Genomic DNA, 115,343 nt, shown 5'->3' on the forward strand with positions numbered 1-115,343 from the left:
GATAAAAACAGCCCTATCGGCAATAAGTTATGCTGTGGGAATATTGCGACCAAAATAAACTGAGAGTGTAATGAAAATAGCGATTAGTTCAACGGTAGGGGGATTTTTTACGACAAAACGAGATGTTGTTTTGGTCGATTCCTGTGATTTCAATGAAATTTCTGCGGCGGTACTTTCCGTCGCTGATATTAAAGGAGGTTATTTTAATGACATTGTCAAAACAGGATTGGAGATCCCTGTTTTTGCGGTGGTGGAGGCATATGAGACGCTGGATAATGATCTATTGTCCACTTTGCAGGGGATCTTTATGCCGGATGAACGTAATGCGGATTTTTATGGTAAACAGATAGAAACCGCTGCCAGTAAATATGAAAATATATTGCTTCCGCCTTTTTTTAGTAGACTTAAAAAATATGTGGAAATGGGTAATTCCACCTTTGCTTGTCCTGGTCACCAGGGCGGGCAATTCTTTCGACGTCATCCAGCAGGTCGTCAATTTTTTGATTTCTACGGTGAAACACTCTTTCGTTCAGACATGTGCAACGCCGATGTCAAAATGGGGGATTTATTGATTCATGAAGGAGCGCCGTGTGAAGCGGAACAATATGCCGCTAAGGTATTTAATGCGGATAAAACCTATTTTGTTCTCAATGGCACATCAGCCTCTAATAAAGTTGTTGCCAATGCATTGCTGACGCGCGGCGATCTGGTGTTATTTGATCGTAATAACCATAAGTCCAATCATCATGGGGCGTTGATTCAAGCCGGGGCAACTCCCGTATATCTGGAAACTGCTCGCAATCCATTTGGGCTTATCGGTGGTATTGATGCGCATTGTTTTGAAGAGAATTATCTGCGTCAGCAGATCAGGACCGTCGCACCTGAACGAGCGGATGAGAAACGTCCTTTCCGGTTGGCCATTATTCAACTTGGAACCTATGACGGCACGATTTATAACGCACGCCAGGTGGTGGATAAGATTGGTCATTTATGTGATTACATTCTGTTTGATTCCGCCTGGGTGGGGTATGAGCAATTTATTCCCATGATGAAGGATTGTTCTCCGCTGTTGTTGGAACTGCATGAAAACGATCCGGGTATTATGGTGACACAATCCGTGCATAAACAGCAGGCCGGTTTCTCTCAAACGTCGCAGATACATAAAAAAGATAGCCATATCAAAGGACAGGCTCATTACTGTAATCACAAGCGTTTTAATAATGCTTTTATGTTACATGCGTCAACCAGTCCGTTTTATCCCTTGTTTGCCGCGTTAGATATTAATGCCCGAATTCATGATGGAAAAAGTGGACAATATTTGTGGATGGAGTGCGTTAAAATCGGTATTCAGACAAGAAAGATGCTATTGCATACATGTGAACTGATAAAACCTTTTGTACCGGATAATGTTGATGGTCAACCTTGGTCATCGGGCAAAACGGAGAGGATGATAAACGATCTGCGTTTCTTTAATTTTGTTCCCGGTGAAAAATGGCATGGCTTTGATGGTTATACGACATCACAATATTTTGTTGATCCTTGTAAATTACTCCTCACTACACCAGGTATTGATACACAAAGCGGCGAGTATAGTGAATTTGGTATTCCGGCCACCATTTTAGCGAATTATTTACGTGAGAATGGCATCGTGCCGGAAAAGTGTGATTTGAATTCTATTCTTTTCCTACTGACGCCAGCGGAAGATATGGCAAAAATGACGCATCTGGTTGCTGCCATCGCCAGATTTGAAAAGCATATCAAACAAAATTCACCTATGCGTGACGTGTTGCCGACACTTTATCTGCAATATGAATATCGCTATCGCGGATATACGATTCGTGAACTCTGCCAGGAAATGCACGATCTCTACGTTAGCTACGATGTTAAAGCGCTACAGAACGCGATGTTCCGACAGGCCAGTTTCCCGAAAGTCGCCATTAACCCTCAGGACGCAAATAGTGAACTGGTCAAAGGTAATGTGGAACTTGTTGCGCTTTCCCATGCAGAAGGCCGAATTGCCGCAGAAGGGGCATTGCCATATCCGCCAGGGGTATTGTGTGTTGTACCAGGGGAATTTTGGGGTGGTGTGGCACAAAAATATTTCCTTGCATTAGAAGAAGGAATTAATCAATTACCCGGTTTTTCACCGGAATTACAGGGGGTTTATATTCAACAAGATTCGGATGGCATTCATCATGCATATGGTTATGTCATTAAATAACATCAATATCACAGTAAAGGAGGCGCTCTTCTCAATGTAAATCATCATATCATGTAACAGCGTGATAGGAGTGCCTCTCCTTTCCTGAGAACGGTAAGGTCAGAGGGAATATTATATGAGTACCGATACAAAAATAGGCGCAGTCAGCACGATTACAGATACTGGCGATACGAAAAATCATATTATTAATAAAGATGGATTGGGGATGCTGACACTCACGGCTCTGGTCGTGGGTTCCATGATTGGCAGCGGTATTTTCAGTATACCGCAGCAAATGTCAGAAAATGCCGGTGCTGGCGCTATTATCATAGCCTGGACAATCACCTTTTTTGGTATGTTGATGATCTCGTGGGTATTCCAGAACTTGTCGATGAAACGCCCCGATATTCTCGACAGCTTTTATGGTTATGCCAGACAAGGATTTGGCGATTATATCGGTTTGCAGGCAGCCTGGGGACATTGGGTTTCAACCTGCCTGGGAAATGCGGGATACCTGATTATTATTTTCAGCGCCTTAAGTTCATTCGCTATATTTGATTTTTTTGGCGATGGAACGACGACACCTGCGCTATTTGCAGAAATTATCCTGTTATTTTTAATTCATCTATTAGTTACACGTGGCGTAAAAATAGCTGCTTTTGTCAATACCATAGTGACTATCGCCAAAATCGTACCCATTATTCTTTTTATCATTACGGTAGTGCTATTCTTTAAAGTTGATATTGCGAAAATCGATTTTTGGGGTAGCCCGGCAAGCGGGTCGATAATAAAGCAGGTTGAGTCTACGATGTTGTATACCGTGTGGGAGTTTATTGGCATTGAGAGTGCCAGTGTTTATACTAAACGGGCAAAAAGTATGAAAGATGTCAGTCGGGCAACCTTGTTTGGCTTTTTGATCACGTTTGCCTTACTGGTGTTGGTTTCCGTTTTGTCGCTGGGGATTGTGCCACATGCTGAATTGGCGGTAATGAAGAATCCTTCTATGGCGGGTGTTATTGCACATGCTTTAGGCTCTGAAGTGGCAATGGTGATTAATATCGGGCTAATTGTTTCAGTGCTGGGATCATTACTTGTATGGATTATGCTTTCCGCCGAATATCTCAGTCTGGCCAGTGAAGGCGAAGAGAATACCGTTCCTTCTTTCTTCGGTACGCATAATCGATTTGGTTCGCCGATTCAAGCGCTGCGTTTATCCAGTGGCATTGTTTTTGTGCTGTTGATCATCGCACATTTCAATTCGGCGGGATATAACAAGATGGTGATGCTCTCCACATCCATGGCATTGATCCCTTATATTCTAACGGCGGGTTTTGCCTATAAATTGGTTAGCCGTGGTGCATGGAGTCCGACAGAACCGGCGAAAAGGTGGGATCGTTTTTTTACCCTAGTCGCAATGATATATGGCGCTTGGTTAGTTTATGCCGCGGGCATAAAATATCTACTCATCGGCACCATACTTTATGCACCGGCCATTTTGTTTTATATAAAGGCGAAAAAGGAAAAACATAAACCTTATTTTGATAAAATAGTGGATAAAGTAGTGGCATCAATTGTTGTTATTGCTGCGATGATATCTATTTACCTGATTTTCCACGGTGAACTGGTTATCTGACATTTATCAGGTAATCGTCTGAAATATAAAAATTTTATTAACTTAAATTTATTTAATTATTGTTCGTAAACAATGGTCGGGAGTTGTTATGCCTTTTAATATTAAAAATCGTCATTTTTTAAAAATGTTGGATTTTAGCCCTCGTGAAATTCATTACTTACTGGATTTAGCGCGTGATTTAAAACGCGCAAAATATAATGGTACTGAACAGCCAATGCTGAAAGGAAAAAATGTTGCGCTGATATTTGAAAAAACGTCAACGCGTACACGTTGTGCGTTTGAGGTCGCATGTCACGATCAAGGGGCCCATGTCACTTATTTGGGGCCATCGGGTTCTCAGATTGGTCACAAAGAGTCGATGAAAGATACCGCCAGAGTATTGGGAAGAATGTATGACGCTATTGAATATCGTGGTTTCAGCCAAAGCATGGTGGAAAACCAACTGGCGGCTTATACGGGGGTTCCGGTATTTAACGGTCTGACAGACGAGTTCCACCCAACCCAGATGTTGGCTGATGTTTTAACTATGTGGGAAAACAGCAGCAAACCACTGGCAGAAATCAACTACACCTACCTCGGTGACGCACGTAATAACATGGGGAATTCTTTGCTGGTTATTGGTGTAAAACTGGGGATGCATGTACGGATTGGTGCGCCCAAACATCTTTGGCCTACGGATGAACTCGTCGCTGAATGTAAACAGATTGCCGCACAAACAGGTGCAAAAATCACGCTGACGGACGACCCGATAGAGGCCGTCAACGACACAGATTTTGTGCATACCGATGTCTGGGTTTCCATGGGAGAACCAGAGTCGGCCTGGAGAGCGCGCATCGATCTGCTGAAACCCTATCAGGTTAACCGCAAGCTGATGGAGGCCAGCGGCAATCCCAATGTTAAATTCATGCACTGCCTTCCTGCTTACCACAATAAGGAAACCAAAATCGGGCAATGGGTATACGACACCTTTGGTCTCGATGGTGTGGAAGTTACCGAAGAAGTTTTTGAATCCCCAATGGCATTGCAATTTGAGCAGGCGGAAAACCGTATGCACACCATCAAGGCGATTCTGGTCGCTACCTTGAGAAGCTGAGTTTCTGTAGGGGAATCACTGTCTAACCTCCTCTGAAGCGCAAGACGAGCTGTTACCTACGGGATAAGGCTGGCAGATGCCATGATGTCTTATCCCCGGCAGAACATCGTCCGCTGATGTCAGGACAAAAAAACGATGTGATTTCCCCGGCTTGTTACCATCATTAAACGTAATGAAAGGAAAAATTATGCGCATAGTAGTCGCTCTTGGGGGAAACGCCCTGCAACGGCGCGGTGAGGTGATGACCGTGGAAAACCAGCGTAATAATATCAGGATCGCGGCTCGTCAACTGGCCGCGATAGCCCAGAGCCATCAACTGTTATTGACTCATGGCAATGGTCCCCAGGTCGGGTTGTTAGCATTGCAAAATGAAGCCTATAACCGCCATGTGGATAATCGGATAACACCTTATCCGTTAGATGTCCTGGGGGCGCAAACTGAGGGCATGATAGGTTACATGTTGGAGCAGGAACTTGGTAATGAATTACCTTTTGAAGTGCCATTGGCCACGATCCTGACACAGACGGAAGTCAATGCGAACGATCCCGCATTTAAAGACCCTACAAAATTTGTTGGCCCGGTATACAACCGTGAAGAAGCACAAAAACTGGCGAAAGAGAATCAATGGACGGTAAAAGCGGATGGTGATTACTATCGACGGGTTGTTCCCAGCCCGAAACCCATGCGGATTTTCGAATTGCGCCCGATAAAAATGTTGATGGAAAAGGGCGTCGTGGTTATTGCGGCAGGAGGCGGTGGAATTCCAACCCTCTATGATGATAGTGGTTGTAAATTGTCTGGTGTTGAAGCGGTAATCGATAAGGATCTTTCCACTTCCCTGTTGGCGCGGGCCGTGGAGGCTGATTATTTTGTTATTGCGACGGATGTGAAAGCGGTCTATGTGGGATGGGGCACGCCCGATGCGAAAGCAATCCACAGAATCCATCCGGATGAAATGGATAAAATCGGCTTTGTAGCAGGTTCCATGGGGCCGAAAGTAGAGGCAGCTTGTGAGTTTGCCCGACTGACGGGGAAAAATGCAGTGATCGGTGCTTTGGAAGATATTGAACAGATTGTAGCCGGTACGGCTGGAACGGTCATTACGGCACAAATCAAATCTACGCAATGGTATTAACCTTTTCCATAGGAGAATGTTTAGCATTCAGCATCGCATTAAGAAATCGTGCATCACGCTATTTGTTTTCCGGCGTACAGGTATTAAATAAAAGTATGCATGCGTCATGCAGACAATAATATAGCGATATTTAATACCTGCGGCGGGAACCGCCTCATGTTTGGTTTCACTTAATTAATATAATTGAAACCACTCTAACTGTGAGCACCCTGTTGCGTACTCATCAATAAAGTAGATCGTTGGTTGGCGCAATGGGTAAGTGCGAGCAGAACAGTTAAAAAATGAAGACATGGAAATAAAGCGTGCATCCACCGACAGGAAAAGGAGGGAGAACATGACATCGTATCATCAACAGCTTGAAAGCTGGCTGCAACACCTTGCTCAACGCTACCGCACTTCTCTGACGCTGCGGGATGGGGTGTGTGCGCTATGTGATGAAAACGGTGCGGAAGCGGCTGTAATTGAAGTGCCAGCGCAAAGCGATATCCTGCTATTGCATTGCCAATTACCGGTGCTGTCGGAAGAGATGAGCGAAGCGATTTCACGGTTTTGTCTGCAATTGAATTTTGAAATGAACGCCATGCGCGGTTGTTGGTTGGCGTTGGATGAGTATCAGACGTTACGCCTGTGTACGCAACACCCTGTCAATATGTTGAATGAGCAAACATTTACCGCATTAGTCGAGGGATTTATAGAGCAGGTTGACGAAGTGGGCGCGTTTTTACGCGATGTACTCATCAGAATAGATGCTGCGTGAACTGCAAGTCGTTTATACAGAGTTAATGGCCGGATGGATATTGAGCGTCGATATATATTCTATCCGGCGGGCAGTACCCCAATAATTATCACCAATCATATTCCCATCAGAGGAATAGAATAAATGCTTACCCTTTATCCTATTTTTATAAAAAACAATGTTTATTCCGTAAGAAATAAATCGTTATTCCAAAAAATGAAAATAGAGGGGGAGCCATGTTCAACAAACACGGAAAAATTACCTCTGCACACCAAACTATTGCGCATAGCGCAGCAGGAATAGAACGTGCAGAAAAGGGAATACTTCAGCAAAAAACAACTCAACACACGCCCAGGTCGGCGGCAGGCTCTCTGATTGCGGAGGGAAAACATGCCGCCACCCGTGCGGGTATTCGCCAGACATTACCTTCCGTTCAGGATGATATGCCAGCGCGTCAGCGAGGCCGCCGTAATAAGCTCTCCGGCTTGTTGCATAGTCTGCCTTTTTTTAGGAGAAAGCACGCCGCGCCAGAGCAGGCCAGCAGGCCTGACAGCGCGCAGAAACCGCGCGACAATACATTACTGGCGAAAATGATGGCCGAGCGGCCAACGGATTTGCTCCGGGAGTATGCCGAGCGTCCGGCCAGGGAGGAGATACGACACTATCAGCACAACTTCACTCAGGTGCGGCAAAACATTCTTAACAAGATTGGACAGAGTTCATCCACGGCGGAAAATGGCAGTAATGCCGCTCCCGACTCTTCTCTCTACCATACGCCGCATTTGTCGCCGTCATCGTCTGGCTATATGTCCGCCGAGACGTTTGATTTGCCGCCGCCGGGAATGGCTTATAACTCACGGTTTGACGGTGATGTCACATCGAATCAATCGCGGCGCCAAATGGCGGAACCCCAGGCAGGCAAACTGCCGCACGAGGTGGCGCGGCGTGAGCGGTTGTCCCAGCGTGAAACATCTGCTGCCAATCAACCAATTTCCAATCAAGTAGCCCAGGGGGAACCACCCCATCAGCGCGAAACGGCAGAACGGCCATCTGGCGCAGGCTATTCCTCGCAACCGCTGGATCTGAACCTGGACGGCAAAGGCCGCCTCATGGTGGCGGAGACAGTCTCTCCGGCGATCCGCACGCTACTGAACGAAACATTAGGAAAGGACAACCAGCGGTTTCTTGCCCACACCGAGTATGAGACAGACGAAGGCGATCGGCGTCATCTGCTGCTGGGCCGCGAGGGCAAGCTGTTTGCGCTGAAAAGCTCAGAAAACGCCAGTATCGCCCTGCATTCCAGCGTGCCTGACGCGGAGAAAAAAATGCTGGCACAGGCTGCAAAAGGCAACGCCACCTATAGTCTGCACGTGACGCCGGATGGCGAAAGCGTCAGTGTGAGCGCAAGGGATAAACATCACACTGACGGCGCGGCGCAATCGACGCTGCTATTGCCGGGGCGGCTGCATGAGTCGCTGCTGACCGGGAGCTACCGTCAGCCCGCCACGCAGGTAAACCCGTCAGGGGAGCAGGTTCGTCTGCACGAAGGAAAATTATATGCGTTGAACGAAACGCTGGGCGTATGGCAAAAAAAAAGCGATATCACGTTCAATATACTGTCCGCGCAGGCGGACAACAAACTCTATGCGGTACAGGATCAGCACCGACTGCACAACCTGACGGACAACGTGCATTCTGAGATATTTACCGATGACATTGCGGCTTTTGCGGTGAATAAACGCGGTCAGGTGGCGGTGCTGACGGATACCGGCGAAAGTACCAGAATGTATTTTATGCCGTCGCTGGACGCGCCTGCGGATCAACGAATTCCAATGACGCTGACGTTGGCTAATCCGTCATTGGCGCTGGAGCGCGGTAGCGAACATATCGAAGCGCAAACCCTCGGTATGACGGATAACCAATTCTATGTTACCGATAGCGAGGGTAAGCTGTTTGTCGGGAATTATTCACATCCCGGCCAGCCTGAACTGGCGGTGGAGCCAGCGCGGCAACCGGCGCTGGAGCAGGCTTTCTCGGAGAATTATCAGATCGGCGGCTTTGTCAGCGATGAGCATGGCCGGTTGAACGCGCTGGTAAAAGACCCTCTTAAACAAATACACGCTTGCCCGCTGGACGAGGGGGGGCAGTTCCGTCCCGGCTGGAACCTGAGTGATACGCTGGTGCTCGATAACCAGTTGGGCCTGACGCACATTCAGCCCAAAGAACTGGAAACCGTCGATTTGAAGCATCTGGGCAAGCTGACGTTGCAAGATGACGCATTATTTTACCTCGATAAACTTACCCAGGCCTGGGCCAAAGCGGAAGGCGGGTGCGATCAGTTAAAGAAAGGCGTGGACGGTCAGGCTTACGTACTGAAAGGCGGCGAAGTCAGAAAAGTCAATATTACCGTGAATAGCGGTGGCTTCAGACAGGGAGCGGATAACGTTTTCTCGCTTGCGCAAGTGCGCAATAAACCCTCTTCCGGCGGCGGTCTCTTGCCGGATGCGAAGCCCGACAACGCCGTAGCGATGGCGGTAATTAATCCCTATAAATTCCTGCTGTTGTCGGATAAGGGCGATATCCGCTTCCATCAGGCAAAACCGGAAACCCGGCAGTCACTGTACCCGGCGCAGACATTGCCGAAAACCGGTATGCGCGGCGAGGTTAAGGATATCGTGCTCGATCGCAGTCAGAATCTGTACGCGTTAACTCAACAGGGTGAGATCTTTACCCTGGCGAAAGCGCAGTGGCAGCAGCCGTCCGACGTACAGGCTAAGGCGGTCTGGCAGGCGGTATCGCTACCGGGCGCAAGCGCCGGTGGCATTACCCATATTCAGAATGATGACGCTGGACACCTTGTCGTCGCACGGGATACGGATTGTCATCAATGGAACGGCGACAACTGGCGGCCATTGGACAGCACGAAGTCGGCGAAAGCGTCAGCGCCGGAAGAACTGATGAAACAAACCGTATTTGACCGATTAGGGAAAGCGACGAAGCGGCGTCTCATACCAAAAACCGGCGTTACGGTACAAGGCTCGGCTAATGTTGGCGGTTTTATTGGCGCGGAAAGTAAAAAGGTACAAAGCAAGTTTTCCGCACGTCTTAGCGCCCATATGTTTTCACCGACGATGGGAACGCCCAGGCCGATCAAAAATCTGGCTTATGCCGTTCAACATCAGTGGCAGGGGCGTGAGGGGCTTAAACCATTGTATGAAATGCAGAGCGCTTTATTTAAACAGTTGGAAGCGGGAAATATACATAAATCCGGCATTGCCGTGGTGCCCCATGATGCGGATACCGTGGAGAATTTGCATATCCGGCTGGAAAAGCTGGATCTGGGGGAGAAAGGAAAAGAGGTGGTTGCGCTGTTGCAAGATTTCCGTGATGAGCTGGAGGATAGCGCACTGCATACCGCTACTCGTTTGGGACAGCAACAAGGCGTCGTAACGCTGAATGGAGGACTGAATGATAAGTTCAAACCCTCCGTACTGAAACCGATAGTGCAGTCACTGAATCCGCATCGTTCCGGTCACGATCTCAGCCACGCCTTGTTGAACGCCTGGCGGGCCATGCCGATAGCTAAAGAGAGCAAGGTCGAAAAGCTACTGTCTGGATTCGTCGACAAGCAAGCCAATATAAGCCATCAGAAAACGGATATGTCGCGCCGGCGCGATCCCAACGATCAGGGGTCGCTGCTCAAATCCCGCCTGATTCTGGATACGCTGACGCTGAAAAATCTGTATCAACTGGTGAGCAAGGCGGAACTGCTGTCGGGCAAATCGGCTGATGAGAGCCAGATAAAGCAACTTCAGCATGAGATCGTGCAGTTGCGCAATCATCAATATGGCGAGAATCCGGTCAAGCAATTTACGGATATGGGCTTTGTCAGCGATCGGGCGCTGGAAGCCGATTATGATACCGTTAAAGCGTTTCTGAACGCGTTCCGTAAAGAAGATCACGGGCTCAATGTGACATCCCGCACCGTACTGGAGGCGGAAAACCAGACGCAACTGGCGTCGAAAATTATCGACACATTGCAGTCGCTGGAAGATGAGGAGTTCCTTATTTTTGAACGTAATTACGGTGCGGGGGCCAGTTCGTCCTATGTCCTGTCGCCAAAGGCGCTGCCGATTCCAATAATACCGGGCGCGAGCGTGGAGTTTAACAGAACCTACGGACTCTGCCTGACACGTATTGGTAACGATTTTCTGGTCGAATTCGACAGGAGGGGCAACACCAACGGAAGCCTTTTCGTAAACACAGGGTTTAATCTTCTGCCGGAACTATTGCCGGATAACCTCAAAGAAAAAGCGGGCGCTATCGCTTTCAATAAAGAGCACAGCCTTTCGCCGGACCTGCGGGCCAATGGCACCCTGAGTGGAACGTTGATCGGGGGGCCGAAAAACGGCTTGTATTTTTACTTAACAAATGACGAATTACCGGATTTCGTCAACGGGCTAACCCAGGGAACGCTGAACCCGGTGGATGTGATGACCAAAGGGATTAAACATCGGGTGATGGAAGGCAATAAACTCGGCTTTAGTCTGGATGTCAGTGGTGCGCTGGACGCACGCGCCGCCATCAACCTCACTAATAACGGCGCCGAGCCGACTTCGATTCTGGCGCGCCTGGCAGTGGGCGTTGGCGGCGGAGCAACGCTGATGTCGGTTAACCGCGAGCGGGCCTCCGAAGAGGGCGGGACATCGACAGCCGTCAGTAATAAAGATAGCCGTTTACGCTTTCTCAACCAGGCCAACGTGGATGCGCATGCTTCTGCCATCCTAGGTATAATGCGTAATGTGAGCGAGGATCCGCCGGGGATGTTGCCGTTCTTTAGCTCGGTTTCTGCGTCAGTCGGCGCCAGTGTGAGCAAATCTGCCAATAAGCGTTTGGATGTGTTGATGAAAAACGCCGAGCCGCTGACTGAGGATAACGTCAATGATCTTGTCAATTTGATAGGCACGCATTTTAAAGACCAGATCAGTCGCCAGGTTTTGGCTGCGTTGAAGGATGTGTCGGATATTGGCGAGAAGCTGACCATTTTGCATAAGCATTTCAACGGTCAGGAGATTAACAGCGACGAACGCTATGCAGTGGTCAATAAGATCAAAGCGTCGTTGTTTGAGCACCAGGCCGCCCAGAATGGTGAAAAAATACTGTCGAACGCAAGATTAAGGGCGTATTACAGTTGGGTGCCGAGTCTAAACCGCGAGGGTTTACCCCACTACCTGCATCGGCAGTTGGATTCCGCCCTGGCGCCGGATAACGCCAAGCGCATAAAAACGCTGATGGATTCCACGCCGGAAATTAAATCGATCCTGGACAAACTGAGAAAAGACACGCCCATGCTGTTCATAGTCAAACTGGAGTTAAAAGAGGATATCAAACAGCAGATTCTTGATGGGATACATCATAAAGAGATGGATCAGCAGACTGTTGTCCAGATGTTTGATGACCGAAATAATCTGAGGCTGGGCAGCATTATGTTTTTCCAGACACTGGGTAAAAGAGAGGGATTTATCACCCCGGCGTTGATTTTCGGAGGCAGCAGCAGCGCCACTGTATCCCTGACAAAAAATACTGGCACGATCGGCCTGAGATATGGAAGGGAGCAGGATGTGCCAATCGAATTTGTGTTGGAGGGGGATATGGCTAAAGCCAGTTCCGGCGTGGCCAATGCGATGCATCAGCTAAAAAACGAAGGCATGGAAATGAAGGGGTAGTACACCGCTCAGAAAGACGTTTTGCTGAACAGGCCATTAATCCAACTCGTTTTTTTCCGCAAAATACGGCAGGGAAGCCGAATTTCATCTATATAAATCATGGTCGGGATCTGGTCGTTCTGCATTGATGAGCCACGGGCCAGCCCAGGTAATAGCATGAATATTTTTCAAGGCGCTACTCCTTTTAGTGGTTGTGGGCAATTGTTTTGTATTGGAGCAGGTCTTTTGGCGGAGACACCGTAAAACGGTGAATAGAGAATATATGGAATATTACTGCTTAGTGTTAATAAAATTCATCATTGGATTTTGTATTGTGATAACGCATCTCAATCTTTCAGGAAAAACCCAACTGTCGCAAATGACGCCTGTTGATTTTATCGGTAATTTCGTCCTCGGGGGAATAATCGGCGGGGTGATTTACAGTGACAGCATACCGCTTTATCAATATGTCATTGTGTTATTTATCGGCGTTGGACTGATATCGTTGCTGAATGCCATCACAAAGCATGTTCATTTATTCCGCGCAATAGCTATCGGCAATCCGCTTCCTATCGTTAAGAAAGGGCGTTTTCTGATGGATAATATTCTGCGTAAGAAAAATAAAATCGATATTTTGAATGTCGCTTCCCAACTGCATTCGCAGGGAATCAACTCTTTCCAACAGGTAACCTTTGCTCAAATAGAGCCAGATGGTCAACTGACCGTGGTGTGTGATAACGCGAAAATGCCTTCTGTCATTATTATGAAAGACGGCAAAGTCAGGACAGATGAGCTGGAGCAAATAGAAAAAGATGAAGATTGGCTTAAACAAGAGTTGAAGAATCTGAGCCTTAAGCAAGAGGATATCTTCATTGCCGAGTTCTGGGATGGGAAGGTCATGTTTATCATGCAGGATGGCGAAATAGTGAAGTGATTCAGCGCCAATTCAAGAGGGCTACTCACCATGCAAATAAAACGTTAAAATATCCGCCGTTGGTAACACCATCTTTGATTTTATTGGCTTTTTACATAAATTTTATTATTTTCAGGAATTTTATCATGCAACAGCTACCTAACTGTCCTAAATGTCACTCTGAATATACCTGGCAGGATAATGCATTACTGAACTGCCCTGAGTGTGGGCATGTATGGGCAATTGACGGTGAGTCGGTTGTTCAGGAGGAAGGTCTGATCGTTAAAGATGCCAATGGCAATTTGCTGGCGGATGGAGACTCAGTGACGGTGGTTAAGGATCTGAAAGTGAAGGGAAGTTCTTCAACGCTAAAAATCGGTACACGGGTTAAAAGCATTCGCCTCGTCGAAGGCGATCATAATATTGATTGCAAGATTGATGGTTTTGGCGCCATGAAGCTGAAATCTGAGTTTGTGAAGAAAAACTGATGGTAGAGCACCCTGGCTCCCGGCGGAAGCAGGGTGCTTCACATCAGGCCGGGATTTACCATAGCAGCTACACTGTTTTTATCTTTCTGTTCATAACGGACATCCCATGCGTCATTTGGTTATTCTCTTTTCACTGCTTGCTTTGCTCTGTGCCTGTAGCAGTAAGCCGACGCCTCCCCCTTCTCCCCAAGCGCCCCAGGGCAATCCCTTTAAAGGCGGTTTCCTGCTTGAACCCGTCCATACGGGGAATTCACTGAGTGGCGATTTTGCTTTCAATCCGGCGACGAGCCGCTTTGTTGACAAAATGGTGAGTGAACACGGCTTTGACCGCCAGCAGTTGCATGATGTATTGGCTCAGACGCAGCGGCTGGACTGGGTGCTGCGTCTGATGGATAAGCAGGCGCCAACCTCCAGACCACCATCAGGCCCTAATGGCGCCTGGAACCGCTATCGTAACCAGTTCATCACCGCGGATAACGTACAAAACGGTGTGGCTTTCTGGAATCAATATCAAGACGCTTTGCAGCGTGCCTGGGAAATATACGGTGTTCCTCCAGAGATCATTGTCGGTATTATCGGTGTTGAAACCCGCTGGGGGCGAGTGATGGGCAAGACGCGCATCATCGATGCGTTGGCGACGTTGGCTTTCGACTATCCACGCCGTGCCGAGTATTTTACGGGCGAGTTGGAAACCTTCCTGCTGATGGCCCGCAATGAGGGGAATGACCCACTCAGCTTGCGCGGTTCCTATGCGGGCGCTATGGGCTACGGTCAGTTTATGCCTTCGTCGTTTAAGAAATATGCGGTTGATTTTGACGGTAATGGCCATGTCAATTTGTGGAACCCGGTAGATGCAATCGGTAGTGTTGCCAACTACTTTAAAGCTCACGGCTGGATCAAAGGTGGTATCGTGGCTGTACCGGCAATCGGTCAGGCGCCGTCGCTGGCTAATGGCTTCAACACGCGCTATTCCCTCTCTACGTTACAGGCTGCCGGGTTACGGCCACAGAGCACGTTAGGTGGTTATCATGAGGCAAGTCTGTTGCGCCTCGACATCGGCAGCGGATATCAATACTGGTACGGTTTACCCAACTTTTACACCATTACCCGTTATAACCACAGCACCCACTATGCTATGGCGGTGTGGCAACTGGGGGAAGCGGTCAACCGCGCCCGGCAGGGAATGGCTTACTGATATTCAATGCAGTTTCTGCCCTGACTCTTTGCCTTATAAAGTGCGGCGTCGGCCGCACCATAGAGCATGTCAAAGCAGGTTTTTTGCGGCGCCCAACTCACGCCGAAGCTGGCGGTTACGACGAGATTAGGTAAAACATTCAGCGGCGTGTTATTCAGGCTGAAATGGATCTTTTTTGCTATGGCGACGGCCTGATCAAGGGTAGATCCATCCAGCAGAATGGTAAACTCTTCGCCACCCACCCGGCCAACGTTGCCTGTTCCTTTGAGTACTTCCCGCACTCGTGACATTAACGCGCATATTACCGCATCCCCGGTGGGGTGGCCGTAGGCGTCATTAACCCGTTTGAAGTGGTCGATGTCCAGGACGATAAGCGCCGCCTGATTACGTTCCAGCGTTTGATTAATGCGTTCAATGATAGCGCCGCGGTTGTAAACGTTGGTCAGCGGGTCGTGGCTGGCTTTGTATTCCAGTTCAACCGCCAGTTTGTGCAATTGAGTATTCAGGCGGTTCAATTCTTTCTCTGCGCGGTCGCTGCGGGAAATCAGACGATGAGATTCCCGAACCAGACGCTGGTAGTGCTCGGTCAGCGCCAGCAGCGTATCCCGGTAGACCTCTGCTGGCATATTTTGCTGGTTAGCGACATTGCGAGCCGCGAGCAGAATGTCATATTCAGGCGTGAATAGCTCAAAAGTACTCATAGGTGGCTTACTCCATGATATGGCTGTGGAAATCGAGCGCTGGAAAGTCGATGTGCAGCTCTTCACCGAATTCTTCTGCAATATCATCGTCCTTGTCGTAATACCAATGTAAAGCAATAGTCAGAGACTTTTCCGCCGCCTGATTCAGCTCATTGAACAGGCTGAACAGCATTTTGGTGCTGGAGCTGTTGAAATAAACCAGGGAAACATGGATCTCGATGGCGGGAGGCAGGTTTTTTGTGATGAAGTCGTTTGCCTCTGTTACATCGTTTCCGGCAGTTAACAGATGGAGATAATCCTGAATCTGTGCAATTAGCGGGCGGTAAAACGCTGCTGCGTTTTCAGGGTAGGATTCTCCCGACAAGGAAAGCCGGTGAGCATCAAACTCAAAATTTACAGTCGGTGTACAGGGCGTCCCTGCGATATGGAGATTGTCCATGTTTATAGTTTTTGCCATTTCAAATGATCGCCTTCAGATAAAACGTCGACAACCCTGTAGATACGTCAGCCCGAAAGGTGAACTGGAGTGGCTCGCTGGCATCGCGTGCGACGGTCAGCAGCCCCATATCAGCGCCTTTGCTCCAGGGCGGTGTTTCGTCGCGCAGGGAGGCTTTATAGGCGAGCTTGATTTCATCGAGTGTCATATAACGTAATGGTTCAAGACGCCCGCGTAGTTTTTCAATATCGTCGGGGTGGACTTGATTCGCGCAAAGTAAGAAATATTTCCCGTTTTCATAACCGATACACACCGAACCGTGACGAACCTCATTAGGTTGGTCGACGACAGTTAAATGGGCCGCAGAATATCGGGTGATGTTCTGCACCATTTCAATAAAGGCAGAAAAGAGTTTCCGGCGGATCCCCGCAGGAACCTGTTGTTTTTCAAGCTGCAATCGTACTGTTTCCGCCAGTGAACTGATCAGGTTTTGTGAAAAATAACCTACGTAATACAATGTAATATCACGCTGATGCGTGGTGTCGAAAAATTCGGCGTATTTAATCTCTGGCATAATCCCGCGTCACCTGGTTGTATCAATGTTGATCGCCAAATGTCGATCAATGTCTGAAACCCCAAAAAGTCAGATCGTCCCGTCTGACCTGATTGCCTTGGTAATCCCTATGTTCTTGTAATAGTTGACTGGCTAATTCTTGCATCGGCAACGCCTGATAACGCAGCAGGAGTTCTTGTAGCCGACGCTTGCCAAACACAATCTGTCGTTCACCGCCGATTTGGTCGATCAGACCATCGGTGGTGGTAAAAAAGAGATCGCCGCGGTCCAGAGGTATTTGATGGCTGGGCCACAGATAATCGTATGGTGTGTCGGTGTAACCGACGCCCATACGGTCAACCTCGAGCGCGCTCATCTGATCGGTTTGCTGCTTAATGATAAAGGCAGGCATCCGGGCGCTGGCCCAGGCGAGCGTGTTTTGTGTGGTATCGCAGAAGATCAGAATGGCATCGCAACCATCATTGGAGGATGACAACTGCCGGCCCTCACTGCGTTGACCAAGAGTATCCTTGATATGGCGGTTGATTGCCTGTAGCAGCAAGGCTGGTATTTCCGGCCCATGCAGCGTCAGAGCCTGTTCCAGCGCAGAAGCGAAAATCAGTGTCATAAAGGCGCCGGGAACGCCATGCCCGGTACAGTCAACGATGACGGAGAGCCAGCCATTTTTATACGTCTTGAAGTAGTAACAGTCACCGCCGACGCAGTCCCTGGGTTCCCATGCCAGGCAGCAGTCTGCCAGTGAAGCGGACATTGCCTGTCGGGAAGGGGTCAGCATCGCTTCCTGAATCACTCTGGCATATTCGATGCTTTGCATGATCTGCTGATGCTGTTGTGATTGCATATCGGAAACCGCTTTTATCAGGTCGATACCTAATCCAATACCGATATACTGCTCGTTTTCCGTAATGATAAAACCATCCGTCAGGGATTTGTCCCCGGTTATGACGGTCTGCGCCGCTACATCATTCAACGGTGTTGAGGCGTCGACAATCAGCGGATTTTTATCCATAAAGGCAATGCAGCTTTTTTTATCGTACAGCTCATGGAAAAAAGGGCGGGACATCTGAGACATGAAGATATGGCGGTTGATCAAGCCAAAAGGTCGACCGTTTTCTACGACAGGCAGGCTTACCAGTTCCTTGTTTTTACTGAAAAGCTGTAACACTGCGGCGTTATCGATCTCAGGGGAAACGCCTGGTGCCGGGATGCAAAGATCCAGAGCCTTCGGGGGCCCCCAAATTCCTTGTTGAGTGCGCGTAACAGATAAATAAGTCATGGTTATCTTAGAAGGCTAATCGTCCTTGGCATAAAAAGTAGACGATTTTTATGACCGAATTATGACACTGCATACGGCTGGCGTATCATGCCATCGCCGGGTTTGCGATTGTCTTCCAATTTGGCGTGTTTTATTACGTACTTTCCATAGAAAACGTTTGTGGGCTACGTGTTATATTTCCGGCAAATTGGATGGACTTAGTGTGTTATTGGTCCTGCCAATTAATGGTTGTGGTAGAGGTCTGAAGAATGAGCTGGGTGGTGTGCGGTTATATCAGCAAATTGGCGGCAACATCCACGCAGAAATTCTGAATGGAAAATATCAGATTGGCGATCGCCCGTCTCCTGAACGTGATATCGTCGAAGCCTTTGGGGCCAGCCGCAGCGCGGTGCGCGAAGCGTTGATCCGGCGTTAAAGCGCACGCTATTTCCTGAACTGGAACAGGAATAAAACGAACCAGTCTCATGGAGAAGGTTTGTTCATAATTATAACCTATGTCAATGATTTAATAGCAAAACCTATACAGCCAGCAGGCACTGAGGCATTATAGAACCAATGCCGGGTAGTCTGCTGGCAGAAAGGATATTTTATCACTCACTGGCGGCATTCGAATAAAGCAGTTTCGGAAATACCCGCCATTTAAAAAATCGGGTTGGTATAGGTTATGAAAAGGATATTTAATTCACTGTTTGTGGTTGTTTTTGTTTGTTTTGCTACCCTGGCGAATGCGACGGAAAATCTGCCTAACATTGTAATTCTGGCAACCGGAGGGACGATTGCAGGTTCGGCGTCCGCCAACACACAAACTACAGGTTATCAAGCCGGTGCCTTGAGCGTGGATACGCTGATTGATGCCGTACCGGAACTAAAAACGCTTGCCAATATTAAAGGTGAACAAATCTCCAATATTGGCAGCGAGAATATGACCAGCGATGTTTTGCTGAAATTAAGCAAAAGGGTCAATGAACTGCTGGCCCGCAGTGATGTGGATGGTGTCGTCATCACGCATGGTACGGATACGCTCGATGAATCCCCTTACTTTCTGAACCTGACGATAAAAAGTGACAAACCGGTTGTTTTCGTAGCGGCTATGCGTCCGGCGACGTCGATCAGCGCTGATGGCCCGATGAACCTGTACAATGCGGTTAGCGTCGCAGCAGATAAAAATGCGCGTAGTCGGGGTGTCATGGTGGTGCTGAATGATCGTATCGGTTCAGCCCGTTTTATCAGCAAAACCAATGCTTCTACGCTGGATACTTTTAAAGCGCCGGAAGAAGGCTATCTGGGCGTGATTATCGGTAACAAAATCTATTTCCAGAATCGTCTGGATAAAATTCATACCACTCGCTCTGTATTTGATGTCACCAATCTGGAAAAACTGCCCGCAGTTGATATTATTTATGGTTATCAGGACGATCCTGAATATATGTATGACGCGGCCATTGCGCATAGCGTGAAAGGCATTGTCTATGCCGGTATGGGGGCTGGAAGTGTTTCTAAGCGCAGTGATGCCGGTATTCGTAAGGCAGAAAGTAGAGGTATTGTCGTGGTTCGCTCCAGCCGTACCGGTAGCGGCGTTGTGCCGCCGGATGCTTCCCAGCCAGGGCTGGTTGCTGATTCGCTTAACCCGGCTAAATCACGTATTCTGCTGATGCTGGCGTTGACGAAAACCACCAATCCGGCGGTGATTCAGGAATATTTCCACACATACTGATAGTTGTATGTCAGATTCAGATAAAGGTGATGGCCCCGTTATCTTTGGCGGGGCTTTTTCTTCAATAAGCGGCTTTCATATTAGCGAATTTTATCGGTATGATTCACCTCTCAAAATAGTGGGTAACCCGGTAGCAGAATCATAATATTCAGAACGGGCTTGGTGAAAATAAGGATACGTCATTAGATGACACAACCCATTTTTATGGTGGGTGCCAGAGGTTGTGGTAAAACCACGGTAGGAAACCAACTGGCACAGGCGTTAGGATATGACTTTGTCGATACTGACCTTTTTATGCAGCAGATCAGTAGCATGACGGTCGCGGAAGTCGTGGCGCAAGAAGGATGGCATGGTTTTCGTCAACGGGAAAGCAGGGCATTGCAGGATGTGACCGTCCGCAGTCGTGTGATTGCCACTGGCGGCGGTATGGTGCTGTCAGAATCGAACCGCCGCTTTATGAGCGACATGGGTTCGGTCATTTATCTCCACGCGCCTGCTGAAATACTGGCCCAGCGTCTGGAAGTCAGCCCGCAGAATCATCAGCGTCCTACCCTGACTGGGCGGCCTATCGCGGAAGAAATGGCGGATGTGCTGGCTTCCCGCGAGGCGCTCTATCGTGGGGTCGCTCATCATGTCATTGATGCGACACAAGATCCGCTGGCCATTGTGGCGAGTATTATGCGAATTCTGCGCCTGTCGGCAGCATAATCCTTCCCATCGCATTGTGTTTCTCTGAATTGGCAAAATAATCGCCAGTTGATGTTACCGGCAGCCCACTTTCGTTGAATAGATAGTGACAGCGGTTCTGCTCTCCTTTTAAGATGAATTTTCTTGATTTTTCGACTATAGGTGCCGCGCTATGCTGAAGGTAAACGAGTATTTTGCAGGGAAAGTGAAATCTATTGGTTTTGACAGCGGCAGTATTGGCCGCGCCAGTGTTGGGGTCATGGATGAGGGAGAATATACGTTTGGCACGGGTCAGGCTGAAGAGATGACGGTGATTAGCGGAGCGCTGAAAGTGTTGTTGCCAGGTGCGCCTGACTGGCAGGTATTTATGCCAGGCGATTCGTTTTTTGTCCCGGCGCAGAGTGAATTCAATTTACAGGTGGCGGAATCCTCAGCCTATTTGTGCAAATATCTGTAGTCATCTATTTTTGATGTAGTCTTTTATTTGATGCTGCTTTCCGTGATTGGCGTAAAGCAGCTTTTTTTATCATTATGGTTCAATTTTGTATATAAGTTAGCGGGTTATATAAATGCCTGTGATAATTAATTGCGATGGGCTGTGTGGTCATACCGCCTGTTTTGGTTAAAAATGAACCACCTCTTTCCTCATAATATAGCTTTTTATTATAAAGAAGAATAAGTTGTATCTACTGACACTATTCCGGTTTTTAATAAAGTAAACTAATATTTTGTTACGAATTGGTTGTTAAGTATTTATCTTTGCCTTAAATGTAGTGGAATATATTAATTTTTTCTTATTAATTTCCTGATAAATCACTGTCATGATCTGTGAGCTATCTCAAGTTTTGCTTTATTGTGCCGTTATGATTTGCATAACTTTCTTTGCTAAGAGTTTCCTATGCTGAAGACGACACGAGCCCGAATTTTGGCAGCCTGTACTGCGATTGTTGTACTCTCTCTCTCAATAAACTCTTTTCTTAATTACACCATAGCAAATGACTCTAATGATGAGTCCATCGACAGTATGCTGCACGCGGTGGCGAGCAGCCACAGCATGGCAATTGGCGAGTGGGTGGAATCTAAAACCCAGATGATTACGTCACTCTACGATAGGGTGCGGGTGGATGATGAACCTATCCCTGTGTTTAAACAGATTGCCGCCGCAGGCGGGTTTATCAACGTTTACATGGGATACGCTAATAAAACGTCGAAATTTTCTGACCCCGGCGGCATCCCCGCCGATTACGATCCCACTGTCCGTCCCTGGTATAACCAGGCCGTGAAGGAAGGAAAACCGCTGGTCACCGCCCCTTATATCGATATGGCGACCAATACGTTGGTTGTCTCGTTCGTGGCTCCGGTGCTGGATGGCAGCACGGTTAAAGGCGTGGTGGGCAGTGATTTGTCGATGCAGAGCGTGATTGAAAACGTGAAGTCGATTCATCCAACACCTGCCAGTTTTGGCGTGTTGATTGCTCAGGATGGCATGATCATCGCGCACCCTGATGAAAAGCTCACATTAAAGAATATCACTGAAATTGCACCAGGGATTAATCTGAGCGCGTTGATGACGGCAACGCGTCCGCTAGCCGTTGATGTCGACGGCATAACGAAACTGGTTCTCGCCCAACCCATTCGCGGGACTGACTGGTATGTGCTGGTGGCGCTGGATAAAGCAGAGGCTACAGCGGGTATGCGTTCTTTGCTATTTACCTCCGTTGGTACGCTGCTGTTGATTGCTTTACTGGGTTCGCTGGTGGTTGGGTTTATTATTACCTCAACGCTAAGACGTTTGCTGCTGATTCGTGATGCAATGGATGATATCAGCAACGGTAACAACGATCTGACACAGCGCCTGCCTGATGAGGGGCATGATGAGGTGGCTCAGATAGCACGTTCATTTAATATCTTTATCGACAAACTCAGCCAGGTGATGATTCAGATCCGCGATATCAGTTCCTCGTTACAACTGGCGGCGGATGAAATATCAGCCGGAAATAATGACCTGTCGTCACGCACCGAGTCTGCGGCTTCCAGTATTCAGCAAACGGCGGCGGCGTTAGAGCAGATTTCCGCAACGGTGACGCAATCCGCCAGCTCTGCTCAACAGGTTAATGAGAAGGCACAGCTGCTGGCCAAAGATGCGGGTACTGGCGGGAAAGTGGTGTCTGACGTGATTGTGACGATGGACGATATCGTGGTCGCGTCGGGTAAAATTGGCGATATTATCGGCGTGATTGACGGCATTGCCTTCCAGACCAATATTCTGGCGCTGAATGCGGCGGTGGAAGCGGCCCGTGCCGGTGAGCAGGGACGCGGTTTCGCAGTGGTTGCGGGGGAAGTCCGCAATCTGGCGCAACGTAGCGCCCAGGCCGCGAAAGAGATTAAAGGCCTGATTGAATCCACCGTCTCCAGCGTGACATCCGGCTCGACTCAGGTGCATCAGGCCAGTAATACCATGAAGGAGATTGTTGGTGGGGTATCGACAGTAACGGCGGTAATGTCTGAGATCACTCATGCGGCGGATGAGCAAATGCGTGGTATTCATGAAATCAACAAGGCGGTAGCGCAGTTGGATTCAATGGTGCAACAGAATGCGGCATTGGTTCAGGAATCTGCGGCGGCGTCTGCGGCATTGCAGTCTCAGGCGGAAGATCTGAATTCTGTCGTAGGCCATTTTAAGGTGTAGGTAAGATGCCCACCGCCGCCAGTTGCAGCGGTGGGCTAATGTCTGGCCGTGTCGGGGAGGTAATACGCGTTAGCGTTGCGCCTCTCCGCCTAATGCTTCAATCAGGTTGCTGATTAGCGCAGCCAGTTCACTGGTCATCAAAATAAAATCGGCATCGAAGCGTTGAGCGAAATCATCGCGATCAATATCATCATTTTGTTCGCGCAAGGTATCGGAAAACTTCAGTCGTTTCAGCGAACCGTCATCCGACAGCACCAGTTGAACCCGCTCCTGCCAGTCCAGCGCCAGTTTGGTGACCAGCTTGCCAGCTTCAATATGCACGGCAATTTCGTCACTAACCAGATCCTGTTTTTTGCAACGTATAACGCCGCCATCTTCCAGAATGGCTTTCAACTCGGCTTCATCTTGTAAGGCAAAACCAGCCGGTGGTTCACCGGAACGCACCCATTCAGTCAGCGTCAGCTCTATCGGATTTTCCATCGTCAGCGGCACCACGGGTAGCGAACCCAACGTTTTACGCAAGAGCGCCAGCGTGTCTTCCGCTTTTTTGGCGCTGGCGGCATCAACCATAATCAGGCCATTGACGGTATCAATCCATAACCAGGTTTGGCTGAAACGGCTGAATGCCCGCGGCAGCAGGCTATGCAGCACTTCGTCTTTCAGGGCGTCTTTTTCGGTTTTTTTCAGCTTGCGATGTTGTTCCGCTTCCAGCCGCTCAATTTTGGCTTGCAAGGTCTGTTTAATCACCGGCGAGGGTAGGATTTTCTCTTCTTTACGGGTACAGATAACGATCTGCCCGTTAACAACGTGCGTTAAAGCATCGCTATGGGAGCCCATTGGCGACACCCAGCCACTTTTCATCATGTCCTGACTGCCGCACGGCGTGAAAGCAAAAGCGCTTAACTGTTTTTCCATCTCATCCGCAGATAAAACGCTTTCCCGGCTTAAGCGGTAAATCATTAAATTTTTAAACCACAGCATGGCGTTATCCCTGACTGGGCGTGCTGGTTTGCACGCAGGTTCATTGATGCAGCGCGCATGATAACGAATTCAGCCGCCTTGTGTAGAATAAAATAAGATTATTCATCGGCTATACCGCAAACTCCGGCGCTAACCGGCTGATGCCCAAACCGTTAACCTTCGAGACCTTAATCTGGACGGGGATACGTTCTTTCATGGCCTCCACGTGACTGATTACCCCAATGGTTTTCCCCGATGCATTGAGGTTATCGAGGGCATCCAGCGCGGTGTCCAGCGTTTCGGCATCCAATGTGCCGAAGCCCTCGTCCAGAAACAGCGAGTCGATACTGGTTTTATTACTTACCAGATCGGAGAGGGCCAGCGCCAGCGCCAGACTGACCAGAAAACTTTCCCCACCAGAAAGCGTTCGCGTATCCCTTACCGCGTCAGCCTGCCAGGTATCCACGATCTGTAACTTCAACTCGTCATTGACCTGACGTTGCAACAGATAGCGGCCATGCAGCCGGGCAAGTTGCAGGTTAGCCAGATACACCAGATGATCCAACGTCAGCCCCTGAGCAAATTTGCGGAATTTGTCGCCTTTTTGTGAACCAATGAGTTCGTTCAGGCAGCTCCAGTCATCACAGTGTTGCTGGCTTTGGGCGATTTCGGCCAACAGCGCCTGTTGATTTTGGCGGTGACGTTGGTCAGAGGTTAATTGCTGACGAATTTCCCCCTGCTGCTGAAGGTTGGCTTTCAGCTCGTTACTTAATTCGGTCAGCGTTTGTTGCATAGTGAGCGGGGTCGCCTCTGTTGCCAGCGTTTCAGGTCGTTGTTGCTGATGTAGGGTCAATAACTGATCAGCCTGTTGATAAAGCGCGGTAGTCTGTTGCAGTTGCTGATAAAGTTTTTCTTTCCAGTCGTGCAGTTGGTTACGTTCCTGCTCATCAAGTAATGCACGTTTAAATGCCGCTTCATCAGCGAAAATACTGTGCTGTAAAGCCTGGGCGAAAGATTGTACTGCCTGCTGGTGCAAAGTGGCCACGCGGGTTTGCGCCTGCTGAACGCTGGCTAACTCACCGCTTAAGCGATGCAGCGCTGATTCTGCCTGTTGACGCTTTTCCTGTGCCTGTCGGCCAGCCTGTTCGTATTGCTGGCTGTTCAGGCGAAGCTGGTTGCTGATATCCGCCGTTTGTTGGTCACCGAAAAGTTGTTGCCGCCGTAACTGAGATTCTTCCAGCATTTTTATGTGCAAGGCCTGCTGTTGCTGTAATGTCAGAAGCTGTTGTTCCGTATCCTCAATAGCTTTTGTGAGATGCTGGCGTTCCGCTTCCAGCGCCACTCGTTGGTTTGATAATTGTTGTTGTTCCTGCTCGGTATCCTTCCATGTTTGCCATTCTTGAGCGCGTTGCGTCAGCCAGCCTGCTTGCTCCGCCGTGTCCGGCACGGTTAGGGCGAAACCTGCCAGCGTTTTTTCCATCGTCTGCTGATGCTGTGTCTGTTGTTCCCGCGTCTGTTGCAGAGATTGTCGCAGTTCAGACTGGGCTTTTTTCAGCGTTTGCTGTTGCTGAGTATTCAACGCTATTTGCTGCTCGGTCTGTTGCAGCAAGGCATTAGCACTGGTCAGTGAATCCTTACTTTCCTGCCATTGCCGTTGAGCCTGTTCACAAACCGAAATCTGCTGTTGAAGATGTTGTTCCCGTGTTTCACATTGCGCCAGCCACTCGGCTATTTCGGCTGCTTGTTCGGGAGCATAATCCCCTTGTAAGCGCTTACTGACGTCTTGCCACTGTTGCAGCAACGTCTGGTATTCCTCATCAAGATGGGCGAGATCATTCTGCTGCTGTTGATTTTGTTGTTGTAATGACGCCAGACGCGCTTCGGTATGGGCCAGCGTGTTTTCCAACTCGCTGACGTCCTGACGCAACTGTAATAAGCGTTGTTCAGTTTCCGACGGTTGCAGCGCCTGATAGCGTTCAATCGCCGGATGGTGAGTGGAGCCGCATAAAGGGCACTCTTCGCCAGCCTGTAGTCGGTTCCGTTCCTTTTCCAACTGTACGATGCGTATTTCCAACTGATGGCGTTTATCTACATCGGCCAGGTGCCGGCGACGTTGTTCTGCCTCCTTGCGTTGCTGTTCACGCTGACCTTCCACCTGTTTGATCTGTACTTGTAGTTGTCCTCGCTGGGTTTTCAGTTGCTGTTGGCGGGCCGCAAGCTGTTGGAATAACGCACTGGTGGTGGCTAAAAGCTGGCGATCGGGCCGCAGCGCAATAGACTGGTTAAGTTGCTGATGCAGAACGGTAATTGGTTGCTGTGCTTGCTGTTCCTGAAAGGTGTGCTGGTGGTGTGTGAATTGCTGTTGTGCATGACTAACTTCACGTTGTTGTTCCGCACGTTGCACGGCTAGTTGCGCCGCATGTTGGTTCAGTTGTTTTGACTGCTGCTCATACTGTTCCTGTCTTTGGTTCAGGTTCGCCAGTTCATGCTCAAGTTGCTGTTGCCGCTGAAACTGGGCCTGCCACAGAGAGAGGTGTTCCCCCCAGTGTTGATGATGCAGGTGTTGCTGACGATAGCCCCGGAGTTGCTCAAGTCGCTGTTGAGTGGACTGATGCTGCTGGTCTGTTTGCCTCAGCTTTAGCCGATCGGTTTGTTGGCGTGTCAGCGTGCGTTCAAGCTCTTGCTGTTGTTTTACTCTCTGTTGTTGCAGGGTTTGGATCTGGTGATCCAGCGGAATGACATGTTCACTGATCAGCGTCTCCTGTTGCTGGCGATAATCAGCGTAGTGACGCCATTCTTGCATGGCTTTCTCTTCTTGCTGGCGTAACGCTTCCAATGCGTTTAGCTGTATTTTCTGCTGTTCCGTGAGGCTGGCAATCTGCTGTAACAATGAAGCGGACTCCAATTGGTTACGGTCTCTGTCCTGCTGGAGTGGTCTGAGTTTTTCAGCCGGTTCATTTTGCGCCAGTCGTTCAAGCATTGGCTGTGCCTGCTGGATGGCCGTTTCTGCCGCTGTGAGCTGTTCTTTGCCGATGGTCAGCGATCGCTGGTACTGAGCCAGTTGTTCAAACCAGCGTTGATAAGTCAGCACGTGTTCGCGTTCGGTAATCAGCGTCTGCTCCTGCTGTGTTAATGATGACAGTTGCGTTTCCAATAACTGGCGCTGTTCGCTATTCAGCAGTTCAATTCCCGCAGCCCGTGCCTGCAACGTATCCAGCGCAATTTTGGCCTGTTTGTGCTGATTGAAAACACGTTCGGAAATCAGCCCGTAAATATCCGTGCCGGTTAGTTCTTCCAGCAACTCAGCGCGTTCATTGGCATCCGCATTCAGAAAGGCGGCAAATTGCCCCTGCGACAGCATCATAGAGCGGGTGAAACGACTAAAATCCAGCCCGGTGATATCGGCGGTTATCTCCAGTTTTTCAGTCAGTTTTTCACACAGGATTTTACCGTCATCGATACGTGCCAGTTCGGCTTTTGGGGTTTGCAGGTTGCCATCAGGAGAATTTCTGGCTCTGCGTTGGCTCCAGAACGCACGATAACCGATGCCTTTGACCTCAAACTCCACTTCTGCCAGACATTCCGCTGTGTTGCGGGTCATGAGTTCATTCTGGCTGGCGGAAATATTTTTCAGCCGTGGCGTTGCGTGATACAGCGCCAGGCAGATGGCATCAAGCAGCGTGGTTTTTCCCGCGCCCGTGGGGCCGGTAATGGCAAATAAACCGTTGCTGGCAAAGGGCTCCTGGGTGAAATCAATTTTCCATTCACCTTTCAGGGCATTGAGGTTTTTTAACCGCAGACTGAGTATTTTCATTCGACGCGCTCACCATCTTCCAATTCATCAATAACCTGATCAAATAGCGTGCGCACGCGCTGTTGCTGGCTCTCTTCCAGATCAGTGGCGGCTGCCAGTCGGCGCTCAAAAACGTCATGCACCGTCAACTCGTTCAGTGTTTCTTTCTGCTGCCGGACTAGCGCCTGCCGGTGTTGTTCACGTGCGCGGCGTAGCAGCAGCACCTCGACGGGCAAACCGTCGGTCAGCGCCTGAATGCGTTTTTGTATATCGCTCAAATAATCCTGCGTAGTGATTTCAATATCCAGCCACACCGGTTTCTCACCCTGATAATGGTTAAAAGCGGCGAGTTGGCGTTCTATATCAGCCATATTGCCTTTGATAAGCTGCATTGGCTGGATAACCGGAATAGGGAGAGCTTCTATCGTCGGCGGATTATCCGGTGCAAAATTGACCAGGTAAACGGATTTTTCACTACTTAACTCATCAAAGCTCAGTGGAATAGGGGAACCGCTGTAGCGAATATGGGCGCTTTTCGTCACGCGCTGTGGGCGGTGAATATGGCCGAGAGCAATATAGTCTGCCGGAGGAAAAGCCTGCGCCGGAAATGCATCCAGCGTACCGATGTAAATGTCACGTACAGAGTCGGAGGCGGTGACGCCGACGGTCGTCAGGTGTCCGGTGGCAATGATGGGTAATGGCAACCCCAATATATCGCGCTTCTGACAGGCCAACTGATAACACCGCTGGTAATGCGTGGTGATGGCTTCCAGCAACGCCTGCTGTTTTTCATCGCCGGATTGCCCTGCCTGGCTGGTCATCAGATCACGCGGACGTAAAAAAGGAATGGCGCACAGTATGGCGCCGGGCTGCCCATGACGGTTTTCCAGCACACGGATCTGTTTGTCGAGGTTGCCATCGGTGCCAGCAATCACCTGCGTATTCAGACAGGCCAGCAGATCCCGTGATTCGTTTAACGTTGCGACAGAATCATGGTTGCCCCCTAATATCGCTAACTGGCAGCCGGTACGCTGTAGATCGACAATAAAACGGTAATACATTTCCCGTGCATAACTTGGCGGCGAACCGCTATCAAAGATATCTCCTGCTACTATTACTGCATCCACCTGATGCTGTTCGACCTGAGCGATAAGCCAGTGCAGGAAGGATTGGTGTTCAGATGCGCGGCTCTTGGTATAAAAATACTGCCCCAGATGCCAGTCGGCGGTGTGAATAATACGCATGGAACTCCCTGAGCGGTGTAATCGCGATGCTGTTGATTATAAACAGACACAAGGTTAACTGTCGTTGCGGAAACGTAAGTTTGGAAAGCGACTCGAAAAAATGCTCCCGGCGTTTTTTTTACTCGCCCCATCCGTGGGGCTCGCCTTATAGGCCGTCACGATGTGACGTTGAAAAAACGCTCCCGGCGTTTTTTTTACTCGCCCCGTCCGTGGGGCTCGCCTTATAGGCCGTCACGATGTGACGTTGAAAAAACGCTCCCGGCGTTTTTTTACTCGCCCCGTCCGTGGGGCTCGCCTTATAGGTCGTCACGTTGTGACGTTGAAAAAACGCTCCCGGCGTTTTTTTCATAAATCTGTCACAAAACTGACGCATAATGCTCTGCGCATGTTAACGGCGATGATGACTAACGACAGGATTAACAATGGCAAGACGCATATTGGTCGTGGAAGATGAAGCACCGATTCGTGAAATGGTATGCTTTGTACTGGAGCAGAATGGTTATCAGCCAGTCGAAGCCGAAGATTATGACAGCGCGGTAGCACAATTGTCAGAACCTTTCCCTGAACTGGTGTTGCTGGACTGGATGCTGCCAGGCGGATCGGGTTTGCAATTCATCAAACATATGAAGCGTGAGGCGCTTACGCGTGATATACCGGTCATGATGTTGACCGCCCGCGGTGAGGAAGAAGATCGGGTTCGTGGGCTAGAGGTGGGCGCGGATGATTACATTATCAAACCGTTTTCGCCTAAAGAACTGGTGGCTCGTATTAAAGCGGTGATGCGCCGCATTTCACCGATGGCCGTTGAGGAAGTCATTGAAATGCGTGGGTTAAACCTCGATCCTTCCTCTCATCGGGTGACGTCGGAAGAAATCTCGCTGGATATGGGGCCAACGGAATTTAAACTTTTGCACTTCTTTATGACGCACCCTGAACGGGTTTACAGCCGCGAACAGTTGCTGAATCACGTGTGGGGTACTAACGTTTATGTAGAAGATCGCACTGTTGATGTTCATATCCGCCGGTTGCGTAAAGCGCTGGAAACCAGCGGTCATGATAAAATGGTGCAAACCGTTCGAGGAACGGGATACCGTTTTTCAACGCGTTATTGAAGGTTGTTGTACCGGAGAAACATTAACGTGCTAGAACGTCTATCATGGAAGAGGCTGGCGCTGGAGCTGGCTTTGTTTTGCCTGCCCGCGTTTTTACTGGGACTGATCTTCGGCTATCTGCCCTGGTTTCTTTTGGTCGCCACTCTGGCGACGCTATGCTGGAGTTTTTATAACCAGCTTAAACTCTCTTACTGGCTGTGGGTCGACCGCAGCATGACACCCCCTCCCGGACGCTGGAGCTGGGAACCGCTGTTTTACGGCCTTTATCAGATGCAACTGCGCAATCGCCGGCGTCGGCGTGAACTGGCGTTATTGATTAAGCGTTTTCGCAGCGGCGCCGAGTCGTTGCCGGATGCCGTGGTGATTACCACCGAAGAAGGCACTATCTTTTGGTGTAATCATTTGGCCCAACATCTGCTCAGTTTGCGCTGGCCTGAAGATAACGGACAGAATATCCTCAATTTACTGCGTTACCCTGAATTTGCCAGTTATATGAAAGGACAGGATTTCAGCCGCTCATTGACGCTGCAACTAAACAACTCCCACCATGTTGAGTTCCGCGTGATGCCTTATTCAGAAGGGCAACTGTTGATGGTTGTACGCGACATTACTCAGATGCACCAGTTGGAAGGAGCCAGACGTAACTTTTTTGCCAATGTAAGCCATGAGCTGCGAACACCATTAACCGTGCTGCAAGGGTATCTGGAGATGATGCAGGACGAAACGCTGGATGACTCTCTGCGCAGTAAAGCCCTGAATACCATGCAGGAGCAGACGCGACGTATGGACGGGTTGGTAAAACAGCTTTTAACCTTGTCCCGTATTGAAGTGGCGGGGGCAATCGATCTGAATGAGAAAGTCGACATGCCGCTGATGATGCGTGTATTGCAGCGTGAAGCTCAGGCATTGAGTCATGGCCGCCATGATATCGTGTTCCGCGTAAATGAGGATCTTCAGGTTTTTGGTAATGAAGAACAGTTGCGCAGTGCGGTTTCCAATCTGGTGTATAACGCGGTTAATCATACGCCGGAGGGGACGCGCATTGAAGTTTGCTGGCAGAAAATTCCACAGGGCGCGCAGTTTCAGGTCAGCGACAACGGGCCGGGGATAGCAGCAGAACATTTGCCTCGGTTGACGGAACGTTTTTATCGCGTCGACAAAGCGCGTTCACGGCAGACTGGCGGCAGCGGGCTAGGGTTGGCGATTGTTAAACATGCGCTCAGTCACCATGATTCGCGCCTGGAGATCATGAGTGAGGATGGTTTGGGTTCACGTTTTATGTTTACGCTGCCGAATCAGTTGATTGTGCCCGCCTCCCTGGCTGAGAATACCGTGAAACCCTCAGTCTGACGGAAAACCCTATTCATGAAATCCGCCGTTAATATCGTGGGCGCTATTTTATTGCTGTTCAGCGTTTTCAGCATGGCGCAACCGCATCAAATACTGATGGGCAATCTGTCCAGTGCAGGTTCGGATACCTTAGCTAACCTGATGTCTTTCTGGGCGGCGGATTTTCGCCAGTATTACCCCAGCGTGAATTTGCAGATTCAGGCCGCAGGTTCATCTTCCGCGCCAACTGCTCTTGCATCGGGGGCCGCGCAACTGGGCCCTATGAGCCGTGCGATGAAAACCAGCGAGATCGATGCTTTTATACAGCGCTATGGCTACCCGCCGCTGGCAGTACCGGTGGCGATGGATGCCCTGGTGGTGATGGTTAATCAGGATAACCCGTTGCCGGGTCTGAGTTTATCGCAACTGGATGCGATTTTTTCCATTACCCGGCGCTGCGGCGGTCATAAACCGGTAAAAAACTGGCACGATCTGGGGTTGAGTGGCAACTGGGAAAAGCGTTCGCTACTGCGTTATGGCCGTAATTCTGCATCAGGAACCTACGGGTTTTTCAAGCAACGGGTACTGTGTGGTGGTGATTTTTTGCCTCAGGTTAACGAACTCCCCGGTTCCGCTTCCGTCGTACAGGCTATCGCGGCATCAACCGATGCTATTGGCTACGCCAGCGTTGGATTTCGTACCAGCGCGGTAAAACTGGTGCCGTTGGCATCAAAAGATACGGATTATATTTTCCCCTCTACCGAGAATATACGCAGCGGGCTTTATCCTTATACCCGTTATCTTTATATCTACGTGAATAAAACCCCTGGCCGCCCATTGGACGCGCTGGTCGCTGCTTTTTTGGATCGTGTGCTGTCGGATGCCGGGCAGGCATTGGTCAGTCAGGATGGTTATTTGCCGTTGCCTGAGGAAGTGCTCCGGTTGACTCGTCTTCAGCTTGGTCTGGGCGCAATAGAAACCATTGCTCACCAGTGAATCTGGACTTATCTATAAAATGAATTTTCTTCATGTAAAGTGAAAAATCTTCCATTGTCCGCTGTAAGCGCGCGTGACAGGATGCTGATTAAATATAGACGGCCAGATGTCTGAATGGTTTGTCGTTATGCGGTAAGCTGGCCAATATTCCATCACAATATTATCTATTGGCCATCGTGCTTTCAGTGCGCAGGCCGGTGTCCAGGAGCGATCATGGCTAAAACACGTCCCCCATTCCGTGCCGATGTCGTCGGCAGTTTGCTGCGCCCGGCGGCGATTAAACAGGCCCGTTTACAGTATCAATCCGGTGAGATTGATGCGTCACAGTTGCGTAAAATAGAGGATCAGGAAATCCTTCGGGTGGTAGAACGGCAGCGGGAAACGGGTTTACAGGTGGTAACCGATGGCGAGCTACGTCGCGGCTGGTGGCATTTTGACTTCTTTGCGGAGTTGAACGGCGTTGAACGCTACGAATCGGAAAAAGGGATTCAGTTCCACGGCATCCAGACGAAGTCACATAGCATCAAAGTCACAGGGAAAGTGAGCTTTAATCCACAGCATTCTATGCTGGAAGACTTCCGTTACCTGAATAGCATTTCAGGTGATGTGGCGGCTAAAATGACCATTCCCAGCCCCAGTGTGTTGCATTTCCGTGGCGGGCGTAAGGCTATAGACAGCCAGGTATATCCTGATCTGGCTGCGTATTTTGACGATCTGGCGCAAACCTGGCGTGATGCGATCCACGCATTTTATGACGCTGGCTGCCGTTATCTGCAACTGGATGACACCGTATGGGCTTACCTGTGCTCCGACGATCAAAAGCGTCAGATCCGTGAGCGGGGTGAAGATCCTGAGCAACTGGCGCATATTTATGCCGGGGTGTTGAATAAAGCGCTGGCAGGTAAACCCGCCGACCTGGTGATTGGCCTGCATGTGTGCCGTGGTAATTTCCGCTCTACCTGGATTTCGGAAGGTGGATACGAACCGGTAGCGAAAACGCTGTTTGGTGAAGTTAACGTAGATGCTTTTTTCCTGGAGTATGATACCGAACGGGCAGGGGGCTTTGAGCCTTTACGCTTTATTAAACCGGGTCATCAACAGGTGGTGCTTGGGTTGATTACCAGCAAAAATGGCGAATTGGAAAACGTGGAAAGGGTACAGGCACGTATTGCCGAAGCTGCGAAGTTTGTTGATATCAACCAGCTTTGCCTTAGCCCGCAGTGTGGTTTTGCCTCCACTGAAGAGGGGAACACTCTGACGGAAGAGCAGCAATGGAGTAAGCTCAGGCTGGTTGTTGATATTGCCGGCCAGGTTTGGTGATAGGCCAGTCTGGCTATAGATAGCATGGGAGCCGGATCGTTTGATTCGGTTTTTTATGATTGAAGCATGCATCATATGCGGTATTTTATCTTTTTATTGCAATGTATTGTCGATACATGCACGAATCATGTATAGGATAATTTTCGATAAACATTCTTATATACTAAAAAAATACTCCGAATTAGTTAAAAACTCTGCTTTTTAGACTGAGGCTTGTCTTTTTTCGCTATAAACGTTTTACTTATGCCCCAATATGGCTGTGCGCCAAAAATATAACCCCTATATACTCGTCATACTTCAAGTTGCATGTGCGTTGGCTTTCCTCGCTCACCCCAGTTACTTACTGGTGTAAGCTCCTGGGGATTCTCTGTGTTGCCGCGTTACGAGGCTCATGAAAGAGACTCGCCCATAAAGGGTCAACGCTCTTCGTTGTTCAAAACGACAGCGTTTTGTCCTGCAACTCGAATTATTTAGAGTATAGATCTGCAAACTGTCCAAATTTGTCATGTACGGACGGTGATTAGCAGCACGGTTTTTCTTCTTACTGATGGATACAGGCAACACGACATAATTATGAGTCATCGTTTAACTTCCAAAGATATCATGGCATTAGGCTTTATGACCTTTGCCTTGTTCGTCGGTGCGGGGAATATTATTTTCCCACCGATGGTGGGCTTGCAAGCGGGTGAGCACGTCTGGATGGCCGCGGCCGGCTTTCTGCTGACCGCTGTGGGGTTGCCGGTACTTACCATTATTGCGCTGGCGCACGTCGGTGGCGGTATTGATGCATTAAGCGCCCCGATCGGGAAAAAGGCTGGCCTGGTATTGGCGACGGTCTGCTATCTGGCCGTTGGCCCGCTGTTTGCTACGCCGCGCACCGCCACGGTATCGTTTGAGGTCGGACTGGCGTCGTTGGTGGGTAATGGCGCTACCCCGATATTGGTTTACAGCCTGATCTATTTTTTGATCGTTATCGGTATTTCATTGTACCCGGGAAAACTGCTGGATACGGTCGGACATGTGCTGGCTCCGTTGAAGATAGCCGCTCTGACGGCTCTGGGTATTGCTGCGGTATTGTGGCCTGCCGGTTTACCCATTCAGGCGGTTGAAACCTACCAGCATGTGCCTTTCTCTAATGGTTTTGTGAATGGCTATCTCACTATGGATACCCTGGGGGCGTTGGTTTTCGGCATTGTTATCGTCAATGCCGCACGTTCTCGCGGGGTGGAGAGTCCGGCACTACTCACCCGATATACCGTGTGGGCAGGGTTGATTGCCGGGGTTGGCCTGATGCTGGTGTACCTGAGCCTGTTCAAGTTAGGCGCGGGAAGCGGCGTGCTGGTGCCGGAAGCTCAAAACGGAGCGGAGATTCTGCATGACTACGTTCAACATACTTTTGGCAGCATGGGAAGTCGTTTCCTGGCATTGCTGATCTTTATTGCCTGTATGGTAACGGCTGTTGGCCTGACTTGCGCCTGTGCCGAGTTTTTCTCGCAGTATCTGCCGTTTTCGTACCGTACGCTGGTGTTTGTGTTGGGTGGTTTCTCCATGGTGGTGTCAAACCTGGGTTTAAGCCATCTGATCCAGCTTTCCATCCCGGTGCTGACGACAATCTATCCCCCTTGCATCATTCTGGTGTTGCTGAGTTTTACGCTGCGCTGGTGGAATAATAGCTCGCGTATTGTGGCCCCGGTCATGTTAATCAGCCTGTTATTCGGCATTATAGATGGTATAAAATCGTCGACTTTCAAATCGCTGTTGCCAGAGTGGAGCCTGAACCTGCCGCTAGGTGAACAGGGGCTGGCTTGGTTGCCGCCATCATTGTTGATTTTGCTGGCAGCGGCTATTTACGATCGGCTGTGTGGTCGTCAGGAAGTCACGGTACGTCAATAACACTGTGAATTTTTGATTTATACACCACAGGCAATTGCCTGTGGTTTTTCATTTTAAACAGGTTGCTTATCTATGGAACAACAATCCACTAAGCTCAAGCGTGGGTTAAGTACGCGGCATATCCGTTTTATCGCCTTGGGATCGGCGATCGGAACCGGTCTTTTTTATGGTTCGGCCAGCGCCATTCAGATGGCGGGGCCCAGCGTTCTGCTGGCTTATCTGATTGGCGGGGTTGTCGCCTATATCATTATGCGGGCGCTGGGTGAAATGTCGGTGCATAACCCACAGTCTGGCGCCTTCTCTCGTTATGCGCAGGATTATCTCGGGCCACTGGCGGGCTACATCACCGGTTGGACTTACTGCTTTGAGATGTTGATTGTTGCCATTGCCGATGTCACCGCTTTTGGTATTTACATGGGCGTATGGTTCCCGGCGGTTCCCCACTGGGTATGGGTACTTAGCGTGGTATTGATTATCGGCGCGATTAACCTGATGAATGTGAAAGTATTCGGTGAGTTGGAGTTCTGGCTGTCCTTTATCAAAGTCGCCACCATTATCATCATGATCGTAGCGGGGATTGGCATTATCGTCTGGGGGATTGGCAACGGGGGTGAACCGACAGGCATTCATAACCTGTGGACCAATGGCGGATTTTTCAGTAACGGTGTAATGGGGATGATCTTCTCGTTACAGATGGTGATGTTTGCTTATGGCGGGGTGGAAATTATCGGTATTACTGCCGGTGAGGCTAAGGATCCGCAAAAATCGATTCCACGGGCCATCAACTCCGTTCCCTGGCGCATTTTGGTGTTCTATGTGGGTACGCTGTTTGTGATCATGTCGATTTACCCTTGGGATCAGGTTGGCACCAACGGCAGCCCGTTTGTGCTGACATTCCAGCATATGGGTATTACCGCCGCTGCCGGTATCCTGAATTTTGTGGTGATCACCGCCTCGTTATCGGCTATTAACAGCGATGTGTTTGGCGTTGGCCGTATGCTGCACGGCATGGCGGGACAAGGCCATGCGCCGAAAGTCTTTACTCAGGTTTCCAAACGAGGGATACCGTGGGTGACGGTTGTGGTAATGATGTCGGCGCTGCTGGTTGCGGTATATCTGAATTACATTATGCCGGGCAAAGTTTTTCTGGTTATTGCGTCGCTGGCAACCTTTGCCACCGTTTGGGTATGGATCATGATCCTGTGTTCCCAAATCGCGTTTCGCCGCCGCCTGAGCCGTGATGAAGTGCAGGCGCTGGCGTTCCCATTGCGCGGCGGTGTGGCAACGTCCGTATTCGGCATTATTTTCCTGTTGTTTATCATTGGATTGATTGGTTATTTCCCCGCTACCCGCATTTCCCTTTATGTCGGCCTGATCTGGATTGCATTGCTGCTGCTGGGGTATGTGATTAAGAAAAAGCGTCGGTGTGGCGCAGAAATTCAGGCCGAGGCGAGTAAATAACAATCTGAGAGCGTAAAAAAGCCGGTTCTGAAAGGAAACCGGCTTTTTATGCGTCGATGAAGCAGGGATTACAGCTTGTCGGCGTTTTCAGACAGGTATTTCGCTACGCCATCCGGGGACGCGCCCATACCTGATTTCCCTTTTTCCCACTGAGCAGGGCACACTTCGCCATGTTCTTCATGGAATTGCAGGGCGTCGACCGTGCGCAGCATTTCATCAATATTACGGCCCAGCGGCAGATCGTTCACCACCTGATGGCGGACAATCCCTGCTTTGTCGATCAGAAAAGATCCGCGTAGCGCAACGCCAGCGTCTGGATGTTCGATACCGTAGGCTTTCTGGATCTCACGTTTAACGTCAGCAACCATGGCATATTTCACTTTACCGATACCGCCTTTCTCGACAGGTGTATTTCGCCATGCGTTGTGAACGAATTCAGAGTCGAAAGAAACACCAACAACTTCAACACCGCGTTTTTGGAATTCGGCATAACGGTGATCGAACGCGATCAGTTCTGACGGGCAAACAAAGGTAAAATCCATCGGCCAGAAGAAGATTACTGCCGGTTTACCGCTGATATGTTTTTTCAGGTTGAAATTTTCAATGATTTCGCCACTGCCAAGAACGGCTGCGGCGGTGAAGTCAGGGGCTTGACGAGTTACCAGGACCATAATTACTCCTGTAAATTATTGTTAGTGATGGATTGATACGAAAAACGGCAATAAGTATATCAGACCATTGACAAAGTTCTTATTAGGGAGAGCGTACTGAGGGGGCGTAGCGGCGTAAGCCGCCGGAGCGCCCCTCGGTACGCTAGGGCCGTGTATCTCAGGCTTACAGGCTACTTTGTCAGCAACCTCAGTATATGGACTTTACCTGCGTGAATACAGACAAACAGACCAATCATTGAGATAGCTTTCAACTATCAAATTGATAGATGGTTTATATCATAATTTTATATTCATCATTCACGGGTTTAAATCCGCCGCATTTTCGCCAGGCGCATCATCTCTGGGTAGAATTGCCAGAAGAGTGTTTCAAATTGAGGGTAGTTTTGCTCAATATCGCTAAATGAGCCAGCAAGCGCCGCCAGTCTGGGGCGGCGAATCGACATTCTGTATAGTACATCGGCAATAAACGGTAATTCCGCATAGCGTTCCAGCCAACGCTCAGGCCATAAATAGCGATTCAGATTCTGAAAGCGATCGGGCGTTTGCGCCAGATGCGGCGTGATTTGCAACTGCACCTGGCTGACAAAAGAAGACAGCGGTATTCGCGGCTCCAATTGTTGCCAGTGGCGGGCCAGAAAGTGATCCCACAATACATCCAGCGTAATCGGCGCGACACGGCGGTAATCAGTGCTGAAACACTGGCGCGCCTGCTTTACTTCCGGCAGGCTGTCGGTCAGTGAATCGACCCGGCGGTGTAAACGAATACCTGCGGCGATATCATCAGGATAATGTTCCTGAGGGTTGCCGCGCACAAAATCCGCCATCAGATTGCCTAATAGCGAACTGTCAGCCAACGTGGCTAAGTGAAGGTGAGCAAGAAAATTCATGGCAGCAGTATAATGCATTCCGTTGGCGGCGTGCTTATTTCTTGCAGCTATGCGCTTGCGGCTCTAGACTAGGCCGCCCTTTTTTAATGTATTAAACAGCTAAGTGAATTGTCATGCGTGTTGCCGATTTTTCGTTTGAACTTCCTGAATCATTAATTGCCCACTATCCACAGGCCAAGCGCAGTGGTTGCCGACTGTTGTCATTGGATGGGCCGACGGGAAATCTGACGCACGGCGTGTTTACCGATTTACTGAACAAGTTGGAGGCAGGCGATCTGCTGGTGTTTAACGATACGCGGGTGATCCCGGCCCGGCTGTTTGGCCGTAAAACCAGCGGCGGCAAGCTGGAAGTGCTGGTTGAACGCGTGCTGGATGAGCACCGTGTGCTGGCACATGTGCGAGCATCAAAAGCGCCGAAACCCGGAACCGGGCTGTTGCTCGGCGATGATGACAGCGTCAGGGCGACGATGGTGGCCCGCCATGATGCGTTGTTCGAACTCCGTTTTGATGATCCCCGCGATGTGTTGTCGATCCTGAATGATATCGGCCATATCCCATTACCGCCCTATATTGACAGGCCGGATGAAGAAGCCGACCGCGAGCTATACCAAACGGTTTACAGCCAGCGTCCGGGTGCGGTGGCGGCGCCAACGGCGGGTTTGCATTTTGATGAACCGATGCTGGCAGCGTTGCGTGAAAAAGGCGTGGAAATGGCGTTTGTTACGCTGCATGTCGGGGCGGGAACATTCCAGCCAGTGCGGGTGGAGACGATAGAAGACCACGTCATGCACGCTGAATATGCCGAAGTACCGCAGGACGTGGTTGACGCGGTACTGGCCTGTAAAGCGCGGGGAAACAGAGTGGTGGCGGTGGGGACTACCTCCGTTCGTTCGCTGGAAAGCGCCGCGCAAGCGAGCCAGGGGGCGCTGATTGCCCCTTTTTTGGGCGACACCCGTATCTTTATTTATCCCGGCTATCACTACCAGATCATTGATGCATTGGTGACTAACTTCCATCTGCCTGAGTCCACGCTGATTATGTTGGTGTCTGCTTTTGCTGGTTACCGGCACACTATGTCGGCCTACCGGCAGGCGGTCGCCGAACAATATCGTTTTTTCAGCTATGGGGACGCCATGTTTATTACGCGCAACCCGCAGGCTGAACAGGAGAAGGCCGGATGATTTTCCGGTTTCTGAATTACTCTACGCGCCGCAGACCAGGCTCTGTCAGGCGTTAATCTGGCATTATCAATATCAACATCAGACTGTTTTTCTGATGCTGGAGGCTAAGTGAAGTACGAACTACAAAAAACCGATGGCCACGCCCGGCGTGGTCGATTGATTTTTGAACGCGGCGTGGTGGAAACCCCTGCGTTTATGCCTGTCGGTACTTACGGTACGGTAAAGGGCATGACGCCGGAAGAGGTGAAAGACACCGGCGCACAGATTTTGCTGGGAAACACCTTTCACCTGTGGCTGCGACCCGGTCAGGAAATCATGAAATTGCACGGTGATTTGCATGATTTCATGCAGTGGCATGGCCCGATTCTGACCGATTCCGGCGGTTTCCAGGTATTCAGCCTGGGGGATATCCGCAAAATCACCGAAGAGGGCGTTCATTTCCGTAACCCTATCAACGGCGATGCCATTTTCCTCAGCCCGGAAAAATCGATGGAAATCCAGTACGATCTGGGATCGGATGTTGTCATGATCTTTGACGAATGCACCCCTTATCCTGCTGACTGGGACTATGCCAAACGTTCGATGGAAATGTCTCTGCGCTGGGCGAAGCGCTGTCGCCAGCGTTTTGACGAACTGAATAACAAGAATGCCCTGTTCGGTATTATTCAAGGCAGTGTTTACGAAGATTTACGTGACGTATCGGTAAAAGGACTGGTAGACATTGGTTTTGATGGGTACGCTGTGGGCGGTTTGGCGGTGGGCGAGCCTAAAGAAGATATGCACCGTATTCTTGAGCATGTCTGTCCGCAGATCCCGGCGGATAAACCGCGCTATCTGATGGGGGTCGGTAAACCAGAAGATTTGGTGGAAGGCGTGCGTCGCGGTATTGATATGTTTGACTGTGTTATGCCGACACGTAATGCACGTAACGGTCATTTGTTTGTGACTGACGGTGTGGTGAAAATCCGCAATGCGAAGCATAAGGATGATGTCAACCCGCTGGATGAACACTGTGATTGCTATACGTGTCGCAATTATAGCCGTGCCTACTTGCATCATCTTGACCGTTGCAACGAAATACTCGGCGCTAGACTCAATACCATCCATAATTTGCGTTATTATCAACGTTTGATGGCGGGTTTACGTCAGGCCATTGAAGAGGGTAAATTAGAGCACTTTGTGGCGGATTTTTACCAACGGATAGGCAAACTGGTTCCGTCGCTTGCTGAAAAAGACATTGCCGACAGCAACTGACAGTCGGCATTAATGTCATTTTTATCGTATTCAATTTTGTCGTTTTGATAACTTATCTTTTTGATTACAAAGAGGAAATATAAATGAGTCTTTTTATCTCCGATGCTGTGGCCGCGACCGGCGCTCCGGCTCAGGGAAGCCCGTACTCTCTGGTTATTATGCTGGCCGTTTTTGGTCTGATTTTCTACTTTATGATCCTGCGTCCACAGCAAAAACGCGCCAAGGAACATAAAAAGTTAATGGATTCCATCAGCAAGGGTGATGAAGTCTTAACTACCGGTGGTCTGGTTGGGCGTGTAACTAAAGTGTCTGAAACTGGCTACATCGCCATTGCATTGAATGACACCAATGAAGTGGTTATCAAACGTGATTTCGTGGCTGCCGTGCTGCCGAAGGGCACGATTAAGGCCCTGTAATTTTTGATTTTCCCGAAGGGAACTGCCGTGTTAAACCGTTATCCTTTGTGGAAGTACCTGATGCTGATCGTGGCTTTGGTCATTGGTCTGCTCTATGCGCTTCCTAACCTGTATGGTGAGGATCCGGCGGTACAAGTTACTGGCGCGCGGGGAACCGCCGCCAGCGAAACGACGCTGATCCAAGTCCAGAATGTATTAAAAGAGCAAAATATCACCAGTAAGTCGATTGCATTGGAAAATGGTGCGATTCTGGCTCGCTTCTCCAACCCGGACATACAGCTCCGTGCCCGTGAAGCCCTACTGAATGAACTGGGCGAAAAATTTGTTGTGGCGCTCAACCTGGCTCCCGCTACCCCTACATGGTTACGTGTCTTGGGGGCGGAACCCATGAAGCTGGGGCTTGATCTGCGCGGCGGCGTTCACTTCCTGATGGAGGTGGATATGGATACCGCATTGGGCAAGCTGCAAGAACAAACCCTGGACTCTCTGCGCAGCGATCTGCGCGAGAAAAACATTCCTTACGCCGCAGTGCGTAAAACTGATAATTACGGTGTTGAAATCCGTTTCCGTGATGGGCAAACCCGTGATGAAGGCGTGAGCTATCTGACGACTCGTCACCGTGATTTGGTCATTAATGCCAGCAGCAGCAATTTGCTGCGTGCGGTAATGAGTGACGGACGCCTGCGTGAAGCGCGTGAATATGCGGTTCAGCAAAACATCAATATCCTGCGTAACCGTGTAAACCAGCTTGGCGTTGCTGAACCTTTGGTTCAGCGTCAGGGAGCTGACCGCATCGTCGTTGAATTGCCTGGTATTCAGGATACTGCCCGCGCCAAAGAAATTCTGGGTGCAACGGCAACGCTGGAGTTTCGTCTGGTAAACAGTGATGCCGACGCGACGGCCGCCGCCAATGGCCGTGTGCCGGGCGACTCTGAAGTGAAAAACACGCGTGACGGTTCGCCGGTCGTACTGTTTAAGCGCGTTATTCTGACCGGCGATCACATCACTGACTCAACATCGAGCACTGATGAATATAACCGTCCGCAGGTGAATATTTCACTGGATAGCGCGGGTGGTAATACCATGTCCAATTTCACTAAAGACAGTATCGGCAAGCTGATGGCGACGCTGTTTGTTGAATATAAAGACAGCGGCAAGAAAGATGCCAATGGTCGTGCGATCCTGGAAAAACAGGAAGAAGTGATCAATGTGGCGACCATTCAGTCACGGTTGGGAAATAGCTTTCGTATTACCGGTATCGATAATCCGAACGAAGCGCGTCAGCTTTCTTTGTTACTGCGCGCGGGTGCGTTGATTGCCCCGATTCAGATTGTGGAAGAGCGCACCATCGGGCCGACGCTGGGGATGCAAAACATCACCCAGGGTCTGGAGGCTTGCTTATGGGGGCTGGTCGCATCAATCGTCTTTATGGTGGTTTACTACCGTAAATTCGGGGTGATTGCGACAACCGCGCTTATCGCCAACCTGGTGATGATCGTGGGGATCATGTCGCTGTTGCCGGGGGCGACGTTAACCATGCCGGGTATTGCCGGTATCGTTTTGACGCTGGCGGTGGCTGTTGATGCCAACGTGCTGATCAATGAGCGTATCAAGGAAGAGCTGAAAAACGGACGCAGTGTTCAGCAGGCGATTCATGAAGGTTATAAGGGCGCATTCTCCAGTATTGTGGATGCCAACCTGACCACCCTTATCACCGCCATTATCCTTTACGCCGTCGGTACTGGTTCGATCAAAGGTTTTGCCATCACTACGGCAATTGGGGTAGCAACCTCAATGTTTACGGCGATCGTCGGTACTCGTGCCATCGTTAACCTGCTTTACGGCGGCAAACGCATTAATAAGCTGTCTATCTGAGGAGTGCGTTGTGGCACAGGATTATACTGTTGAACAACTGAATTACGGGCGCCGGGTCTATGACTTTATGCGTTGGGATAACGTCGCGTTTCTGATTTCAGGAACGCTGCTGGTTATCTCGTTAATTATTATGGGCGCCCGGGGCTTTAACTGGGGGTTGGATTTCACCGGCGGTACGGTGATTGAGATCAATCTTGAAAAGCCAGCCGATCTGGATCTGATTCGTGCTTCTCTGGAGAAGGCCGGTTTTCAGGATCCCCTGATCCAGAACTTTGGCAGCAGCCGCGATGTAATGGTACGCATGTCGCCGAATGTTGGCACATCCGGTCAGGAGCTTGGCAACCGTGTGTTGAGCGTTATCAATCAGGGCACCGAACAACACGCGACGGTAAAGCGTATCGAGTTTGTCGGCCCCAGCGTGGGGAGTGATTTGGCGCAGGCGGGCGGCATGGCCCTGCTGAGTGCGCTGATCTGTATCCTGATTTATGTCGGCTTCCGCTTTGAATGGCGGCTGGCTTTGGGGGCGGTTATTGCGCTGGCGCACGATGTGGTGATCACCCTGGGCGTGTTGTCGCTTTTCAAGATAGAGGTCGACCTGACTATTGTCGCGTCGTTAATGTCGGTCATCGGTTACTCGCTGAACGACAGTATTGTGGTCTCTGACCGTATCCGTGAGAATTTCCGTAAAATTCGCCGTGGTACGCCTTATGAGATCATGAACGTATCTCTGACGCAAACCCTGAGTCGTACCATCATGACGTCGGCAACCACCCTGGTTGTGGTACTAATGCTGTACATCTTCGGCGGTGCGATGCTGGAAGGCTTCTCGTTGGCCATGCTGATCGGCGTATCGATTGGTACTGTGTCTTCTATCTATGTCGCTTCCGCACTGGCGCTGAAGTTGGGGATGAAGCGTGAGCATCTGCTGGTGCAGAAGGTAGAAAAAGAAGGTGCCGACCAACCTTCACTACTGCCATAAGTGAAAGTATTAGAAACCCCACTCAATGGGGTTTTTTTTTCGCCTGCGCATGGGCATCAGCAGTAAAAAAATTAAGGCGCATCACTGCTGGCAACGGGGGGGACTGCCTGTTCTTCCCGTAGTATGTGGTGCAACCGGATGAATCCTAGCTGCTCTGGGGATAACCCACTGAGCCGCAGTTCAATCACGGCTTGATTTTTTGGTAACAGCGAAGGTGAAAAGATAAATGCCTGTGTTTGCACATCACTGGTTAATGGCCTCCCACTGACGGGATCGATTTGTCCCCAATCGAGTTGAGCGCTGAACGCAGGTAACTGAGCAGTATCAATGGTTTGGATGTGCAATAACGCACGGGTGCCGTTGGCTTCGGTTTCGACATTGCTGATCGATACGTTGAGTTGGCCGATACTGCTCTGTAATACTGCGCTATTTTGCGCGGCAGGTAATAAATAAACGCCGGAAGTTGAGTGTGCATTCAGTGCATTTTGCTGCTCCAGCACTGCAGCTTGATTGGTCAATGTTTGTAACTGCTGATTTAACTGACCCAATTGATTCTGTAGCTGTGGCAACGGGCGTTGTTGTGTGCAGCCAGCCAGAAAAACCAATGCCGGTAAAATAGCTAGCATAGGATATCGGGTTATCATTTCTGTTTTCCCCTTCGATGTTTTATTCATTGATCCTTCGGTTTCCTTATGTTGGTAGTGTAGCCGTGATTGTCCATCAGTCATAGGTAACAGGGCTTTTTTCATTGAGTGCCGGGGGATGCGAATCAGTTCGCAACAATGCACAGGAGTTTTGGTTAGTCTGGTAATTCAGGGTAAACTGTCTTTACATTAAGGATTACTGGTCAGGAGACATCATGCACTGCCCATTTTGTTCCGCTGTTGACACTAAAGTCATTGATTCCCGCCTGGTCGGTGAGGGTTCACAGGTTCGTCGTCGTCGGCAGTGCCTGGTGTGTAATGAACGCTTTACCACGTTTGAAGTTGCGGAACTGGTTATGCCAAGAGTGGTAAAAAGTAACGATGTGCGTGAACCTTTTAATGAAGATAAATTGCGCAGCGGTATGCTTAAGGCTCTGGAGAAAAGGCCGGTCAGTTCTGATGATGTCGAGATGGCGATTAATCACATTAAATCTCAACTGCGTGCCACCGGCGAACGTGAAGTGACAGCTAAAATGGTGGGTAATCTGGTGATGGATGCGCTGAAAAAACTGGATAAGGTGGCTTATATCCGGTTCGCATCGGTGTACCGCAGTTTTGAAGATATCCGGGAGTTCGGTGAAGAGATTGCTCGTCTTCAGGATTAAGCATGATGTGGCGGCATAACCGCCGGAAAGAAGAGGCGCAGGGAATGGTTAGTCCACAGGATGAATGGGTACTTCCGCAAGATGAATCGTATATGGCGCGGGCGCTTGAACTGGCGCGTCGTGGACGGTTTACTACCGCGCCTAATCCAAATGTCGGCTGTGTGATCGTAAAGGATGGACGAATTGTCGGGGAAGGATACCATTTGCGAGCCGGTGAACCCCACGCGGAGGTTCACGCTTTGCGCATGGCCGGTGGGCTGGCTCGTGGAGCTACCGCCTATGTCACGCTGGAGCCATGCAGCCATCATGGCAGGACTCCCCCTTGTGCTGATGCACTGATCGCCGCAGGTATCTCACGTGTTGTCGCCGCCATGCAGGATCCTAATCCGCAGGTGGCGGGACGCGGGTTGTCTCGTCTGCAACAAGCGGGGGTTGAAGTCAGCTACGGTTTGATGATGTCGGAAGCGGAGAAAGTCAATCCGGGGTTTCTCAAGCGTATGCGTACCGGTTTCCCTTATGTGCAGCTTAAGATGGCTGCCTCGTTGGATGGGCGCACGGCAATGGCTTCAGGGGAAAGCCAATGGATTACCTCGCCGCAGGCCCGGCAGGATGTGCAGCGCTTTCGGGCGGCAAGTGCCGCCATTCTAAGCAGCAGTGCTACGGTATTGGCGGATGACCCCTCGTTGACGGTTCGCTGGCGGGAACTGGACGCCGATACGCAGCGTAATTATCCCTCTGCGGATGTGCGGCAGCCTGTGCGTGTTATTGTCGATAGTCGGCAACGAGTTACTCCTGAATACCGCATCATTTCGCAGCCGGGACAAACCTGGCTGGCGCGTGTGCAAACAGATGAACAAGCGTGGCCGGAAACTGTCGAGCAATTAAGGCTGCCGCGGCACAATGGCGGCATCGATCTGGTTGCACTAATGATGGTACTGGGCAAACGGCAGATTAATTCCGTCTGGGTGGAAGCAGGCGCCAATTTGGCTGGCGCGTTGTTAACGGCAGGGGTGGTCGATGAGCTTATTGTGTATCTTGCACCGAAGCTTCTGGGGGATAACGCACGTGCGCTCTGTGTTTTACCGGGGCTAAACCAATTGTCACAAGCGCCTGAGTTTGACATAAGTGATGTCCGCCAGATAGGGCCGGATTTGCGGTTGCGGTTGAAACCCCAAAATTAATTGTATGTTCTTTCTCGCGTATTGCCTGTCCGATAGCTCGATTTAAATGCATGGCGCGTACCCGACAAAACCGAATACGTAACCGGAAGAATATGATAGAATCCGCCCCCCTGCGGGGTATAAAGACCAGATAAAGGAAAGCTATGAACGTTATTGAAGGTGTTGTTGCTACTCCTGATGCCCGCGTGGCGATTGCGATTGCTCGTTTTAACCATTTTATTAATGACAGCCTGTTAGACGGTGCGATTGATGCGTTAAAGCGCATCGGTCAGGTTAAAGATGAGAATATTACCGTTGTCTGGGTTCCTGGTGCCTATGAGTTGCCGTTAGCCGTTCGTGCGCTGACCAAAAGCACTCAAAACGGTGGTTATGATGCAGTGGTTGCGCTGGGAACGGTCATCCGTGGTGGAACAGCCCATTTTGAATTTGTTGCTGGTGAATGCAGTTCGGGTTTGTCTCATGTCGCCATGAATAGTGAAGTCCCCGTTGCCTTTGGGGTATTGACCACAGAAAGCATTGAGCAGGCGATTGAACGTGCCGGCACCAAAGCGGGTAATAAAGGCGCAGAAGCTGCCCTGACCGCATTAGAAATGATTAATGTATTGAAAGCTATCAAGTAAGCCTGATTAAGTAAGGGGAATTCCGTGAAACCTGCTGCTCGTCGCCGCGCCCGTGAATGTGCGGTTCAAGCGCTTTATTCCTGGCAGTTGTCTAAAAATGATATTGCCGATATTGAACACCAATTCCTGAGCGAGCAGGATGTCAAAGACGTCGACATCACCTATTTCCGTGAACTGTTGGCCGGTGTTGCCTCTCAGGCTGAGAAGCTGGATAAATTGATGGCGCCTTTCCTGTCTCGCCAACTCGATGAACTGGGGCAGGTTGAAAGAGCCATTCTGCGTTTAGCAATGTTTGAACTCAGTAACCGTGACGATGTGCCTTACAAGGTGGCCATTAATGAGGCCATTGAACTGGCTAAGATATTTGGTGCTGAGGATAGCCATAAATTTGTGAATGGCGTACTCGATAAAGCCGCGCCTTCGGTGCGTAAAGGTAAGAAATAAGTGAGTCAGGGCCGGATATCCGGCCCTGATCTTTTGAATTATCCCCAATAGATTCAAGACGCGGGAAGGCAACACTCTTGCAACTTGAAAGATGAAGGGTATAAACGCTGGCTGGAAAGGTTATGGTTAAAGGTGAGTTTGACCTTATTGCCCGCTATTTCAATCGGGTCAGAAGTTCACGCCGGGATGTTGAATTGGGCATCGGTGACGATTGCGCGTTACTGGTGGTCGCTGAGAAACAATTACTGGCGGTGAGTACCGATACATTGGTGTCTGGCGTTCATTTTCTGCCTGATATCAATCCCTCCGATCTGGGTTACAAGTCACTGGCGGTAAACTTAAGCGATCTGGCGGCAATGGGCGCCGATCCCGCCTGGTTATCCCTGGCCATTACCCTGCCTGAAAGTAACAGTGACTGGTTGTCTGCCTATAGCGATAGCCTGTTTGAGCTACTCGATTATTACGGTATGCAGTTAATCGGGGGCGATACCACCCGTGGTCCACTGAGTCTGACACTGACTATTCATGGTTTAGTCCCCGCTGGTCGCGCATTGACCCGCAGAGGCGCCCGAATCGGCGACTGGATTTATGTCACTGGTTCATTGGGCGACAGTGCCGCCGGGCTGGCAATTTTACAGAACCGATTATCGCTTGATGATAATCATGCCAGTCAGGCATTGGTTCAGCGACATCTGCGTCCGCAGCCCAGAATATTGCAGGGGCAGGCGTTGCGTGATTTGGCCAGTTCGGCGATTGATATTTCTGACGGCCTGATTTCTGATTTACAGCATATTTTGAAAGCCAGTGAATGTGGCGCACGGATCAATCTGGACGCTATTCCTTATTCTCATTGGCTACGCGTTCATGTTGATGAACAGCAGGCACTACGTTGGGCGCTGTCAGGTGGTGAAGATTATGAACTGTGCTTTACCGTACCGGAAATTAATCGTGGCGCACTGGATGTTGCATTAGGTCATCTGGGTGCTGACTATACCTGTATTGGGCAGATCGGGCCGTCATCAGAAGGGCTGTGCTTCTTCCGGGGCGAGAAAGCCATTGAGTTGAACTGGAAAGGATATGACCATTTCAGCAAGTAAGGCTCACGGGTCAAAAATTGCAAAAAGCCGACTGCGTTTAAGCAACACGTGGCACCTGTTGGCAACGGGTTTTGGTAGTGGTTTGTCACCGTGGATGCCGGGTACGGCAGGGTCGTTGGCGGCGATCCCGCTGTGGTATGTGATGTCATTTCTTCCGCTTGAGCTTTATTCGTTGGTGGTCATGTTCAGCATCTGCATCGGCGTTTATCTGTGCCACCAAACGGCTAAAGATATGGGCGTTCACGATCACGGCAGTATCGTCTGGGACGAATTTGTCGGCATGTGGATAACGTTGATGGCGTTGCCTGTGGATGAATGGCAATGGGTTGCCGCCGGTTTTGTGGTGTTTCGCTGCCTGGATATCTGGAAGCCCTGGCCAATCCGCTGGTTTGATCGCAATGTGCATGGCGGTATGGGGATCATGATTGACGACATCGTGGCCGGCGTGATTGCAGCCGGGGTATTGTACGGTGTTGGCCATTTTTTAAACGCCTAACCAATTGCACGGTGCTTTTGGCTCTTGCTATCAGCTCGTTACCGATCGCGGGGATTTTTCTATGCTGGCAGCGTGGCGATCGCTTTCAAAAATAATACGAATCACTCCATGCCCATTGCACTGCGCGCTGGCGATCGACGGTGGCCTGCGCGATGTCGTCCATCGCTGATGCAGGGTGATCGGGGCTTGAGTAGAGTGTACTGGGATCGCGGGCGACGATTTTCTCATCGCGCATATTGTCGAGTGCTCTGAAAATATAGAGATCTTCGAGCAATTCATCGCCGATGGCAGGGGAATTAATCGACGGGAGGTAACGTTCGACTTCATCGGTTGTGATGTGTCTGATGTTGTTTAACGCTTGAGCCTCTGGGACAGGTGCCTCGTTACACGATCTCGAAAGATACGAGGAAAATTTAGGGGTTCGATTGACTGCCTGGGCTAACGTGCTGGCGGACGGGTATCTGACCCAGGGATCGACCACGACGGTGTTGCTTTCTCCCCAGCTTTGATCGCGCGGATCGCCAATCAGCACATAAGCGTGATCCCAATGCGTATCATTCACCCTCATTACCGGTGCATTGATGCGTGTCTGTGCCAGAAGTGCGTAGGTTAAGTCAGCCATCTCCGAACAGTTGCCCGCCTGACAACGAGCGAAGTGCAGGGCGTCGCTAATCAGGTTGTTAAGCGGGACATTCCGAGCCATTTTAGTCCTGGCCCAGCTTTCGCCTCCGGTATACACGACTTCCGCAGTCTGATTGCCTGCACCGTAAGGCAGCATCATTTTCACTTTGCGCAACGTTTCCTGCGCCAGCCCCAGATGCGCCATGGTGGAAGAATTGACGCTGATATGTCTTCCTTCATAGTTGCCGATGCCTAAAGTACGGGCGCTGACGGCCTCATGTAATTTGACGACGGGCTCCTGAGCCAGGTTCGCCAGCGGGTTGACAACGCGTCCGCCTGGAAAGTATCTGTCATGTAACGGGTTTACCATAGGGGGTTCCTTGCTGGTCGATTCTGTTTTTAAGAAAATTTCATCCTTATCTTTTTAATAAACGCTCAGACATTATCGCTAATAAGGGGAATTATCCCAGACCTGTTGCGCTGCCCGTTGTCGGGACACCGTTGCCTGCGCGATGTCGTCCATTGATCTGGCGTTAAAGGGGCTACTTGAATTTGAATAACGCGTACTGGGGTCTTTGGCGACGAGTTTCTCATCAAATATTCGGGAACCGTCTTCATCTTGAAAAAGTGATTCCAAATATTCATCACCCAGAGGATAGGTGCCTAGATTGTCGAGAAAACGACTCACTTCATAACTGGTAACGTGTTTTATCTGATTGAGAGATTGTACCTCCTCCGCATTGCAAGCACATTGATAAAGCGCCGACAGATCCGGGGTGCGATTTCGTGATTCTTGCAATGTCGTAGCGGAAGGGTATCTGACCCAGGGATCGACCACGACAGTATTTTTCTCCCCCCAGACCTGATCGCGCGGATCACCGATCAAAACATAGATGTGGCACCAGTTCTTATCCTGTACCAGTGATACCGGGGCATTAATTGGTTGCTGCGCCAGCAGCGTATAGCTGAGGAGTGCGTATTCCTGACAATTGCCAGCCTGGTGGCGGGCGCTCTCCCTTGCTGATTGGGCCGGATGGGAGAACGGCGTTTCTCTTATCATATTGGTACGGGCCATACTCTCGCCGCCGGTATAGATAACGTCTGCCGCCTGATTGCCCGCCCCGTAAGGCAGCATCATTTTCACCTTGCGCAGGGTGTCCTGCGTGAGTTGCAGGTGTTCCATCGTGGAGGTGCTGACAATAACGCGTTTGCTTTCATAAGTGCCGATTCCTAAAGTCTGTGCGCTGACTGCGTCATGTAATTTAACCACATGCTCCCGGCTGAAATTTTCCAACGGGTTTACCGTAACGCCGCCGGGAAAGTATCTGTCGTGTATCGGATTCATGATGATTTTATCCTGTTATTCATAGCATTATGTCGCTATCAAATTGTTCCGGCGTAACGAACGTGCTGTGTCACTCTCGATAACCTGATGTGTTACATACTTGTTGCGCAGCATGTTGTCGGTTAATAGTGGCTTGGGCGATGTCATCCATTGATGAGATGGAATGGAAAAAACCGCTGGAGTAGAGGGTACTGGGATCGCGGGCGACGATTTTTTCATCGCACAGATTGCGCCTTCCTTCAGAAGGGTAAATTGTTTGCAGTAGAGCATCACCGATTGAGGGCAAATCATGGGAGCTAAGGTAATTGGCGACCTCATTGGTTGTGATGTGGCTGATGCGGTTTAGAGCTTGAGCTTCTGGTATGGGGGGGGCGTTGCGCGCTCTTTGGAACATCGGGTTGGATATGGGATTGCGGTTGACTGTTTGATCAAGCGTGGCGGCAGAAGGATATGTGACCCAGGGGTCAACCACAACAGTGTTTCTTTCTCCCCATGTTTGATCGCGTGGATCGCCAATCAGTACATAAGAGTGATTCCATTCCCTATCACATACTCTCAAAACCGGTGCATTGATGCGCTGCTGGGCCAGAAGTGCGAAACTTAGGCTGGTCATCTCCGAACAATTGCCAGCCTGATGGCGTGCAGATTGCAAAGCGTAGTCTATGGGATCGCGAGAAAGCGAACAGCGCGCCATTTCCGTCCTGGCCCAGCTTTCGCCGCCGGTATAGATAATATCTGTCTTCTGATTGCCCGCTCCGTAAGGCAGCATCATTTTCACTTTACGCAGGGTGTCCTGCGCCAGTCGCAGATGCTCCATAGTGGAGGAGTTGACACTGATGTGTCTTCCTTCGTAGCTGCCGATTCCTAAAGTATGCGCACTGACAGCCTCATGTAATTTAACCACATGCTCCTGGCTGAAATTTTCCAACGGGTTTACTGTAACGCCGCCGGGAAAGTATCTGTCGTGTAGCGGGTTTACCATGGGGTTTCCTTGTTGGCCGGTTCTGCTTTGAGAAAATTTCATTCTCATCTTTTTAATAAACGCTCAGATGTTATCGCCAATAAGGCGAATTATCCCAGGCCTGTTGCGCCGCACGTTGCCGGGACACCGTTGCCTGCGCGATATCGTCCATTGATCTGGCGTTAAAGAGGTTGCTTGAATAGCGCGTACTGGGGTCTTTGGAGACGGTTTTCTCATCACAAAAGTTGGTCATGGCGTCGCTTTGATCGATAAATGCGAGGGACTCTGGGCCGATAGCCGGGTAATTGTTGTCAGACAGATATTGGGATACTTCCGCTGTGGAAATGTGCGTAATGCGATTTAATATCTGAGCGCCAGGCGAAGGACTGGCATTACGTTCTCTTTGTTGATGTGGTTGCGGATTAGGGTGGCGATTGTCAGCCTGTTCGATCGTGACTGCGGAGGGATATCTGACCCAGGGATCAACCACAACGGTGTCTTTCTCACCCCATGTTTGATCGCGCGGATCGCCAATCAGCACGTAGTGATGGTCCCAGTCGTTATCCTCTACGTGGAGTATCGGTGCATTGATGCGTTTTTGCGCCAGAAGAGTATAAGCGACATTTGCGTGTTCTTCGCATTCGCCCACCTGATGGCGAGCAGCTTCTTTCGCGTTGTAGAACGGTGTTGATGAGGATGTCTCCAAATTCCGCATCAATGAGCGAGCCAAAGACTCTCCCTGGGTGTATATAATATCTGCCTTTTGGTTGCCCGCCCCGTAAGGCAGAATCATTTTCACCTTGCGCAGCGTTTCCTGCGCCAGTTGCAGATGCTCCATTGTGGAGGCGCTGACGCTGACGCGTTTGCCTTCATAAGCGCCGATGCCCAAGTGCCCTGCGTTGACCGCGTCATGTAATTTAACTATATGCTCCCGGCTGAAATTTTCCAACGGGTTTACTGTAACGCCGCCGGGAAAGTATCTGTCGTGTATGGGGTTCATGATGATTTTTATCCTGTTATTCAAATCGTTATGGCTATTCCAGCGTGAGTTGATTGCGGTGTTATGTAGTGTTCTGGCGTAACTCGAAGTTTAATAAGGTGATTGATTCCAAGCTTGTTGCACTGCATATTGGCGACTAACGGTGGTCTGGGCAATGCCATCCACTGTTGATGCGTTGTGTATGCCGCTTGAATAGCGCGTGCTGGGATCGCGAACGGCGATTTTTTCATCGGGCATGTCGCCGATTCCGCTGGCGCTGCACATTTCTGCAAACATATCGTCCCCGCTTTCGATGGGACGGAAAATGTCTTCAAGCAGCGAACTACCGATGGAGGGCTTGTTCTGTGAACTGAGGTAACGGGCGACCTCATTAGTAGTGACGTGACTAACGTAGTTTAACGCCTGAGCCTCTGGTGCTGGGGCTGTGTTGCGCGCTCTTTGGAACAAGGGATTAGCGGCGGGATTTCGGTTGAGCGCCTGGGCAAGCGTGGCGGCGGCGGGGTATCTGACCCAGGGGTCGAATATTACCGTATCCTTTTCTCCCCAGGTATGATCGCGTGGATCGCCGATCAGCACGTAACTATGATCCCATTCTCTGTCCGCCACTCTCAATATCGGCGCATTGATGCGTTGCCGGGCCAGAAGAGCATAACCGACGTCAGCTATTTCTGAGCAATTACCCGCCTGATGACGCGCAGTGTTTAGTGCGCCGTCTATGGGATTGCTAACAGGAATATGCCGAAGCATCCTGGTACGAGCCCAGCTTTCGCCGCCGGTATAGATAACCTCCGATTTCTGGTTGCCTGCGCCGTAGGGCAGCATCATTTTCACTTTGCGCAGCGTGTCCTGCGCCAGTCGCAGATGCTCTATGGTGGAGGAGTTGACACTGATGTGCCTTCCTTCATAGTTGCCAATGCCTAAAGAATGGGCGCTGACAGCCTCATGTAATTTGACTACATGCTCCCGGCTGAAATTTTCCAACGGGTTTACCGTAACGCCGCCAGGAAAGTATCTGTCGTGTATAGGGTTCATGATGCTTTTTATCCTGTTGTCTGTTAGTCAGGCGGTGTTGCGACAAGGGCTTCATGCTTGCGTTTCGGCGTCAGAAACCGAGTCTGCTTTGCGCCCGACTTCAATTTGTTTAAGTAGCCAGTTTTTAAGTTTGGATGCGGTGTCGATGAATATGCCCACCAGCTTGTATGCTTCAATTTCATCCAACTCGGCCAGCGCTTGCCGGCATGAAAGTACGACCTGCATCTTATTGATATCAAGACCGATGTTGAAAACCGGGTGCTTAGTGTTCCACATGTTCATGGAAAGCAACGACAACAGGATGTTAGGCCGCACGCTGATGTCTGGCGCCAGTGAGGCAACCGGGCTCATGATATTCAGATAATCCTGCTGGTTGCCCAGCAACAAGATCTGTGTTTCGTCTTCCAGCGTGATGATATATACGTCGTGTCCGTTCTCCGCCGCTTTCTCCGTATCAATCTGATACCGCTTCATAAGTTTGGACATGACAATGTGGAAACCTCGCTTACTGCTCATACCGTTATCTCCTTCTCAATTTCTCTGAGTGGCGGAAGAGTAGCTTGGGTTCCGTGTGGAATGAAAAATAAAGAGGGGCGGAATAATGCTGGTGAAAGCGGTATTCCGCGTTGGGGACGTGGTTAGGCTTGCCACTCCTTGATACGACGGGCAATGCCTGCGGCGTTTAACCCAAGATCGGCGCGGATTTCCTCTTGCGAACCCTGGGGAACGAAAGCGTCCGGCAGGCCGATATTCAGCACCGGCAGCGCCACGCGTTGCGACATCAGCAGTTCGTTGACGCCGCTGCCCGCCCCGCCCATGACCGCATTTTCTTCCAGCGTCACCAGCGTGTGGTGCGTGTTTGCCAGTTCCAGAATCAGCGCGTCATCCAGTGGTTTAACAAATCGCATATCAACCAGCGTGGCGTTCAGCTTATCCGCCACCTTTTGCGCTTCCGGCAATAGTGTACCGAAGTTCAGAATGGCAATATCGCTACCCTGACGCCGGACCACACCTTTACCAATAGGCAGGTCAGTCAGCGGTGTAAATGCTGCTCCGGTGCCGTTTCCTCGGGGATAGCGTACTGCTGTCGGCCCTTTTTTATAGTGATAGCCAGTGTGCAGCATCTGGCGACATTCATTTTCGTCGCTCGGCGTCATAATGACCATGTTGGGGATACAACGTAAAAATGACAGATCGAAAGCACCCTGATGCGTTTGCCCGTCAGCCCCGACAATACCGCCACGATCGATGGCAAACAGTACCGGTAGATTCTGGATGGCGACATCGTGAATAACCTGATCGTAGGCGCGCTGTAAAAATGTGGAATAAATAGCCACCACCGGGTGATAACCACCCACAGCCAGTCCGGCAGCGAACGTCACGGCGTGTTGTTCCGCAATCGCGACATCAAAATATTGCTGCGGGTATTCACGCGAAAATTGAACCATGCCGGAACCTTCGCGCATGGCCGGGGTGACGGCCATTAACTTACTATCTTTAGCTGCGGTTTCCTGTAGCCATTGACCGAAAATTTTAGAGTAGGTCGGTAGGCTATCTTTACTTTTTGGTAGTTCGCCGCTGGCGGGATCGAACCTGGGTACGGCATGCCAACTGATGGGATCCAGCTCTGCCGGTGCATAGCCTTTCCCTTTTTTAGTCATAATATGCAGTAGCTGCGGGCCTTTCAGGCTACGCATGTTTTTCAGCGTCTGAGTCAGAGCCTGCACATCGTGACCATCTACCGGGCCGATATAATTAAAACCCAGTTCTTCAAATAGGGTGCCGGGAACCACCATCCCTTTGAGGTGCTCTTCCGTGCGTCTGATCAGCTCTTTAATCGGCGGCAGGCCGGATAAAACTCTTTTCCCACCTTCACGCAGGCTGGCGTAAAGTTTGCCTGACAGCAATTGCGCGAGATGGTTATTCAGTGCGCCGACGTTTTCTGATATCGACATTTCATTGTCGTTCAGCACTACCAGCAGGTCTGACTTGATGTCGCCAGCGTGGTTCATGGCTTCAAAAGCCATGCCCGCAGTAATGGCGCCATCACCAATCACGCAAACGGTGCGGCGGCCTTTCCCTTCTCGTTCAGCGGCTACCGCCATACCAAGCCCGGCGCTGATTGAAGTAGATGAATGACCGACGCTCAATACGTCATATTCACTTTCATCCCGCCACGGGAACGGGTGTAAACCGCCTTTCTGGCGGATGGTTGAAATACGGTCGCGACGGCCAGTCAGAATTTTGTGCGGATAGGCCTGATGGCCAACATCCCAGACCAGGTGGTCAAAAGGCGTGTTGTAGACATAATGCAGCGCGACCGTCAGCTCGACAGTACCTAATCCTGAGGCAAAATGGCCGCTTGAACGACTGACGCTGTCCAGCAAATATTGGCGAAGTTCATCACACAGCTTCGGCAGGCTTTCTTTCGGTAGCAGACGTAATTCATCGGGTGTTTCCACTAACGATAATGTAGGGTATTTCGCGGTATCAAAACTCATTAGAGACTCATTCAGAGATTTTATTTATTGCGCTCAACGATAAAATTCGCCAGCGCTTGTAATGGCGCAATATTCAGTGGTGTCTGGCTGGATGTTGCTAAATCATCCAGCGCTGCCAGTGATTCCTGGTAAAGAGCCTGGGCTTTTTCCCGTGCGCCTCCCAAGCCCAGTAAACCGGGGTAGGTGCTTTTCCCCAGTTGTTGATCGGCGCCCTGACGTTTGCCCGTCGTGGCGCTGTCCCCGACCACATCTAAAATATCGTCCTGTACCTGGAATGCCAGACCGATAGCGTTGGCGTAACGATCAAGGCAAGGCAACGCAGCCCGGCCCGGATCGCCTGCCGCCAGCGCGCCCAGTCTCACTGCGGCGCGGATCAGCGCACCGGTTTTATGCCGGTGAATTTGCTCCAGCGCGGCTAAATCTACCTGATGGCCTTCCGCCGCCAAATCCAGTGCCTGACCGCCGCACATACCAGCGACGCCACTGGCCTGCGCTAGCTCGGATAACATCGCCAGCCGGGAGCGGTCTGTAACCTGTGGCATCGGTGCGTCGGCCAAAATTGAGAAAGCCAACGTTTGCAGGGCATCTCCGGCCAAAATGGCATTGGCTTCGCCAAACTTAATATGGCAGGTTGGCTGACCACGGCGCAGGTCATCATCGTCCATCGCCGGGAGATCGTCGTGGATTAATGAATAGGCGTGAATGCATTCTACCGCGGCGGCGGGCGCATCCAGACTTTCCAACGGCATACCAAACAGTTCACCCGTAGTATAAACCAGAAACGGACGCAGCCGCTTGCCGCCTAACAATGAACCATAGCCCATGGCATTGACCAGTGGACTACTCTGAAACGGCAGCGCGGAGATAAAATGGCTTAAAATACGGTTCGTCCGCTGGTGGTGAGCATTCAATTGCGCAGAGAAATCTGTCATAGCGGTTCACTGTCCGGGGTAAACGGTGACAATGCCGCATCGGGTTCATCACTCAACAGGATCTGTACCCGCTGCTCCGCCTGTTGCAGTTTCTGTTGTCCCTGGCGTGCAAGCTGTATTCCATGCTCAAATTCATTCAGCGCCTCTTCCAATGGCAATTCACCAGATTCAAGACGGGTAACGATTTTTTCCAGTTCGTTCAGCGAGTTTTCAAAGCTCACTGACTGCTCGATTTTTTTTGGCATAATATTTTCGTGATCCTGGTTTATACGGCTAAAGCGCAGAGTAAATTCTTACCTGATGCCGCCGCAATGTTGTCTGCAACGCCAATTACTTTGGGTAGGTATAATGATATACTCCGCGCCCTGGACGCTATTGGTAAAATCATCTTTGTGATGCTGATTTTACCGATAACGTAATTTTAGTGCTCAGGGGTAAATTTATTTACGCCTTTCTGACCAAGTAACGACAGCCACCATGAAGTTTATCATTAAATTGTTCCCGGAAATCACCATCAAGAGCCAATCTGTGCGGTTGCGCTTTATTAAAATTCTGACTGGGAACATCCGCAACGTATTAAAACACCATGATGAAACGCTGGCGGTTGTCCGTCACTGGGATCATATCGAAGTTCGCGCAAAAGACGAGAGTCAGCGTGAGATTATTCGTGATGCGCTGACGCGGATTCCCGGCATTCACCATATCCTTGATGTTGAAGATCATTCCTATACTGACGTTCATGATATTTTTGAGCAAACGCTGGCGCTGTACCGTGGGCAACTGGAAGGGAAGACATTCTGTGTTCGCGTAAAACGCCGGGGCAAGCATGAGTTTAGCTCTCAGGACGTTGAACGCTATGTCGGCGGTGGTCTGAATCAGCACATTGAAACCGCCAGGGTAAACCTCACCTCGCCGCAGGTTACCGTTCATCTGGAGATCGAGCAGGATCGGTTGCTGCTGATTAACGGACGCTATGAAGGGATTGGCGGTTTCCCGATTGGTACGCAAGAGGATGTGCTGTCGCTGATCTCAGGCGGTTTTGATTCCGGCGTCTCCAGCTATATGCTGATGCGCCGCGGCTGCCGGGTGCATTACTGTTTTTTTAATCTGGGCGGCGCCGCGCATGAAATTGGTGTTAAACAGGTGGCGCATTATTTGTGGAATCGCTTTGGCAGTTCGCACCGGGTACGTTTTATCGCCATTGATTTTGAACCGATTGTCGGCGAAATCCTGGAAAAAATCGATGATGGGCAAATGGGCGTAGTGCTTAAACGCATGATGGTGCGGGCGGCCTCCCAAATAGCTGAACGTTATGGCGTACAGGCTTTGGTAACCGGTGAAGCATTAGGGCAGGTTTCCAGTCAGACGCTGACCAATCTGCGTCTGATTGATAATGCTGCTGATACCTTGATTTTGCGTCCGCTGATTTCTCATGACAAAGAGCACATCATCAGGCAGGCCCGTGAGCTGGGAACGGAAGACTTTGCCAAGACGATGCCGGAATACTGCGGAGTGATTTCCAAAAGCCCCACGGTGAAAGCGGTGAAATCTAAAATCGAGCTGGAAGAAAGCCATTTCGATTTCACTATTCTGGCGCGTGTGGTCAGCGAAGCCCGCAATATGGATATCCGTGAAATCGCCGAGCAAACCCGTCAGGAAGTGGTTGAAGTGGAAACCGTGGCGGCTTTGGCTCCGACAGAGGTGTTACTGGATATCCGTGCGCCGGATGAACAGGAAGATAACCCGCTGGTGTTGGAGCAGGCGGAGGTTAAATCTTTGCCATTTTACAAACTGAGCACTCAGTTTGGCGATTTGGACCAGAGTAAAACCTATCTGCTCTATTGCGAACGCGGCGTGATGAGCCGTTTACAGGCGCTTTACCTGCGTGAACAAGGATTCAGCAACGTGAAAGTATATCGCCCGTAGTGAGTGAGAAGACAGCGCCTGGACGGTTAATCCTGATAGTTATAGATACCGGGCGGCAGGATTAACTGTGCCGCCACCTCTGCCGCTTTTGCCTTGCCCAGCAGCAGGTCAATCAGCTTCAGGGCGAAATCCATACTGGTGCCAGGCCCCTGTGTTGTCAGCAGGCTGACACGGGGATCGTAAACGACGCGTTTTTCCATCCATTTTTCTGGCGCAATCTTATCTTTCAAGGCCGGGTAACCGGTCATATTGCCGACAGGGAAAAGCTGGTGGTGCTCAAGCACCAGTGCGGGCGTGGCGCACATGGCCGCCACGATTTTCCCTTCCTGATGTATCTGACGGATACATTCCACCAGAACGGGGCTGTCGCGGAAACATTCGGCGCCTTGCAAGCCACCGGGTAACACCAGTGCGTCAAAATGCCGATCGGCGACCGCGACCAGCGGGGCATCGGCTAAAAGCCTTACCCCGCGGGAACAGGCAATTTCGAGGTTGCCATCACTGGCAACGCTGGCAAGCGTAACCTGAATGCCCGCTCTGACCAGCAGGTCTATAGTTGTGACGGCTTCGATTTCTTCGCTACCAGGAGCCAGACACACCAGTACCGATGCGCTCATATTCATTTTCCTTACGCTTGATTTTTTCAAACAGGCGGCTGTTTTCGGGCAACGTCAGGCCGTGGATACGCGCCCGTTGCAGCAAATAACCGGTGATGTAGTCAATCTCGGTATGCCGTTGAGCCAAAATATCCTGCAACATGGAAGAAGTATTGGCCGCAGTATTTTGAATGATTTGGTAAACATAAATGAGCAAGCTGTCCGCTGACGTATGGAAACCTTCCCTTTCCATTACGCTGGCGATTTCCTGACAGAGTGACCTGGCCTGTTGCGAGTATGCCCTTAAGTCGCCGTTGGTGCACTCGTATACGGCTGTCAGTGGATTAATCACACAGTTGGCCGCCAGCTTCAGCCAGCAAGTCACTGTAATATCGTTGTGCCAGGCGACATCGGGCAGGGCCTGATGCAAAATTTCAGCAAAGCGGCTTGGCGCTTCCGCGTTGCCGACTGCGCCAATATGTGTTGTTCCAGCGGCGACGTGCACCACAGTGGTCGCATCACGTCGCGCTGCATGCGTGGTGATACCGGAGATCAGCGGTTGCCTGAGCGGAGGGAGTTCCTCGCGGGTGCCCATGCCGTTGTGCAACAATAGTATAGTGCATGTGGGGTTTAACTGTGGCAGCAGAGCACGCACGGCATCGGAAACCTGCCAGGCTTTCAATGTGACCAACAGCAGCTCACTGTGTGCGAGATGAGCCGGATCGTTAGCGGTCAGATTGAGATTAGTGTGCTGTCCATCTAAACGGACTACATTGACCGGGCAGTACGGCTGAGGTATTCGCAACCATCCCTGAATATCATGCCCCTGATGATGTAAGGCCGCGAGCCATAGCTGTCCTAGCGCGCCGCAACCAAGAACGGTTATTTTCATTTGATTCTCCCTTTATGAATACGGGAACTGGCGCTCTTGTTTAGCCAATCATAGGCGATTATTCGCAGAGATGTTGGTTTATCAGGCTAATGAATCTATGCCGCCGAGTAAAGCCTGACCCAGGTTTCGACTCGCATTTTGTTTATGGTAGAGGAGCGGTTATTATGCTCGCCAGCCACATTTGTCAGGAGAGCGAATTATGCCATCTTTCGATATTGTTTCGGAAATTGATATGCAGGAAGTCCGTAATGCGGTGGAAAATGCCACGCGTGAATTGAGTACCCGTTGGGATTTCCGCAATGTTCCGGCCAGCTTTGAACTGAATGAAAAATCACAAAGTATTAAAGCAGCCAGCGAGTCGGATTTTCAGGTTCAGCAGTTGATTGATATTCTGCGCGAAAAATTGATGAAGCGTGGCATTGAAGGCAGTTCGCTGGAAATTCCAGAAGAAATGGATCACAGCGGTAAAACGTACAGCGTTGAAGCCAGGCTGAAGCAGGGGATTGAAAGCGCGCTGGCGAAAAAAATCGTTAAGCTGATTAAAGACAGCAAATTGAAAGTGCAGGCTCAAATTCAAGGCGAACAGGTACGGGTGACGGGGAAATCGCGTGATGACTTACAGGGCGCAATGGCGTTGGTACGCGGCGCTGATTTAGGTCAACCTTTCCAGTTCACCAATTTCCGTGATTAAGTTTTTATTGGCCAGCATTGCTGGCCTGTTTTTACTGCTGGCTGACCAGTTGCTCTAGCTGCTGTCTGTTGATTTTCTTATTATCGATTTTGACGTAGGCGCTGTACTCATCCGGCACGATAATGACTTCCGCAACGCCGGGCTGGGTACGTATTTTTTGTTCGAGGTCGCTGTTCTTCAAGGCTAAATCGGAAAGTGTGATCCTCAGGCTACTGAGGTAGGGCGGTTCGCGCATGGTGAAGCCTACACACAGCCACAGTGTGGCGATCCCTGCGCCGACCGCGAAGACTATCGCCGCGCCGTACAGATCGAACAGGCCTCCGCCCAGACTGCCGCCGATAGCCACGCCGAGAAACTGTGTCGTGGAGTAAACGCCCATGGCGGTTCCTTTGTATCCGGCGGGAGATTCTTTACTGATAAGCGAAGGTAACAGCGCTTCCATCACGTTAAAGGCCAGAAAGAACAACTGGAGGCCGAAAATAATGTGCCATAGCTGGTTTCCCGCCGACCACAACACCAGTTCGGCGGCGATAAGCACCATAATGCAGCCAATGAATACCTGTATCATCCGCCGTTTTAATTCGGCATAGATAATGAAGGGAACAACGCCAGCGAATGAAATCAGCATGGTGAACAGATAGACTTTCCAGTGGTCTTGCGGCGCCAGCCCGGCTTGTTCCAGGACTCTTGGCAAGGCAACGAAGCTCGACATAAGCAGAATATGTAAACTCATGATGCCGAAGTTCAGCTTCAGCAGGCGGCTATTGGCTAAAACCTTACGGAAGCTGCCACGCACAATGGCCGATTCCCGGTTCAGCACGTGAGCCGGGGCAGCCGGGATCAGGGTTAAAGTAATCACAATGCCCATCAACGCCAGAGCAGCAATGCCCCAGAATAAAGCCTGCAACCCAAAAGCATGGGTAACGATAGGGCCGATGACCATCGCAATGGCAAAAGTGACGCCGAAACTGACGCCGATAAACGCCATTGCTTTGGTGCGGTTTTGTTCACGGGTGAGATCGGACAGCAACGCCATCACGGCGGCAGAAATTGCGCCGGAACCCTGTAGCGCCCGGCCAAGAATAATACCCCAGATTGAGTCGCTGAGTGCGGCAATGACGCTGCCTAAGGTAAAAATCAGCAGGCCGCCGACAATCAACGGTTTGCGGCCAATACGATCTGACATCAGGCCGAAGGGAATCTGAAAAACCGCCTGCATCAAGCCGTAAATACCAATGGCGATGCCGATGAGTGACTCGCTGGCCCCCTGCAATGCCATGCCGTAGGTGGTCAGAACGGGCAGTACCATGAACATGCCGAGCATACGCAGCGAAAATACCGTACCTAAGCCCCATGTTGCGCGTAACTCGCCTGGGGTCATTTTGTTGTCGTTCATGGATACCTCGGAAAAGCAGTCGACGCTATTCTAGTGTGTTATCCGCCATCCCGTAAACGATATACTCTTCATCTTTCAAATTGCAGGTGTGTCGGTTTCATTTTTTTTACAGTTCTTCCCAGTCATTATCTGGAAAATAGGGATGCTCAATCATTTCCCAGGCTTCATTTCTTATATCGGGCGCTTTTCCCGTTATATATATACGCGCTGGCTTTATGGCACTAGACGCAGCGCCATATAGAGAATCAAATATTTTTTTATCCGCATTGTTATTGAAGTTGTACAATTTATTCTGTTGCCCGTCTACGACTATACCGTCGCCAGCATGGTGAATGAAATTCATACAGTGACTGAAATTTTTCTTTTTTAACGGTACTACGATGATAGCTCTTTCACCTTGTTTTATATTCGATAAAAGCAATGTGGAAACTGATGTATCGGCGGTAACCGGATACTGCTGCATCGCTGCGATATCCTCGCCCAATTCTCCCGCCTCTGTTTTTTCCGCCACGTAAAAAGTGTTGTAATTGTTGTCAACCATTGCATTGATATTTAGATCAACGGCTTTACTGCAATAGATACAATTACGATGTAAGGAAAGGTTAGCATCCTTCGCAAAGGATGAGAGGTTAATCAACATCCCCCATTTCTTATGTGGATTGACGTGTTTTGATATATAGCTAAATCCATTTAATACACTGTATTTGGCTTCTGATTCAAATTTTGCCGCAAGATGTGCCTGTTCTGACAAGCCGGCTTTGAAGTCAGGTCTATCTCGTATGCTGTCATATAATATCGAAGAATAACTTGAAGAAGCTAAAGATATTTCCTCGAAACGACCCGTGTCTGCATAAGAAGAAATGCCTTTCATCTAACTCTCTCATTAAATGATTTATTGCTTTATATAACAATATCTTATTTTTTGGCAGATAGATAATGGCATGTAGAGCATAAGCGCCTTGCTCTTTCACGACATGAAAGATGCGTATTCCCTATTTGCTGAGTGGCAGCAAGGCTCGATAAGTTCCCGAAAGTGTATGACACAGCTAATGGCTATTGATTCCCGTTTATCCCCTCCAGAACGACTACCGGGTGCGGCTGCATCTGAAAAGCGCTGCGAAAAAAGCCAGTATATTTTACATGCAGGTATAGCGGTGATCTCAAAAATCAATCGGGTATAGCTTTGTTAGGTGATCTGGCAGGGCTGGGCAGGTGGCAAAGAGAAAAAGAAAAACAGGCGGAAAATGCCGCCTGTTTTCATAATGGGCAATACTAATTTGTCTGCTAACGCAGATAGGTCAACAAGACTTCATGTGCTGGCGCGATGGAATCAACAGACATCATCACGCTCAGTGAGGTAATGGCGACAATGGAAAACACGAACAGTTTTTTTGCCCATACCCGATCGTCATTGGCATTTTTATAGCCCGACAGCGCCATACCCAGCCACCATACGCTGACTGCTGCGGCAACCACCAGATATTTATAACCGGCGTAACCGCCCAACGAGAGCATTAGTGTGGCAATCATAAACGCCAGGATATAAAGCGTGATATGGTTTTTCGCCACAGAAATACCTTTTACTACCGGCAATACCGGAATATTGGCGGCCTGATAATCTTTAAAACGGAAAATCGCAATCGCATAAGAGTGAGGCATCTGCCACAGGCTGAAAATCAGCAGTAAAATCAGTGCGCCCGCATCGAACTGGTTGCTGACGGCACAATAGCCGATAACCGGTGGCGCCGCGCCGGACAGACTACCGATTAGTGTGCCGTAAACGGAATGGCGCTTCATGTACAGACTATAAATACCGACATAAACCACGAAGCCCATCACTGCCAGCCACATGGCCAGCGGATTGGCAGCGATATACAGGAGCGCAAATCCGGCAACACCCAACAAAGAAGCGTAAACCAGAGTCACTTTCAGCGGAATCAGCCCCTTCACCATAACCCTGTTTTTGGTTCTTTCCATTTTTTTGTCGATATCGCGGTCGATAACGTTGTTAAACACACAACCCGACGCAACGACCAGTGATACGCCAAACAGCGTGGAAAGAAAAAGGGTGTAATCAATGCTGCCTTGCGCGGCAAGGAGAAATCCGCCGATGACAGAAATCAGATTACCGAAAATAATTCCTGGTTTAGCGACTTGCAGGTATTTAATCATCTTTTACGGCTCGGTTACTGGATCATCATATTGGCGTGCGTATTCCACATAATCCATATGGAACCCACGACGACAATCGCGATAATCAGGACGGTGAACGCAAGGGCCACCACGTTCCAGCGATCTTCGGAGGCGGAACTCAGATGCAGGAAATACACCAGATGCACCAGAATCTGGACAACGGCGCACCCCACAACGGTCAGTATGATGACGTTATGTGAGGCTGAACCGGTCATGACCATTGCAAAAGGAATAACGGTCAGGATAACGGATAGAACAAAACCTATCAGATAGGATTTGACGCTACCGTGGCTGGCGCCTGCATGATCGGTTGTTGAATGACTCATTACATCGCCCCCATCAGATAAACAACGGTGAAGACACAAATCCATACCACATCAAGGAAGTGCCAGAACAGGCTCAGGCACATCAGGCGGGTTTTATTGGTTGTGGTCAGACCACGGCTGGAAACCTGAGCCATCATGATGATGAGCCAGATAAGACCGGCGGTAACGTGGATACCGTGCGTACCTACCAGCGCAAAGAACGCCGACAGGAAAGCACTGCGATCCGGGCCAAAACCTTCAGCAATCAGGTGATGGAATTCATAGATTTCCATCGCGATAAATGCCAGGCCAAACAGGAACGTCATTCCCAGCCAGGCGTTAACTTGTGACTTGTTGCCTTTGTTCATGGCGATCATCGCCATACCATAGGTAATACTGCTGAACAACAGGAAAAAGGTTTCGACCAAAACGAAAGGCAGTTCGAAAATATCCTTGCCACTAGGGCCGCCCGCCGTACCATTGACCAGCACAGCATAGGTTGCGAATAATGACGCAAACAAAATGCAGTCGCTCATCAGGTAGATCCAAAAGCCGAAAACTTTGGTGGCGCCTGCATCATGATGCCCATGCTCGGCATGGGCTGCACTATGGTTAGTCAGAGTTTCAGTTGACATGTTTCAGACCCGCTTTGCTGAGTTGATCAAAATTCTGATTCTCAATTTGCTCGACTTCTTTAACCGGAACGTAGTAGTCAACGTCCTGATTAAAGCTATGTATGATCCAGGTCACGATCATGCCGGCAAAGCCGATAATTGCCAGCCACCAGATGTGCCAAATCATGGCAAAACCGAACACCAGACTGAAAGCTGAAATGATCACGCCCGCACCGGTATTTTTCGGCATATGGATCGCTTCATAGCCAGCAGGTTTCCGGTAGGCCTCGCCTTTCTCTTTGGCATCCCAGAATGCATCGCGATCGTGAACGTGTGGTACGGTAGCAAAGTTATAGAATGGAGCCGGAGAAGAGGTTGACCATTCCAGGGTACGTCCATCCCACGGGTCGCCGGTCAGGTCGCGGTTCTGGTGGCGATCGCGGATACTGACGTAGAACTGCATCACCTGGCACAGTACGCCGATGCCAATTAACACCGCACCGATAGAAGCCACAACCAGCAGAGGATGGAACTCAGGGTTGATTTGCTGACTTAAACGGCGGGTCATACCCATGAAACCCAGCACATACAGCGGCATAAAGGCGACAAAGAAGCCGACGATCCAGAACCAGAAAGCGCGTTTACCCCAGGTTTCGTTCAGGGTGAAACCGAAGGCTTTCGGGAACCAGTAAGTAATACCGGCAAAGCATCCGAATACCACACCGCCGATGATCACGTTATGGAAGTGAGCAATCAGGAACAGGCTGTTATGCAGGACGAAGTTGGCGCCCGGTACAGCCAGCAGTACCCCCGTCATCCCACCGATGGAGAAGGTGATGATGAAGCCGGTGGTCCACAGCATGGTGGAGTGAGACTGGATACGGCCCTGATACATGGTGAACAGCCAGTTGAATATTTTAACCCCGGTCGGGATTGAGATAATCATGGTGGCGATACCAAAGAAGGCGTTGACGTTAGCGCCAGATCCCATGGTGAAGAAGTGGTGCAGCCAGACGACGAACGACAGTACGGTAATCGCAATAGTCGCCCACACCAGCGACGTGTAGCCAAACAGACGTTTTTTACAGAATGTGGCCACCACTTCAGAGTAGATACCGAATACCGGCAGAACCAGAATATAAACCTCAGGATGACCCCAGGCCCAAATCAGGTTGATGTACATCATCATGTTGCCGCCCATATCATTGGTAAAGAAATGGGTGCCGAGGTAACGGTCAAGCGTGAGCAACGCGATAGTCACCGTCAATATCGGGAATGCGGCAATAATCAGGACGTTGGTGCACAGCGCCGTCCAGGTAAATACCGGCATTTTCATCAGCGACATGCCCGGTGCGCGCATTTTCATGATGGTGGCGAAGAAGTTAACGCCGGTCAGCGTGGTGCCTAAACCGGATATCTGCAAGCTCCATATCCAGTAATCGACCCCGACGCCGGGACTATACTCCTTACCGGAAAGCGGTGGATAAGCCACCCAGCCCGTCTGTGCGAACTCACCCACCCCGAGAGAGATGTTGATCAGAATCACACCCGCCACGAACAGCCAGAAACTGAGCGAGTTCAGGAACGGAAAGGCAACGTCGCGGGCGCCGATTTGCAATGGAACCGCCAGGTTCATCAAACCAACCACAAACGGCGTCGCCACGAAGAAAATCATGATAACGCCGTGGGCGGTGAAGATCTGATCGTAGTGGTGTGCGTTGAGAAAGCCAGCTTCACCCGCGGAGGACAGAACCTGCTGACCACGCATCATAATGGCATCGGCAAAACCACGCAGCATCATCACAAAGGCAACGATGACATACATGATACCGATCTTCTTGTGATCTACGGACGTGAACCACTCCGCCCATAACCATTTCCATTTACCGAAATAGGTTAATGCCGCCAGCAGCGCCAGCCCACCGACAATGATCGCCGCCACGGTGACCATAATGATAGGTTCATGATACGGAATCGCATCAAGTGTAAGTTTTCCGAACATCGTATTATCCCTCGGCTCCTTGGTGCGAACTGTGCTCGCCCATGTTCATACTTTCACTGTGCTGCATGTTTTCATCGTGCTTCATGCCTTCACCATGATGCTGCATGTTCATGTTGTCGCCTGTGAATTTGAGAATAATATTCCTGAATAAATCAGGTTGAACCTCAGAGAAGTATTCTACGGGATGATATTCACTTGGCTGCGCCAGCTTATTGAACTCATCCATGCTGTTGAGTGTTTTGGAAGATGCACGGACATTCGCCACCCATTGGTCAAATTCCTGCTGGCTTGGCGTGGCTATGGCGGTGAATTTCATGCCGGAGAAGCCTTTTCCGCTGTAACCACCGGAAATACCGTCATATTTACCCGGTTCATTGGCAATCAGATGCAGCTTGGTTTGCATACCGGCCATGGCATAGATTTGCCCGCCGAGGCGCGGAATGAAAAACGAGTTCATCACTGAATCAGAGGTGATTTTAAATGCAACGGGTACGTTTGCCGGAAAAGCAAGCTCGTTAACGCTGGCAATCCCCAGATCCGGGTAGATAAACAGCCATTTCCAGTCGAGCGAAACCACGTCGACATTAATTGGTTTAACGTCTGATTCCAAAGGTTTATAGGGATCAAGCGCATGGGTCGTCTTCCAGGTAATCGTAGCAAGAATAACGATAATGATAATTGGCACTGTCCAGACAACAGCTTCGATCTTGTTGGAGTGGGACCAGTTTGGTGTGTACTTTGCTTTTTCATTGGAAGCTCTGAACTTCCAGGCAAAGGCGATAGTCATAATAATGACGGGAACAACAACGATCAACATCAGCCCGATGGCAGTCAGTATTAACGATCTTTGCTCTAACCCGACTTGTCCTTTGGGGTTCATCAATGCCATATCGCAGCCGCTGAGTAGCACTGTAGCTGCAAATAAAGACAACATCCCAAAAATTTTATTGTAGTTCCTGAGTCTCATCTAGCGACCTCAATTACAAGGGCTCTATTGTCATTTCACGCGAGCGGGCATTTTACGGGAAGGTTACTGTACTGTAAACATGATTAAGTTTATGTCAGCCGATTGTTGCTGTTTTTTGCACTGGAAGTCACAGAGACAGCGGTAAATAAAAAATGGTATTTAAAAACAGGTAATTAACAATTTACCCAGGCAAAAGTATGGATTGATAATAAAAAATTACAACCAATACTGACTTTTATTTTCAACAGAGTAGCAATTTTTGTTACAGAGAGATTTTGTCAAAAAATGAAATGAATTCGCGGAAAATGTTTCCCACTGTGAAATAACGCCTTTCTTACCAGAATATTAAGAAAAAAATAATTCAATAAGGGGATAACACCGCAGAATAATGCGCTTTTGTCCCGTTAACACCACTTAGCCGGAACGGTTCATGGGCGATCGCAACGAGAGATAATCCAGTAGGCTGCCCAGTATAATGCCCAGCAGCGCCAGCCCCCCGCCCGCCATCAGTAAGTAATCGGCCAGAAGCGGATGGGTCGTCCACCCTACTGTATTGGTTATCAGCAGTACTAACCACAAACCCAGCAGGCATGAACCAATAGCGAGCGTACGCAATGCCCCGCTGTAATAACGGGGAAAGGTGTTGCGTAACAGGAAAGCGTCGGTTTTTTGCGTGTATTCCAAAGTACTTCTGCACACCATTAAAAGAAACAGGCCTGGCAAGGCGGCGACGATCGAAAACAGATAAAACCATGCCCAGCCATGAGCTTCAACAAACCAGCCGGCAATGGGGCCGACATATACTCTTCCCACGGCGGATAGGGCCGATAGCAAAGCAAACTGGGTGGCGGAAAACGATTTGTGGCATAGCGTCATTAATAATGCAACAAACGCCGCGGTTCCCATCCCGCCACAAAGGTTTTCCAGAAAAACGGCGCTGCCCATGGTGAACATGCTTTTATCGGTGATGGCTAACAACCAGTAGCCAGCATTGGAAACCGCCTGCAAAATACCAAACAGCATCAATGCTCTGAACAAGGTAAGCCGTTGCATCAGCAATCCGCCGTAAACCGCGCCGACAATGGTGGCAAATAACCCCAGTGTTTTGTTTACCAGACCGACATCTCCGGCATTAAAGCCCACGCCGCGAATAAGGAACGTCGTGGTCAAACTGACAGCGAAAGCATCGCCTAATTTGTACAACACGATCAAAAGTAAGATCAGCCAGGCGTTGTTACGCCCAAAAAAGTCACGTAAAGGTGCAACGATAGCCTGTTCCATCGTGCGCGGCGCTGGCTGGCTGTTATTCGGTTCTGGTGCCAGCAGGGTGGAAAGCACACCGATTAACATTAATCCTGCCATCAGCCAGTAAGTCGCCTGCCAGCCTAATAACCTGTCCGCAATCCACAACGCCAGGCCGCCGGAAACCAGCATGGCTAACCGATAACCTAATACAGATACCGCAGCGCCGGTTCCGCGCTCTTCCGGCGGGAGCAGGTCGGTTTTATAGGCATCAAAAACAATATCCTGCGAGGCCGAGCAAAACGCAACCAGCACCGCCAGCGCGGCCAGCCACCAGAGGTCATGTGCAGGATTCATAAAACCCATGCAGATAATCGCGACGACCAATAAAAGCTGACTGAGCAGTAACCACCCCCGACGCCTGCCGAAAAAAGGCGGGGTATAGCGATCCATCAGCGGCGACCACAGAAATTTAAATACGTATGCCTGACCAACCAAAGAGAAAAATCCGATGGTTTTCAGATCAACATTTTCTACCGTCATCCAGGCTTGCAGTGTGCCGGAGGTCAGCGCCAGTGGTAAACCTGAGGCAAAGCCCAGTAGCAGCAGAAAAAGTGAATTACGTTGATTAAATAAATTAATGATACGACTTAACATGAAAGATCCTTTCCCTTGCTCCGCAGGGAAGGTTGCGGAGCAAGGGAAGCGGAGTGAAAGAATTAACGAGCGTTTTCTTTAATAAAGGTGCTGACGCTGGTGTCTTGTGCCATTTCGTCGATGACATCGCCTAATACGGTGTTAACGGCATTAGTAATATTCTGATTATTTGCGGTAAAGGCACCCTGGACGCTGTAGGTTGCACGGTAGTTTTTCACCTGCTTGTTGCCGTTATTCGCCTGCGCGAGAATAGAGATATCGGCTTTGGTGGTGATGTTGTAGCGTAAGTTACCTTCGGATACATCAGCATACAGGTTGTTTACCACGATCTGTAAAGCGACCGGGCCACCAGTACCTATCATATAACCACGGGCGGTCATCTGTTTTTCCAGCGCTTCCTGTAACAAGAAGCGCAGGTCGCGTGACGGGGTCAGGGTAATCAACTGTCCGTCACGGTTGACCTTCGCCAGGGCCTGATCTGTGCGCTGGTCCGCACCGTTAATGCTGATCGTGATGCCCATAAGGGACGGATCCTGCGAAGGAAGGCTGATCCTGGGCGTAATATTGAGGGTATTACTTTTGGTTGCGCAACCTGCAAGTATCAATACAGCCAGAAGAGGGAAAAATAATTTTTTAAACATTGGTATTTTCTCAGTAATGATTAAGGTGGTTAGCTGATAAAAATTCCTGATATCATATCATTGCCGCTGACAGGGGAAAGAGCAGAGTACGGGTAATTTCTCCTGAAATTTATCTTCTCCCACCTTAAAACCCGGCAAAATTGTTTTTATCACATCAACGCATCCGAAGAAATGTCGTCAAATTGCTATTTATTGTCTGTTAGCTGCGATGTTATGGGAGCCATAGCCGCTTGAAAAACAGCTAAGATTGAAGTGACTTTGACGTCTGTAAATGACAGTAATGCCGAGCTGAAACCAAATTTTCCAAAGCTGAAAGGGTGACCGTATGATGCGTAAAGCGATAGAAGAAAAATTGCGTGTGGAGTTTGAACCGGTTCACTTAGAGGTTATTGATGAGAGCTATCGTCACAACGTGCCAGCAGGGTCTGAAAGCCATTTCAAGGTGGTGATAGTCAGCGATCGTTTTGCGGGGGAACGGGTGTTAGGCCGTCATCGGGCTATTTATGCATTATTGGCCGCAGAATTGGCGAGTACGGTGCACGCACTGGCGCTGCATACGTACACGGTAAAAGAGTGGAGTAGTTTGCAGAATACGGTTCCTTCATCTCCGCCCTGTGGTGGTGCCGGCATCATGTCATAATCATCGATACAATCCATTCCGGGACGGGTTATTGATACAAGTTTGAATGCCCGGTGGTAATAGTCTGACTGCCGTCCTCGACTCATCCTATCTATACCGCTATAATGCCGCGTCTATTTTTCCGGAATGTATTCGGGACGCTTCTGACTACAGGGAACAGGGTCTGGTAACAACATAATGGCCGTCCCGGTTCTGTGAGGCTTTTTCAGCGAAGTGCCTGTTGGCGCTAGTTTGAAACAAGTTTTGCTGTTGTGAGAATAGTTTTGGGGTTGACCGAGCACTGTGATTTTTTGAGGTAACAAGATGCAAGTTTCTGTTGAAACCACTCAAGGCCTTGGGCGCCGTGTAACGATTACCGTTGCTGCTGACAGCATTGAGAGTGCAGTTAAGAGCGAGCTGGTCAACGTGGCCAAAAAAGTACGTATTGACGGCTTTCGCAAAGGCAAGGTGCCGATGAATATTGTCACTCAGCGTTATGGTGCCTCCGTGCGTCAGGACGTGCTGGGTGATTTGATGCAGCGTAATTTCGTTGATGCCATCATCAAAGAAAAGATTAATCCAGTTGGTGCGCCTAACTATGTTCCGGGTGAATACCAGGTGGGCGGCGACTTCACTTACTCTGTGGAGTTCGAGGTTTATCCAGAAGTTGAATTGAAAGATCTGGAAGCGATCGAAGTCGAAAAACCGGTTGTTGAAGTGACTGATGCCGACGTTGATACCATGCTGGAAACGCTGCGTAAGCAACAGGCTGCCTGGAAAGAGACCGATCGCGCTGCAGCGGCGGAAGATCGCGTTACCATCGATTTCAATGGCTCTATCGACGGCGAAGAGTTCGAAGGCGGCAAAGCCTCTGATTTCGTATTGGCTATGGGCCAGAACCGTATGATCCCAGGTTTTGAAGATGGTGTCGTCGGTCACAAAGCCGGTGAAGAATTTACAATTGATGTGAACTTCCCTGAAGATTACCACGCCGAAAACCTGAAAGGTAAGGCGGCTAAATTCGCTATCGTTTTGAAGAAAGTGGAAGAGCGTGAGTTGCCTGAACTGACTGAAGAATTCATCAAACGTTTCGGCGTGGAAGACGGTTCTCAGGAAGGTCTGCGTGCTGAGGTTCGTAAAAACATGGAGCGTGAGCTGAAAGGCGCGGTGCGTAACCGTGTGAAAAACCAGGTTCTTGACGGTCTGGTTCAGGCGAACGATATCGACGTTCCGGCTGCACTGATTGACGGTGAAGTTGACGTTTTGCGCCGTCAGGCCGCGCAACGCTTTGGCGGTAACGAAAAACAGGCGCTGGAACTGCCTCGCGAACTGTTCGAAGAGCAGGCAAAACGTCGCGTTGTCGTCGGCCTGTTGCTGGGTGAAGTCATCAGCACCAATGAGCTGAAAGCAGACGAAGCGCGTGTCAAAGCGTTGATCGAAGAGATGGCTTCTGCGTATGAAGATCCGCAGGAAGTGATCGAGTTCTACAGCAAAAACAAAGAACTGCTGAACAACATGCGTAATGTCGCATTGGAAGAACAAGCCGTTGAAACGCTGCTTGCCAAAGCAAAAGTGGTTGAGAAGTCCGTCAGCTTTAATGAACTGATGAACCAGACAACAGCGGCATAAGCCTTATTCTGCCGTTGCGGCAAGGCATGTTTTTTCCTGTCAAAAAAGCCCGGAGCCTTATAGCGCGGGCTTTTTTCTGTTTGAATGTTATCGTTAACCATCTGTTTGTTGTTAAACGGTATGACTTAAATTGCACTACTATAAAAGTCGGGGGTAAAGCCAACTAACCGGGTAGCTATCGCCGATAACTCTTTAATATAAAACAACTGATAGTGTAAGCTTGAAAAGCGGTGCGGATACCCCAAATAAGTGAAGAGAAAAGGCTGGCATCGTTAGGGATCTTCGGCTAATCGTGTTGTCCCACGGATGAGTAAACCGAATGCGTGAGCATGGTCATCATCTCTTATCTCAAGTAGAATCGGGCAATAATGGTGCCGGACGTATTTTATCTAGGAGACGTGAATGTCATACAGTGGCGAACAAGAAAGACAAGCACCTCATATGGCTTTAGTGCCGATGGTGGTTGAGCAAACCTCTCGTGGGGAACGTTCTTACGATATCTATTCCCGTCTGCTAAAAGAACGGATAATCTTCCTGACCGGTCAGGTTGAAGATTATATGGCGAACCTGATTGTGGCGCAGATGCTATTTCTGGAAGCGGAAAACCCGGAAAAAGATATTTTCCTGTACATTAACTCTCCCGGTGGCGTCATTACTGCTGGCATGTCCATTTACGATACCATGCAGTTCATCAAGCCGGATGTCAGTACGATTTGTATGGGTCAGGCATGTTCTATGGGATCGTTCCTGCTGGCCGCTGGCGCAAAAGGCAAACGCATATGTCTGCCCAATTCGCGGGTAATGATTCACCAACCGCTGGGCGGGTTCCAGGGGCAGGCAACGGATATTGAAATCCATGCCAAAGAAATATTGAAAGTAAAAGCCAGGATGAATGAATTGATGGCTAAACATACGGGCCAGCCTCTCGATGTGATAGAAAGAGACACGGAACGTGACCGTTTCCTCTCTGCCAATGAGGCAGTAGACTACGGTCTGGTGGATTCTGTATTCACTCATCGTGAATGATGCTCTGCTATGTTAGTAGTTTATAGTGGCTGAAAAATCAGTGTTCGACCGATGGTCTGTTGTGCGATGTTTTTTTTGCGCGTATTGGCTATAAATATCGGCGTTCGCTGTAGCGATATCGCTGTGGTTGGCCTGCGGGCAAAAGACTAAGAAGAGGTTTGACTCATGACAGATAAGCGCAAAGACGGTTCAGGAAAGTTGCTGTACTGTTCTTTCTGCGGCAAAAGCCAGCATGAAGTACGAAAGCTGATTGCTGGGCCGTCAGTGTATATCTGCGATGAATGTGTTGACTTGTGTAACGACATTATTCGCGAAGAAATTAAAGAAGTGTCTCCGCATCGTGAGCGCAGTGCGTTGCCGACGCCGCACGAAATTCGTCGCCATCTTGATGATTACGTTATCGGTCAGGAACAGGCCAAGAAAGTGCTGGCTGTCGCGGTTTACAACCACTATAAACGGTTACGCAACGGTGACAGCAGTAATGGCATTGAGTTGGGCAAAAGCAATATTTTGCTGATCGGCCCAACCGGTAGCGGTAAAACATTGCTGGCTGAAACGCTGGCTCGTTTTCTTGATGTGCCATTCACGATGGCAGATGCGACAACATTGACCGAAGCCGGGTATGTCGGTGAAGACGTTGAAAACATTATCCAGAAACTGCTGCAGAAATGTGACTATGATGTGCAGAAAGCCCAGCGTGGCATTGTCTACATTGATGAGATCGACAAAATTTCACGTAAGTCGGACAATCCATCCATAACCCGTGATGTTTCTGGTGAAGGGGTGCAGCAGGCGTTACTGAAACTGATCGAAGGGACTATTGCCGCGGTGCCGCCGCAGGGTGGCCGCAAGCATCCTCAGCAAGAGTTCCTGCAGGTCGATACCTCCAAGATCCTCTTTATCTGCGGCGGTGCGTTTGCTGGTCTGGATAAGGTCATCGAGCAGCGTACCGACACCGGGCGCGGTATCGGTTTTGGTGCGACGGTAAAAGGTACGGCTGAAAAAGCGACGGAAGGTGAACTGTTAGGTCAGGTTGAACCCGGTGATTTAATCAAGTTCGGTTTGATTCCTGAGTTTATTGGGCGCTTGCCGGTGCTTGCAACGCTGAAAGAGCTGAGTGAAGACGCGCTAATTCAGATTCTGCGTGAGCCGAAAAATGCGCTGACGAAACAGTATCAGGCGTTGTTCAACCTGGAAGGCGTTGAACTGGAATTCCGTGATGAAGCCCTGACTGCTATCGCCAGGAAAGCGATGGCGCGTAAAACAGGCGCCCGTGGTCTGCGCTCTATCGTAGAGGCCGCATTACTGGATACGATGTACGATCTGCCATCACTGGACAGCGTTGATAAGGTGGTGATTGATGAGTCAGTCATTGCTGGTCAGTCCGAACCTTTACTGATCTACGGTAAGCCGGAAGCGCAACAGGCCTCCGGCGAATAAGTAGCCAATTACACCGTTCTGCAAGACAAAAATGGGGGATTTTATCCCCCATTCGCTTTTACACGCGTACTGGTCGTTGAATGTAAGATATTTATCCCCATATACTCGAGTACCTATTTGGTGAAACCCGTGAAGATCGCGTTTCACGAGATTCCCTTAACCTGGCGGAAACGAAACTAAGAGAGAGCTCTATGAACCCTGAGCGTTCCAAACGCATAGAAATCCCCGTATTGCCGTTGCGCGATGTGGTGGTTTATCCGCACATGGTGATTCCGTTGTTTGTTGGTCGGGAGAAGTCGATTCGGTGCCTTGAAGCTGCAATGGATCATGATAAAAAGATCATGCTGGTGGCACAGAAAGAGGCCTCAACGGATGAGCCAAGTATTAATGATCTTTTCTCAGTAGGGACGGTCGCCTCAATTCTTCAAATGCTGAAACTGCCGGACGGCACAGTGAAAGTGCTGGTTGAAGGTTTGCAGCGTGCGCATATTACGACGTTATCGGACAGCGGTGAACATTTCGCGGCACAGGCAGAATATCTGGACTCCCCGGCGATTGAGGAGCGTGAGCAGGAAGTATTAATGCGCACGGCCATCAATCAGTTTGAGGGGTATATCAAGCTGAATAAGAAGATCCCACCAGAAGTTCTGACATCGCTGAACAGCATTGATGATGCTGCACGCCTGGCGGATACCATTGCGGCGCACATGCCGTTGAAATTGGCGGATAAGCAATCGGTACTCGAAATGTCCGATATAACGGAGCGTTTAGAGTATCTGATGGCGATGATGGAATCTGAAATTGACTTGTTGCAGGTTGAAAAGCGGATCCGTGGTCGTGTTAAGAAGCAGATGGAGAAAAGTCAGCGCGAGTATTATCTGAATGAGCAAATGAAGGCGATTCAGAAAGAGCTCGGTGAAATGGATGATGCGCCAGATGAAAATGAAGCGCTGAAGCGCAAGATTGAAGCGGCGAAAATGCCGAAGGAAGCGCGTGAAAAAACTGAAGCGGAACTGCAGAAGCTGAAAATGATGTCTCCGATGTCTGCTGAGGCGACCGTGGTGCGCAGCTACATTGACTGGATGGTGCAGGTTCCCTGGAATGCGCGCAGCAAAGTGAAGAAAGATTTGCTTAAGGCACAGGAAATGCTGGATACCGACCATTATGGTCTTGAGCGGGTAAAAGAGCGTATTCTGGAGTATCTCGCGGTTCAAAGTCGCGTCAGCAAAATCAGAGGGCCTATCCTTTGCCTGGTTGGCCCACCGGGAGTCGGTAAAACCTCACTGGGGCAGTCCATTGCAAAAGCGACCGGACGTCAGTATGTGCGCATGGCCCTGGGCGGCGTACGTGACGAAGCGGAAATTCGCGGTCACCGCCGTACCTACATCGGTTCAATGCCGGGTAAACTGATTCAGAAGATGGCGAAAGTCGGTGTGAAAAACCCACTATTCCTATTGGATGAGATCGACAAAATGTCTTCCGATATGCGTGGCGATCCCGCGTCTGCGTTGCTGGAGGTTCTCGATCCCGAACAGAACGTGGCGTTTAACGACCACTACCTGGAAGTGGACTACGATCTGTCGGATGTCATGTTTGTCGCAACGTCTAACTCGATGAACATACCTGCTCCGTTGCTTGACCGTATGGAAGTGATCCGTCTTTCCGGCTATACCGAAGATGAAAAGTTAAACATCGCCAAACAACATCTTCTGCCGAAGCAGATTGAGCGCAATGCGTTGAAAAAAGGTGAGTTGTCCGTTGATGATAGCGCGATTGTCGGCATTATCCGCTATTACACGCGTGAAGCCGGTGTGCGCAATCTGGAGCGAGAAATCTCCAAGTTGTGCCGTAAAGCGGTGAAAACGCTATTGATGGATAAATCTGTTAAACATATCCAGGTTACGGGCGATAATCTTAAGGATTTCCTTGGTGTACAGCGTTTCGACTATGGCCGAGCGGACGAAGAAAACCGTGTCGGTCAGGTAACTGGATTGGCGTGGACGGAAGTCGGCGGCGATCTGCTAACCATTGAAACCGCCTGTGTTCCCGGTAAAGGTAAGCTGACCTATACTGGATCATTGGGTGAAGTCATGCAGGAATCGATTCAGGCCGCACTTACCGTGGTGCGAGCCAGAGCCGAAAAACTGGGTATCAATGCGGATTTCTATGAAAAACGCGATATTCATGTTCACGTTCCTGAAGGTGCGACACCAAAAGATGGGCCAAGCGCAGGGATTGCAATGTGTACAGCGCTGGTGTCCTGTTTGACGGGAAATCCGGTTCGTGCAGACGTGGCGATGACAGGTGAAATTACCTTGCGTGGCCTGGTGCTGCCAATTGGTGGCCTGAAAGAGAAATTGCTGGCCGCTCATCGTGGTGGTATCAAAACGGTGCTGATACCGGATGACAACAAGCGTGATCTTGAAGACATTCCGCAAAATGTCATTGCCGATCTGGATATTCATCCGGTAAAACGCATTGAGGAAGTATTGGCATTAGCGTTGCTGAATGCGCCATATGGTATGCAAGTGGTTACCACTACCGCCACTGCCAAGGCAAAATAGTGACCTATTGCAAGAACTCCTGAGTAAATCAGGGCTGGTAGGTTAAATGGCGCTTGCCAGCTTTTTTTTGTACGGCTAAGTTAGAACACTGTTGGTTTTAGCTGTAACTTGCTAAGGTCTGACAGGATTGATATAAAATTAGGTGTCGTGTTTTGGGAAATTTCAGCGCGACCATAGAATTCCAGAGGGGATGAGAGAGTGAACAAGTCACAATTGATCGACAAAATTGCTGCAGATGCTGATATTTCCAAAGCGGCGGCAGGACGTGTGTTAGATGCAATTATTGGTTCTGTTACCGAGTCTCTGAAAGAAGGGGATGATGTTGCTTTGGTTGGTTTTGGTACTTTCTCAGTGCGTGAACGCGCTGCGCGTACCGGCCGTAATCCGCAAACGGGTAAAGAAATCAGTATCCCTGCAGTGAAAGTACCCGGCTTCCGTGCTGGTAAAACGCTGAAAGACGCCGTTAACTGATTATTACGTCACAGGTTTTGTGTGTAACACGAGTTGTTTCCAAACATTATCTGACGCAAAGATAGTGGTAGGGTAAGATACGAGGCGCATCATTTTATGATGTGCCTTTTATTATGTAGGTCGTTGCTGTGCCGGTTAAAAAACATTCCTGATGTTTTTTAACCGGCAATTCAGGTTACTATTGTCAGACAAAGCTTAAACGCCCCTGGCCTTGTTTGTGGGCTACAGCAAATCAAGGGATGCATGGTTTCGGCCAGCGCAGGGAGTGTTATCTATTCTACAGCGGAGTGTTGTCACATTATGATGGACAATTTACGCGCGGCCGCTAATAACGTCGTGCTCAAAATTATTCTTGCCTTGATTATTGCATCATTCGTTTTAACCGGCGTTGGTGATTATCTTATCGGTGGTTCTGGAGATTATGCAGCAAAGGTTAACGGGCAAGAAATTACCCGGCCCCAGCTTGAGCAAGCCGTACAGAACGAGCGTGGCCGCCAGCAGGAAGCGCTGGGTGAAAATTTTTCTATTCTGGCGAGTAATGACGGTTATATGCAGCAACTGCGCAGGCAGGCCCTCGCACAGTTAATTGATGAAGCATTGCTGGATCAATATGCCGATAAGCTAGGGCTGAACATCAGTGATGAGCAAATTAAACAGGCGATTTTTGCTGTCCCTGCGTTTCAAACCAATAATCGTTTTGACAATGAAAAATATCTGAATCAGGTTCGTCGACTGGGCCTGACGCCGGATATGTATGCACAGGTGTTGCGTAAGCAGTTGACTTCACAGCAACTCATTCGCGGATTTGGCAACACGGAGTTCATTCTGCCGCAGGAAGTCGACAATTTGGTCAAGCTGGCTGCCCAGGATCGGGTTATCCGCCTGGCGACGATTGATGTTGAAGCCAACGCTAAGGCGGAAAACGTTTCCGATGATGAAATCCAGAGCTACTACGATCAGAACAAGGCCCGTTTCCTTGCGCCGGAAGCGTTCAAGGTAAGCTATATCACGCTGGACGCGGCGGACATCATGGATAAGGTCACGGTCGATAATGCAGCCATCACCGATTTTTATGAAAAAAATAAAAGTGACTACACTCAGCCTGAGCATAAGAAATTCAGCATTATTCAGGTGAAAACCGAAGCCGACGCTCAGTCTGTTGTTGATGAACTCAAACAAGGTGCTGATTTTGCGGCACTGGCGAAAGAAAAGTCGACGGATATTGTCTCTCGCCGCAATGGAGGCGATTTGGGATGGATGGATGAAAATTCCACCATTGATGAGCTTAAACAAGCCGGGCTGACGGACAAGGGGCAAGTTTCTGCGGCGATAAAATCTTCAGTAGGCTATTTGATCGTGCGTCTTGACGATATTCAACCACAGCAGGTTAAGCCACTAAATGAAGTCCGTGACGATATTGCCGCCAAAGTGAAGCACGAAAAAGCGCTTGATGAGTATTACGCTTTACAGCAAAAAGTCAGCGAAGCCGCCAGTAACGACAACGAATCTTTGGCATCTGCCGAAGAGGCTGCGGGTGTGAAAGCAACACAAACTGACTGGTTTACCCGTGAGCAAGTCCCGGCGGCATTGAATTTCCAGCCTGTCACCCAGGCGATTTTTGATGGTGCATTGGTTGGCGAAAACGGCGAACCTGGCAGTAACTCTGATGTGATTAATGTCGATGGCGATCGTGCTTTCGTTATCCGGATTACTGAACATAAAGCTGAAAGTACCCGTCCGTTGGACCAGGTTCGCGAGCAGGTCGTACAGACGGTTAAACGGCAGAAAGCGGAACAGCAGGCGCGGGTTGATGCTGAGAAAATGCTGGCTGAGTTGAAACAAGGTAAGGATGATGCGCTAAAAGCCGCTAATCTGAGCTTTGGTGAGCCAAAAACCCTCTCTTCTGTTTCACAGGGTGATGTAATGGCGGAGTCCATTTTTGCCTTACCCCATCCAGCTAAAGATAAGCCTTCTTATGGGATTTCTCAGGATCAGGCCGGGAATGTGGTATTAGTGGCGCTGGACAGCGTTGCCACGCATCAACTGACTGACCAGCAGAAAGAGCAGTTTGCCAAACAAATACAGCAAAGTGCTGTGGGTTCGCTATTTGATGCTTTGCTAACCAGTTTGCGTAGCGAGGCCAAAATTAAAATGGGCAGCGCTGCTCAGGAACAGCAATAAGCTCCGCATAAATTTGCAAACTGTTGCAACAAGAAAAGGCCGCTTCCGCGGCCTTTTCCACATTCAGACCAAGCTATTTGCGATAAAATTATGCCTGCGGCAAGGTAGTCATGCTGTCAAACACACGGAGGAAACAGCATGAAAAAGTCAGGAGTCAAGGTACTTTGCTTGATAGTTGGGATGAGTCTGTCTGGGTTACCGCTATTCGTTCAGGCGGCGCCGAAAACCGAAAATATCGGGGATGTAGCGAAGTCTGCATCTGTCGTTCAAAATGCAGACAAAGCGCTGCTTCCTGCGGCTGATGAGGATGAAGTAAGCATTAACATGGGAACGGCAGAAGAGCTGGCTGCTGTGATGAACGGTGTCGGCCTTAAAAAAGCTGAGGCAATCGTCAACTACCGCGAACAAAACGGCCCTTTCACGCAGATAGAACAATTGCAGGAAGTGCCTGGAATTGGTGCCGCTTTGGTTGAACGCAATCTGTCACGCTTAAAACTGTGATGGTTTTTGCAACCGCGTGGTGAAATAACCACCGGTTGAGTTGAATCAGGGCTACCTTAAAGCGCCTTGGAGCATCAGGGGAAAATGTAGATGCAGGCAAGACTGTAAATAGTATTCTGTCTTGCCTGACTTCTATTGCACACAATTATTTTAAGCCGGTTTTTTGTTTTAATGCCGACATGACCCCAACGGGGTCATTCTGGTACTGTTCCAGCCCTTTGGCGCGTAAATGACAGGCCGCGCAATGGCCGCAGCCATCACCTTTAATGCCGTTGTAACAGGTTAAAGTATGGTGACGGACAGTAGCCAATTGCTGGTAATAGTCTGCCAGCGCCCAGGTTTCCGCTTTATTGAGCCACATCAATGGCGTGACATAACGAATATCGCGTGCGATACCCAGTACGACGGCCTGATTCAATGCTTTGACGAATTCATCGCGGCAGTCAGGATAACCGGAGAAGTCTGTTTCACACACACCGGTAATAACAACTTGCGCGCCGACTTGATAGGCATAGATGGATGCCAGCGTCAGAAAAAGAATATTCCGGCCAGGTACAAAGGTACTGGGAAGCCCTTGTGCATCGGCGTCATAGTCAGGAACCGGAATGTTTTCACGCGTCAGGCTGCTGGCGGCTAATTCATTCAATAAGCCCACATCCAGTATCTTATGTGCTGTTGTACCGAGTTGCCGCGCAAGCTCTCTGGCGATATCAATTTCTGCCCGGTGGCGTTGGCCATAATCAAAGGTAATACAGTGCACTTCATCATAGTGTTTCAGAGCCTGAATCAGACAAGTGGTGGAATCTTGTCCACCGCTAAAAACGACAACAGCGCGCTTCATCTTTCATTCACCTTGACGCAATTTGAGCCTCAACGCGGGCATGACGCCTTGAGGGATAAAGCCGGTATGTTACCTGAAAAATAGTCGTCATTCAGCGGCGGCTGTTTTAATTTTGCCAGGCAATTTGTCACGCCAGACTGAATTCGGCGGTAATGTTTTGTCCTGCATCTCGAAATCTATGGGGTATAGATAGGGAGTAAGATCACCGATATTCTTTTCTACCCAGTCGGCGTTGTAATAGGTATCCAGATAACGTTCACCGCTGTCGCATAACAGTGTAACAATGGCGCCTTGTTTACCTTGCGCCGCCATCTGTTTCGCCAGTTGCAACATGCCCCAAACGTTGGTGCCTGTTGAGGCACCAACTTTACGGCCCAGGATACCTTCCAGCCAGTAGAGGGTGGCGATACTGGCTGCATCGGGAACTTTGATCATACTGTCAATGACCTCGGGGATAAATGACGGTTCTGCCCGAGGGCGGCCAATACCTTCAATTCGGCTGCCGCGCTTTCCGGTGATCGAGCGATCGCGTTGTTCATAGTAGTCGTAGAAAACGGAGTTTTCAGGATCGGCAACAACCAACTGCGTGTCTATTCCCTGATAGCGAATATAACGTCCCAGCGTTGCGGAGGTGCCGCCGGTTCCGGCGCTCATGACGATATAGTCAGGTACAGGGTGGGGTTCCCGAGACATCTGGCGATAGATACTGTCGGCGATGTTATTATTGCCACGCCAGTCAGTTGCCCGTTCAGCATAGGTAAACTGATCCATATAATGGCCATTGAGTTCTTTGGCTAACAGCTCGGATGTCGCATAGATTTGCCCTGCTTGTTCGACGAAATGACAGCGTCCGCCATAAAAAGCGATTTGCTCAATTTTCCGTTTGGCGGTACAGGCAGGCATTACCGCGATGAAGGGTAAGCCCAGTAAACGTGCGAAATATGCTTCTGATATGGCAGTGCTGCCAGATGATGCCTCTATGATTGGCGTCCCTTCTTTTATCCAACCGTTACAAAGGCCATATAGAAATAAGGAGCGCGCCAGTCGGTGTTTCAGGCTGCCGCTAGGGTGAGTGCTTTCATCTTTTAAATAGAAATAAATACCGGGGTAATCCGGTAAGGTCAGCCGGATTAGATGTGTATCCGCTGAACGTTGAAAATCAGCCTCTATTGCACGGATAGCGTTTTTTACCCAGGTGTTTGTCATGATGTGTGTCCGTTCGAGCGGTAATGATGGATAGATTAACCAGTTTTCAGGAAAAAAAGATTGCTTTTTTATCTTTCATTGCGCGAAATTGGAGAAAAATTTTCTACCGGATGACGCTATGTTAGATAAAACCGATCGTGCCTTGTTGATGTTATTGCAACAGGACTGTACGCTTTCGCTGCAAACGCTGGCTGAGTCGGTGAATCTGACCTCGACGCCCTGCTGGAAAAGATTAAAGCGGTTGGAAGAGGATGGTTATATCCGGGCGCGAGTAGCATTACTGGATAACGAACTACTGGGATTAGGGTTAACGGCGTTTGTGTTACTGAAGACTCAACAACATAATAGCGGCTGGTATCAAGCGTTCACCGGCATCGTGTCGGAAATGCCAGAAGTATTGTCTTTCTATCGGATGACCGGAGAGTATGATTATCTTATGCAGGTGCAGGTCGCTGATATGAAAAGCTATGATGATTTTTACAAACGTTTGGTAAATGGCATCCCCGGACTGGTCGACGTGACATCCAGTTTTGCTATGGAACGCATCAAATACACAACGGCATTGCCACTATCGTTATAGCTCAGTAGCCATATATTTTCTGTATAATCATTTTTCTCGGTTCATACCCACTCCTCTGAATATTGGAATCAAAACTGCGTGAGACTGTTTGCTCAACTAAGCTGGTATTTTCGACGTGAATGGCGGCGCTATATAGGCGCGGTGGCATTGTTGATTGTGATTGCCATCCTGCAACTGCTGCCCCCCAGACTGGTTGGCGTGGTGGTGGATGGCGTCACTCAACACAATATGGCCACGGCTGAGATTATGCAGTGGATCGGCATCATGCTGCTGACGGCGGTGATGGTTTATCTGTTGCGCTGTGTCTGGCGCGTTTTGCTGTTCGGCGCCGCCTACCAACTGGCGGTTGAGCTACGCGAGGATTTTTATCATCAACTCAGTCGTCAGCATCCGGCATTCTATTTACGCCATCGTACCGGCGATTTGATGGCTCGCGCCACCAATGATGTTGATCGGGTGGTTTTCGCCGCCGGTGAAGGGGTGCTTACTCTGGTCGATTCGATGGTGATGGGGTGCGCTGTTCTGGTTGTCATGTGTACCCAGATAAGCTGGCAACTGACGTTGCTGGCACTATTACCGATGCCGGTTATGGCGCTGATTATCAAACATTACGGGACGCAGTTGCATCATCGTTTTAAATCGGCTCAGGCGGCATTTTCCTCGCTTAACGATCAAGCTCAGGAAAGCCTGACCAGCATTCGAATGATTAAATCGTTTGGTCTGGAAGACTATCAGTCAGCTCGTTTTGCGCAGGTCGCAGCGGATGCCGGAGCCAAAAATATGTATGTCGCACGGGTTGATGCGCGTTTTGATCCCACGATTTACATTGCTATCGGGCTGTCACATCTGCTGGCCATCGGCGGTGGCAGTTGGATGGTGGTCAATGGTTCGCTGACGTTGGGGATGTTAACCAGTTTTGTTATGTACCTCGGCCTGATGATATGGCCGATGCTGGCACTGGCATGGATGTTCAATATTGTTGAACGCGGAAGCGCCGCATATAGCCGTATTCGCCAGCTATTGTCGGAGGATCTGGTCGTTACGGACGGTACGCAATCTTTACCGGTTGAGCGTGGCGTGCTTGAGGTGAATATTCATGAGTTTCATTATCCTGAAAGCTCTCGTAGTGTATTGAAAGAGGTCAGCTTTACGCTAAAACCGGGAAACGTGCTTGGACTGTGTGGTCCGACTGGTTCAGGAAAAAGCACTTTACTGGCGCTGATTCTCCGCCATTTCGATATTGAATCCGGTGATATTCGCTATCACCACTTTCCCTTGTCAGACATTCGTCTGGATGAATTGCGCCGCCGTTTTGCCGTTGTGGGGCAAACACCTTTCCTGTTTTCTGACACGGTTGCCCGCAATATTGCGTTGGGCTGGCCCGACGCCACCCCGTTGCAGATTGAGCAAGCCGCCCGGCTTGCCAGCGTGCATGATGACATTTTGCGGCTTCCGCAGGGATATGATACGGAAGTTGGGGAGCGCGGCGTCATGCTGTCCGGTGGCCAGAAGCAGCGGATCGCTATCGCACGGGCGTTATTGCTGGAAGCTGAAATTCTGATTCTGGATGATGCATTGTCTGCGGTTGATGGGCGGACGGAACATCAGATCCTGCAAAATCTTAAACAATGGGGTAAGCAGCAAACATTGATTATCAGTGCGCATCGGCTCTCTGCCTTAACGGAGGCGAACGAGATCCTGATACTCCAGCACGGACAGGCTATCCAGCGGGGCAGCCACCGTGAGCTTGCCGCTCAACCTGGCTGGTATCGGGATATGTACCGCTATCAACAATTGGAAGCTGCATTGGATGATGTGCCACTGACGGAAGGGGAAAAGGATGAATAACCCTCGACAGCTTTGGCCGACATTAAAACGGCTGTTGGCCTATGGTTCACCGTGGCGCAGGCCATTGGCGCTGGGGGTGCTGATGCTGTGGGTGGCAGCGGCCGCCGAGGTTTCCGGGCCGGTTCTGGTGAGCTATTTCATTGACCATCTGGTGGCGAAAGGTCAGTTTCCGTATGCATTGGCTGCAGGATTGGCTGCGGCCTATCTCCTGTTGCAGACATTGGCTGCCGTGCTTCACTATTTCCAGGCGCTGTTATTTAACCGGGTGGCTGTAGGGGTGGTGCAACAACTGCGCATCGATGTCATGGATGCGGCGTTGCGTCAACCACTCAGTACCTTTGACACTCAACCGGTAGGGCAACTGATATCGCGTGTAACCAACGATACTGAGGTTGTGAAGGATCTGTATGTCATGGTGGTGTCAACGGCATTGCGCAGCGCAGCGCTTATTGGCGCCATGCTGGTGGCGATGTTTAGTCTTGATTGGCGGATGGCGCTGGTTGCCTTAACTATTTTCCCGGCAGTGTTAACTGTAATGGTGATCTATCAGCGTTACAGCATACCCGTTGTGCGTCGGGTACGAAGCTATCTGGCAGATATTAATGATGGCTTCAATGAAGTTATCAATGGCATGGGCGTTATTCAGCAATTTCTCCAGCAGGCCCGATTTGGCGAAAAACTGGGCAATGCCAGCCGGGAACATTATCGGGCGCGTATGCAGACGCTGCGCCTTGATGGCTTTCTGTTGCGTCCGTTGCTCAGTTTGTTTTCTGCGTTAGTGCTGTGTGGTCTGCTGCTGCAATTTGGCTTCAGTTCCGTGGGAACGGTCGGTGTGGGTGTCCTGTATGCATTTATTAATTATCTTGGGCGTTTAAATGAGCCGTTGATTGAACTCACAACTCAGCAGTCCATGTTGCAACAGGCGGTGGTCGCCGGTGAGCGAATCTTTGAACTCATGGATGGTGCGCAGCAAGACTATGGCAGTGACGAACAGCCACTTATTCATGGCCGTGTTGAGATTGATGATGTTTCCTTTTCTTATGGTACAGACAAAAACGTCTTGCAACATATTTCGCTGACTATCCCGGAACGGGGATTTGTCGCGCTGGTAGGGCATACCGGCAGCGGAAAAAGTACGCTGGCTAACCTATTGATGGGGTATTACTCTCCAGATAAAGGTGAAATTCGCCTGGATGGTCGCCCGTTGCCAACCTTGTCGCATCAGGTTTTACGCCATAGTGTCGCGATGGTGCAGCAGGATCCCGTGGTATTGGCAGAGTCGATGTATACAAATGTCACATTGGGTCGTGATATCAGTGAAGACGAAGTATGGCGGGTACTCGATATTGTGCAGCTATCAGAGTTGGTGCATTCATTCCCTGAGGGGTTGCATACTCACGTTGGCGAACAAGGGAACAATTTGTCCACAGGCCAGAAACAACTGCTGGCGATTGCCAGGGTGCTGGTGCAAACACCCAAGATACTGATCTTGGATGAAGCGACGGCGAACATTGATTCCGGTACGGAGCAAGCGGTGCAGAAGGCGCTGAACGTCATCCGGGCTCAAACGACGCTGATTGTCATTGCTCATCGGTTATCGACAATTGTCGAGGCCGACACGATTATGGTGCTTCACCATGGACAAACCGTCGAACAGGGTACTCATGAGCAGTTGCTGCGTCAGCAAGGACGCTATTACCAGATGTATCAGTTACAGTTGGCGGGAGAAGAGCTGGCGGCTGCGGTTACTTATGAGTCTGCTACCGTGTCGTGATCCAGATGCACTCATAAGGACAATCGAAAGCCGGAGGCTATTTGTTGCTTCGCACCATCACTAAGCATATTCATTCTGTTTTTAGCCTCATTGCACTATAATTAGGCGTTGCGCACTATCTTGGTGCGCTGCGTGCCCTGCTTTTTTTGATTTTTTTTCCCAGAGATCATTTTTCCCCTCTTTAACAGACCTGAACTCCGTTCTCTTACCTGATATCGACCAGATAAATCATTTATGGCATACCCTTTGCTTTAGTGATGGCGTGAAGATAATTCGAAATGATAGTAATCCGCGACAGCGGCGGGCGTAAGTCTGAACTTAACGGTTAGGGGGATGATGAATGAAACTGGTTACTGTGGTGATAAAACCATTCAAGCTGGAAGATGTGCGTGAAGCCCTATCTTCCGTCGGTATTCAGGGACTCACGGTCACTGAAGTGAAGGGATTTGGACGTCAGAAAGGGCACGCTGAGTTGTACCGTGGCGCAGAATACAGCGTCAATTTTTTGCCAAAAGTGAAAATTGATATCGCAATTGCCGATGATCAACTGGATGAAGTTATTGATGTGATCAGCAAAGCGGCCTATACCGGAAAAATTGGCGATGGTAAGATTTTTGTCGCTGAATTACAAAGGGTTATTCGTATTCGTACGGGCGAAACCGACGAAGCAGCACTTTAACGCCTGACTTAGATTTGTAAATAGGGATGGATGAAAATGAAAAAACTTGTCTCCTCATTATGTCTTGGTCTGGCTGCTTTGCTCCCGTCCTGGGCGATGGCTGCAGCACCAATTATCGATAAAGCAGATAATGCCTTTATTATGATTTGTACCGCCCTGGTACTTTTTATGACGATACCTGGAATTGCATTGTTTTATGGTGGTTTGATTCGTGCCAAGAACGTGCTTTCCATGCTGTCTCAGGTGATAATTTCCTTTGCCCTGGTGTGTATTTTATGGGTCCTCTATGGCTATAGCCTGGCCTTTAGCGAAGGCAATGCTTTCTTCGGCGGTTTTTCCAACTTCTTGCTGAAGGGGATTGCTGTTGATTCTATTACTGGTACGTTTTATCAGTATGTTCATGTCGCTTATCAGGCTTCTTTCGCCTGTATCACCGTGGCGCTGATTGTCGGGGCCATTGCTGAACGTATCCGTTTCTCTGCGGTGCTGATTTTTGTCGCGCTGTGGCTGACCTTCTCTTATCTGCCGATGACCCATATGGTATGGGGCGGCGGTTATCTGGCTGCCGATGGCGCTCTGGACTTTGCAGGTGGTACTGTGGTGCATATCAATGCCGCTGTTGCTGGTCTGGTTGGCGCTTACCTGCTGGGTAAACGTGCTGGCTTCGGTAAAGAAGCCCTTAAGCCACATAACCTGCCGATGGTGTTTATTGGTACGGCTATCCTGTACATCGGCTGGTTCGGTTTTAACGCCGGATCCGCTGGTGCAGCAAATGAGATCGCGGGGCTTGCTTTCCTGAATACGGTTGTTGCAACCGCTGCGGCTATCCTGGCATGGATTGCTGGTGAGTGGATGGTTCGTGGTAAGCCTTCACTACTGGGCGCATGTTCTGGCTGTATCGCTGGTCTGGTTGCCATTACGCCGGCTGCGGGTTTGGTTGGTGTCGGCGGCGGATTGATCATCGGTATCGCGGGTGGTATTGGAGGCCTGTGGGGCGTGACCGTGCTGAAAAGATGGTTGCGCGTTGATGACCCGTGTGATGTGTTCGGCGTTCATGGCATCTGCGGTATCATCGGTTGTATCCTGACCGGCGTCTTCACCTCTGCGTCTCTGGGTGGCGTGGGTTATGCCGAAGGCGTTACCATGGCTCATCAGGTTTGGGTTCAACTGTTCAGCGTAATTGTTGCTTTCGTGTGGTCTGGTGTTGCAGCTTTCATCGCTTTCAAAGTGGCCGATATGGTGGTTGGTCTGCGCGTACCGGAGGAGCAGGAACGCGAAGGTCTGGATGTCAACAGCCATGGCGAGAATGCTTACAACCAGTAAGTAATCTGAACATAAATTGATAAACAGGGCGTCGGATGATCTCCGCGCCCTGTTTTTTATGGCGGAATATCCATGCCGCCACTTTTATTTTTTTTAAATCGTTTAGTGGGGGAGACGGCGCATAACGCCTTCCTGCATGCTGGAGGCAACTAGCACGCCTTCACGGGTATAAAACTGTCCACGTACAAAACCTCTGGCGCCTGACGCGGATGTGCTTTCTACGGTATACAGCAGCCAGTCATCCAGACGGAAATTTCGGTGAAACCACATCGAGTGGTCGATGGTGGCGACCTGCATACCAGGCTCCAGAAAGCCGACGCCATGCGGCTGCAATGCGGTTAACAGAAAATTGCAGTCGGATGTATAGCCAAGCAGATACTGATGGATACGTTCATCATTCGGTAAGGGGCCGTTGGCGCGACACCAGACATGTCGTATCGGTTCTTCTACTTTCCCTTTCAGCGGGTTATGAAATTTTACCGGGCGCATCTCAATAGGCCTGGGGCGGGCGAATTTGTCACGGAATTGTGGCGGCAATAAGTGCGCCATACTTTGTGCAATCTCCTGTTCGGACTTAAGATCTTCCGGCGGGGTAACAGTAGGCATTATATTCTGATGCTCAAAGCCTATCTCATGGCTTTGGAATGATGCTGTCATATGGAAAATCGGTTTACCATTCTGAACGGCGCTGACTCGACGGGCGCTGAAGCTATTGCCGTCTCGCAGGTTTTCCACATCGTAAATAATAGGTTTCTGGCTATCACCGGGTAACAGAAAGTAACTATGAAATGAATGGATGCCGCGGTCTGTTGGCACGGTCTGGTTGGCTGCTGACATTGCCTGACCCACCACTTGCCCGCCGAATACCTGACGCAGACCTAGATCATCGCTTTGTCCCCGGAATAGTCCTTCCTCAATTTTCTCCAGGCTCAGGAGATCAAGAAGGTTTTGTAGTGCCTGGCTCATGATATCGGCCTTATTGGTTGAAAATCATTTGGAAAGTAACACAATGCGGGATTCCCCATAACTCATTTAAATTAATGGACTAACGACTTGAAATTAGTAATTTAAATCACTTATCAGGAAAATATCAGAATTTTGTACCACCATTATTCAATCAGGTGAACCATACTACTTAGTGAACGCTGGTTTTTTTGAAACTGGCAGTCTGACAATAATAAAAGGAGACGAACCGAATGAAATTATGGCATATCTTAGGTGGTATCACGCTATCGATGACTCTGGCAGCCTGTGCTGATAAGGGTGATTATGGTGTTTCTCCTGAAACCGGCGCACCTGTAACCAGCACCTCTGGTCAATATCCAGCTATATCAATGCCTGCTGTCAGCGGGACAGTTAACATTCGTCAGCGCATTGCCCTACCAGCTAATGCTGTAGTGACGGTCACGGTATCCGATGCATCACTGGCAGATGCACCTTCAAAAGTGATTACCCAGCGAGTAACCCGCACTGGAGGGAAACAGGCACCTTTCCAATTTGTATTGCCGTACAACCCGGCAGACATTCAACCTAATGCCCGCATTTTACTCAGCGCCGCCATTGCGATAGATAACAGAATAGTGATGGTGACAGAGAACGTCTTACCGGTTATCACCAATGGGGTGAATAATGCCGACCTGGTTATGGTGCCGGTAACCTCCGTGCCTTTACCCGCAAAAAGTTCAGATTCATTGACATCAGAATCTTCGTCAATGGCACCGTCACAACCAGTACAATCCAGTTGGTAAATAAATAAGCGCAAAGCAGTACGCGACGTGGTTTTACGACGCGTACTGCCAGCGGAACGCATTAAGATCGATTTTCCCTTGTCTATTAAAAGTGATCCCCTCGGCTTGTAGCGCTAATTTTTGACGTTGGTGATCGTCTCCGACAAGCGATATCTCACCTTTCCGATTTATCACCCGATGCCAGGGCAGTTTACTGTCTTTGGGCAAGCGTTTTAGCACGCCGCCAACTTGTCTGGATGCTCGTGGCGACCCGGCCAAAAGGGCCACATCGCCATAGGTTGCGATTTTCCCGTAAGGGATCGCGGCCACGATTTGAAAAACACGTTGGCGAAAACTGTCATTTTCTCCTGTCATCAAAGGGTTCCTGCACTTCATAATCGATACATGGTGAAGAACCTATAGTGGCATAGCCTACTGAGTAAGAAAACAACGGTTAGGATGTGTTAGCTTGCAATTGATCTGCCCATCACCGATAATGCCCACCGCTTTGTAGTCTCGGAGCTGTCAATGGGGGCCCTGTCGGTTCTCCCGCAACACTAACCTGTGGATTCGGTCAGGTCCGGAAGGAAGCAGCCGCAGCAGGAGACGTGTGTGCCGGGATGTAGCTGGCAGGGCCTCCACCAATCTTCCCTCATCATTATGTTGCTTTCATAAGTCTGGTTGCACTTTACACGCTATCTTGCGATGGAGTGGTAGCCGTTTCCTGCATCTTGAAATCTATTGGGTATAGACTTGTTCTTATGCTGTTTTAAGGGCATATAGTGAGACCAGCCATCATTGATTATCAGATATGTAACTTTAACTACATTTAACTGATATTGAATAACCTGGATTATTGAATTGGCGTATATGGCGTGATGATTTAATGATTTTTATAAAAATCAGTATTCTAATTATTTCTTTTATATGAAATACACTTTGTTACAAGTTTTGATTTATTAACACATTAAAAAAGGTAAGAAAAATGGCCGATAATGTTATCGGCGCAATGTATTGTATATTGGCGTTTATGTACTTTGCGTTAATGAATTAACGGACGTATTTCCATACAGCGGTTGGAACTTTGTCATAAAGTTTGTTCATCGTCAGTTCTGCCAGACGATGATCCGCTGCGGAAAAGAACATCTCCAGTTCATCGTTGGAGAGCTCATACTTGTTTTTTTCAATAACGCGTTCCAATGTGTCAATGGTTGTACATTTACGTAAACGCATCAAATAATCGATTTTTTTCATGTTGGCCTTTATGCTAACAGTACCTGGTGGGTTAATAAATAGGAGATAAATTATTACTTAAGTTTTAGCAGGCGTACAGATGCTCCCTTCTGAGAACATTCCGAATAGCCTTTCTTTAGATTTCTTCCATCCGCGCAACTCAGCATCATTGATGCCGTAGTTGCTAAACAGAACATAGGTGTCGTCTAAATACTTTTCAACCTGCTGAGAAAGCTCACCTTCGTCAGGGTATTTTATTTTAAATGTCAGAATAAATGTAGCTATATGCTCAATAAGTTCATTTAATTGGAGGTTGATCGCAGATGTCGGGTCATTGACCCAGCCGTGACTGCTATCGCCTAACGTTACAATGCTTTCGTCGCACAGATTCTCACATAAGAATCTGAGTTGGGCAATATCATAATGTTTGGGTGTGTACTCATCCATATCAATCCCTCCGTTAAGCCGTTATTCAGTGCTACTGCGGTTAACATCTGGTAAACAGGCAGACTGACAAAGTGCATAAGAGATTAGCTTTAACCATGTTTCTACAATCATAATGTCTACAAGCAAGATTTCAATGCCTGGGATTTCGACAACCACCATTTAGTCCGCAATGGATTTATACCCGTCATACTTCAAGCTGCAGGTGTGTTGGCTGCCCTTACTCACCCCAGTCACTTACTCAAGTAAGCTTTTGGGGATTCGCTCAGTTGCCGCCTTCCTGCAACTCGAATTATTTAGGGTATACATCTTCCGATGCATCTTAACGTTTTAATCACGCCATTTTGATACATATCGCATCGCTCTGTATATAACTATAGCAAAAGAGTCAGTAAGATTCGCGCACATTAGAAAAGGTTTTGTGTGCTATTTGTCGTGATTAAATCATAAAACTTTTCGGCAGCGGAATAGTCGCAATATCAGCTTATTAAATTAATTTGTGTATGGCTGGCGGTTTTATGGGATGAGGGAGGTGATGGGTTTCTTGTGCGAGTAAAGAAAATACTCAATAGGTCGTTTTTATCCTATTGTTTTTACTGTTTTTATTCAACCAGTTAAAAAACTCTGTTACATATATAACAGAGCTGTAGTGAGTTGTTATAGAAAAAGGGTTAATTTTTTTTCTTTTTCCTACCTTGTACAGCTTTAAACCGAGGGTTGGTTTTGCATATCACGTAGATGCGTCCACGGCGGCGCACCACTATACAATCGTTATGACGGTTTTTCGCTGAACGAAGCGAACTAAGCACTTGCATCTGAATATTCCTCTCTATATTTACTTGAAGAAGTGTCCTAAACACTGCTGGAAGCACGCAGCGCTGTCCTCTCTGGCCTATTCTTTCTGCTTCCCGGTATATAAGATGCGATACCGAAGAGGCTTTTTATTGTTATGTTATAACATAACCCAATGTTACACTTTTTAGATGTGAGGATCAAATTTGATTTTTATAAAGTCATGGTTTGTTCAGCGCAGTGAAGTATGAAAATGATGAAAAATACGAGGATGTGGTGGATGAGCTGGCAATAAAAAAGGCCGCATTTGCGGCCTTTTGAAATCAGACAGAGGATCAGTGGTGTTCTATCTGCTGATTATTATGTTGTTCTGGATCTTCATTTTTCTTTCCAAAGCGGCGGCGAACCACCACAAAGAATACCGGAACAAAGAAGATTGCCAGCACGGTGGCTGTTATCATCCCACCCATTACGCCAGTACCAACGGCGTTCTGAGCACCGGAGCCAGCGCCAGTACTGATAACCAGGGGGACAACCCCAAGGATAAAGGCAAGAGAGGTCATCAGGATAGGACGCAAACGCATACGTACGGCATCCAGCGTTGCCTCGATGAGTCCTTTACCTTCTTTATCCATCAGGTCTTTTGCAAACTCCACGATCAGTATGGCGTTTTTCGCCGCCAGACCAATGGTTGTCAGCAGGCCCACCTTAAAGTAGACGTCATTTTCCAGGCCGCGCAGGGAAGCAGCTATAACCGCCCCAAGAATCCCCAATGGCACGACCAGCATAACCGAGAAGGGAATCGACCAGCTCTCGTACAAGGCAGCCAGACACAGAAATACCACAATCAGGGATATGGTATACAGCGCCGGAGCCTGACCACCGGACAACAGTTCCTGATAGGACATGCCTGTCCATTCGTAGCCAATGCCTGTGGGCAGTTTTGATACGAACTCTTCCATCAGCGCCATAGCTTCACCGGTACTTTTCCCAGGCGTAGCCTCACCCTGTATCTGCATGGACGGCTGGCCGTTATAACGTTCCAGACGTGGGGAGCCATATTCCCAGTGACTTTGTGAGAAAGAGGAGAAGGGTACCATCTGCCCATTACTGCCGCGCACATACCAGTTTTTAATATCATCCGGCAGCATACGGAAAGGCGCATCAGCCTGCACATACACTTTCTTCACTCGACCACGATCGATGAAGTCATTTACATAACTTCCGCCCAGCACCGTCGCCAGCGTAGCATTCACATCCGCCAGAGAAACGCCAAGCGCCTCTACTTTTTCCTGATCGATATCAAGCCGGAACTGTGGCGTATCTTCCATGCCGTTAGGACGAACCTGTACCAGCATATCGGGACGCTCCGCAGCCATGCCCAACAGTTGATTACGCGCTTCTGTGAGCTTTTCATGACCGAGGTTCGCCTGGTCAATCAACTGAAAGTCAAATCCCGTCGCGGTTCCCAATTCTACGATCGCGGGAATATTCGCTGCAATAACGATACCTTCTTTGATCTTACTGAAAGCCGCGTTGGCCCTGGCCGCGATGGCGGCAACCTTATTCTCCGAACCATCGCGATCATCCCAGTCGTTCAGGCTGGCAAATGCCAATCCCGCATTCTGGCCGCGCCCCGCGAAGCCGAATCCATTGACCGCGAAGACTGATCTGACGTTGTTCTTCTCTTCTTCCAGATAATACTTGGTCATCTTGTCCAGTACTTTCTGTGTCTCTTCCTGTGTTGCGCCTGCTGGCAACTGCACGATATTGAGCAGTACCCCCTGATCTTCTTCAGGCAGAAAAGAGCTTGGCAAACGCAAGAACATGAATGCCAGACCCACGACAATCAGCAGATAAACCAGTAGATAGCGACCAGTACTGCGCAGGATGTTGCCTACGCTATCGGTGTAGTGGTGCGTACTCTTGTCGAACATGTTGTTAAACCAGCCGAAGAAGCCGGTTTTCTTGCCATGGTCGCCTTTAGTGATGGGTTTTAACAGCGTGGCGCAGAGTGCCGGCGTTAAAATCAACGCCACCAATACTGAGAGGGCCATCGCGGAAACAATGGTGACGGAGAACTGGCGATAGATGGCGCCGGTTGAACCACCGGTGAAAGCCATCGGCACGAATACCGCAGAGAGAACCAGTGCGATCCCAACCAGCGCTCCCTGTATCTGCCCCATCGATTTTCTGGTGGCTTCTTTAGGTGGTAAACCCTCTTCCTCCATCACACGTTCAACGTTTTCCACCACTACGATGGCGTCATCCACCAAAAGCCCGATGGCGAGTACCATTGCAAACATAGTCAGTGTGTTGATGGAATAGCCAAATAGCGAAAGAATGGCGAATGTACCCAGCAGTACCACGGGTACGGCAATCGTCGGGATCAGCGTGGCGCGGAAGTTCTGTAAGAACAGATACATCACCAAAAATACCAACACAATGGCTTCTATAAGTGTTTTTACCACCTCTTTAATAGAAATTTGAACGAACGGCGTCGTGTCGTAGGGGTAAACCACTTTCAGACCGGCAGGGAAGAACTCCTGAAGACGGGCGAGTTCGGTTTTCACCGCAGAGGCGGTATCCAGCGCATTTGCGCCCGTAGCCAGCTTAATCCCGATACCGCCAGCTGATTGGCCATTGTAGCGGGCGACAACATCATAGCTTTCACCACCCAATTCGACACGTGCCACATCCTTCAGGCGAACTTGTGAGCCGTCCGGATTAACCCTGAGTAGAATGTTGGAAAACTCTTCCGCCGAGTTCAGGCGTGTTTGTGCAATGATCGAAGCATTCAATCTTTGGCCGGGAACTGATGGCGCTCCGCCCAACTGGCCTGCGGCGATTTGGTTGTTCTGCACCGTGATGGCGGTCGTGACATCGCCCGTCGTCAACTGATAGTTATTCAGCTTGTTCGGATCCAGCCAGATACGCATGGCGTATTGCGCACCGAACAGTTGTACGTCACCAACGCCATTGGTACGGCTGATGGGATCTTGTACGTTGGCGGCCACATAGTCGGCGATATCCTGACCTGTCATTTTGCCATCTTCACTGATGAAGCCGACAACCATCAGGAAGCTACTGCTGGATTTTTGTACGCTAACCCCTTGTTGCTGAACTTCCTGGGGCAACAGCGGCATTGCCAACTGGAGTTTGTTTTGTACCTGAACCTGCGCAATATCGGGATCAGTACCCGCTTCAAAGGTCAGCGTAATTGTCGTGGACCCTGATGAGTCGCTGCTGGAGGACATATACATCAGGTTATCGATACCGTTCATGTTCTGTTCGATAACCTGAGTCACTGAGTCTTGCAGTGTTGAAGCATCTGCCCCTAAATAGGTTGCTGAAATTTCAACTGCTGGAGGCGCAATCGTAGGATATTGGGCAATAGGTAATTTCACAATCGCCAACGCCCCAGCCAACATCGTGACGATGGCTATTACCCACGCAAAAATGGGTCGATCTATAAAAAAGTTAGCCATGAATTACCGGCTCCTGTTAAGACTTCGCGGGTTCAGCCTGAGACTGCTGCGGCTGATCGTTCTCTTGAGCGACTTCTTTTCCTGTCACTTGCATACCGGTTTTGATCTTTTGAAGGCCGGTCACAATGATTCGGTCACCCTCTTTTAAACCATCGGTGACCAGCCATTTATCACCAATCGCCTTTGAGGTGGTGATAATGCGTTGCTCGACTTTATCTCCTTCGCCGATAATCATCGCAGTGGCTTCACCCCGTGGAGTACGGGTCACTCCTGTCTGCGGAACCAGCAAAACGTTGTCTCTTACACCGGAATCCAGACGTGCACGCACAAACATTCCCGGTAAAAGATCGTGCTGTGGGTTAGGGAAAATTGCCCGCAGGGTAATAGAGCCTGTTGTTTCGTCTACCGTGACATCGGAAAATTCCAACGTACCAGATTGAGCATATTCAGAACCATTATCCAACAACAGACGGACGGTGGCTTTACCTTCACTTTGTTTCAGTGTGCCATCTTCCAGTTCTTTTTTCAGACGCAGGAAGTCATTGCTTGATTGCGTCACATCGACATAAATAGGATCAAGCTGCTGAACGGTGGTTAATGCTGTGGTTTGGCCGGTAGAAACCAGTGCGCCTTCAGTCACCGTTGATTTCCCCGCTCGGCCTGATATCGGCGAATTGACTTTGGTATAGGCTAGGTTGATTTGAGCATTATCTAATGCGGCTTTGGCTGCTTGTACACTGGCATCGGCCTGACGAGACGTTGCGACGGCTTCGTCGTAATCCTGCTTGCTGATGTAATTGGTTCCCAACAGTGGTTTATAGCGGTTAACCGTCAGGCGGGCAATCTCCGCACTTGCCTGAGCCTGAGCCAATGAGCCTTTGGCGCTGTTGTAATCAGCTTGATAAGGCGCAGGATCAATTTGATACAGTGATGAACCAGCCTGAATATCGCTACCTTCAACAAAGTTGCGTTTCAGGATAATGCCACCGACCTGAGGACGGACTTCAGAGATACGATAAGCATTGGTGCGGCCCGGCAAATCAGTAGTAATATTGAGCGCTTGTGCTTTTAATGTCACTATTCCGACTTCAGGCGCCTGTTGCGCACCAGCCTGCTGTTCTTCACTATTATCGCATCCTGCGAGAATTAAGCCGCCAGAAAGCATCAGAACTGCCGCCAGAGGCGTTAGCCCTCTGTTTTTGTTCATAGATAAACCTCAAGTATCCGATTTGAAATTGACCAATGGATCACGCGCTTTAAAACCCATTGCTGCGATAATTTTATGTTCATGCTATGTTACATACATACTCGAATGTATGTAAATCATCCTTTGTTTCAAATACAGCGATATGGCACGAAAAACCAAACAACAGGCTCAGGAAACTCGACAACAGATACTGGATGCTGCCTTGAGAATATTCTCAGAGCATGGCGTGTCTGCTACATCGCTGGCTGATATTGCCGCAACCGCAGGGGTGACCCGGGGTGCTATTTACTGGCATTTTAAAAATAAAGTTGAGTTATTTGACGAAATTTGGATACAGGCTGAATCAAAACTCAAGGATTTTGAAATAGAGTATCAGACAAAATTTCCTGATAATCCACTTTATGTTATGCGTGAATTATTGATTTATATGCTTCGTTTAACGGTGAGTGACCCCCAGTGGCGATCGATGATGGAGATTGTCTTTCATAAATGTGAGTTTGTCGGTGAAATGCTACAGTTTTATAACGCCCGTAAAGCGCTTTATTTCGGCTGCTATGCTCATATTGAAAATAATTTAATAGGCTGTATTCGCATAGGACTGTTGCCAGCGGATATTCACCTCCGTCGGGCGGCTATCGCGATGCGTGCCTACTTCTCCGGCATCATGGAAAACTGGCTGTTTATGCCGGAAAGTTTTGATCTTAATCAGGACGCCCCTGCATTGGTTGACTCTTTTATCGATATGCTCCGCTTCAGCGCCTCGCTACGTAAGTCAGCCTGATAGCGCTGATTCACGCGCCATCCGTCTCTGAATCCCAATTCAACGGGTTACCCGTCAAGGCCGTTTTTTCCTGCCGCATTTTTTTCTGAAAGTCTTTGTGCACAATTTCCAGGGCGGCCAGCGCGATCTGTGGTTCGATTTGGTTATCTTCCAGCAGCATGATCAGATCGACTGCCAGTTTGACTTCTGGTGCCGCATTTTCCAGTGACATTTTACATCCACCTTTCGCGATCGGTATTGTGTCTTTCAGATATAGCAGAGAGTTAAGAGAAACCGCCAGAAGTTACAACCCTTGTTCCCGGCGTTCAATTAATCGCTCCAGACGTGCCAGAGCCTGCCGGCACCGCGCCAGTCGTCCCTCAAGTGCCGCCAGCTCCTTTTGCAGACGTTGCTGTTCGCTGAATTGTGTTTGATCGTTCAGCAGGCTCTCTCTGTCATTAATCATCGACAGCAGGCGGCGCTCGTAGTCCTGATGTTCGGCCAGCTTATGGTAAAGGTCCTGTGGCGGCGTTTCCGCCGTCAATTCCTGACGCCGTAAAGACAGGGTTGCCAGTTCACGTTGCAGCGCCGTGATTTGCCTCACCAGCTTTTCGGTCATGAAAGCGACCCGGTCAGGGCGTTGCTCGACGACCAACTGCCTGATGGATTTCAGATTTTGATTAACCTCATTGAAATAATCTTTCAGCCGTGTGCCATAGCTGCTGAAGAGTTGGCGATCAAAGCGCGACTGAGGTACGGGCTTATCAGCCAATGGTTCGATCTCTTTTGCCAGCGTGTCAATTTGTTGTTCAAGCACGAGCAGCAGTTTGTGGGTATTCACACACTGTTCCTTATTATTCGATTAGCAGGCGGCGGGCCGATAGTTCAGCTTGCCCGTGAATACCCGCTGATACAACCTTTTCACCAGGTATCGTGATTTCTTTACTTTAATGATTATCGCAATTACCAGGCGGCTGATGTTGGTGGTAGAGTGAAGTTGTGGGGTAACGTTTCACTTACCCGCCAACAGTCAACGGATTAAAGGTGAATATGTATCGCGCAGTGCTGATTGTCATGGGGTGGGTGAGTGTCGTTCTGGCAACGTTGGGTATTGTATTGCCGCTGTTGCCGACCACCCCTTTTTTATTGTTGGCTGCCTGGTGTTTTGCGCGTTCGTCGCCACGTTTTCATTGCTGGCTGTTATACCGCTCCTGGTTTGGGGGGTATTTGCGCCACTGGCAGCAACATCGGGCTTTGCCGCCTGGCGCGAAATGGAAAGCGGTTATCGTCATTTTATTGACGTTTGCTCTCTCGCTCTGGCTGGTTAAAATTAGTTGGGTTAGAGTTCTGTTATTGGTGGTGCTGGCAATTTTGCTGACGTTTATGCTTCGTCTGCCGGTTGTTGAACCGGAACGATAAACATACGCTGAATTGTAGAGACGGTTGCATTTGCTGGTCAGTTTGACTAGATTTGAGCGTTTTCGTGCACGGTCGCCGCTTCCCTGTTGCAAGAACCAGAACTCCATCAAGGTAATGCTGGGCGTAATGGGCTGGCCGTGGCCAGCATTTGTACTATCAGAACGTTTTATCAGGCACAGATATGATGACCGCTACCGCGCAACTGTCAGAATTGATTAAAAACAGCATAAAAAGTATTCCCGATTATCCGAAACCGGGCATATTGTTCCGTGACGTGACAAGCCTGCTGGAAGACCCGTCTGCGTATGCCGCGAGTATTGATAGGCTGGCGAACCATTATCGCAATATGGATATTACCAAGGTTGTGGGTACTGAAGCGCGTGGCTTTCTGTTTGGCGCTCCGGTGGCGCTGGCGTTGGGTGTTGGATTTGTTCCGGTACGTAAACCCGGTAAATTGCCGCGCCCGATCATCAGCGAAAGTTACGAGCTTGAATATGGCACGGATAGCCTGGAAATTCACTCGGATGCGATTGATGCAAATGATAACGTTCTGGTGATTGACGATCTGCTGGCTACGGGCGGAACGGTAGAAGCCACGGTAAAACTGATCCGTCGTTTAGGCGGCACGGTGACCGATGCCGCATTTGTTATCAATCTGTTCGATCTGGGGGGCGCACAGCGTCTGGAAGCGATGGGGGTTACCTGCTATAGCCTGGTTGACTTTCCCGGACATTAATCATAACGGCCTCGCCGATAACCGCACGGCTGTGTTAGCATGACCTCCTCAATAACTCGACTGTTGCGGTATTGATGAGCTATCAGGTTCTTGCCCGTAAGTGGCGTCCCCAAACCTTTGCTGATGTTGTCGGTCAGGAGCATGTCCTGACCGCGATAGCCAATGGCCTTTCTTTAGGTAGAATTCATCACGCCTATTTGTTTTCCGGCACCCGTGGCGTTGGGAAAACCACCATCGCCCGTTTGCTGGCGAAAGGACTCAACTGTGAAAACGGTGTGACGGCGACGCCCTGCGGTCAGTGTGAAAACTGCCGTGAAATTGAGCAAGGCCGCTTTGTTGACTTGATTGAAATTGATGCGGCTTCCCGCACCAAGGTTGAAGATACCCGCGAACTGCTGGATAACGTGCAGTACGCCCCGGCGCGAGGGCGTTATAAGGTGTACCTGATCGATGAAGTACACATGTTGTCGCGTCACAGTTTTAATGCACTGCTGAAAACGCTGGAAGAACCGCCGCCGCACGTAAAATTCCTGCTGGCAACCACCGATCCGCAAAAGTTGCCGGTGACGATCCTGTCACGCTGTCTGCAATTCCACCTTAAGGCGCTGGATGTCGAACAAATCCGAGCGCACCTGGAGAGGGTGTTGCAGGCGGAACAACTGGCAAGTGAACCGCGTGCATTACAGTTATTGGCCCGAGCCGCCGATGGCAGCCTGCGTGATGCGCTAAGTCTCACCGATCAGGCGATCGCCATGGGTCAAGGCCAGGTGACGACTGAATCAGTCAGTCAAATGCTGGGAACCCTGGATGATGAACAACCGCTGGCGCTCATCGAAGCATTAGTGAAGGCCGACGGCGCAAAAGTTATGTCCTTGCTCGATCAGGCGGCGTCGCGTGGCGTTGACTGGGAATCGTTGCTGGTTGAAACCCTGACGTTATTACACCGTATTGCGATGGTTCAGTTGCTGCCAGCCGCACTGAGTCATGATTATGCGGCTGTTGAAGCCCGTATTCGGGATCTGGCCCGAGCCTTGCCGCCAACGGAAGTGCAACTTTATTACCAGACGTTGCTGATTGGCCGTAAAGAGTTGTCTTATGCGCCGGATGCCCGTATGGGCGTCGAAATGACGCTGCTACGTGCGCTGGCTTTCCATCCTAAACAGATCGTTGAAGCTCCGGTCGTACCAGCCTCCAACGCGCCTCAGGCACAGCATAATGCTGTAGCTCAATCAGCGCCTGTTTCTCTGCCCTCGTTAAAAACAGCGCGGCAGAAAAGCGGGGCGTCGTCGTCTTATCCTTCTGAGCAGGCGTCATTTGCAGATACTCCTGCTTCAGAGGCTTCTGCTTTTGAACAACCTGTGCCGGAACAGGCTGCGGATACCCAGGATGATAGCGGGCTTTCCGATGCCACCTCGCAGCTTTTGCAGGCACGTAGTCTGCTGCTGCGTAAGCAGGGGGCAACCCCGCCAAAAAAAGCTGAACCGGCGGCGTCAGATAAAACGCGGCCGGTAAACTCGGCACTGGAGCGTTTAGCTTCGGTGACTGAGCGCAGTATACAGCGGAAAAGTACCAAAGACACCGCGTCGGCAGCCTTAAAGAAACCGGAAGCCTACCGTTGGCGGGCGCAGAATAAAGTGGAGGATGTCAAAACTGACGTCACCACGCCAAAGGCGCTGCGTTCAGCGCTGGAGCATGAAAAAACGCCCGAGCTGGCAGCCCGGTTGGCGCAAGAAGCGCAGGAACGTGATGAATGGGCGGCGGAAATTAATCGCCTGTCGTTACCAAAGCTGGTACAACAACTGGCGTTAAATGCATTCAGGGAGTGCCCGGAAGCCGGTAAAATACACCTGCATCTTCGTTCTTCCCAGCGTCACCTTAACTCACCGGCGGCGCAGCAAACTCTGGCAGAAGCATTGACCGCTCACTATGGTCAACCCATAACGTTGTCGGTGACCGAAGATGATAACCCGGCGGTGCTGACGCCGCTGGAGTGGCGTCAGGCAATTTATGAAGAAAAGCTGGCGCAGGCACGCCAGTCGATTATGACTGATAATACTATTCAAACGCTGCGGCGTTTCTTTGATGCGGAACTGGACGAAGACAGTATCCGCCCTGTTTAATCGCTGCGTGCGCGCAGCCCGAAGTGATAGAGAGAAAACTATGTTTGGTAAAGGTGGAATTGGCAATCTGATGAAGCAAGCCCAGCAGATGCAGGAAAAAATGCAGCAGATGCAGGAAGAGATTGCAAATCTGGAAGTCACTGGCGAATCGGGCGCGGGGCTGGTCAAAATCACCATCAATGGTGCGCACAACTGCCGCCGGGTGGAGATCGATTCCAGCCTGATGGAAGACGACAAAGACATGCTGGAAGATCTGATTGCCGCTGCATTCAACGATGCCGTCCGCCGCATTGCTGAAACGCAGAAAGAAAAAATGGCGTCGGTTTCCAGCGGCATGCAACTGCCGCCAGGCTTCAAGATGCCGTTCTGATGCAAACCAGTCCGCTTCTTGAATCGCTGATGGAAGCCCTGCGCTGTTTACCGGGCGTCGGGCCGAAATCAGCCCAGCGCATGGCGTTTCACCTGTTGCAGCGTAATCGTAGCGGGGGGATGCGTCTGGCGCAGTCGTTGACTCATGCGATGTCTGAAATCGGTCACTGTGCGGATTGCCGCACCTTTACCGAACAGGACGTATGTTCGATTTGTTCGAATCCCAGACGTCAGCAAAATGGTCAAATTTGTGTGGTGGAAAGTCCTGCGGATATCCATGCCATAGAGCAGACCGGGCAATTTGCCGGGCGTTATTTTGTATTGATGGGGCACCTGTCGCCGCTGGATGGCATCGGCCCGGACGATATCGGTCTGGGGCGACTGGAGGCGCGTCTGGAAAGCGAATCCATCAATGAAGTCATTCTGGCAACCAACCCGACGGTAGAAGGTGATGCAACGGCCAACTATATTGCCGAACTGTGCGCGCAATATGGCGTCATGGCCAGCCGCATTGCCCACGGCGTGCCTGTCGGCGGCGAGTTGGAAATGGTGGATGGCACCACGCTTTCTCATTCGCTAGCTGGTCGTCAGCCTTTCCGGTTTTAACTCCCTCTGGTTGTTGGGCGTTCCACCTGACAGCCATTCTATAGCCTCATTTTCCTGCTCTTTTTCTCCGGTCTGAATTTTTCTCCCCTTGAAATAACCGCTGTTTATCCCCATTTCATGCTCATCGTCAGTTTAATCAGCCTGAATAATATTAGGATTGAGGTAAGCAACAATGAGTATGAAAGGCCAAGAAACCCGCGGATTCCAGTCTGAAGTAAAGCAACTGCTGCACTTGATGATCCATTCACTGTATTCCAACAAAGAAATCTTTCTGCGTGAACTGATCTCCAATGCCTCCGATGCGGCAGATAAATTACGTTTTCGTGCGCTGTCATCCCCTGAGCTGTATGCCGGAGAGGGTGAGTTGCGTGTGCGGGTTTCCACCGATAAAGAAAAACGCACTTTGACTATCTCTGACAATGGTATCGGTATGAGCCGCGATGAGGTGATTGACAATCTTGGGACTATCGCCAAATCGGGAACTAAAGCCTTTCTGGAATCAATGGGTTCCGATCAGGTAAAAGACAGCCAGTTGATTGGTCAGTTCGGCGTGGGGTTCTACTCCGCATTTATCGTTGCCGATAAAGTGACCGTACGGACGCGTGCTGCGGGTGCCGCCGCCGATCAAGGCGTGTATTGGGAATCCGCCGGTGAAGGCGATTACACTATTGCGGATATCAGCAAAGAAGATCGTGGTACTGAAATTACCCTGCACCTGCGTGAGGGCGAAGATGAGTTCCTTGATGACTGGCGCGTTCGTTCCATCATCAGTAAATACTCCGACCATATTGCCTTGCCGGTAGAAATTGAATCCCGCCAGGAAAGCGAAGAAGAGGGGGGTGAAGCAACGGTAAGCTGGGAGAAGATTAACAAAGCGCAGGCCCTGTGGACGCGGAGTAAATCTGAAATCAGTGATGAAGAATATACGGAATTCTATAAGCATATTGCCCATGACTTTACCGACCCGTTAAGCTGGAGCCACAATCGGGTGGAAGGGAAGCAGGAATATACCAGCCTGCTGTACATCCCTTCCCAGGCGCCCTGGGATATGTGGAACCGCGATCATAAGCACGGCCTGAAACTCTATGTGCAGCGTGTATTTATCATGGATGACGCCGAACAGTTTATGCCGAATTATCTGCGCTTTGTGCGTGGCCTGATTGATTCCAATGACCTGCCGCTGAACGTATCCCGTGAAATTCTGCAAGACAGCCGTGTCACCCAGAACCTGCGTAACGCACTGACCAAGCGCGTGTTGCAGATGCTGGAAAAACTGGCGAAGGATGATGCAGAAAAATATCAGACTTTCTGGCAACAGTTTGGTCTGGTGCTGAAAGAAGGCCCGGCTGAAGATGGCAGTAACCGTGAAGCTATCGCCAGGCTGTTGCGTTTTTCCACTACACATAATGACAGCGCGGCACAGACTATATCGTTGGAAGACTATGTCAGCCGTATGGTGGAAGGGCAGGATAAGATTTACTACATCACGGCAGACAGCTATGCCGCTGCGAAGAGCAGCCCGCATCTGGAACTGTTCCGCAAGAAAGGCATTGAAGTGCTGTTGCTCTCCGATCGCATTGACGAATGGATGATGAGCTACCTGACGGAATTTGACGGTAAGCACTTCCAGTCAGTCAGCAAAGCGGATGACGCGCTGGATAAACTGGCGGATGAAGAAAACGATGCTCAGAAAGAAGCGGAAAAAGCGCTGGAGCCTTTTGTTGAGCGCGTAAAAACTCTGCTGGGCGATCGGGTGAAAGAGGTTCGCCTGACGCACCGTTTGACGGATACGCCTGCGATTGTCACGACCGACGCCAACGAGATGAGCACCCAAATGGCGAAACTGTTTGCCGCAGCCGGGCAACAGGCACCTGAAGTAAAATATATTTTTGAACTGAACCCGGAGCATGTTCTGGTCAAGCGTGCGTCTGGCGTGAGCGACGAGGCGCAATTCGCTGAGTGGGTTGAGCTGCTGCTGGATCAGGCTTTACTGGCTGAACGCGGCACGCTGGACGATCCGAATCAGTTTATCCGTCGTATGAATCAGTTACTGAGTGCCTGATGTTTCTCTGACCCCGGTTCATTCCGGGGTCTATTCCACCTGTTTTATCTTTTACCCACTTAGCCGGTGCTTTGTTATTATTCGCCTACACTGACAGTTCATGGTCGCTGTACGATGAACGCAAACAACTTTTTTACCTGCTGACGAGAGGCTGAAACGTGCCCGTTCCTTGAGGATAAATGCCTGGAATGGTATGGTTTAGCGCTTTTCAAATTTATTTTATAAAAACTCTATACCTAATAGATTTCGAGTTGCGGGAAGGCGGCAACCGAGCGAATCCCCAGGAGCTTACACCAGTAAGTGACTGGGGTGAGTAAGGGCAGTCAACACCCCTGCAACTTGAAAGATGAAGGGTATATAGCAAGGGGATTTACGCAATGCGTATTATTCTGCTGGGCGCTCCGGGCGCAGGCAAGGGGACTCAGGCTCAATTCATCATGGAAAAATATGGTATTCCGCAGATTTCTACCGGCGACATGCTGCGTGCAGCGGTAAAAGCCGGTACTGAATTGGGCAAACAGGCTAAAGAAATCATGGATGCAGGCAAACTGGTCACTGATGAGCTGGTGATTGCTTTGGTAAAAGAGCGTATCACTCAGGCAGATTGTCGTAACGGTTTCCTATTGGATGGCTTCCCGCGTACTATTCCCCAGGCTGATGCCATGAAAGAGGCTGGCATTAATGTGGATTATGTGATCGAGTTTGCAGTGCCTGATGAGCTGATCGTCGATCGCATCGTCGGGCGGCGTGTGCATCCAGCTTCAGGCCGTGTCTACCATGTGAAATTTAATCCGCCGCAGGTGGAAGACAAAGACGACGTTACCGGTGAGGATCTGGTTACCCGCAAAGACGATCAGGAAGAGACAGTTCGTAAACGTCTGGTGGAATACCATCAGCAGACTGCGCCGCTGGTGGCTTACTACCAGAAGGAAGCGGATGCAGGCAATACACGTTACTTCAAAGTCGACGGTACGCGCAAAGTTGTGGAAGTGCGTGCTGAACTGGAAACGATCCTGGGTTAGTTCCTGACCAGCAATGAGAGTAGTGCCAGGCAACTGCCTGGCATTTTTTTTACCTTTTTACCTGACGGCATCACTTCTCCCTATTAATAGCATTGGTTTTATCCTCGCTATCTGCCCATATATGTTCGGTATTTTTCGCTACAATAGAAAATCTGATACCAAGTACGGATAGGCCAGGTGTAGCCAGCTTGTCCACAAGAGGAAGGCAGTGATGACGCAAGAGAAGTACGGCGTGCTGATGGTGAATTTAGGCACCCCCGATGCACCAACACCACAGGCAGTAAAACGTTATCTGGCTGAATTCCTGAGTGACAGACGCGTGGTGGATACGTCACGGCTACTGTGGTGGCCGCTATTACGGGGCGTGATTCTGCCTCTCCGCTCACCGCGTGTGGCAAAGCTCTACCAGTCTGTGTGGATGGAAGGTGGGTCACCCTTGCTGGTGATTAGCCGTCGGCAGCAGCAGGCGCTGGCTGGCCGTATGCCAGAAATTCCGGTTGAACTGGGGATGAGCTATGGCTCTCCTAGCCTGCATTCAGCGCTGGATAAGCTGTTGGCGCAGGGGGTAACGCAACTGGTGGTTTTACCGATGTACCCGCAGTATTCCTGTTCGACGACGGCCGCCGTGTGGGACGGGCTGGCTAAACTGTTGCGCCAATACCGCAAGTTACCCGCTATCCGTTTTATCCGTGATTATGCTGAACATCCCGCCTACATCGCGGCGTTGAAATCCCGTGTTGAACAGGCGTTTGCTCAACAGGGCGAGCCTGACAGGTTGGTGCTCTCTTTTCACGGCATCCCAGTGCGTTATGCCAGCGAGGGAGATGACTATCCGCTGCGCTGTAAGGCAACGACAGTGGCGCTAATCGCGGCGCTGGGTCTCCCCAAAGAGAAAGTGATGATGACATTCCAGTCGCGTTTTGGACGTGAGCCTTGGCTAACGCCGTATACGGATGAAACGCTAAAAGGGTTACCGGCGCAGGGGGTTAAACATATTCAGGTTATGTGTCCTGGCTTTGCCGCAGACTGTCTGGAAACACTGGAAGAGATTCAGGAGCAAAACAGAGAGATATTCCTGCACGCGGGCGGCGAAAAATTTAGCTATATTCCGGCGTTAAACGATGATCCGCTGCATATTGACCTGCTAGAGCAACTGGTGGAAAAAGCAGAGTAGGGCGGGAAGAAAAGGCGGGCATAACCCGCCGCACTTGGTTAGATAGGGCATTGCTGAGGTGCTTGCGGTACTTCGTCGAGCTTGAGTAACGTAATCATACTGTTGGCAATTTCCCGTTCGCCCATCACTACCTGATTTGCGCCGTGTTCCGTAATGTAGCTGACTTCATCATCGTAATGCGCACGGGCAATAATTTCCAAATCATCTCTTTTTTCACGTGCCGCCGCGACGATTTCACCTGCTTCATAGCCATTGGGGATGGTAAGCAACAGCCAGCGGGCGCAGTCCAGACGGGCGATCTCCATAATCTCTGGCTTGGTGGCATTGCCGAGTACGGCCTTGATACCCTGCTCACGTAAAGCATCGACCCGCGCACGGGAGTTTTCCACCACCACCACCGGAATTCCCTCCTGATGAAGTTTGGCGCCGATCAGGCTGCCAACCCGTCCGTAACCGACCAGCAGAGCGTGATTGCACAAATCGACGGGGATCTGTTTTTCTTCTTCGATCGCTTCTTCCACTATCTGTTCTTCAATGGTTTCATTTTTAGCCAGATAGCGTTCGAGCAGGGTAAAGAGTACCGGGTTGATCATGATAGAGAGGATGGCCCCCGCCAACACCAGACTGCGGCCCTCTTCGGATAATAGCCCCAGTGCAATGCCCAGCCCGGCAAGAATAAAGGCAAACTCACCGATTTGCGCCAGGCTGGCGGAAATGGTTAATGCGGTGCGCTTCGAGTGACCGAACAGGCGAACCAGCATAAACGCGGCGGCTGATTTACCAAAGACAATGATCGCCAGGGTAATCAGTACCGCAATCGGATCATTGATTAGAATCATCGGGTCGAACAGCATACCGACAGAAACAAAGAACAGTACCGCGAAAGCATCGCGCAGCGGCAGCGTATCATGCGCGGCCCGCTGGCTGAGTTCAGACTCATTCAATACTACGCCTGCGAAGAATGCGCCCAGCGCAAAGGAAACATCAAACAGTTTCACTGCTCCAAAGGCGATGCCCAGCGCCATAGCAAGCACCGCCAGTGTAAATAGCTCGCGGGAACCGGTACTGGCGCTTTTTGCCAGCACCCAGGGTACCAGACGGCGCCCCACAACAATCATCAAAGTGATGAAGGCGATAACTTTACCGATGGTCCATGCCAGGTCGCGCAGCAATTTACCGGTATCGGCATGTTCCGCGCCAATCATGTCGCCGAAGGCGGGCAGCAGAACCAGCGTCAGAACCATCGCCAGATCTTCTACGATTAGCCAGCCGATGGCAATTTGACCGCGTTGGCTGTCAATAAGCTGACGCTCTTCCAGTGCGCGTAATAAGACAACCGTACTGGCCGTTGAAAGACAAAGGCCGAATACCAGTCCGTTTGCCAGGCTCCAGCCCAGCATGGCGGAAAGGCCCATCCCAAGCAGCGTCGCTACCGCGATCTGCGCAATAGCGCCGGGAATGGCGATCGATTTAACCGCCATCAGGTCTTTCAGGGAGAAATGCAAACCAACACCGAACATCAACAGAATGACACCAAGTTCGGCCAACTCTGGCGCCAGAGAGGTATCGGCTACAAATCCTGGGGTAAACGGCCCGACAAGCACGCCGGCAACCAGATAACCAACAAGCGGGGAGATGCGCAGGCGATTTGCCAGAATACCGAGAAGAAAGGCAAGAACCAGCCCACTAGCGATAGTTGAAATTAGAGGTGTTGCAGCATGCATCCCGACTCCTTTTGCCATGTGTGAAACGTGAACGAGCGGACCTTCTGTATAAATTCTATTGCATAAAGAAAAATGTTGCTTGGGTAAAATAGGGATTCTGTCAAAAATGTTAGCTTATCAGCATATTTACATGGTAACACAGATTTAAGCATGGTTTCTTCAGATAAGCATTGATAAACATGCGTAATTATCAATGTGAAGCCTGATTCTTGATGAGTATACCTTACGATTTATCCACTTGTTCAGTAAAAAAACACTATCCGTCAGTCGGAAACCATAGAAAATAGGGAATAAGACGCCTAATAACAGATTATTCCGATGAACCATCCATATTATGAGGAATTCATTACAGCGCGTAGGCAGATGGGCGAACAGACTCATGCTATGTTCTTTGCGATATATGTCTATTATAGAATGTCCGTCACTAAGAGGATGGCGACTGCGCACATAGCGCTTTGCCAGTTTGCTCTGGCAACATCTTTCTTTTTGGGTACTAAAATTAAATGGAGATTTTCATGCGTTTTTCGACAAAAACAGTGGGGCGCGCTTTGGCGATATCGCTGGCGTTAGCGCCATTTGGGGCAATAGCCTGGGAAAAGGATAAAACGTATGCCATCACCATACTGCATACAAATGATCACCATGGTCACTTTTGGCATAACGATCATGGCGAGTATGGATTGGCAGCCCAGAAAACATTGGTTGATCAGATTCGTCAGGACGTTGCGGGCAAAGGCGGAAGTTTACTGTTACTTTCAGGTGGAGATATTAATACCGGTGTTCCTGAGTCAGATTTACAGGACGCTGAACCCGATTTCCGTGGCATGAGTATGGTGGGTTATGATGCGATGGCACTGGGTAATCATGAGTTTGATAATCCGCTCTCTGTTCTTAGGCAGCAGGAAAAATGGGCGAATTTCCCCTTGCTGTCGGCCAATATTTACCAAAAAAGCACCAATAAACGGTTATTCAAGCCGTATGCCTTGTTTGATAAACAAGGTGTGAAAATTGCCGTTATCGGCCTGACTACTGATGATACGGCCAAATTAGGCAATCCTGAATATTTCACGGACATCGAATTTCGCCAGCCAGCCGTGGAGGTGAAGCAAGTCGTTGAGTCATTGCGCAAAGATGAAAAACCCGATGTGATCATTGCCGCCACCCACATGGGGCACTATGACGACGGTAAACACGGTTCCAATGCGCCGGGGGATGTGGAGATGGCTCGCAGCCTGCCTGCGGGTTATCTGAATATGATTGTCGGCGGACATTCACAAGATCCGGTTTGTATGGCCGGCGAGAATAAAAAACAGGTGGACTACGTACCGGGTACGCCCTGCGCGCCCGATCGTCAGAACGGCATCTGGATTGTTCAGGCCCATGAGTGGGGTAAATATGTTGGCAGGGCGGACTTCACTTTCCGCAATGGGGAACTAAAGCTGGAGCGCTATCAGCTCATCCCGGTTAATCTGAAGAAAAAAGTGACGGCGGCGGACGGCAAAACAGAGCGGGTTTTTTATACGCACGAAATCAAACAAGATCCGTCAGTATTGAAAATGCTGACGCCGTTCCAGGAAAAAGGGCAGACGCAGTTGGATGTCAAAGTGGGAAGCGTTGAAGGAAAACTGGAAGGCGATCGTAATCAAGTCCGTTTCCGTCAGACCAATCTGGCGCGGGTTGTATTGTCAGCCCAACTCGAACGTGCGAATGCTGATTTTGCGGTAATGAGCGGCGGCGGTATACGCGATTCCATCGAGTCTGGTGATATTACCTATAAAAATGTGCTGAAAGTGCAGCCGTTTTCCAACACGCTGGTCTATGTGGATATGAAAGGCCGCGACGTTGAGAAATACCTGGCTGTGGTGGCGAACAAAGAGGTCGATTCCGGCGCGTATGCTCAATTCCTTAACGTCAGCCTGACGGCGGATGGCAACGGTGTGCAGGATATAAAAATCAACGGTGAGCCATTACAGGCGGATAAAGTCTACCGTATGTCAACGTTGAATTTTAACGCCATGGGCGGAGACGGGTATCCACGCATTGATAATCTGCCCGGCTATGTTAACACCGGCTTCATTGATGCCGAGGTGCTGAAACAGTACATCGAGAAGCACTCGCCGCTGGATGCCGCCGCGTACCGGCCTAAAGGTGAGATTGTCTATAAATAGTTGATAGTAAAGGCGGTTTTTTATTGCGTAACGATGAAAGCCGCCAGCTACTATTTGATTTTATATAATAATACTCGAATCTCTGTGGTAATAAAAACTAACAAAATAAAATAAATATAAATCAAAAATGTATATTTGATATGTCTTGAATTAAGTTTTTTTTAAAATATGTTATTTTCATAAAAAATAAATGAAATGTATTTAATTTTATTCTGCTTAAATAATTTTAAGAAATAATATTTATAATATCCATACGGTTAAAATGAATGATGGGTTTTTGCGTTAGATGTAATTATTTGTGACGGAAACTAAATATTATTTTTATACACCTATGAATGGATGATTGGATGCGGTAAATAATCAGGTGGGAATGTTTCTTATGATTATTTTACGGCCCTGATAATCTATCTATATCCTAAATAATTCGAGTTGCAGGAAGGCGGCAAGGGAAGGACAAATTCGTCAGGAACGAATTTGACCAGCCAACGGCTGGCCTTCGGTGAGAGACAGGATGTCTCTCATTAATCCCGATGAGCTTACTCAGGTAAGTATTGGGGTGACTGACAAATCTGCCTGGAGCAGATTTGAACGCTGTTCACAGCGGCCCCGAAGGGGCGAGGCCCACGGATGGGCCGAGTAGCAAAGCCAACGCACATGCAACTTGAAGTATGACGGGTATTTAATTATCAATTAATTCAGAGGGTTTTATCATGGATGGTTTCACCGGTATCAGAGTGGGAAGTCACTCATCCCACTATTTTGAAAATGATGTTGTTGAATCTCTCAATAAGATCAAATCAGGTTCAACCGGACAACAGCTTTTACAGAAAATAGCAGATAATTCAACCAGCGAGAAGCACGTAACCATTTCAGAGGTGAGAGACGGGCAGGCTCCTGTGGCTCGCCCCCGATTAACCCTTTCACAGATGAGCAGGCTGGGCAACAACCCAACGCAAAGAGAGTTTGATTCCATGCTAATTAGAGAGTCCACCGGTTCCACTTGTATAAATAAAAGAGGTACGGCATCTGAAATACTGTGGAGTAAAAATAGCGTAGAGCCGAATGTGAATTCTTCAGGAGTGCCGGTTCGAGGAACTAATCCGGATAACGCGTTTACAGTATTAGCTCATGAACTTATTCATGCCAGGCATTATTTGGCAGGAACGAGTAAGTACGGCGGCTCAGTAACACCAAATGCGTCATCTGCATCTACCAAGTCCGGGAAAGAAGAATTAAGAGCAGTGGGGCTTGGCAAATATAAGCATGAGAATACCGGGGAACCTACCGAAAACTCCATTCGTGGTGAGCATGGTCTCCCTTTAAAGACGCGTTATTCACTTTCCGGTAATTGGTAGTACGGTTTTTAGCCAGCAAAGTTAATAGCGGCGTTGTCTCTATGAGCG

100 protein-coding genes, 1 other RNA gene and 1 other annotated feature are annotated in these 115,343 nt (G+C 49.7%); of the genes, 59 read left to right on the forward strand and 42 right to left on the reverse strand.

Annotation, left to right across the window (positions count from 1 at the left end):
* Window positions 1-70: 70 nt before the first annotated feature.
* From speF to mltB, 9 genes are all read left to right on the forward strand, one after another.
* Window positions 71-2,221, forward strand: coding sequence for an ornithine decarboxylase SpeF (gene speF / locus BIY29_RS01115; protein ID WP_121572992.1), 2,151 nt, complete (start codon window positions 71-73; stop codon window positions 2,219-2,221).
* Between the two features lie 115 nt (window positions 2,222-2,336).
* Window positions 2,337-3,833 carry a basic amino acid/polyamine antiporter gene (locus BIY29_RS01120; protein ID WP_121572994.1) on the forward strand — a complete coding sequence of 499 codons (1,497 nt, stop codon included), beginning with the start codon at window positions 2,337-2,339 and terminating at the stop codon, window positions 3,831-3,833.
* 88 nt (window positions 3,834-3,921) lie between these two features.
* Window positions 3,922-4,926, forward strand: a complete 1,005-nt coding sequence (locus BIY29_RS01125) for an ornithine carbamoyltransferase (protein ID WP_121572996.1) — start codon at window positions 3,922-3,924, stop codon at window positions 4,924-4,926.
* A 187-nt stretch (window positions 4,927-5,113) separates the two neighbouring features.
* Window positions 5,114-6,061, forward strand: coding sequence for a carbamate kinase (arcC, locus tag BIY29_RS01130; RefSeq protein ID WP_121572998.1), 948 nt, complete (start codon window positions 5,114-5,116; stop codon window positions 6,059-6,061).
* A gap of 334 nt (window positions 6,062-6,395) precedes the next feature.
* Entirely contained in the window at window positions 6,396-6,818 is a 423-nt protein-coding gene (locus BIY29_RS01135) for a type III secretion system chaperone (protein WP_121573000.1), read from the forward strand.
* A 215-nt stretch (window positions 6,819-7,033) separates the two neighbouring features.
* A complete protein-coding gene (locus BIY29_RS01140; protein WP_121573002.1) occupies window positions 7,034-12,523 on the forward strand; it encodes an AvrE-family type 3 secretion system effector in 5,490 nt (1,829 codons plus the stop codon).
* Window positions 12,524-12,785: 262 nt separating this feature from the next.
* Window positions 12,786-13,436, forward strand: coding sequence for a DUF421 domain-containing protein (locus tag BIY29_RS01145; RefSeq protein WP_121573004.1), 651 nt, complete (start codon window positions 12,786-12,788; stop codon window positions 13,434-13,436).
* 125 nt (window positions 13,437-13,561) lie between these two features.
* The gene (locus BIY29_RS01150) at window positions 13,562-13,903 is read left to right on the forward strand and encodes a zinc ribbon domain-containing protein YjdM (protein ID WP_121573006.1); all 342 of its coding nucleotides are present in this window, start codon (window positions 13,562-13,564) and stop codon (window positions 13,901-13,903) included.
* A 106-nt stretch (window positions 13,904-14,009) separates the two neighbouring features.
* Window positions 14,010-15,098 carry a lytic murein transglycosylase B gene (gene mltB / locus BIY29_RS01155; protein ID WP_121573008.1) on the forward strand — a complete coding sequence of 363 codons (1,089 nt, stop codon included), beginning with the start codon at window positions 14,010-14,012 and terminating at the stop codon, window positions 15,096-15,098.
* On the opposite strand, the gene BIY29_RS01160 is transcribed toward mltB, so the two are convergent.
* The 4 genes from BIY29_RS01160 to BIY29_RS01175 are packed head-to-tail and all read right to left on the reverse strand — an operon-like array spanning window position 15,092 to window position 18,085.
* Entirely contained in the window at window positions 15,092-15,799 is a 708-nt protein-coding gene (locus BIY29_RS01160) for a GGDEF domain-containing protein (RefSeq protein WP_121573010.1), read from the reverse strand. The genes mltB and BIY29_RS01160 overlap by 7 nt on opposite strands.
* Before the next feature lie 7 nt (window positions 15,800-15,806).
* Window positions 15,807-16,256, reverse strand: coding sequence for a DUF1987 domain-containing protein (locus BIY29_RS01165; protein WP_205680291.1), 450 nt, complete (start codon window positions 16,254-16,256; stop codon window positions 15,807-15,809).
* Window position 16,257: 1 nt separating this feature from the next.
* Window positions 16,258-16,812 (reverse strand): SiaB family protein kinase, encoded by a 555-nt coding sequence (locus BIY29_RS01170; protein WP_121573012.1) that lies wholly within the window; start codon window positions 16,810-16,812, stop codon window positions 16,258-16,260.
* Between the two features lie 43 nt (window positions 16,813-16,855).
* Window positions 16,856-18,085: a SpoIIE family protein phosphatase gene (locus BIY29_RS01175; protein ID WP_121573013.1), complete on the reverse strand. Its 1,230-nt coding sequence runs from the start codon at window positions 18,083-18,085 to the stop codon at window positions 16,856-16,858.
* A 202-nt stretch (window positions 18,086-18,287) separates the two neighbouring features.
* Here BIY29_RS01175 and BIY29_RS01180 point away from each other — a divergent pair, with 202 nt between their 5' ends.
* From BIY29_RS01180 to BIY29_RS01200, 5 genes are all read left to right on the forward strand, one after another.
* Window positions 18,288-18,500 carry a GntR family transcriptional regulator gene (locus BIY29_RS01180; protein ID WP_420808397.1) on the forward strand — a complete coding sequence of 71 codons (213 nt, stop codon included), beginning with the start codon at window positions 18,288-18,290 and terminating at the stop codon, window positions 18,498-18,500.
* A 249-nt stretch (window positions 18,501-18,749) separates the two neighbouring features.
* Entirely contained in the window at window positions 18,750-19,799 is a 1,050-nt protein-coding gene (locus BIY29_RS01185) for a type II asparaginase (RefSeq protein WP_121573015.1), read from the forward strand.
* Between the two features lie 186 nt (window positions 19,800-19,985).
* Window positions 19,986-20,507 carry a shikimate kinase AroL gene (aroL, locus tag BIY29_RS01190; RefSeq protein WP_121573017.1) on the forward strand — a complete coding sequence of 174 codons (522 nt, stop codon included), beginning with the start codon at window positions 19,986-19,988 and terminating at the stop codon, window positions 20,505-20,507.
* Between the two features lie 151 nt (window positions 20,508-20,658).
* Window positions 20,659-20,943, forward strand: a complete 285-nt coding sequence (ppnP, locus tag BIY29_RS01195) for a pyrimidine/purine nucleoside phosphorylase (protein ID WP_121573019.1) — start codon at window positions 20,659-20,661, stop codon at window positions 20,941-20,943.
* A gap of 441 nt (window positions 20,944-21,384) precedes the next feature.
* Window positions 21,385-23,175, forward strand: coding sequence for a methyl-accepting chemotaxis protein (locus BIY29_RS01200; RefSeq protein WP_121573021.1), 1,791 nt, complete (start codon window positions 21,385-21,387; stop codon window positions 23,173-23,175).
* 69 nt (window positions 23,176-23,244) lie between these two features.
* Here the strand turns inward: BIY29_RS01200 and rdgC are convergent, their stop codons facing one another.
* The 3 genes from rdgC to sbcD form a co-directional block, all read right to left on the reverse strand.
* Window positions 23,245-24,156 (reverse strand): recombination-associated protein RdgC, encoded by a 912-nt coding sequence (rdgC, locus tag BIY29_RS01205; RefSeq protein ID WP_121573023.1) that lies wholly within the window; start codon window positions 24,154-24,156, stop codon window positions 23,245-23,247.
* A 109-nt stretch (window positions 24,157-24,265) separates the two neighbouring features.
* Window positions 24,266-27,949, reverse strand: coding sequence for an SbcC/MukB-like Walker B domain-containing protein (locus BIY29_RS01210; RefSeq protein WP_121573025.1), 3,684 nt, complete (start codon window positions 27,947-27,949; stop codon window positions 24,266-24,268).
* Window positions 27,946-29,172, reverse strand: a complete 1,227-nt coding sequence (gene sbcD, locus BIY29_RS01215) for an exonuclease subunit SbcD (RefSeq protein WP_121573027.1) — start codon at window positions 29,170-29,172, stop codon at window positions 27,946-27,948. The genes BIY29_RS01210 and sbcD overlap by 4 nt, the downstream gene beginning before the upstream one ends.
* Before the next feature lie 422 nt (window positions 29,173-29,594).
* On the opposite strand from sbcD, the gene phoB reads away from it, so the two are divergent.
* From phoB to proY, 6 genes are all read left to right on the forward strand, one after another.
* A complete protein-coding gene (gene phoB / locus BIY29_RS01225; protein ID WP_121573031.1) occupies window positions 29,595-30,284 on the forward strand; it encodes a phosphate response regulator transcription factor PhoB in 690 nt (229 codons plus the stop codon).
* A gap of 27 nt (window positions 30,285-30,311) precedes the next feature.
* Window positions 30,312-31,634, forward strand: a complete 1,323-nt coding sequence (gene phoR, locus BIY29_RS01230) for a phosphate regulon sensor histidine kinase PhoR (RefSeq protein ID WP_121573033.1) — start codon at window positions 30,312-30,314, stop codon at window positions 31,632-31,634.
* 15 nt (window positions 31,635-31,649) lie between these two features.
* Window positions 31,650-32,609, forward strand: a complete 960-nt coding sequence (locus BIY29_RS01235; RefSeq protein ID WP_121573034.1) for a PstS family phosphate ABC transporter substrate-binding protein — start codon at window positions 31,650-31,652, stop codon at window positions 32,607-32,609.
* A 213-nt stretch (window positions 32,610-32,822) separates the two neighbouring features.
* Entirely contained in the window at window positions 32,823-33,929 is a 1,107-nt protein-coding gene (locus BIY29_RS01240; RefSeq protein ID WP_121573036.1) for a cobalamin-independent methionine synthase II family protein, read from the forward strand.
* Between the two features lie 573 nt (window positions 33,930-34,502).
* Window positions 34,503-35,822, forward strand: coding sequence for a branched-chain amino acid transport system II carrier protein (gene brnQ, locus BIY29_RS01245; protein ID WP_121573038.1), 1,320 nt, complete (start codon window positions 34,503-34,505; stop codon window positions 35,820-35,822).
* A 72-nt stretch (window positions 35,823-35,894) separates the two neighbouring features.
* Window positions 35,895-37,283 carry a proline-specific permease ProY gene (gene proY / locus BIY29_RS01250; protein WP_121573040.1) on the forward strand — a complete coding sequence of 463 codons (1,389 nt, stop codon included), beginning with the start codon at window positions 35,895-35,897 and terminating at the stop codon, window positions 37,281-37,283.
* A gap of 68 nt (window positions 37,284-37,351) precedes the next feature.
* Here proY and BIY29_RS01255 read toward each other — a convergent pair whose 3' ends face one another.
* Both BIY29_RS01255 and BIY29_RS01260 read right to left on the reverse strand, forming a co-directional pair.
* The gene (locus BIY29_RS01255) at window positions 37,352-37,954 is read right to left on the reverse strand and encodes a peroxiredoxin C (RefSeq protein WP_121573042.1); all 603 of its coding nucleotides are present in this window, start codon (window positions 37,952-37,954) and stop codon (window positions 37,352-37,354) included.
* 305 nt (window positions 37,955-38,259) lie between these two features.
* A complete protein-coding gene (locus BIY29_RS01260) occupies window positions 38,260-38,841 on the reverse strand; it encodes an acyl carrier protein phosphodiesterase (protein WP_121573317.1) in 582 nt (193 codons plus the stop codon).
* 113 nt (window positions 38,842-38,954) lie between these two features.
* Between BIY29_RS01260 and queA the strand changes: the two genes are divergently transcribed.
* The 5 genes from queA to secF all read left to right on the forward strand — a co-directional run bounded on the left by queA (window position 38,955) and on the right by secF (window position 44,546).
* A complete protein-coding gene (gene queA, locus BIY29_RS01265) occupies window positions 38,955-40,022 on the forward strand; it encodes a tRNA preQ1(34) S-adenosylmethionine ribosyltransferase-isomerase QueA (RefSeq protein ID WP_121573043.1) in 1,068 nt (355 codons plus the stop codon).
* Between the two features lie 108 nt (window positions 40,023-40,130).
* A complete protein-coding gene (gene tgt / locus BIY29_RS01270) occupies window positions 40,131-41,276 on the forward strand; it encodes a tRNA guanosine(34) transglycosylase Tgt (protein WP_121573045.1) in 1,146 nt (381 codons plus the stop codon).
* An 83-nt stretch (window positions 41,277-41,359) separates the two neighbouring features.
* A complete protein-coding gene (yajC, locus tag BIY29_RS01275) occupies window positions 41,360-41,692 on the forward strand; it encodes a preprotein translocase subunit YajC (RefSeq protein WP_048635837.1) in 333 nt (110 codons plus the stop codon).
* A gap of 27 nt (window positions 41,693-41,719) precedes the next feature.
* Window positions 41,720-43,567, forward strand: a complete 1,848-nt coding sequence (gene secD / locus BIY29_RS01280) for a protein translocase subunit SecD (RefSeq protein WP_121573047.1) — start codon at window positions 41,720-41,722, stop codon at window positions 43,565-43,567.
* A gap of 10 nt (window positions 43,568-43,577) precedes the next feature.
* Window positions 43,578-44,546, forward strand: coding sequence for a protein translocase subunit SecF (gene secF, locus BIY29_RS01285; protein ID WP_121573049.1), 969 nt, complete (start codon window positions 43,578-43,580; stop codon window positions 44,544-44,546).
* Window positions 44,547-44,617: 71 nt separating this feature from the next.
* On the opposite strand, the gene BIY29_RS01290 is transcribed toward secF, so the two are convergent.
* Window positions 44,618-45,190: a SadB/YajI family lipoprotein gene (locus BIY29_RS01290; RefSeq protein ID WP_121573319.1), complete on the reverse strand. Its 573-nt coding sequence runs from the start codon at window positions 45,188-45,190 to the stop codon at window positions 44,618-44,620.
* Between the two features lie 215 nt (window positions 45,191-45,405).
* Between BIY29_RS01290 and nrdR the strand changes: the two genes are divergently transcribed.
* The 6 genes from nrdR (at window position 45,406) to pgpA (ending at window position 49,693) form a co-directional block, all read left to right on the forward strand.
* A complete protein-coding gene (gene nrdR, locus BIY29_RS01295) occupies window positions 45,406-45,855 on the forward strand; it encodes a transcriptional regulator NrdR (protein WP_121573051.1) in 450 nt (149 codons plus the stop codon).
* A gap of 44 nt (window positions 45,856-45,899) precedes the next feature.
* Window positions 45,900-47,036: a bifunctional diaminohydroxyphosphoribosylaminopyrimidine deaminase/5-amino-6-(5-phosphoribosylamino)uracil reductase RibD gene (ribD, locus tag BIY29_RS01300; RefSeq protein WP_121573320.1), complete on the forward strand. Its 1,137-nt coding sequence runs from the start codon at window positions 45,900-45,902 to the stop codon at window positions 47,034-47,036.
* A 143-nt stretch (window positions 47,037-47,179) separates the two neighbouring features.
* Window positions 47,180-47,656: a 6,7-dimethyl-8-ribityllumazine synthase gene (gene ribH, locus BIY29_RS01305; protein ID WP_121573053.1), complete on the forward strand. Its 477-nt coding sequence runs from the start codon at window positions 47,180-47,182 to the stop codon at window positions 47,654-47,656.
* A 24-nt stretch (window positions 47,657-47,680) separates the two neighbouring features.
* The gene (gene nusB, locus BIY29_RS01310) at window positions 47,681-48,100 is read left to right on the forward strand and encodes a transcription antitermination factor NusB (RefSeq protein ID WP_121573055.1); all 420 of its coding nucleotides are present in this window, start codon (window positions 47,681-47,683) and stop codon (window positions 48,098-48,100) included.
* 122 nt (window positions 48,101-48,222) lie between these two features.
* The gene (gene thiL, locus BIY29_RS01315; protein ID WP_121573057.1) at window positions 48,223-49,197 is read left to right on the forward strand and encodes a thiamine-phosphate kinase; all 975 of its coding nucleotides are present in this window, start codon (window positions 48,223-48,225) and stop codon (window positions 49,195-49,197) included.
* Window positions 49,178-49,693: a phosphatidylglycerophosphatase A gene (gene pgpA, locus BIY29_RS01320; RefSeq protein ID WP_121573059.1), complete on the forward strand. Its 516-nt coding sequence runs from the start codon at window positions 49,178-49,180 to the stop codon at window positions 49,691-49,693. Before thiL ends, pgpA begins: the two co-directional genes overlap by 20 nt.
* Window positions 49,694-49,778: 85 nt before the next feature.
* Here the strand turns inward: pgpA and BIY29_RS01325 are convergent, their stop codons facing one another.
* The 9 genes from BIY29_RS01325 to xseB all read right to left on the reverse strand — a co-directional run bounded on the left by BIY29_RS01325 (window position 49,779) and on the right by xseB (window position 58,330).
* A complete protein-coding gene (locus BIY29_RS01325; protein WP_121573061.1) occupies window positions 49,779-50,684 on the reverse strand; it encodes a type III effector in 906 nt (301 codons plus the stop codon).
* A 78-nt stretch (window positions 50,685-50,762) separates the two neighbouring features.
* Window positions 50,763-51,659, reverse strand: coding sequence for a type III effector (locus BIY29_RS01330; protein WP_121573063.1), 897 nt, complete (start codon window positions 51,657-51,659; stop codon window positions 50,763-50,765).
* Window positions 51,660-51,729: 70 nt separating this feature from the next.
* Window positions 51,730-52,683: a type III effector gene (locus BIY29_RS01335; RefSeq protein ID WP_147437131.1), complete on the reverse strand. Its 954-nt coding sequence runs from the start codon at window positions 52,681-52,683 to the stop codon at window positions 51,730-51,732.
* Window positions 52,684-52,711: 28 nt separating this feature from the next.
* A complete protein-coding gene (locus tag BIY29_RS01340; RefSeq protein ID WP_205680292.1) occupies window positions 52,712-53,620 on the reverse strand; it encodes a VOC family protein in 909 nt (302 codons plus the stop codon).
* Between the two features lie 90 nt (window positions 53,621-53,710).
* The gene (locus tag BIY29_RS01345; protein ID WP_121573067.1) at window positions 53,711-54,652 is read right to left on the reverse strand and encodes a type III effector; all 942 of its coding nucleotides are present in this window, start codon (window positions 54,650-54,652) and stop codon (window positions 53,711-53,713) included.
* 51 nt (window positions 54,653-54,703) lie between these two features.
* A complete protein-coding gene (locus tag BIY29_RS01350) occupies window positions 54,704-55,168 on the reverse strand; it encodes a CesT family type III secretion system chaperone (protein ID WP_121573069.1) in 465 nt (154 codons plus the stop codon).
* Window positions 55,169-55,290: 122 nt separating this feature from the next.
* Complete coding sequence (gene dxs, locus BIY29_RS01355) at window positions 55,291-57,153, reverse strand: 1-deoxy-D-xylulose-5-phosphate synthase (RefSeq protein WP_121573071.1); 1,863 nt, start codon at window positions 57,151-57,153, stop codon at window positions 55,291-55,293.
* A 20-nt stretch (window positions 57,154-57,173) separates the two neighbouring features.
* A complete protein-coding gene (gene ispA / locus BIY29_RS01360; protein WP_121573073.1) occupies window positions 57,174-58,085 on the reverse strand; it encodes a (2E,6E)-farnesyl diphosphate synthase in 912 nt (303 codons plus the stop codon).
* Window positions 58,082-58,330, reverse strand: a complete 249-nt coding sequence (gene xseB / locus BIY29_RS01365) for an exodeoxyribonuclease VII small subunit (protein WP_121573075.1) — start codon at window positions 58,328-58,330, stop codon at window positions 58,082-58,084. Before xseB ends, ispA begins: the two co-directional genes overlap by 4 nt.
* A 232-nt stretch (window positions 58,331-58,562) precedes the next feature.
* Here xseB and thiI point away from each other — a divergent pair, with 232 nt between their 5' ends.
* Complete coding sequence (gene thiI, locus BIY29_RS01370; protein ID WP_121573077.1) at window positions 58,563-60,011, forward strand: tRNA uracil 4-sulfurtransferase ThiI; 1,449 nt, start codon at window positions 58,563-58,565, stop codon at window positions 60,009-60,011.
* Between the two features lie 26 nt (window positions 60,012-60,037).
* On the opposite strand, the gene yajL is transcribed toward thiI, so the two are convergent.
* Together yajL and panE are read right to left on the reverse strand one after the other, a co-directional pair.
* A complete protein-coding gene (gene yajL, locus BIY29_RS01375; protein WP_121573079.1) occupies window positions 60,038-60,628 on the reverse strand; it encodes a protein deglycase YajL in 591 nt (196 codons plus the stop codon).
* Complete coding sequence (gene panE, locus BIY29_RS01380; RefSeq protein ID WP_121573081.1) at window positions 60,591-61,499, reverse strand: 2-dehydropantoate 2-reductase; 909 nt, start codon at window positions 61,497-61,499, stop codon at window positions 60,591-60,593. Before panE ends, yajL begins: the two co-directional genes overlap by 38 nt.
* Before the next feature lie 199 nt (window positions 61,500-61,698).
* Between panE and BIY29_RS01385 the strand changes: the two genes are divergently transcribed.
* Entirely contained in the window at window positions 61,699-62,190 is a 492-nt protein-coding gene (locus BIY29_RS01385) for a YajQ family cyclic di-GMP-binding protein (protein ID WP_121573083.1), read from the forward strand.
* 31 nt (window positions 62,191-62,221) lie between these two features.
* Here the strand turns inward: BIY29_RS01385 and BIY29_RS01390 are convergent, their stop codons facing one another.
* From BIY29_RS01390 to BIY29_RS01430, 9 genes are all read right to left on the reverse strand, one after another.
* On the reverse strand, window positions 62,222-63,586 hold the full coding sequence (locus BIY29_RS01390; RefSeq protein WP_121573085.1) for an MFS transporter: 1,365 nt from the start codon (window positions 63,584-63,586) through the stop codon (window positions 62,222-62,224).
* A 106-nt stretch (window positions 63,587-63,692) separates the two neighbouring features.
* Window positions 63,693-64,457 (reverse strand): hypothetical protein, encoded by a 765-nt coding sequence (locus BIY29_RS01395; protein WP_121573087.1) that lies wholly within the window; start codon window positions 64,455-64,457, stop codon window positions 63,693-63,695.
* A 413-nt stretch (window positions 64,458-64,870) separates the two neighbouring features.
* Window positions 64,871-65,758, reverse strand: a complete 888-nt coding sequence (gene cyoE, locus BIY29_RS01400) for a heme o synthase (protein WP_121573088.1) — start codon at window positions 65,756-65,758, stop codon at window positions 64,871-64,873.
* Between the two features lie 14 nt (window positions 65,759-65,772).
* Entirely contained in the window at window positions 65,773-66,105 is a 333-nt protein-coding gene (locus BIY29_RS01405; protein WP_121573090.1) for a cytochrome o ubiquinol oxidase subunit IV, read from the reverse strand.
* The gene (locus tag BIY29_RS01410) at window positions 66,105-66,719 is read right to left on the reverse strand and encodes a cytochrome o ubiquinol oxidase subunit III (protein ID WP_121573092.1); all 615 of its coding nucleotides are present in this window, start codon (window positions 66,717-66,719) and stop codon (window positions 66,105-66,107) included. Before BIY29_RS01410 ends, BIY29_RS01405 begins: the two co-directional genes overlap by 1 nt.
* Complete coding sequence (cyoB, locus tag BIY29_RS01415; RefSeq protein WP_121573094.1) at window positions 66,709-68,700, reverse strand: cytochrome o ubiquinol oxidase subunit I; 1,992 nt, start codon at window positions 68,698-68,700, stop codon at window positions 66,709-66,711. Before cyoB ends, BIY29_RS01410 begins: the two co-directional genes overlap by 11 nt.
* Before the next feature lie 4 nt (window positions 68,701-68,704).
* Entirely contained in the window at window positions 68,705-69,667 is a 963-nt protein-coding gene (gene cyoA / locus BIY29_RS01420) for a cytochrome o ubiquinol oxidase subunit II (RefSeq protein ID WP_121573096.1), read from the reverse strand.
* 414 nt (window positions 69,668-70,081) lie between these two features.
* Window positions 70,082-71,566, reverse strand: a complete 1,485-nt coding sequence (gene ampG, locus BIY29_RS01425) for a muropeptide MFS transporter AmpG (protein WP_121573097.1) — start codon at window positions 71,564-71,566, stop codon at window positions 70,082-70,084.
* Between the two features lie 62 nt (window positions 71,567-71,628).
* Window positions 71,629-72,207: a lipoprotein gene (locus BIY29_RS01430; RefSeq protein WP_121573099.1), complete on the reverse strand. Its 579-nt coding sequence runs from the start codon at window positions 72,205-72,207 to the stop codon at window positions 71,629-71,631.
* 325 nt (window positions 72,208-72,532) lie between these two features.
* On the opposite strand from BIY29_RS01430, the gene bolA reads away from it, so the two are divergent.
* From bolA to BIY29_RS01475, 8 genes are all read left to right on the forward strand, one after another.
* Complete coding sequence (gene bolA, locus BIY29_RS01435) at window positions 72,533-72,847, forward strand: transcriptional regulator BolA (RefSeq protein ID WP_121573101.1); 315 nt, start codon at window positions 72,533-72,535, stop codon at window positions 72,845-72,847.
* A gap of 303 nt (window positions 72,848-73,150) precedes the next feature.
* Window positions 73,151-74,455, forward strand: coding sequence for a trigger factor (gene tig, locus BIY29_RS01445; RefSeq protein WP_121573103.1), 1,305 nt, complete (start codon window positions 73,151-73,153; stop codon window positions 74,453-74,455).
* 402 nt (window positions 74,456-74,857) lie between these two features.
* Complete coding sequence (gene clpP / locus BIY29_RS01450) at window positions 74,858-75,481, forward strand: ATP-dependent Clp endopeptidase proteolytic subunit ClpP (protein WP_121573105.1); 624 nt, start codon at window positions 74,858-74,860, stop codon at window positions 75,479-75,481.
* Window positions 75,482-75,646: 165 nt separating this feature from the next.
* Window positions 75,647-76,921: an ATP-dependent protease ATP-binding subunit ClpX gene (gene clpX, locus BIY29_RS01455; protein WP_121573107.1), complete on the forward strand. Its 1,275-nt coding sequence runs from the start codon at window positions 75,647-75,649 to the stop codon at window positions 76,919-76,921.
* Window positions 76,922-77,112: 191 nt separating this feature from the next.
* Window positions 77,113-79,485: an endopeptidase La gene (gene lon, locus BIY29_RS01460; RefSeq protein ID WP_121573109.1), complete on the forward strand. Its 2,373-nt coding sequence runs from the start codon at window positions 77,113-77,115 to the stop codon at window positions 79,483-79,485.
* A gap of 198 nt (window positions 79,486-79,683) precedes the next feature.
* Entirely contained in the window at window positions 79,684-79,956 is a 273-nt protein-coding gene (gene hupB, locus BIY29_RS01465) for a nucleoid-associated protein HU-beta (protein ID WP_121573111.1), read from the forward strand.
* Between the two features lie 300 nt (window positions 79,957-80,256).
* On the forward strand, window positions 80,257-82,137 hold the full coding sequence (gene ppiD, locus BIY29_RS01470; protein WP_121573112.1) for a peptidylprolyl isomerase: 1,881 nt from the start codon (window positions 80,257-80,259) through the stop codon (window positions 82,135-82,137).
* A gap of 138 nt (window positions 82,138-82,275) precedes the next feature.
* Window positions 82,276-82,638: a ComEA family DNA-binding protein gene (locus BIY29_RS01475; protein WP_121573114.1), complete on the forward strand. Its 363-nt coding sequence runs from the start codon at window positions 82,276-82,278 to the stop codon at window positions 82,636-82,638.
* 145 nt (window positions 82,639-82,783) lie between these two features.
* Here BIY29_RS01475 and queC read toward each other — a convergent pair whose 3' ends face one another.
* Both queC and BIY29_RS01485 read right to left on the reverse strand, forming a co-directional pair.
* Entirely contained in the window at window positions 82,784-83,479 is a 696-nt protein-coding gene (queC, locus tag BIY29_RS01480) for a 7-cyano-7-deazaguanine synthase QueC (protein WP_121573115.1), read from the reverse strand.
* Window positions 83,480-83,566: 87 nt separating this feature from the next.
* Window positions 83,567-84,685 (reverse strand): PLP-dependent cysteine synthase family protein, encoded by a 1,119-nt coding sequence (locus BIY29_RS01485; RefSeq protein ID WP_276310275.1) that lies wholly within the window; start codon window positions 84,683-84,685, stop codon window positions 83,567-83,569.
* Window positions 84,686-84,803: 118 nt separating this feature from the next.
* On the opposite strand from BIY29_RS01485, the gene BIY29_RS01490 reads away from it, so the two are divergent.
* From BIY29_RS01490 to amtB, 5 genes are all read left to right on the forward strand, one after another.
* On the forward strand, window positions 84,804-85,265 hold the full coding sequence (locus BIY29_RS01490) for an Lrp/AsnC family transcriptional regulator (protein ID WP_121573117.1): 462 nt from the start codon (window positions 84,804-84,806) through the stop codon (window positions 85,263-85,265).
* Window positions 85,266-85,343: 78 nt separating this feature from the next.
* Window positions 85,344-87,113: a SmdA family multidrug ABC transporter permease/ATP-binding protein gene (locus BIY29_RS01495; protein ID WP_121573119.1), complete on the forward strand. Its 1,770-nt coding sequence runs from the start codon at window positions 85,344-85,346 to the stop codon at window positions 87,111-87,113.
* Window positions 87,106-88,887, forward strand: a complete 1,782-nt coding sequence (locus tag BIY29_RS01500; protein WP_121573121.1) for a SmdB family multidrug efflux ABC transporter permease/ATP-binding protein — start codon at window positions 87,106-87,108, stop codon at window positions 88,885-88,887. The genes BIY29_RS01495 and BIY29_RS01500 overlap by 8 nt, the downstream gene beginning before the upstream one ends.
* A 340-nt stretch (window positions 88,888-89,227) precedes the next feature.
* Window positions 89,228-89,566 (forward strand): P-II family nitrogen regulator, encoded by a 339-nt coding sequence (gene glnK / locus BIY29_RS01505; RefSeq protein WP_002208627.1) that lies wholly within the window; start codon window positions 89,228-89,230, stop codon window positions 89,564-89,566.
* Between the two features lie 36 nt (window positions 89,567-89,602).
* Window positions 89,603-90,889 (forward strand): ammonium transporter AmtB, encoded by a 1,287-nt coding sequence (amtB, locus tag BIY29_RS01510; protein WP_170158873.1) that lies wholly within the window; start codon window positions 89,603-89,605, stop codon window positions 90,887-90,889.
* Window positions 90,890-90,991: 102 nt separating this feature from the next.
* Here amtB and tesB read toward each other — a convergent pair whose 3' ends face one another.
* Entirely contained in the window at window positions 90,992-91,855 is an 864-nt protein-coding gene (tesB, locus tag BIY29_RS01515) for an acyl-CoA thioesterase II (RefSeq protein ID WP_121573125.1), read from the reverse strand.
* 230 nt (window positions 91,856-92,085) lie between these two features.
* Here tesB and BIY29_RS01520 point away from each other — a divergent pair, with 230 nt between their 5' ends.
* Window positions 92,086-92,637, forward strand: a complete 552-nt coding sequence (locus tag BIY29_RS01520) for a YbaY family lipoprotein (protein WP_121573127.1) — start codon at window positions 92,086-92,088, stop codon at window positions 92,635-92,637.
* Between the two features lie 33 nt (window positions 92,638-92,670).
* Here BIY29_RS01520 and BIY29_RS01525 read toward each other — a convergent pair whose 3' ends face one another.
* Window positions 92,671-92,991 carry an MGMT family protein gene (locus BIY29_RS01525; RefSeq protein ID WP_121573129.1) on the reverse strand — a complete coding sequence of 107 codons (321 nt, stop codon included), beginning with the start codon at window positions 92,989-92,991 and terminating at the stop codon, window positions 92,671-92,673.
* 163 nt (window positions 92,992-93,154) lie between these two features.
* Here BIY29_RS01525 and ffs point away from each other — a divergent pair.
* Window positions 93,155-93,251, forward strand: an RNA gene (gene ffs, locus BIY29_RS01530) — signal recognition particle sRNA small type.
* Between the two features lie 415 nt (window positions 93,252-93,666).
* Here the strand turns inward: ffs and BIY29_RS01535 are convergent.
* The 5 genes from BIY29_RS01535 to BIY29_RS01555 all read right to left on the reverse strand — a co-directional run bounded on the left by BIY29_RS01535 (window position 93,667) and on the right by BIY29_RS01555 (window position 99,780).
* A complete protein-coding gene (locus BIY29_RS01535) occupies window positions 93,667-93,870 on the reverse strand; it encodes an HHA domain-containing protein (protein ID WP_121573131.1) in 204 nt (67 codons plus the stop codon).
* Between the two features lie 57 nt (window positions 93,871-93,927).
* Window positions 93,928-94,296, reverse strand: a complete 369-nt coding sequence (tomB, locus tag BIY29_RS01540) for an Hha toxicity modulator TomB (RefSeq protein ID WP_121573133.1) — start codon at window positions 94,294-94,296, stop codon at window positions 93,928-93,930.
* 668 nt (window positions 94,297-94,964) lie between these two features.
* Entirely contained in the window at window positions 94,965-95,108 is a 144-nt protein-coding gene (gene ykgO / locus BIY29_RS01545; protein WP_121573135.1) for a type B 50S ribosomal protein L36, read from the reverse strand.
* Window positions 95,109-95,420: 312 nt separating this feature from the next.
* Window positions 95,421-98,573 (reverse strand): efflux RND transporter permease subunit, encoded by a 3,153-nt coding sequence (locus BIY29_RS01550; protein WP_121573137.1) that lies wholly within the window; start codon window positions 98,571-98,573, stop codon window positions 95,421-95,423.
* 16 nt (window positions 98,574-98,589) lie between these two features.
* A complete protein-coding gene (locus BIY29_RS01555; RefSeq protein WP_121573139.1) occupies window positions 98,590-99,780 on the reverse strand; it encodes an efflux RND transporter periplasmic adaptor subunit in 1,191 nt (396 codons plus the stop codon).
* Window positions 99,781-99,922: 142 nt separating this feature from the next.
* Here BIY29_RS01555 and acrR point away from each other — a divergent pair, with 142 nt between their 5' ends.
* On the forward strand, window positions 99,923-100,561 hold the full coding sequence (gene acrR, locus BIY29_RS01560; protein ID WP_121573141.1) for a multidrug efflux transporter transcriptional repressor AcrR: 639 nt from the start codon (window positions 99,923-99,925) through the stop codon (window positions 100,559-100,561).
* Between the two features lie 10 nt (window positions 100,562-100,571).
* Here the strand turns inward: acrR and rsmS are convergent, their stop codons facing one another.
* Window positions 100,572-100,772 carry a pleiotropic regulatory protein RsmS gene (gene rsmS, locus BIY29_RS01565; RefSeq protein ID WP_121573143.1) on the reverse strand — a complete coding sequence of 67 codons (201 nt, stop codon included), beginning with the start codon at window positions 100,770-100,772 and terminating at the stop codon, window positions 100,572-100,574.
* A gap of 72 nt (window positions 100,773-100,844) precedes the next feature.
* Window positions 100,845-101,381 carry a primosomal replication protein PriC gene (gene priC / locus BIY29_RS01570; protein ID WP_121573145.1) on the reverse strand — a complete coding sequence of 179 codons (537 nt, stop codon included), beginning with the start codon at window positions 101,379-101,381 and terminating at the stop codon, window positions 100,845-100,847.
* A 209-nt stretch (window positions 101,382-101,590) separates the two neighbouring features.
* On the opposite strand from priC, the gene BIY29_RS01575 reads away from it, so the two are divergent.
* From BIY29_RS01575 to hemH, 8 genes are all read left to right on the forward strand, one after another.
* On the forward strand, window positions 101,591-101,959 hold the full coding sequence (locus tag BIY29_RS01575; RefSeq protein WP_121573147.1) for a DUF454 family protein: 369 nt from the start codon (window positions 101,591-101,593) through the stop codon (window positions 101,957-101,959).
* Window positions 101,960-102,143: 184 nt separating this feature from the next.
* The gene (gene apt, locus BIY29_RS01580; protein ID WP_121573324.1) at window positions 102,144-102,695 is read left to right on the forward strand and encodes an adenine phosphoribosyltransferase; all 552 of its coding nucleotides are present in this window, start codon (window positions 102,144-102,146) and stop codon (window positions 102,693-102,695) included.
* Window positions 102,696-102,769: 74 nt separating this feature from the next.
* Entirely contained in the window at window positions 102,770-104,815 is a 2,046-nt protein-coding gene (dnaX, locus tag BIY29_RS01585) for a DNA polymerase III subunit gamma/tau (protein WP_121573149.1), read from the forward strand.
* Window positions 104,145-104,209: a sequence feature (DnaX frameshifting element), on the forward strand. (Overlaps the previous gene by 65 nt.)
* 40 nt (window positions 104,816-104,855) lie before the next feature.
* Window positions 104,856-105,185, forward strand: coding sequence for a YbaB/EbfC family nucleoid-associated protein (locus BIY29_RS01590; RefSeq protein WP_121573151.1), 330 nt, complete (start codon window positions 104,856-104,858; stop codon window positions 105,183-105,185).
* Window positions 105,185-105,790 carry a recombination mediator RecR gene (recR, locus tag BIY29_RS01595; RefSeq protein ID WP_121573152.1) on the forward strand — a complete coding sequence of 202 codons (606 nt, stop codon included), beginning with the start codon at window positions 105,185-105,187 and terminating at the stop codon, window positions 105,788-105,790. The genes BIY29_RS01590 and recR overlap by 1 nt, the downstream gene beginning before the upstream one ends.
* Before the next feature lie 178 nt (window positions 105,791-105,968).
* Window positions 105,969-107,852 carry a molecular chaperone HtpG gene (gene htpG / locus BIY29_RS01600; protein WP_205680294.1) on the forward strand — a complete coding sequence of 628 codons (1,884 nt, stop codon included), beginning with the start codon at window positions 105,969-105,971 and terminating at the stop codon, window positions 107,850-107,852.
* Between the two features lie 377 nt (window positions 107,853-108,229).
* Window positions 108,230-108,874: an adenylate kinase gene (adk, locus tag BIY29_RS01610; RefSeq protein ID WP_121573158.1), complete on the forward strand. Its 645-nt coding sequence runs from the start codon at window positions 108,230-108,232 to the stop codon at window positions 108,872-108,874.
* Between the two features lie 211 nt (window positions 108,875-109,085).
* Complete coding sequence (gene hemH / locus BIY29_RS01615; protein WP_121573160.1) at window positions 109,086-110,048, forward strand: ferrochelatase; 963 nt, start codon at window positions 109,086-109,088, stop codon at window positions 110,046-110,048.
* A 38-nt stretch (window positions 110,049-110,086) separates the two neighbouring features.
* Here hemH and ybaL read toward each other — a convergent pair whose 3' ends face one another.
* A complete protein-coding gene (gene ybaL, locus BIY29_RS01620) occupies window positions 110,087-111,772 on the reverse strand; it encodes a YbaL family putative K(+) efflux transporter (RefSeq protein ID WP_121573162.1) in 1,686 nt (561 codons plus the stop codon).
* Between the two features lie 515 nt (window positions 111,773-112,287).
* On the opposite strand from ybaL, the gene ushA reads away from it, so the two are divergent.
* The gene (ushA, locus tag BIY29_RS01625; RefSeq protein WP_121573164.1) at window positions 112,288-113,940 is read left to right on the forward strand and encodes a bifunctional UDP-sugar hydrolase/5'-nucleotidase UshA; all 1,653 of its coding nucleotides are present in this window, start codon (window positions 112,288-112,290) and stop codon (window positions 113,938-113,940) included.
* A 710-nt stretch (window positions 113,941-114,650) separates the two neighbouring features.
* Complete coding sequence (xopG, locus tag BIY29_RS01630; RefSeq protein WP_121573166.1) at window positions 114,651-115,295, forward strand: XopG/HopH/AvrPtoH family type III secretion system effector; 645 nt, start codon at window positions 114,651-114,653, stop codon at window positions 115,293-115,295.
* Window positions 115,296-115,343 lie beyond the last annotated feature (48 nt).

This window comes from Brenneria alni, assembly GCF_003666245.1.
Classification (GTDB): Bacteria; Pseudomonadota; Gammaproteobacteria; order Enterobacterales; family Enterobacteriaceae; genus Brenneria; species Brenneria alni.

What these genes read in the sequence shown, in the direction of transcription:
- pgpA (WP_121573059.1), top strand. Translation starts at nt 49,178, where the DNA reads ATGACCATTTCAGCAAGTAAGGCTCACGGGTCAAAAATTGCAAAAAGC.
- BIY29_RS01410 (WP_121573092.1), bottom strand. Translation starts at nt 66,719, where the DNA reads ATGTCAACTGAAACTCTGACTAACCATAGTGCAGCCCATGCCGAGCAT.
- amtB (WP_170158873.1), top strand. Translation starts at nt 89,603, where the DNA reads ATGAAAAAACTTGTCTCCTCATTATGTCTTGGTCTGGCTGCTTTGCTC.
- BIY29_RS01485 (WP_276310275.1), bottom strand. Translation starts at nt 84,685, where the DNA reads ATGACAAACACCTGGGTAAAAAACGCTATCCGTGCAATAGAGGCTGAT.
- xseB (WP_121573075.1), bottom strand. Translation starts at nt 58,330, where the DNA reads ATGCCAAAAAAAATCGAGCAGTCAGTGAGCTTTGAAAACTCGCTGAAC.
- glnK (WP_002208627.1), top strand. Translation starts at nt 89,228, where the DNA reads ATGAAACTGGTTACTGTGGTGATAAAACCATTCAAGCTGGAAGATGTG.
- ppiD (WP_121573112.1), top strand. Translation starts at nt 80,257, where the DNA reads ATGATGGACAATTTACGCGCGGCCGCTAATAACGTCGTGCTCAAAATT.
- mltB (WP_121573008.1), top strand. Translation starts at nt 14,010, where the DNA reads ATGCGTCATTTGGTTATTCTCTTTTCACTGCTTGCTTTGCTCTGTGCC.
- BIY29_RS01165 (WP_205680291.1), bottom strand. Translation starts at nt 16,256, where the DNA reads ATGGCAAAAACTATAAACATGGACAATCTCCATATCGCAGGGACGCCC.
- rdgC (WP_121573023.1), bottom strand. Translation starts at nt 24,156, where the DNA reads ATGCTGTGGTTTAAAAATTTAATGATTTACCGCTTAAGCCGGGAAAGC.
- BIY29_RS01590 (WP_121573151.1), top strand. Translation starts at nt 104,856, where the DNA reads ATGTTTGGTAAAGGTGGAATTGGCAATCTGATGAAGCAAGCCCAGCAG.
- yajL (WP_121573079.1), bottom strand. Translation starts at nt 60,628, where the DNA reads ATGAGCGCATCGGTACTGGTGTGTCTGGCTCCTGGTAGCGAAGAAATC.
- tomB (WP_121573133.1), bottom strand. Translation starts at nt 94,296, where the DNA reads ATGGATGAGTACACACCCAAACATTATGATATTGCCCAACTCAGATTC.
- xopG (WP_121573166.1), top strand. Translation starts at nt 114,651, where the DNA reads ATGGATGGTTTCACCGGTATCAGAGTGGGAAGTCACTCATCCCACTAT.
- clpX (WP_121573107.1), top strand. Translation starts at nt 75,647, where the DNA reads ATGACAGATAAGCGCAAAGACGGTTCAGGAAAGTTGCTGTACTGTTCT.
- hemH (WP_121573160.1), top strand. Translation starts at nt 109,086, where the DNA reads ATGACGCAAGAGAAGTACGGCGTGCTGATGGTGAATTTAGGCACCCCC.
- BIY29_RS01430 (WP_121573099.1), bottom strand. Translation starts at nt 72,207, where the DNA reads ATGTTTAAAAAATTATTTTTCCCTCTTCTGGCTGTATTGATACTTGCA.
- htpG (WP_205680294.1), top strand. Translation starts at nt 105,969, where the DNA reads ATGAAAGGCCAAGAAACCCGCGGATTCCAGTCTGAAGTAAAGCAACTG.
- BIY29_RS01335 (WP_147437131.1), bottom strand. Translation starts at nt 52,683, where the DNA reads ATGAAATTTTCTCAAAGCAGAACCGGCCAACAAGGAAACCCCATGGTA.
- BIY29_RS01160 (WP_121573010.1), bottom strand. Translation starts at nt 15,799, where the DNA reads ATGAGTACTTTTGAGCTATTCACGCCTGAATATGACATTCTGCTCGCG.
- cyoA (WP_121573096.1), bottom strand. Translation starts at nt 69,667, where the DNA reads ATGAGACTCAGGAACTACAATAAAATTTTTGGGATGTTGTCTTTATTT.
- brnQ (WP_121573038.1), top strand. Translation starts at nt 34,503, where the DNA reads ATGAGTCATCGTTTAACTTCCAAAGATATCATGGCATTAGGCTTTATG.
- ispA (WP_121573073.1), bottom strand. Translation starts at nt 58,085, where the DNA reads ATGACAGATTTCTCTGCGCAATTGAATGCTCACCACCAGCGGACGAAC.
- BIY29_RS01405 (WP_121573090.1), bottom strand. Translation starts at nt 66,105, where the DNA reads ATGAGTCATTCAACAACCGATCATGCAGGCGCCAGCCACGGTAGCGTC.
- BIY29_RS01235 (WP_121573034.1), top strand. Translation starts at nt 31,650, where the DNA reads ATGAAATCCGCCGTTAATATCGTGGGCGCTATTTTATTGCTGTTCAGC.
- bolA (WP_121573101.1), top strand. Translation starts at nt 72,533, where the DNA reads ATGATGCGTAAAGCGATAGAAGAAAAATTGCGTGTGGAGTTTGAACCG.
- arcC (WP_121572998.1), top strand. Translation starts at nt 5,114, where the DNA reads ATGCGCATAGTAGTCGCTCTTGGGGGAAACGCCCTGCAACGGCGCGGT.
- BIY29_RS01550 (WP_121573137.1), bottom strand. Translation starts at nt 98,573, where the DNA reads ATGGCTAACTTTTTTATAGATCGACCCATTTTTGCGTGGGTAATAGCC.
- BIY29_RS01475 (WP_121573114.1), top strand. Translation starts at nt 82,276, where the DNA reads ATGAAAAAGTCAGGAGTCAAGGTACTTTGCTTGATAGTTGGGATGAGT.
- BIY29_RS01175 (WP_121573013.1), bottom strand. Translation starts at nt 18,085, where the DNA reads ATGACTTATTTATCTGTTACGCGCACTCAACAAGGAATTTGGGGGCCC.
- phoB (WP_121573031.1), top strand. Translation starts at nt 29,595, where the DNA reads ATGGCAAGACGCATATTGGTCGTGGAAGATGAAGCACCGATTCGTGAA.
- BIY29_RS01120 (WP_121572994.1), top strand. Translation starts at nt 2,337, where the DNA reads ATGAGTACCGATACAAAAATAGGCGCAGTCAGCACGATTACAGATACT.
- yajC (WP_048635837.1), top strand. Translation starts at nt 41,360, where the DNA reads ATGAGTCTTTTTATCTCCGATGCTGTGGCCGCGACCGGCGCTCCGGCT.
- cyoB (WP_121573094.1), bottom strand. Translation starts at nt 68,700, where the DNA reads ATGTTCGGAAAACTTACACTTGATGCGATTCCGTATCATGAACCTATC.
- cyoE (WP_121573088.1), bottom strand. Translation starts at nt 65,758, where the DNA reads ATGATTAAATACCTGCAAGTCGCTAAACCAGGAATTATTTTCGGTAAT.
- sbcD (WP_121573027.1), bottom strand. Translation starts at nt 29,172, where the DNA reads ATGCGTATTATTCACACCGCCGACTGGCATCTGGGGCAGTATTTTTAT.
- ppnP (WP_121573019.1), top strand. Translation starts at nt 20,659, where the DNA reads ATGCTGAAGGTAAACGAGTATTTTGCAGGGAAAGTGAAATCTATTGGT.
- BIY29_RS01240 (WP_121573036.1), top strand. Translation starts at nt 32,823, where the DNA reads ATGGCTAAAACACGTCCCCCATTCCGTGCCGATGTCGTCGGCAGTTTG.
- dnaX (WP_121573149.1), top strand. Translation starts at nt 102,770, where the DNA reads ATGAGCTATCAGGTTCTTGCCCGTAAGTGGCGTCCCCAAACCTTTGCT.
- BIY29_RS01330 (WP_121573063.1), bottom strand. Translation starts at nt 51,659, where the DNA reads ATGAATCCGATACACGACAGATACTTTCCCGGCGGCGTTACGGTAAAC.
- dxs (WP_121573071.1), bottom strand. Translation starts at nt 57,153, where the DNA reads ATGAGTTTTGATACCGCGAAATACCCTACATTATCGTTAGTGGAAACA.
- apt (WP_121573324.1), top strand. Translation starts at nt 102,144, where the DNA reads ATGACCGCTACCGCGCAACTGTCAGAATTGATTAAAAACAGCATAAAA.
- panE (WP_121573081.1), bottom strand. Translation starts at nt 61,499, where the DNA reads ATGAAAATAACCGTTCTTGGTTGCGGCGCGCTAGGACAGCTATGGCTC.
- BIY29_RS01125 (WP_121572996.1), top strand. Translation starts at nt 3,922, where the DNA reads ATGCCTTTTAATATTAAAAATCGTCATTTTTTAAAAATGTTGGATTTT.
- BIY29_RS01385 (WP_121573083.1), top strand. Translation starts at nt 61,699, where the DNA reads ATGCCATCTTTCGATATTGTTTCGGAAATTGATATGCAGGAAGTCCGT.
- BIY29_RS01555 (WP_121573139.1), bottom strand. Translation starts at nt 99,780, where the DNA reads ATGAACAAAAACAGAGGGCTAACGCCTCTGGCGGCAGTTCTGATGCTT.
- BIY29_RS01325 (WP_121573061.1), bottom strand. Translation starts at nt 50,684, where the DNA reads ATGGTAAACCCGTTACATGACAGATACTTTCCAGGCGGACGCGTTGTC.
- BIY29_RS01145 (WP_121573004.1), top strand. Translation starts at nt 12,786, where the DNA reads ATGGAATATTACTGCTTAGTGTTAATAAAATTCATCATTGGATTTTGT.
- BIY29_RS01290 (WP_121573319.1), bottom strand. Translation starts at nt 45,190, where the DNA reads ATGATAACCCGATATCCTATGCTAGCTATTTTACCGGCATTGGTTTTT.
- BIY29_RS01390 (WP_121573085.1), bottom strand. Translation starts at nt 63,586, where the DNA reads ATGAACGACAACAAAATGACCCCAGGCGAGTTACGCGCAACATGGGGC.
- speF (WP_121572992.1), top strand. Translation starts at nt 71, where the DNA reads ATGAAAATAGCGATTAGTTCAACGGTAGGGGGATTTTTTACGACAAAA.
- queC (WP_121573115.1), bottom strand. Translation starts at nt 83,479, where the DNA reads ATGAAGCGCGCTGTTGTCGTTTTTAGCGGTGGACAAGATTCCACCACT.
- adk (WP_121573158.1), top strand. Translation starts at nt 108,230, where the DNA reads ATGCGTATTATTCTGCTGGGCGCTCCGGGCGCAGGCAAGGGGACTCAG.
- BIY29_RS01575 (WP_121573147.1), top strand. Translation starts at nt 101,591, where the DNA reads ATGTATCGCGCAGTGCTGATTGTCATGGGGTGGGTGAGTGTCGTTCTG.
- ampG (WP_121573097.1), bottom strand. Translation starts at nt 71,566, where the DNA reads ATGTTAAGTCGTATCATTAATTTATTTAATCAACGTAATTCACTTTTT.
- BIY29_RS01260 (WP_121573317.1), bottom strand. Translation starts at nt 38,841, where the DNA reads ATGAATTTTCTTGCTCACCTTCACTTAGCCACGTTGGCTGACAGTTCG.
- aroL (WP_121573017.1), top strand. Translation starts at nt 19,986, where the DNA reads ATGACACAACCCATTTTTATGGTGGGTGCCAGAGGTTGTGGTAAAACC.
- BIY29_RS01210 (WP_121573025.1), bottom strand. Translation starts at nt 27,949, where the DNA reads ATGAAAATACTCAGTCTGCGGTTAAAAAACCTCAATGCCCTGAAAGGT.
- nrdR (WP_121573051.1), top strand. Translation starts at nt 45,406, where the DNA reads ATGCACTGCCCATTTTGTTCCGCTGTTGACACTAAAGTCATTGATTCC.
- BIY29_RS01525 (WP_121573129.1), bottom strand. Translation starts at nt 92,991, where the DNA reads ATGACAGGAGAAAATGACAGTTTTCGCCAACGTGTTTTTCAAATCGTG.
- BIY29_RS01255 (WP_121573042.1), bottom strand. Translation starts at nt 37,954, where the DNA reads ATGGTCCTGGTAACTCGTCAAGCCCCTGACTTCACCGCCGCAGCCGTT.
- recR (WP_121573152.1), top strand. Translation starts at nt 105,185, where the DNA reads ATGCAAACCAGTCCGCTTCTTGAATCGCTGATGGAAGCCCTGCGCTGT.
- thiL (WP_121573057.1), top strand. Translation starts at nt 48,223, where the DNA reads ATGGTTAAAGGTGAGTTTGACCTTATTGCCCGCTATTTCAATCGGGTC.
- BIY29_RS01150 (WP_121573006.1), top strand. Translation starts at nt 13,562, where the DNA reads ATGCAACAGCTACCTAACTGTCCTAAATGTCACTCTGAATATACCTGG.
- BIY29_RS01490 (WP_121573117.1), top strand. Translation starts at nt 84,804, where the DNA reads ATGTTAGATAAAACCGATCGTGCCTTGTTGATGTTATTGCAACAGGAC.
- queA (WP_121573043.1), top strand. Translation starts at nt 38,955, where the DNA reads ATGCGTGTTGCCGATTTTTCGTTTGAACTTCCTGAATCATTAATTGCC.
- BIY29_RS01535 (WP_121573131.1), bottom strand. Translation starts at nt 93,870, where the DNA reads ATGAAAAAAATCGATTATTTGATGCGTTTACGTAAATGTACAACCATT.
- clpP (WP_121573105.1), top strand. Translation starts at nt 74,858, where the DNA reads ATGTCATACAGTGGCGAACAAGAAAGACAAGCACCTCATATGGCTTTA.
- ybaL (WP_121573162.1), bottom strand. Translation starts at nt 111,772, where the DNA reads ATGCATGCTGCAACACCTCTAATTTCAACTATCGCTAGTGGGCTGGTT.
- BIY29_RS01350 (WP_121573069.1), bottom strand. Translation starts at nt 55,168, where the DNA reads ATGAGCAGTAAGCGAGGTTTCCACATTGTCATGTCCAAACTTATGAAG.
- ykgO (WP_121573135.1), bottom strand. Translation starts at nt 95,108, where the DNA reads ATGCAAGTGCTTAGTTCGCTTCGTTCAGCGAAAAACCGTCATAACGAT.
- BIY29_RS01140 (WP_121573002.1), top strand. Translation starts at nt 7,034, where the DNA reads ATGTTCAACAAACACGGAAAAATTACCTCTGCACACCAAACTATTGCG.
- ribD (WP_121573320.1), top strand. Translation starts at nt 45,900, where the DNA reads ATGGTTAGTCCACAGGATGAATGGGTACTTCCGCAAGATGAATCGTAT.
- BIY29_RS01395 (WP_121573087.1), bottom strand. Translation starts at nt 64,457, where the DNA reads ATGAAAGGCATTTCTTCTTATGCAGACACGGGTCGTTTCGAGGAAATA.
- ushA (WP_121573164.1), top strand. Translation starts at nt 112,288, where the DNA reads ATGCGTTTTTCGACAAAAACAGTGGGGCGCGCTTTGGCGATATCGCTG.
- BIY29_RS01345 (WP_121573067.1), bottom strand. Translation starts at nt 54,652, where the DNA reads ATGAACCCTATACACGACAGATACTTTCCTGGCGGCGTTACGGTAAAC.
- thiI (WP_121573077.1), top strand. Translation starts at nt 58,563, where the DNA reads ATGAAGTTTATCATTAAATTGTTCCCGGAAATCACCATCAAGAGCCAA.
- BIY29_RS01200 (WP_121573021.1), top strand. Translation starts at nt 21,385, where the DNA reads ATGCTGAAGACGACACGAGCCCGAATTTTGGCAGCCTGTACTGCGATT.
- ribH (WP_121573053.1), top strand. Translation starts at nt 47,180, where the DNA reads ATGAACGTTATTGAAGGTGTTGTTGCTACTCCTGATGCCCGCGTGGCG.
- BIY29_RS01185 (WP_121573015.1), top strand. Translation starts at nt 18,750, where the DNA reads ATGAAAAGGATATTTAATTCACTGTTTGTGGTTGTTTTTGTTTGTTTT.
- BIY29_RS01340 (WP_205680292.1), bottom strand. Translation starts at nt 53,620, where the DNA reads ATGAACCCCATACACGACAGATACTTTCCCGGCGGCGTTACAGTAAAC.
- BIY29_RS01135 (WP_121573000.1), top strand. Translation starts at nt 6,396, where the DNA reads ATGACATCGTATCATCAACAGCTTGAAAGCTGGCTGCAACACCTTGCT.
- acrR (WP_121573141.1), top strand. Translation starts at nt 99,923, where the DNA reads ATGGCACGAAAAACCAAACAACAGGCTCAGGAAACTCGACAACAGATA.
- tesB (WP_121573125.1), bottom strand. Translation starts at nt 91,855, where the DNA reads ATGAGCCAGGCACTACAAAACCTTCTTGATCTCCTGAGCCTGGAGAAA.
- tig (WP_121573103.1), top strand. Translation starts at nt 73,151, where the DNA reads ATGCAAGTTTCTGTTGAAACCACTCAAGGCCTTGGGCGCCGTGTAACG.
- rsmS (WP_121573143.1), bottom strand. Translation starts at nt 100,772, where the DNA reads ATGTCACTGGAAAATGCGGCACCAGAAGTCAAACTGGCAGTCGATCTG.
- BIY29_RS01500 (WP_121573121.1), top strand. Translation starts at nt 87,106, where the DNA reads ATGAATAACCCTCGACAGCTTTGGCCGACATTAAAACGGCTGTTGGCC.
- lon (WP_121573109.1), top strand. Translation starts at nt 77,113, where the DNA reads ATGAACCCTGAGCGTTCCAAACGCATAGAAATCCCCGTATTGCCGTTG.
- proY (WP_121573040.1), top strand. Translation starts at nt 35,895, where the DNA reads ATGGAACAACAATCCACTAAGCTCAAGCGTGGGTTAAGTACGCGGCAT.
- BIY29_RS01520 (WP_121573127.1), top strand. Translation starts at nt 92,086, where the DNA reads ATGAAATTATGGCATATCTTAGGTGGTATCACGCTATCGATGACTCTG.